The organism is Pseudomonas sp. RC10-4-2 (assembly GCF_050433085.1).
Classification (GTDB): Bacteria; Pseudomonadota; Gammaproteobacteria; order Pseudomonadales; family Pseudomonadaceae; genus Pseudomonas; species Pseudomonas aeruginosa.
The window spans coordinates 57672-166980 of the sequence record NZ_JBNPXX010000006.1; the positions used below are offsets into that span (position 1 = coordinate 57672).

A 109309-nucleotide genomic window follows, 5' to 3' on the forward strand; every position below is an offset into this window, starting at 1 on the left:
TGTCGACCAGTTCCACGCTGACTTGCCGGTTGTAGCGCCAGAAACCGTATTGTCCAGCTTGCAGCAGGCCGGCAAGGGCGCCGTCGACCTTGAGCACGCCGACCTGGAACGCCGGCACCTGGACCAGCAACACTGCGTCCAGGCCCGCCAGGGCGCGGTCGCGCAGGTTCGGCTGGTGCAACTGGGCGACCAGCGCGGCGGACAATCGATAGTCCTGGGTCAGGTCGATGCGCTCCAGGCGCTGCTCGGTCTGGCCTTTCCAGTACAGTCGGCGGCTGCCCGGTGCGAGCAACTCCACCAGCACGCCGTCCTCGTAGCGCAGGCCGGCCTCGTTGTCGCCCAGGTCCATCCGGGTGAAGTAGCGCTCCACCAGTTGCGGTTCGCTCTGCCGCAGGTAGCCGGCCAGGCGGTGTTCAAACTGCGGGGTGTTCAGGCTGAAGCTTTCCAGGCTCAGGCGGTCGTACGGATCGAAGCGGCGGTAGGTGCCCGGTTCGAGCACGGCGAGGAAGTCGCCTTCGGAATGCAGCAGGCCGCGTTCGTTCTTCTTCACGATAAAGCGCTTCAGCATTTTCATCTCTTCATTCCTTTCATTCTTCCGTGGTGCCGGTGTTGCCGGCCCGTCGAGCGTCGTGGGTGGAGCGCGGAGGAGGTTGGCCTGGCGGACGTCCTGTCCATACGATCGATTCCCTCGATCCCCGGCCTGCCTTGCCCCGTGCCCGAACCGCGGGCCGGACGGGCCGGCGGCGGCTTCGGCTCCCTTGCGTTCTCCGGCCTTCCTGGCCGCTTGCGCAGTTCGCCTCGGCCACACCGGCGGGTGTTGCCATTGAGTGATTGCCGTTAAGGCAACGTTCGAGCGGGAGTCGAACCCGCGACAGACCATTTCGTGGATGGTTGCTCTACCAGGCTGAGCTATCGAACCGCGAAGCGGCATTGCCGTCATTCGCGAATGACCGTCGTTGTTGCGGGCGGCATGCACGACGCCGACACCAGGGGTGGGCTCGGGCACCGGCGGGACTGGAGTCCCGACCCGTCGGCCTGCATGGGCGATGCGGTCGAAATGGATATAGCGAGCGGCGTGCCAGGTTTTTATCGATGAGATTGTTTCTTGATTAACTGTTTGATTTTAAAGGTGAATAAATTTTTTATTGCGCTTCGTCGGCGAATTCGATGGAGAGATGCCTGGCTATTTCTATATATTTTCATATCGATCTTTATCTTGAAGGATAAGCAGTGATGAAACGCACGGTCGCCATCGGCTTCATCGGCGCCACCCTCGACCGTCTCGGCAAGGGCGCGGCGCGCTGGCAAAAGTGGCGGCCGAGCATCGGCCTGTGCCAGCAGCCGGACCTGCTGATCGACCGCCTCGAACTGATCCACGGCAACGACGCCCGCGACCTCGGCCTGGCCGAGCGGATTCGCGCCGACATCGCCGCGGTGTCGCCGCATACCGAGGTCCGCCTGCAGCAGATGGAACTGCGCAACCCCTGGGACTTCGAGGAGGTCTATGGCGCCCTGCACGATTTCGTCAGCGCCTACCCCTTCGACACCGAGCGCGAAGACTACCTGGTGCATATCACCACCGGGACCCATGTCGCGCAGATCTGCTGGTTCCTCCTTACCGAGGCGCGCTACCTGCCGGCCCGGCTGGTGCAGACCTCGCCGTCGCGGCGCAAGGACGAGGCGCGCCATCCCGAGGGCTCGGCGACGCTGATCGACCTCGACCTGTCCCGCTACGACCGCATCGCCTCGCGGTTCCGCCGCGAACAGGAGGAAAGCCTGGCTTTGCTCAAGTCGGGAATCGCCACGCGCAATGCCGCTTTCAACCGCTCCATCGAGCAGATCGAGCGGGTCGCCGTGCGTTCGCGGGCACCCATGCTGCTGGTGGGGCCGACCGGTGCCGGCAAATCGTTCCTCGCCCGGCGCATCTATGAACTCAAGCGCAGCCGGCACCAGCTCGACGGGCGTTTCGTCGAGGTCAACTGCGCCACCTTGCGCGGCGACGGCGCGATGTCGGCACTGTTCGGTCACGTCAAGGGCGCCTTCACCGGCGCGCAGAATGCGCGCGAAGGCCTGCTGCGCGCAGCCGACGGTGGCATGCTGTTCCTCGACGAGATCGGCGAGCTGGGCGCCGACGAACAGGCGATGCTGCTCAAGGCTATCGAAGAGAAGCGCTTCTTCCCGCTGGGTTCGGACCGTGAGGTGGAGAGCGACTTCCAGCTTATCGCCGGGACCCACCGCGACTTGCGCGGACGAGTGGCCGAAGGCCTGTTCCGCGAGGACCTGTTCGCCCGCATCAACCTGTGGACCTTCGAGCTGCCGGGCCTGGCTGGACGCCGCGAGGACATCGAGCCGAACATCGACTTCGAACTGGAGCGGCACGCCCGCGAGCAAGGGCGGCAGGTGCGTTTCAACCTGGAGGCCAAGCGTCGCTACCTGGCCTTCGCCGGTTCCAGCGAAGCGCGCTGGGCCGGCAACTTCCGCGAGCTGTCGGCTTCCATCACACGGATGGCGACCCTGGCCGACAGCGGGCGGATCGACGAGGCGCTGGTCGAGGAGGAGATCCTCCGCCTGCGCCAGGCCTGGGGGCTCGATGCGGGCCGGGAGCCACTGGCCGATCTGCTGGGGCAGCGGGTGGAGGCCCTGGATCTGTTCGACCGCCTGCAACTGCAGGCGGTGCTGGAGGTGTGCCGCGGGGCTAAGACCCTTTCCGAGGCGGGACGCCGGCTGTTCGCCGTTTCGCGCCAGGACAAGCGCAACCCCAACGACGCCGACCGGCTGCGCAAGTACCTGGCGCGTTTCGGCCTGGACTGGGCGCAGATACGCGCCTGAACACCACTTCGGGATATCCTTGGCGTCTTTTCACGGGCTCCAGGGACGAATGCCGATGAGCGAGATAATGGACGTCGAGCGGCTGCGCCAGCGCTGCGCGGCCGGCGAAAGCTTCAAATACCTGTATTTCTGGGGACATCGCCCGGCGACGGATGACAAGGTCGGCAAGAGCTGTTTCAGCCAGTGGTACGAGGCTTCGTTCAAGCTCGACGGGGTGCGCTACCCCAGCGCCGAGCATTACATGATGGCGGCCAAGGCACGCTTGTTCGACGACCCTAGGTTGCTCGAGCGCATCCTGGCGGCGCGCAGCCCAGGCGAGGCGAAGGCCCTCGGCCGCGAAGTCGCCGGCTTCGACGAGGCACGCTGGAACGCCGAGCGGGTGGAAATCGTGATCGAAGGCAACCTCGGCAAGTTCGGCCAGAACGCTTCGCTGAAGAAATACCTTCTGGGCACCGCCGACCGGGTGCTGGTCGAGGCCAGCCCGGTGGACGCGATCTGGGGCATCGGCCTGGCCGCGAGCGATCCCCTGGCAGCCGAGCCGGCGACCTGGCAAGGCCTCAACCTGCTCGGCTTCGCCCTGATGGAGGTGCGCCGGAGGCTGGCTCAGTAGTAGTACCAGCGCAGCTCCAGCTTCACCTCGTTGATCGGCTTGCCGACATGGCTGAACTCGCGTTCGGCGCTCAGGCGCAGGCCGAGGTCGCGGCCCAGCTCCACCTGCTGGACGAAGCCCAGGCTGCGGCGCACTTCACCGTTGTGGAAGTAGTCGCCCTTGGCCTCCAGGGTCAGGTTGCCCAGCGGGTTGCGCCACAGCAGGCCGCTGTCGAAGCCCACCGCCGGGGCGATGGCGGCGGCGAAGTCCCTGTTGTTCTCGATCCGCGCGGTGCCCATGGCGTAGAGCAGCAGGTCGTCGCCGAACATCCAGCTGCCGCCGGCGCCGCCGTTCAGATGGCTGACCAGGTTTTCGTCGCCGTCCTCGCCCGGCACCCGCTCCAGGCCGCCGGCGACCTGCCAGGACAGCGGCTTGAGCAACTGGTTGCGCGGGGTCAGCGAGCGGATGGTGACCAGGTCGAGATTCTGCAACTGCCAGCGGTTGCCTTCGTACTGGCGCAGCTTGAGCTGGCCGATCTCGATCTGCGCGCCGAGGGGGAAGCCATAGGCGTTATCGGCGAGGTCATGGTAGGCCATGCGCAGGCCGTATTCGGCGAAGGCGCGGTCATCGCGGCTGCCGACGCCGAACTGCCAGGTCCGTGACTCGTGGCCGTCCTCCGGCTGGCCGGGGCGCTCGACCTGGAGGTCCGGCGGCGGGTTGCGGTTGATCGCTCGCAACAGGTTGTAGCTGCGCGAGGCGATGCCGCTGTCACGCGCCTGACCGGTGGCGCGGTAGCGCACCAGGCGGAAGGCGGCGTCCTGGATCAGCGCCTGGCGCGGCATCGGCAGGGCCTTGAAGTCGGGAGCGTCGAGCAGGCTGTCGTCGTCCGCCAGGCGCTTGGCCCAGTCGCGCTCGGCATGGTCGAGCGGTTCGGCGCGGGCGAGCAGTTCCTTCTCGCGCGACGGCCGGTAGTCGATGCGCTCGATCAGCCCGGCGTTCTTCACCGCGCGGACGGTGTCGGTGGGGATCGCGGTAAGCGGGAACTGCTCGGTCAGCTCGATGCCCGGGCGGGCGATCTCCATCAGTTCGAGCAGGCGGAACGAACAGTTCTCGTCGAAGAAGTAGTAGTCGAAGCGGACCTGCTTGAGTTCCCAGACGTGTTCGACCATGCGCCCGGTCTCCTCGGGCGTCAGGTTCAGCTTGTATTCCCAGAGGTCGCGGTTCTCCAGGCGGCTGTATTCGGCCAGCTTCTCCCGGTACGGGACCAGCGCGAACAGGCCGGGATAGCCGCCCATCAGGCCTTTCCAGGCATAGAGGATGCTGTTGTCCATGCCTTCGATGTAGGCGCCGAAGTTCAGCGCGTAGCTGAGCAGGGCAGTGTTGTTGCTGGTGACGTCGGCCTGGTCGATGCGCAGCAGGGTGTGGCCGAACATCGACGACGGGCTGTTCAGGTAGGCCGCGGGGAACACCAGCACCGCGCTGTGCGGGTTGATGTCGCGGTACCAGTTGTCGTATTCGCCGCACTGCGGCTGCGGCAGGTCGTCGAGTTGCAGTTGCTGGCGCAGCCAGCGGGTGCGCGCCGGGTAGACGCACTGAGCGTGCTTGTCGCCAAGGCTGGGCGAGGCATAGAGCGCCTTTAGCGTGGCCGCCAGTTCGGCGTCCGGGTGGCTCTCGCCGTTGTCGGCGAGGAAGAACCGCTCGTCGTCGACGTAGCTGCGCCAACCGCCGAGCTTGCCGCGTTCGTAGTGGCCGAGGGCGATCCAGTAGGGATCGGCGGCCAGTTGCTGGAGGCGGGCCTCGGGAACCGTGGGCGCAGCCAGAAGGGGGGAGCAGGCGCACAGCGCCATCCAGGGCAACAGGCGTTTCGGCATCGGCAAGGCTTAATGCTTGGGGAAAGGGGCCTGCCCGCGAACGGGCAGGCGGCGAGGCTCAGGCCTGCTCGGCGTACTTGGCCAGGCGGGCGTCCTGTTTCAGGATCGCCTGGGTGTTGGCATAGACGTCGGCGGCGGTGGCGTCGGACTTGTTGAAGATTTCGGAGAAATGCTCATGGGTGACGGCGGCGAAGTGCTCGCGGTCCTGCGGTTGCACGCCCAGCACCACGGCATAGGTGGTCAGCGCTTCGCCATTGCCCTTGGCCATGTCTTCGGACAGCTCGTCCATCATGCTGCCGAGCACCAGCAGGGGCTTGCCGCCATAGGACAGCGCGCCGTTGGTATGGCAGCCGTTGGTGCCGGTGGTCATGCCGAAGGTGTTGTTGCCGGAAGTGCCGTTGGTGGTCGCCGCGACCACGTGGGTGGCCACGCCGCGCTGGCCTTTGAAGAGCATGTTGCCCCAGCCGCAGCCGGCGCCGCCGGGAGCGTCGGCGAAAGCGTTGAAGGAGGCGGCGGCGAACAGGGTACCGAGCAGAATCCGTTTCATCGTTTGTTCTCTCTTGAGGTGGATCGGAGCCATCTGGAGCGGGCCAGCGACGCCGTGAGCTTTTCGGAATGCCACCGGGGTGTCAAGGCACCGAATGGGTGGCAGCGCGCAATGCCGGGCGAAAATTGACCGGCGTCAGCGGCAATCCGCTTGGAACCGTCCAGACTTGGGAAAGTTCTGGTCGGTCTGAGCGAAACCGGCCTTGGTCAGCCGTTCCTCATGCAGGAGGTGGATATGAGCGCTTTCGACCCCGCTACCGCCCTGGAAACCCTGGCGACCGAGTACGCGGCACGCGCCGCGGCGATCCGTCGGGACCTGGCGCGCAGCCATTCGCCGGACTTCGCCGAGCAGGCGGTGCAGCGCCAGAACGACGAAGTGCTCGAAGGCCTGCTCGCCGAGGCGGAGGCGGGGATGCGTCAGGTCGGCCTGGCCCGCCTGCGCCTGGCGGAAGGTCGCTACGGCTACTGCGAGCGCTGCGGCGAGGCCATCGAACCGGCGCGCCTGGCCGCCCTGCCTGCGGCGGAATACTGCCTGCGCTGCGCCGACCTGGTACATCGGTGAGATAGCGCCATCCGCGCCTTGTCAGTGGCGCGAGGCTGGGGGGAGAATGCGGGCGACGACACCCCGCGGCGATCTGCCGCCCGATGCAAGGATTCCCGATGCCCGATTCCGTCGCTGCCGGCCTGCGCCTGGCGCCAGAAGAACTGACCCGCCCGTTCGCTCCCGAGCAATTCGCCTTCGACACCACCGATGACCTGGAGCCCTTCCGCGGCGTGCTGGGCCAGGAGCGTGCGGTCGAGGCGCTGCAGTTCGGTGTGGCGATGCCGCGTCCGGGTTACAACGTATTCGTCATGGGCGAGCCGGGGACCGGACGCTTCTCCTTCGTCAAACGCTATCTGCAAGCCGAGGGCAAGCGCGTCGCCACGCCCTCCGACTGGGTCTACCTGAACAATTTCGACGAGCCGCGCGAACCTCGGGTGATCGAGCTGCCGCCGGGCAGCGCGACCGAATTCAGCGCCGACATCGACCGTCTGATCGACAACCTGATGTCGACCTTCCCGGCGGTCTTCGAGCATCCGGCCTACCAGCAGAAGAAGAACGCCGTCGACCGCGCTTTCAACCAGCGCTACGACCGCGCCCTGGACTCGGTGGAGCGGCGCGCCCTGGAGAAGGACGTGGCGCTGTACCGCGACAGCGCCAACGTCGCCTTCACCCCGATGAAGGACGGCAAGGCCCTCGACGAGGCCGAATTCGCCCAGTTGCCCGAAGCCGAGCGCGAGCGTTTCCACAAGGATATCGCCGCCCTCGAGGAGTACCTCAACGAGGAACTGGCGAGCCTGCCGCAGTGGAAGCGCGAGTCGAGCAACCAGTTGCGCGAGCTCAACGAGGAAACCATCACCCTGGCCCTGCAGCCCCTGCTGGCGCCTCTGGTGGAGAAGTACAACAACAACCCGGGCGTCTGCGCCTACCTGCAGGCGATGCAACTGAACCTGCTGAAGACCGTGGTCGACCAACTGGTCGACGACAGCCGCACCGACGCCCAGCGCAAGCAAGGGCTGATCGAGCAGTACGCGCCGAACCAGGCCATCGTCCACCACGCGACCAGCGGCGCGCCGGTGGTGTTCGAGTCGCACCCGACCTACGACAACCTGTTCGGCCGCATCGAGTACAGCTCGGACCAGGGGGCGCTCTACACCAGCTACCGGCAGTTGCGTCCGGGGGCGCTGCACCGGGCCAACGGCGGCTTCCTGATCCTGGAAGCGGAAAAGATGCTTGGCGAGCCGTTCGTCTGGGACGCGCTCAAGCGTGCCCTGCAGTCGCGCCAGTTGAAGATGGAGTCGCCGCTGGCCGAACTCGGCCGCCTGGCTGCGGTTTCCCTGACCCCCCAGGTGATCCCGCTGCAACTGAAGGTGATCATCATCGGCTCGCGGCAGATCTACTACACCCTGCAGGACCTCGATCCGGACTTCCAGGAGATGTTCCGGGTGCTGGTGGACTTCGACGAGGACATCCCGCTGGGCGAGGACAGCCTCGAACAGTTCGCACAGTTGCTCAAGACGCGCACCTCGGAAGAGGGCATGGCGCCCCTCAGCGGCGCGGCGGTGGCGCGACTGGCGACCTACAGCGCGCGCCTGGCCGAGCACCAGGGGCGGCTTTCGGCACGGATCGGCGATCTGTTCCAGTTGGTCAGCGAAGCCGATTTCATCCGTCAGCTGGCGAACGAGGAGGTGATCCAGCTCGGCCACATCGAGCGTGCCCTCAAGGCCAAGCAGACCCGCACCGGACGGGTGTCGGCGCGGATCCTCGACGACATGCTGGCGGGGATCATCCTGATCGACACCGCTGGCGCCGCGGTCGGCAAGTGCAACGGACTGACCGTGCTGGAGGTGGGTGACTCGGTGTTCGGCGTGCCGGCGCGGATTTCCGCGACCGTCTATCCGGGCAGCAGCGGCATCGTCGATATCGAGCGCGAAGTCAACCTCGGCCAGCCGATCCACTCCAAGGGCGTGATGATCCTTACCGGCTACCTGGGTAGCCGCTACGCCCAGGAGTTCCCCCTGGAAATCTCCGCCAGCATCGCCCTGGAACAATCCTACGGCTACGTGGACGGCGACAGCGCCTCGCTGGGCGAGGTCTGCACGCTGATCTCGGCGCTGTCGCGGACGCCCTTGAAGCAGTGCTTCGCCATTACCGGCTCGATCAACCAGTTCGGCGAGGTGCAGGCGGTCGGCGGCGTCAACGAGAAGATCGAGGGCTTCTTCCGCCTCTGCGAAGCGCGCGGCCTGACCGGCGAACAGGGTGTGATCATCCCGCGCGCCAACGTCACTACCCTGATGCTCGACGAGCGCGTGTTGCAGGCGGTGCGCGCCGGGCAGTTCCACGTCTACGCGGTGCGCGAGGTGGACGAGGCGCTGGCGCTGCTGGTGGGCAAGCCGGTCGGTGGCCAGGACGAGAAGGGACGCTTCCCGAAAGGCAGCGTGAACGATCTGGTCGTGGCGCGCTTGCAGGAGATATCCGAACTCGGCATGGAAGAGGACGACAAGGAAAAGGACAAGCCGGCGGAGAAAGAGACCGTCGCGGCGAAGGACAAGGCCGCGGCGAAGAAGGACTGAGTCCGGCGCGTTGCCGGAACCTGCCGAGGGCGGGGCTAGAAAGCCCCGCCCTCGTGCGTTTCAGCCCTGTGGACAAGTTCCCGCCGGCGCTATGCGGAACCTGGCGGCAGGTGTAGGCTCAAAATTGGGAACCCCCGTGAGGATGCCGCCATGCCGCGTAACCTCTGCCTCATCCGCCCTTGTCTGGGGCTGACCACGCGAATTGAATGCGTGGTCAGGCCGCTGGCCGGAGAGAACGGACTCTGGACCCTGCTTTGCGCCGCCGGCATGTCCGGCTCCCAGCCTTCGGCGATCAAGGCCCAGGGCCCCTTCCACGGACCGCTGGTGGCCGAAGGGGTGTTGCAGGCGATTGCCGACTGCCTGGCCCAGCAAGGCTATATCGAAGCCGTCGACCCGCCGATCTGGCGCCTGCACCTGCAGGGCGAACTGCGCCGACTCAATGGCGAACGACGGCCGCATGTCGGCGACTACCTGTTTCGCCCGGAATCCTGAGCGGCGCCTGGGCAAAGCCTGAACAATCCGGCCGAGGCCCCGTGCCATCATCGCTGGCGGGATCCATCCCGGCTCGGTGCACATATTTATCCACAGATTTTCTGGATAAAAACCGCCGGCCGCTGCGTTATACTCGCCGCCCCATTTTCCCCTGCACATACACACAAGAGACCATGGAACGCTTTTTCGAAAACGCCATGTACGCCTCGCGCTGGCTGCTGGCTCCCATCTACATGGGCCTGTCGCTGGCGCTGCTGGCGTTGACCATCAAGTTCTTCCAGGAAATATTCCACGTCATCCCGAACATCTTCGCGATGGCCGAGGCCGACCTGATCCTGGTCCTGCTCTCACTGATCGACATGGCTCTGGTTGGCGGCCTGTTGGTCATGGTGATGATCTCCGGCTACGAGAACTTCGTTTCGCAACTGGACATCGACGAAGGCAAGGAAAAGCTCAGCTGGCTGGGCAAGATGGATTCCGGCTCGCTGAAGAACAAGGTGGCCGCCTCCATCGTGGCGATCTCTTCGATCCACCTGTTGCGCATCTTCATGGACGCGAAGAATGTGCCGGACAACAAGCTGATGTGGTACGTGATCATCCACATGACCTTCGTGCTCTCGGCGTTCGCCATGGGCTACCTGGATAAGCAGACCCGTCACTGACGACCCTCTCCAGTGTTTCGCTCGCGCCGCCCGGCCGTTGTAAAACGGACGGGCGGCGGCGTTTCCGGCTTGCGTTGCCTGCCGCCTGGGCAAGACTTTCCTGTGATATCGGGCGGACGCCGGGAGCGGGCGTCCTTCGCATCGTCGGGGCCTGCCGGCCGGACGATGCCGGGAATCGGGCCGGCGCTGTCGGGACCGAGGCGGTTGGCGGAAACCTGGAGGCTTCCGCTGCCTGCGCAACCTCGAGAGGTTCGCGATGAACATGCAGGATCTCGCCGGCCGGGTCCAGGCCGGACATATCGACGCCTTGCACCTGGTGTCGCTGGAGGGCGGCATCTATGTCCTGGAGGCGCAGATGGGCGACCGCGCCTATCCGGTGGAGGACGATCTCGGCCAGCCGGTCAGCCTGCGCTCCGTGGAGCATGCGCGCCAGGTACTGCGCGGGCTGGACAGGGTTCCGGTGGAGTTGGTGTGCGCCGATGTCGATGACGAGATGTGTGGACTCCTGGCCGAGTCGGGTTCGTTTATCGGCGGGCTGCCGCTGTCGATCCGCCAGGGTTGAGCACAAGCGGCTGCGCTGGTAGGGGGGAAGGGCCTTCTGTGCTAGGCTGGCCGCCCTTTTTCGACCCCACAGCGGAGCAGCGCCATGAGCGAACTCAACCTGACCACTGACGAAGCCCGTGTCAGCTACGGCATCGGCCGTCAACTGGGCGACCAACTGCGCGAGAACCCGGTTCCGGGCATGACCCTGGACGCAGTCCTGGCCGGCCTGTCCGATGCGTTCGCAGGTATCGACAGCCGGGTTTCCGGCGAGGCGCTGTCGGCCAGCTTCCAGGTGATCCGCGAGCGCATGCAGGCCGAAGCCCAGGCCAAGGCCGAAGCCGCCGCTGGCGAAGGCCGCGCCTACCTGGCCGAGAACGCCAAGCGCGAAGGCGTGACCGTGCTGCCCTCGGGCCTGCAGTTCGAAGTGCTGAGCACTGGCGAGGGCGCCAAGCCTTCCCGCGAGGATACCGTGCGCACCCACTACCACGGCACCCTGATCGACGGCACCGTATTCGACAGCTCCTACCAGCGCGGCCAGCCGGCCGAGTTCCCGGTGGGCGGCGTGATCGCCGGCTGGGTCGAAGCGCTGCAACTGATGAACGCCGGCTCCAAGTGGCGCCTGCACGTACCGAGCGAACTGGCCTATGGCGGCCAGGCGGTCGGCAGCATTCCCCCGCACAGCGTGCTGGTGTTCGACGTCGAACTGCTGGAAATCCTCTGAGGCGCATCGGCCCCAGGAAGGAGCGAAACGCCCCGTCGACGCATCGACGGGGCGTTTTTCATTGCGGCATCAGTAGCGGGCATCCAGCGGACGCTTGTCCTTCGGCCAGTCCTTGATCTTGTCCGGGAAGTCCGGGCGCGGCTGGTGCGAAAAGTACTCCGCGACGTCCACTGCGTCCTGGTCGCTGAGGCCGCCCTGGCCGAGCGGGAAGCGTTCCTGGAAGCCGATCGGCATGTTGTGCTTGACGAAGGCGGCAGCGGTGAAGGTCCGCGCCATGCCGGCGCCAATATTGAACGACTCGTCGCCCCACAGCGGTGGGAAGAGCATCTCGCCGGCGCTGTTCCTCAGCCCCTCGCCATTCTCGCCATGACACACCGCGCATTGTCGGGCGTAGACCTTGCGGCCGTTCTCCGGGTCGGGCTTCAGCGCCGGGTCGACCTTGCCGACGCCGCGGCCGGCGACCTTGTCCTGCGGCCGGGTGTTGTTCTTCATCCAGTCGAAGTAGGCCACCATCGCCTGCATGTCGGCAGAGTCCGGCGGCAGAGGCTTACCGTTCATCGAGCGCCGGAAGCAGCCGTTGATGCGTTCCTCCAGGCCGATGACCTTGCCCGCCCGTGGCGCGTAGCTGGGGAAGAACGCCGAGACGCCGACGAAGGGCGAGCCGTCGGCTACGGTTCCGGCGTTCAGGTGGCAACTGGTGCAGTTCAACTGGTTGCCGACGTTCGCCGGCAGCAGCTCGCGGGTCTCCAGGTGCAGGCGCATGCCGCGTACCACCTGTTCGGCGTTCGGCGCCGCGAGCATGTCCGCCAGGCGTGGAGAGACGAAGGTCGTGGCCGGGCCGTTGCCGGCCTCGATCTGCTGGCGCAGTTTCTTCACCTGGCCGGCATCGATCGACGAACCCTGGTTGCCCCAACTGCTGCGGACGAAGCTGAGGATTTCGGCGATTTCGCGGTCTTCCAGCTGGGCGAAGCCGGGCATGGTGTAGACCCGCGAGTGGGTTGCGGTCTGCGCGGTTTTCCAGCCGGTAAGGGTGATATGCAGTAGCGTGCTCGGGTTGGCCGAAGCGACCGTGGGGTTGCCGGCCAACGGCGGGAACATGCCCGGGACGCCGCTGCCGTCCTTGCGGTGGCAGTCGGAGCAGAACTGCGCGTAGCCGAGGCCGCCCCGCGAGCTGTACAGGTCGACCGGTGCTGCCAGCGGGCGTTCGCTGTCGGGCATGGGCAGGTCGTCCTTGCCGGCCGGCAGGGACTTCAGGTAGCTGGCGATGGCCAGCAGATCGTCGTCGCTGAAGTGCTGGGTGCTGTGGTGGATGACATCGGTCATGCTGCCGGACACCGTGGCGAAGCGGTTCTGCCCGGTCTTCAGCAACTGCACGGTGTCCTCCACCGTCCACAGGTTGCGCAGGCTCAGGGCTTGCCATTGTTCGACGGTTTCTCCGGCGAGGTAGAACTGCCCGGAACGACCGGCTTCGCTCATGGCTTTTTCCTGGAAGGCGATGCCGCGCGGAGTATGGCAGGCGCCGCAGTGACCGAGCCCCTGTACCAGGTAGGCGCCGCGGTTGATCGCCGGGTCCGCGTCGCTGGAGGGGATGAACGGCGCGTCGTCGAGGAACGCCCAGTTCCACAGCGACAGGCCCCAGCGCTGGTTGAACGGCCAGCTCATCGCGCTCGGCGTATTCGCCTGGGTGACGGGTTGCACGCCGTGCATCAGGTAGGCGTACAGCGCACGCATGTCTTCTTCGCTGATCTTGGCGTAGGACGGGTAGGGCATCGCCGGATAGAGATTCACTCCCTCGGCGGTCACCCCCTTGCGCATGGCGCGGTCGAACTCTTCGAAGCTGTAGCGGCCGATGCCGGTCTCCCGGTCGGGAGTGATGTTGGTCGAGTAGATGGTACCCATTGGCGTCTTCAGCTCCAGGCCGCCGGCCATCGGCGCGCCCTGCGGGCCGGTATGGCAGGCGATGCAGTCGCCGAGCTGGGCCACGTAGCGGCCTTTTTCGATGAGCGCAGCGTCCGTGGTCGGTTCGCTGGCATGGAGCAGGGGAACGATGGAGCACAGCGCGCCGAGCAAGCCGAGGCGCGGGAAAGAAGCAGGCATTTCCTCATCCTTAGGCGTAGGCCTGGGGCGGTCCCCTCGGCCACGGTCCATTCTTTTTTTCGTTATGCGGCCGTCGACAGGACGACGGCCACGCCGCTGTTGTAACGGCTTTCAGGCGAGGTCGGCTTGATGTGGATCAGGCAGGAATCCCTATCGCGGCGAGGGGCTGCCGGCGTGCTCGGGCGAGGCGTTACGGAAAGACCGGGACATGAGGAAAGTGACTCCGGGAAGGTCGTCCGTGACCTTCCCGGAACCGGCCGGAGGCGCCTTTGCCTCCGTTCGTGCGATCCGCCTCCCGGGCAGCGGCGCACGGATGACGCGTCCTGGCGTCATCGCAAAGGCTCAGCGCAGGGCGCGGGCGTAGCAGAAGAGGAACAGGTTGCGTACCAGCTCCTTGAGGATCAGCGGTTCGCTCGAGTTCAACTCGTGCAGGTCCAGGCCGCCCTGGTCACGCAGTTCGTCCAGCGCGTCTTCTTCCAGGACTGCGCAGATTTCCCCGGTTTCCCGGTGCAGGATCCGCAGGTAGGGGTGTGGCCGATCAAGCCAGGCATCGATCAAATAAGTCATGGCGCTCATCTCCGTGACAAGACTGTGAGATGAGAATAATTCTTATTATCGTAATAGCAAGTCTTGATCGTGCCTTTCGTCGCAAAACGAAAACGCCGCCGTGAAAACGGCGGCGTTCGTCACAAGTCGAGCCCGGTTCAGTGGGTCCGGACGACAGCGAATTCGCTGAGTTCGACCAGGGCGGAGCGGTATTCGTTGTCCGGCAGCGTATCCAGGCAGGCGATGGCGCGGGCGGCGTAGTCGCGGGCGAGGTTGGCGGTATAGTCCAGGGCGCCGGCAGCCTCGACGGCGGCACAGACGCTCTCCAGGTCCTGGCTGCCGCCTTGCTGGATGGCCTTGCGTACCAGCGCGGCCTGCTCCTCGGTGCCGTCGCGCATGGTGACGATCAGCGGTAGGGTGGGCTTGCCTTCGGCGAGGTCGTCGCCGACGTTCTTGCCGAGGGTCGCGGCGTCGCCGCGGTAGTCGAGCAGGTCGTCCACCAGCTGGAAGGCGATTCCCAGGTAGTCGCCGAAGCGGCGCAGTGCCTCGGACTGTTCCTCGCCGGCCTGGCACAGCGCGGCGGCGCTGTGGGTCGAGGCCTCGAAAAGCATCGCGGTCTTGCCGCGGATCACTTCCATGTAGGTCTCTTCGGTAGTGCTGGCGTCGCGTACCTTGGACAATTGCAGCACTTCGCCCTCGGCGATCACCCGGGTGGCCTGGGATATGATGCGCATGACCGGCATGGAACCCAGCTCGACCATCATTTCGAAGGAGCGGGCATAAAGGAAGTCGCCTACCAGCACGCTCGGCGCGTTGCCCCACAGGGCATTGGCGGTGGAGCGGCCGCGGCGCAGGCCGGAGGCGTCGACCACGTCGTCGTGCAGCAGAGTGGAGGTGTGCAGGAATTCGATGGTGGCGGCCAGCAGGCAGAGGTCGTCGCCCTTGTAGCCCAGGGTCTTGCCGGCGAGCAGGACCAGCAGCGGGCGCAGGCGCTTGCCGCCGGCGGAGATGATGTAGTCGCCGATCTTTTCCACCAGGGGAACGCGGGAGGTGAGTTGGCGACGGATGATCCCGTCGACGGCGGTGAAATCTTCCGCCACCACGCGGTAGAAGGCCTGGGGTTGCATCAGTGACAATAGCTCCACAAAGATTGCGCGGCATGCTAGGTGGCAGGGGGGGGACTGTCAAGGAAAGGCCCGTGGCACTTGCCTCGGCCTGGACCTTTCCGTACAATCGCGGGCCCTGAACTTCCTTGGCATACCCTGCCTTACGCAATTGCACGGGCGTCCGATCCGACCCCATGCAGCCATGCCGGCCGATTCCTACTTCTATAAAGCGTCGGGTGAGCAGGTTTAACGGAGATACACATGTACGCAGTGATTGTTACCGGTGGCAAGCAGCACAAAGTCACCGAAGGCGAATTCCTCAAGGTCGAGAAACTCGACGTCGCTACCGGCGAAGCGATCGATTTCGACCGCGTCCTGCTGGTTGCCAATGGCGAAGACGTGAAAATCGGCCTGCCGGTCGTCGAAGGTGCGAAGGTTACCGCTGAAGTGGTTTCCCACGGCCGTCACGACAAGGTCCGCATCATCAAGTTCCGCCGTCGTAAGCACCACATGAAGCGTCAGGGCCACCGCCAGTGGTTCACTGAAATCAAGATCACCGGCATTCAGGCCTAATTCCTTTCTGGAGGATATGACTCATGGCACACAAAAAAGCTGGCGGTTCTACCCGCAACGGCCGCGACTCAGAAAGTAAACGCCTTGGCGTGAAACTGTTCGGCGGCCAGGCTGTAAAGGCTGGCAACATCCTGGTTCGTCAGCGCGGCACCAAATTCCACGCCGGTTACGGCGTTGGCCTGGGCAAGGACCACACCCTGTTCGCGAAAGTGGACGGCGTGGTCAAGTTTGAGACCAAAGGCGCCTTTGGTCGCAAATACGTGAGCATCGTTGCTGCCTAAGCAATAGCTCGCTGAAAAAGCCCTGTCTCGCGACGGGGCTTTTTTGTTTCTGCGCCGGCTTCCGGCCATGCCCTGCTTTCGGGGCATCCTGTATCCTATGTTTTTTTCTGTTAACCCGCCCTCGTGGTGGGAGGCATATCCATGAAATTCGTCGATGAAGTATCAATCCACGTGAAAGCCGGTGACGGCGGCAATGGCCTCATGAGCTTTCGTCGCGAGAAGTTCATCGAAAAGGGCGGTCCCAACGGCGGCGACGGTGGCGACGGCGGTTCCATCTACCTGGAAGCCGACGTCAACCTGAACACCCTGGTCGACTATCGCTACACCCGCCGTTTCGATGCCCAGCGCGGCGAGAACGGCGGCAGCAAGGACTGCACCGGGGCCAAGGGCGACGACCTGATCCTGCCGGTGCCGGTCGGTACCACCGTGATCGACGCCAATACCCAGGAAATCATCGGCGACCTGACCGAGCCCGGTCAGCGGCTGATGGTCGCTCAGGGGGGCTGGCACGGCCTCGGTAACACCCGTTTCAAATCCAGTACCAATCGGGCGCCGCGCCAGACCACCCCGGGCAAGCCGGGTGAGGCGCGCGACCTCAAGCTGGAACTGAAGGTGCTGGCCGACGTCGGCCTGCTGGGACTGCCGAATGCCGGCAAGAGCACTTTCATCCGTGCAGTGTCCGCGGCCAAGCCGAAGGTGGCCGACTATCCGTTCACCACCCTGGTGCCGAACCTCGGCGTGGTCAGTGTCGGTCGCTACAAGAGCTTCGTGGTCGCCGACATTCCCGGCCTGATCGAAGGTGCCGCCGAAGGCGCCGGGCTGGGCATCCGCTTCCTCAAGCATCTGGCGCGGACCCGCATCCTCCTGCATCTGGTGGACATGGCGCCGCTGGACGAAAGCGATCCGGCCGATGCCGCCGAGGTCATCGTTCGCGAGCTGGGTCGCTTCAGTCCGGCGCTGACCGAGCGCGAGCGCTGGCTGGTGCTGAACAAGATGGACCAGATCCTCGATCCGGCCGAGCGCGAGGCGCGCAAGCAGGCGGTGATCGAGCGGTTGGGCTGGGAAGGCCCGGTCCATGTGATCTCCGCCCTGGAGCGCGATGGCACCGAGGCGCTCAGCCAGGACATCATGCGCTATCTCGACGAGCGTACCCTGCGCCTGGAAGAAGATCCGCAGTATGCCGAGGAACTGGCCGAACTCGACCGGCGTATCGAGGACGAGGCGCGGGCCCGTCTGCAGGCCCTGGACGATGCGCGCGCGCTGCGGCGTTCGGGTCTGAAGAACGCCGGTGCGGTGGATGACGATGATTTCGATGATGAGGAAGACGACGGCGACGGTCCGGAGATCTTCTACGTTCCCTGATGGCGTGATACCCCGCCGGGCGGGCCGGCGGGGCTGAAGAGTCGAAGCCTGGGCTTCTAAGGTTGAGGGTATGCGGGACAAGGTGACTGGCGCGCGGCGCTGGGTGGTGAAGATCGGTAGCGCCCTGCTGACGGCCGATGGCCGTGGGCTGGATCGCAATGCCATGGCCGTTTGGGTCGAGCAGATGGTGGCGCTGCATTGCGCCGGCATCGAGCTGGTGCTGGTGTCGTCCGGCGCCGTCGCCGCCGGTATGAGCCGCCTGGGCTGGGTGTCCCGACCTAGCGCGATGCACGAACTCCAGGCCGCCGCCTCGGTGGGGCAAATGGGGTTGGTGCAGGCCTGGGAGTCCAGCTTCGCCCTGCATGGCCTGCAGACCGCCCAGGTGTTGCTGACCCATGACGACCTCTCCGACCGCAAGCGCTACCTGAACGCCCGCAGCACCCTGCGGACCCTGGTCGAGCTGGGCGTGGTCCCGGTGATCAACGAGAACGACACGGTGGTCACCGACGAGATCCGCTTCGGCGACAACGACACCCTGGCGGCACTGGTGGCCAACCTGGTCGAGGCCGACCTGCTGGTGATCCTTACCGATCGCGACGGGATGTTCGACGCCGATCCGCGCAACAATCCCGATGCCCAACTGATCTACGAGGCGCGTGCCGATGATCCGCAGCTCGATGCGGTGGCCGGCGGCAGTGCCGGCGCCCTGGGGCGCGGCGGAATGCAGACCAAGCTGCGGGCGGCGCGCCTGGCGGCGCGTTCCGGCGGGCATACGGTGATCGTCGGTGGGCGTATCGAGCGTGTCCTCGACCGCCTGCGCGCCGGCGAACGCCTCGGCACCCTGTTGACCCCTGATCGCAGTCGCAAGGCGGCGCGCAAGCAATGGCTGGCCGGCCACTTGCAGATGCGCGGCACCCTGGTGCTGGACGATGGGGCGGTGAAGGCGGTGAGCCAGGATCACAAGAGCCTGTTGCCGGTTGGGGTCAAGGCGGTCCAGGGCAGCTTCCGTCGCGGCGAGATGGTGGTCTGTGTGGACCAGGGCGGGCGCGAAGTGGCGCGCGGCCTGGTCAACTACAGTGCGTTGGAGGCGCAGAAGATCCTCGGTCAGCCGACGGATGCCATCGAGGCCTTGCTTGGCTACGTGGATGGGCCGGAGCTGGTGCATCGCGACAATCTGGTTCTGGTCTGAGGAGAGGGCGAATGCGCAAGCTCGCGGGGTTGCTGGGTGGTCTGCTGCTGTTGCCGGCGCTTGCCGGGGCGGAGGAGATCGGCGAGGTTTCCACGGTGTTCAAGTGGGTCGGGCCGAACGACAAGATTGTCGTCGAGGCTTTCGACGATCCCAAGGTGCAGGGCGTGACCTGCTATCTGTCGCGCGCCAAGACCGGTGGGGTCAAGGGCGGCCTGGGGCTGGCGGAGGATCGCGCCGAGGCGTCGATCGCCTGTCGCCAGGTGGGGCCGATCCAGTTCAGTGGCGAACTCAAGGATGGCGAAGAGGTGTTCAAGCAGCGCACTTCGCTGGTGTTCAAAAGCATGCAGGTGGTGCGCTTCTTCGATCGCAAGCGCAATGCCTTGGTCTATCTGGTCTACAGCGACCGGGTGATCGAAGGTAGTCCGCAGAACGCGGTGACGGCGATTCCCCTCATGCCATGGCCGACCGCTCGCTGAAGCGAGCGAGTCGCGGGCAATAAAAAACCGGCCATTGGCCGGTTTTTTATTCGAGCAAGGCGTGCCTTAGGCGGCAGCGGTGCTGAGGGCCTTGATGTGGCCGCTCAGACGGCTCTTGTGACGAGCAGCCTTGTTCTTGTGGATGATGCCTTTGTCAGCCATGCGGTCGATCACCGGTACAGCGGCGGTGAAGGCGGCCTGGGCTTTTTCCAGGTCCTTGGCGTCGATGGCTTTCACGACGTTCTTGATGTAGGTGCGCACCATGGAGCGCAGGCTGGCGTTGTGGCTGCGACGCTTCTCAGCCTGTTTGGCGCGTTTTTTGGCGGAAGGTGTGTTGGCCACCGTCGAGCTCCTCGAAAAAAACTGGGTAAATAGCGAACAAATTAAGGCCGCGAATAATGCCGTCGCCTCCAGGGGTTGTCAAGGGGCTGCACATGCGGCCGGAAAGATCGGCGACGGATGTCGCCTGCTTTCTTGCGGGTGATTTATTCCGGCGCGCATTCTACACTCGGCGCGCCCTTGCGGACCGCCGTTCGGCGGCGAGGGCGTACTCGCGCGATGAACCGGCCCGGCCGGTCGCGGTCTTGGACAGGATCAATTTCGACATGCCGGCAGCCCGACATCCATGAATCTTCTCAAATCATTGGCGGCGGTGAGTTCCATCACCATGCTGTCGCGGGTCCTCGGTTTCGTCCGCGATACCATCCTGGCGCGGATCTTCGGTGCCGGCCTCGCCACCGACGCCTTTTTCGTCGCCTTCAAGCTGCCCAACCTGTTGCGGCGGATCTTCGCCGAAGGGGCGTTTTCCCAGGCTTTCGTGCCGATCCTGGCAGAGTACAAGAACCAGCAGGGCGAGGAGGCGACGCGGACCTTCATCGCCTACGTTTCCGGCTTGCTCACGCTGGTGCTGGCGCTGGTCACGGCGCTCGGCATCCTCGCCGCGCCCTGGGTTATCTGGGTCACCGCGCCGGGCTTCGCCGATACCCCGGAAAAGTTCGCCCTGACCACCGACCTGCTGCGGGTGACCTTTCCTTATATATTGCTGATCTCGCTGTCGTCCCTGGCCGGCGCGATCCTCAACACCTGGAACCGCTTCTCGGTGCCGGCCTTCGTGCCGACCCTGCTGAACGTCGCAATGATCGGCTTCGCGCTGTTCCTCACGCCTTATTTCGATCCGCCGGTCATGGTGCTGGGCTGGGCGGTGCTGGCCGGCGGCCTGTTGCAGCTCCTCTATCAACTGCCGCACCTGAGGAAGATCGGCATGCTCGTGCTGCCGCGCCTGAACCTCAGGGACAGCGGCGTCTGGCGGGTGATGAAGCTGATGCTGCCGGCGATCCTGGGGGTCTCGGTGAGCCAGATCTCGCTGATCATCAACACCATCTTCGCCTCGTTCCTGGCAGCCGGTTCGGTGTCCTGGATGTACTACGCCGACCGCCTCATGGAGCTGCCTTCCGGCGTATTGGGCGTGGCGCTGGGGACGATCCTCCTGCCGATGCTGGCGAAGACCTATTCGAACAAGGATCGCCATGAGTACTCGCGCCTGCTCGACTGGGGCCTGCGCCTGTGCTTCCTGCTGGTGCTGCCCTGTTCGCTGGCCCTGGCGATCCTCGCCGAACCTCTGACTGTCTCGCTGTTCCAGTACGGCAAGTTCACCACGGTGGACGCGGCGATGACCCAGCGCGCGCTGGTCGCCTACTCCGTCGGCCTGCTCGGCATCATCCTGGTCAAGGTTCTGGCGCCGGGCTTCTATGCCCAGCAGAACATCCGTACGCCAGTGAAGATCGCGCTCTTCACCCTGGTTTCCACCCAACTGATGAACCTGGCCTTCATCGGCCCGCTTCAGCATGCCGGCCTGGCCCTGTCCATCGGCCTGGCCGCCTGCCTGAATGCCGGCCTGCTCTACTGGCAACTGCGCAAGCAGCGTCTGTACCTGCCGCAACCGGGCTGGGCGAAGTTCCTGGTCAAGCTGGTGGTCGCGGTGCTGGCGATGTCGGCGGTGCTGCTGGCCACGATGCACTGGCTGCCGGCCTGGGAGCAGGGCGCCATGCTGGAGCGATTCCTGCGCCTCGGCCTGCTGGTGGTTGCCGGTCTCCTGGCCTATTTCGGTATGCTCGCGCTGCTGGGTTTCCGCCTGCGCGACTTTTCCCGCCGGGCGGTGCTGTGAAGCGCGTCCGGGCTGGCGGCGGGATCATGCCGTTTTGCCTGTTGTCCGGCGCCCGGTACGCGTATAATCGACCACTTTCTGAGCAATAAGCGTGCTATGCAGCTGCTTCGCGGACTACACAACCTGCAGCCCCTGGCCGGGGGCTGCGTCGCCACCATCGGTAACTTCGACGGCGTCCACCTCGGGCACCAGGCTATCCTGGCGCGTCTGCGCGAGCGCTCGCTGGAGCTGGGCGTACCCAGCTGCGTGGTGATTTTCGAGCCGCAGCCGCGCGAGTTCTTCTCCCCCGATTCGGCGCCGGTGCGTCTGACCCGCCTGCGCGAGAAACTCGAGTTGCTGCGTGGGCAGGGCGTCGACGTGGTGCTCTGCCTGGCCTTCAACCGCCGCTTGCGCGAGCTGTCGGCAGCCGAGTTCGTCCGCCAGGTCCTGGTCGATGGACTGGCGGTGCGGCATCTTGAAGTGGGCGACGATTTCCGTTTCGGCTGCGACCGCTCCGGTGACTTCGCCTTCCTGGTGAACGCCAGTCGCGAGCAGGGGTTCACCGTCGAGGCGGCCACCACCGTCGAACTGGACGGTGTGCGGGTGAGCAGCACGCGGGTCCGCCAGGCCCTGGCCGAGGGCGACCTGCATCTCGCCGAGCGCCTTCTGGGGCGTCCCTTCAGCCTGAGCGGACGGGTCCTGCATGGACAGAAACTCGGCCGGCAACTGGGCTCGCCCACGGCCAACATTCAACTGAAACGGCGCAAGGCGCCGTTGAACGGGGTCTACCTGGTCAGTACGCTGGTCGATGGCCAGCGTTGCCAGGGGGTGGCGAACATCGGCACCCGCCCTTCGGTGAACGGCGACGGCCGTCCCCATCTGGAAGTGCACCTGCTCGATTTCGCCGGCGATCTATACGGCCGGCATCTGCAGGTGACCTTCCACCAGAAGCTGCGCGACGAGCAGCGTTTTGCCTCCCTGGAGGCACTCAAGGCGGCGATTCTCGCGGATATCGCCGCCGCCCGGGCCTACTGGCTGGGCCAACCGCTTGATTGAAGAGATCCTGAACAGGCCCTGAGATGACCGACTACAAAGCGACGCTAAACCTTCCGGAAACCGCCTTCCCAATGAAAGCCGGCCTGCCCCAGCGCGAGCCGGAAACCCTGAAGTTCTGGAGCGACATCGGTCTGTACCAGAAGCTGCGGGCCATTGGCGGCGACCGTCCGAAGTTCGTCCTGCACGATGGCCCTCCGTACGCCAACGGCAGCATTCACATCGGTCACGCGGTCAACAAGATTCTCAAGGACATCATTGTCCGCTCCAAGACCCTGGCGGGCTACGACGCGCCCTATGTGCCGGGCTGGGATTGCCACGGCCTGCCCATCGAGCACAAGGTCGAGACCACCCACGGCAAGAATCTTCCGGCGGACAAGACCCGCGAACTGTGCCGCGAATACGCGGCCGAGCAGATCGAAGGGCAGAAGGCCGACTTCATTCGCCTGGGCGTGCTCGGCGAGTGGGACAACCCCTACAAGACCATGAATTTCGCCAACGAGGCGAACGAAATCCGCGCCCTCGCGGAAATGGTCAAGCAGGACTTCGTGTTCAAGGGCCTGAAGCCGGTCAACTGGTGCTTCGACTGTGGTTCGGCGCTGGCCGAGGCCGAGGTCGAGTACGCCGACAAGAAGTCGCCGACCATCGACGTTGGCTTCCCGGTGGCGGATGCCGACAAGCTGGCCGCGGCCTTCGGCCTGGCGGCCCTGGACAAGCCGGCGCAGATCGTCATCTGGACCACCACGCCCTGGACCATCCCGGCCAACCAGGCGCTGAACGTGCATCCGGAGATCGACTACGCGCTGGTCGATGCCGGCGATCGCTACCTGGTGCTGGCCGAGGCCCTGGTCGAGTCCTGCCTGGCGCGCTACCAGCGCGAGGGCAAGGTGGTCGCCACCGCCAAGGGCGAGGCGCTGGAGCTGATCAACTTCCGCCATCCGTTCTACGAGCGCCTGTCGCCGGTGTACCTGGCCGACTACGTGGCCCTCGATGCCGGCACCGGTATCGTCCACTCGTCGCCGGCCTACGGCGAAGACGACTTCTATACCTGCAAGCGCTACGGGATGAGCAACGACGACATCCTCAGCCCGGTGCAGAGCAACGGCGTCTACGTCGACTCGTTGCCGTTCTTCGGCGGCCAGTTCATCTGGAAGGCCAACCCCAACGTGGTGGCCAAGCTGGAAGAGGTCGGCAGCCTGCTGGCCCACGAAACCATCAATCACAGCTACATGCACTGCTGGCGGCACAAGACGCCGCTGATCTATCGCGCCACCGCGCAGTGGTTCGTCGGCATGGACAAGCAGCCCAGGCAGGGTGCTTCCCTGCGCGAGCGAGCGCTGGAAGCCATCACCCAGACCGAATTCGTCCCGGGCTGGGGCCAGGCGCGTCTGCACGGAATGATCGCCGGGCGTCCCGACTGGTGCATCTCGCGCCAGCGCAACTGGGGTGTACCGATCCCGTTCTTCCTGCACAAGGCCAGTGGCGAACTGCATCCACGCACCGTGGAGCTGATGGAAGAGGTCGCGCAGCGAGTCGAGAAGGAAGGCATCGAAGCCTGGTTCAAGCTCGACGCCGCCGAGCTGCTCGGCGAGGACGCCGCGCAGTACGAGAAAATCAACGACACCCTGGACGTCTGGTTCGACTCCGGCACCACCCATTGGCACGTGCTGCGTGGTTCCCACCGGATCGGCCATGCCAGCGGCCCGGTCGCCGATCTCTACCTGGAAGGTTCCGACCAGCACCGCGGCTGGTTCCACTCCTCGCTGCTGACCGGCTGCGCGATCGACAACCATGCGCCGTACCGCCAGTTGCTGACCCACGGTTTCACCGTCGACGAGTCCGGCCGCAAGATGTCCAAGTCGCTGGGCAACACCGTGGTGCCGCAGACCGTCATCGATACCCTGGGCGCCGACATCCTGCGCCTGTGGGTGGCTTCGACCGATTACTCGGGCGAGATCGCGGTATCCCAGCAGATTCTCCAGCGTAGCGCCGATGCCTACCGGCGGATCCGCAATACCACGCGCTTCCTGCTGTCCAACCTGAACGGTTTCGATCCGGCCACGGATCTGCTGCCGCCCCAGGAAATGCTGGCCCTGGATCGCTGGGCGGTCGATCGCGCCCTGCTCTTGCAGCGCGAGATCGAAGAGGCGTACCGCGAGTACCGCTTCTGGAACGTCTATTCCAAGGTGCACAACTTCTGCGTACAGGAGCTGGGCGGGTTCTATCTGGACATCATCAAGGACCGCCAGTACACCACCGGCGCCAACAGCGTCGCCCGGCGCTCCTGCCAGACCGCACTGTTCCACATCGCCGAGGCCCTCGTGCGCTGGATCGCCCCGATCCTGGCGTTCACCGCCGAGGAAGTCTGGAAGTTCCTGCCCGGCGAGCGCGCCGAGTCGGTAATGCTCGCCACCTGGTACGACGGCCTCAGCGAACTGCCGGCCGACGTGACGCTGAATCGCCAGTACTGGGAACAGGTCATGGCGGTGAAGGCCGCGGTCAACAAGGAGCTGGAGAACCAGCGCGCGGCCAAGGCCGTGGGCGGCAACCTGCAGGCCGAGGTCACCCTGTATACGGAAGACGCGCTGCAGGCCCAATTGGCCAAGCTGGGCAACGAGCTACGCTTCGTCCTGATCACCTCGACCGCGACCCTGGCGCCGCTGTCGGCGGCTCCGGCCGACGCGGTGGACAGCGAAGTCGCCGGCCTCAAGCTGAAAGTGGTCAAGTCGACCCACGCCAAGTGCGGTCGTTGCTGGCACCATCGCGAGGACGTCGGTCAGCACGCTGCGCATCCTGACCTGTGCGGTCGCTGCATCGAGAACATCGAAGGCAGCGGCGAGGTTCGCCACTATGCCTGACGTCGATCGTTTCGGGCGCTTGCCCTGGTTGTGGATCACCGTGCTGGTGTTCGTCCTCGACCAGGTCAGCAAGGCGTTCTTCCAGGCCGAACTGAGCATGTACCAGCAGATCGTGGTGATCCCCGATCTGTTCAGCTGGACCCTGGCCTACAACACCGGTGCCGCCTTCAGCTTCCTGGCCGACAGCTCGGGCTGGCAGCGCTGGCTGTTCGCCCTGATCGCCATCGTCGTCAGCGCGATCCTGGTGGTCTGGCTGAAACGCCTGAAGAAAGGCGAGACCTGGTTGGCCATCGCCCTGGCGCTGGTGCTCGGCGGCGCCCTGGGCAACCTTTACGACCGCATGGTCCTTGGCCACGTGGTGGACTTCATCCTGGTGCACTGGCAGAACCGCTGGTACTTCCCGGCGTTCAACCTGGCCGATAGCGCCATCACCGTCGGCGCCGTCATGCTGGCGCTCGACATGTTCAGATCGAAGAAATCCGGAGAAGCCGCCCATGGCTGAGTCGACCCGCATTGGCCAGGAGAGCCGCGTCACCCTGCATTTCGCCCTCAAGCTGGAGGACGGCAACGTCGTCGACAGCACCTTCGACAAGCAGCCTGCCTCGTTCAAGGTCGGCGACGGCAACCTGCTGCCGGGCTTCGAACAGGCGCTGTTCGGCTTGAAGGCTGGCGACAAGCGCACCCTGAGCATTCTTCCCGAACAGGGCTTCGGCCAGCCGAATCCGCAGAACGTGCAGATCATGCCGCGCGACCAGTTCCAGGACATGGAGCTGGCCGAGGGCCTGCTGGTGATCTTCAACGACGCGGCCAAGACCGAACTGCCGGGCGTGGTCAAGGCGTTCGATGAGCAGCAGGTGACCGTCGACTTCAATCATCCGCTGGCCGGCAAGACCCTGGCCTTCGAAGTCGAGATCATCGACGTCCAGCCGGCCTGAACCGTCGGTCGCTGCGCCCTTCCCAAGCGGGGAGGGCGGTAGCAAGGTTCATTCGTCCAATCACCGCGTCGCCCACGAGACCGCCATGCAAATCAAACTCGCCAATCCCCGCGGCTTCTGCGCCGGCGTGGATCGCGCCATCGAGATCGTCAACCGTGCCCTCGATGTCTTCGGCCCGCCGATCTACGTGCGTCACGAGGTGGTGCACAACAAGTTCGTCGTGGACAACCTGCGCCAGCGCGGCGCCATCTTCGTCGAGGAACTCGATCAGGTGCCGGACAACGTCATCGTCATCTTCAGCGCCCACGGCGTTTCCCAGGCGGTCCGCAAGGAAGCCGAGGGGCGCGGCCTGAAGGTTTTCGACGCGACCTGCCCGCTGGTGACCAAGGTGCACATGGAAGTGGTGCGCTACAGCCGCGACGGCCACGAATGCGTGCTGATCGGGCATGAAGGGCACCCCGAGGTGGAAGGCACCATGGGCCAGTACGATGCCAGCAACGGTGGTGCCATCTACCTGGTGGAGGACGAGGCCGACGTCGCCGCGCTGGAGGTGCGCAAGCCCGAAGCCCTGCACTACGTGACCCAGACGACCCTGTCGATGGACGACACCTCGAAGGTCATCGATGCCCTGCGCGCCAAGTTCCCGCAGATCCAGGGACCGCGCAAGAACGACATCTGCTATGCCACCCAGAACCGCCAGGATGCCGTGAAGGAACTGGCCGACCAGTGCGACATGGTCTTGGTGGTGGGCAGCCCCAACAGTTCCAACTCCAACCGCCTGCGCGAACTCGCCGAGCGGATGGGCACGCCGGCCTACCTGATCGACGGCGCCGAGGACATGCAACGCGGCTGGTTCGACGGTGTGCGTCGCATCGGAATCACCGCAGGCGCTTCCGCGCCGGAAGTGCTGGTGCGCGGCGTGATCGCCCAGCTACGCGAGTGGGGGGCGTCGGAGGAGCAGGAACTGGAGGGGCGGGAGGAGAACATTACCTTCTCGATGCCCAAGGAACTGCGGGTCAAGGCTTTGTGAACCGTGCGCAATGAAAGAGCCCCTCTCGTAGAGGGGCTCTTTCGTTTCAGCGCCAGCAGTCGTTGACGGTGCTGTTGTTGCCGGTCTTGCCGGCTGCGCCGCGTTCGCCGAGCTGATTGAGGGTCAGCTTGCCGCAGGTCTTGTCGCGGGTCTGCGAGTTGATCGGCGTGGCGGTCAGGGTATAGGTGGTGCTGGTGGGCGTCGCTATGGTGAGGTTGTACAGGTTGTTCGGCGAGTTGGCCGAACTCATGCCCAGCTTGGCCACGTCCTTGGTGTAGCCGACCCCGGGGTTCTGCGAGTAGTAGCGTTCCTGGCGCGCGGCCGCGTCCGAGAGCAGCGCCTGCCCCTCGGTGCGGTTGGAGCGGATCACGTAGTTCTGGTAACTGGGAATGGCGATGCCGAGGAGGATGCCGATCACCGCCACTACCACCACCATTTCCAGCAACGTGAAGCCCTTCTGTCTTGTCCTCATCGGGGCTGCTCCTCCCCGTCCTGGCGGGGCTGTTCTTTCTCGATCATCTCGGCCAGCTCCTGTTCGCTCATCTGTTTGTGAATGTAGATATCGGTGATGGTGGACCACGGCTGGCTGACGGTGCCAGAGTAGGACACCACGGAGCCCGGCTTGACCTGGAACAGGCTGGGCATGCCGTTCCTGACGGTGCTGTTGGGCAGGCGGTAGAGCCGGTGGTCGATGTCCACCAGGTTCTTCTCGACCTGGACTTCGAAGACCACGCCAGCGCCTTCGAAGGTCTGGGGATCTTCGGCCCAGCAGAGGCCGGGAACGGCCAGGGCCAGCAGCATAGGCAGCACTTTCATATCAGTTCTTTCCTTCGATGGGGCGCCAGTTCTGGCGGCCACGGGTGTTCGGACCGGGGTTCACGGTCAGGCATTCGCCCGAGGAGCAGACTTCCGGATTGCCCTGTTCGTTGGTGCTCAGCGTCAAGCCTCCCAGGCCTTTCTGCTCGGTACCGGATACCGCGACGTTCTGCTTGTTGTAGCTGTAGTCGGATTTCGAGTCCACGACGCCCTGGCGTGCCAGGTCGAACACGGTGAAGCTGGTGCGACCGCCGGTATAGGGATCGAGGCCATAGGTCCAGTTGCTGGCGCCGTCGGCACAGGGGTCATCGTTCGGGGTGATGGTTTGCAGCAGCACCACCTGGCCGATGGCGATCATGTCCTCGATCAGCATCTCGCCCTTCAGGGTGCCGTTGACCATGAAGTCCAGATACCAGCCGGACTGCTTGGTGCTGCCGTCATTGTTCAGCCAGTTGACCGGGTTCTGACTGGCGATGCGAATGGTGCGAGCGGTCGAGGCGAAGGTCGAGTCGGCCTGGAGGTCCAGGGTCTGCTGCTGCAGGTTGCCGCGCGTCAGTCGGGGTGTGCTGCCCGCGGCTTCGCCCTTGGTTTGCTGGTCCCAGATGCCGTAGAGCGTCTGGGCGCGGCTGGTATCGGCCCGGGCGTCGGCGTTCTCGAAATACTTGCCGGTACCGAAGATCACGATGTAGCCCTTGCGTGTCGGATGGCGAACCAGCGAGGGCGCGGCGGTGATCGCTTGCGCCGCGCCGGCGGAGTCGACTGCCGAATAGAGCGGCTGGCCACCGAAAGACACCCTGAAGCTCGAGGCCACCGCCGGGCCGTCGTTGGCTCGGCTGAACGGATCGTCCTGGTTGACCTTGCCGGCGATCAGGTCGAAGCGCCAGAGGTTGCCTTGCAGGTCGCCGGCGTAGGCGTAGTCGGCTACGCCGTCGCTGTTGTTGTCTGCCAGGCGAGGGCTGGATAGGCCGTTGGGCACGCCGGTCCTGCCGGTGACTTCCAGTTTGCGGGTGATGGCCCCGGTCTCCAGGTCGATGATCAGCAGCGCGGCCTTGTCGTTCAGGCTGGAATAACCGTTTCCGGTGACCACGGCCCACTTGCCGTTGTGCAGCCGGGCGACCGTGGGTTTGGGGAAGCTGTAGCCAAGGTCGGGCTCCTGGTCCACGCCGATTTCCCAGAGCAGCTTGATGTTGGCGGGATCGGTCACGTCGAGGGCGAACAGGCCCTTGCCGCCGGCGCGCAGGCTGCCGATCAGCACGGTATGCCAGGCGCCGCCGAAGAAGGCGTCGGCGACCACCGGCGAGCCGTCGACGTAGAACTGGTGGGCGCCGCCCTGGTAGCCGCGGGCGGTCAACTTGTGGAGCTTCTCGAAGACCGCGCTTGGGATGAAGGCGAAGGTCTCGTTACCGTCGGTATCGAAACCGTGCAGCATGCCGTCGTTGGCGCCGACGTATACCCGCGGGGCACGGGTTTTCTGTGCTTCTGCGAACGTGGAGTAGTTGCCGCTGGGCTCGATCGGCTGGGCCAGGTAGGTCAGGTACTGGGCCTTGCCGACCGTCGCCGGCGAGGAGTTGATGATATCGCCGAGGATCGAGTTGCGGGTGCGGAAGTTGTCGCTGTTCTCCTTGCTGCGATCGCCGCGCAGGAAGGCCACGCGGTCCTGGCCCTTGGTGTCGGCGACATCGTTGCGGTCCGGATCGCGGTTCAACTGCCGCTGCTGGTCGGCGCTGAGGCTGCCCCAGGTGAACTCCTTGAGGCCCGAGGTACCGGATCCGGCCATCATGATCTTGCGGCCAGCTCCACCGTTGGGCATCGCGTCGAGGATGCTCTGCGCGCTCCACAGCTTGGTCTGCACGGTGGCCTTGTCCTGGGTGGTCAGGCTGTAGCGGGTCAGGTCGCCAGCCCAGTTCTTGTCGCTGGCGAAGCTGGTCTGGTAGGCGAAGCGGGTCAGCTTGTCGCCAGTGTCGTCTTCCTGCAGGGACGAGCTGATGGCGGGGCGGGATGCCGGCAGGTCCTTGCCCGAAATTCGGTTGAGGATGTCCTGGAAGGCCGCGACCAGTTGGTCCGGCGAGTCGGCGCTGAAGAACTCGCCCCGGGAGTTCACTGCGGCGTGCCACAGGTCATAGACGTTGTTGCTATGGTTATTCGAAGCGTTCGGCCAGCTGAGGCGCCCGGCGGCGATTTCGTCATAGCCGCCGGAGTAGGTGGAACCCTCCCACTTCGGGCTGGTGAGGCTGGTGGTCAGGCCCAGGCCCAGGGTATAGGTCACCATGTGCTGCCAGGTCGCCGGATCGTTGCGCGGATTCCAGTACTCCGCCGAGGGATTGGCCTGGTCCGGGTAGGGAATGTACGGCTTGATGTTGTCGTCGATATCCGGCCGGGCATCGGTGGCCCAGTAATGGAAGGCCTGGTCGGCCAGGGTATTGGACGCAGCATCCCTGTAAGGCGTCTGGCTGCTGTAGCTCTTGCCATCGGGGAGGCTACGACTCGTGCTGTCGGCATTGCCTACGTTGGCCGAGTCGTTGTTCCAAAGACCATCGGTCATCAGAATGTGATAGCTGCCACGGCAGCTGTATTCCGGCGAGGCCTGGGTACCAGGTCGATAGGCATAGGGGCCGTTGACGCCGGTCTTCTTGAGAAACTCCCCCGCTCGAGTCATGGCCTGACGCAGCGGAGTACCACCTCCGACCGACAGGTTCTCCAGCCAGTTGAAGAAGTTCACCCGATGCTGCCCGGTGAAGTCTCTCAGGTAGTTGTTGTAACAGTTACTGGAGCCACTGCCGATCAGGCACGAGGAACTGTTCAGTAGTTGCCAACTGATCCGGGCGTTTTCAGGCAGGCTGTAGAACGCCAGGTTAGCGGCGGTCTGGGTGGCCAGGGCGCGGGTACGATAGAAGGAGTACCAGTTGGCGAAGTTCTGCTGCTGGGCCGCGCCGCTGATTTCCACACGGGTGTAGCAACTCGAAGTGGTGAGGCTGCAACCGCGGCCCCCGCTGTATTGGTAGTAGAAGGCAGGAGCCCCGTACCAGTCGATGCTGGACTCGGTGCCTGCTCCCGATCCGCCCTGGTACTGCACCGTTGGCCTGTAGTCACGGGAAAGGTTTACCCGGCCTTCCTGAGTGAAACCGTTGCGCCATGCCGCGGTGAAGCTGGGCTTGGAATAGTCCTGCACCTGGATCTGGCCATTGGAAAGGGTCACCTTTTTCGGCAGCTTGTACTGGGTATTCGGGTCGAAGTACATCGGGTTGTAGCTGTTCGACGCGAAATAGACGTTGTTGCGGCTGTTGACCAGGCTATCCGGTGCATAGGCATAAGCCATACTGCCCGAGTCGTCGAGAGTCACCAGCATGTTCGGGGCGACGCCCTGGATCAGCATCAGCGGCTGCTGGCTGACCGACAGGGCGGCGGCGTGGGTGGTCTGGGCGGAGAGCAGGACGGCGCCGCTGAGCGCGGCTGCCAGCGAGGTCTTGCCGATCTGGTGGAGTGCCGATTTCATGCGAGGCTCGATCAGTTGGTATAGAGACGGGCGAGAACGGTCTGCAGGACGGTTTCGCTGTTGGTCTGGTTGCGCGCGACGCTATTGGTCTCGTAGTAGAAGGTGCCGATGCCGCGCATCAGGTTGCCGTATTCGGGGCTTTCCGCTTCGTTGACCTGGCCGCCCGAGGGAATGGGCAGGTTGTTCCACTGCACGCTGTAGAGCGTGCCCGCGGTGGTCGCGCTGCTGATGTCGCTGCCGCGGTAACTCATCCAGGTATTGGCGATGCCCTTCAGCACGCCGACCGGATTCTGGTGGGTGTCCGCCAGCTTCAGGTTCAGCGCGGCGAGGTCCAGCAGGCAGGGGCGGGCCACGTTGTCGGCCGTACAACCGGTGCCGGGCTCCGGCGGACGCAGGGTGTTGACGAAGCGCCGCTCGCCTTCGCGGAGTCCGGACTCGGCGGCGTTCTGCAAGCGAGTCTGTTCGATGACGTTGCCGGTGATGCGGCTTTCCAGTACCACTTCGCGCATGCTCGAGACCGCCAGCAGGGTGACGATCACCAGGATCGCCAGGGCGATGACCAGCGTGGCGCCGCGCTGTTGTGCAGGGAAGTTGTTCATGGCACGAGATTCCTGAGTGTCTGGCTGCCCTTGGCGATCTGGTAGAGGCGGTCCTTGTCGTTGCCTTGCAGGCTGGTCTTGGACGAGGGGTAGAGCGTGATCCAATCGTCCAGGGTCTTGCTGTCGCCCTGGCGCAGGTTCTTGTCGCTGGCCATCAGCGCGGAGTAGCGCAGGGCACGCACCGGACGGTCGGCGATGTTGGCCTGTTCGACGAAGCTTTCCACCTCGCGTTTGCCGGCCATGGTCGGGCCGACGCCGTACTCGAGCTTGAAGTCGACCAGGCCGCTGACGATCTCCTGGCCTTTTTCCTTGATTGTCTGCGCGGAGCAGGCGAGGCTGCCGGGGACATCGGCGGTCGCGGGAACGAACAGAACGCGTGCGGTGATGGCCTGGGCGGTAGCGAAGGGATCGCTAGGGGTGGTGATCGAGTTGCCTTCGCAGTCGTAGGCTTCGCCTGGCGCCGGTTGATAGCGGTAGCAGAATCCGCTCTGGCCGGCCTTGACCACGGCGGGCACCAGGGTCGAGCCGGCTTTGAATGCCTCGCAATAGGCGGTTTTCTGCTGCGCCGGGAAGGCAAACTCGTTGGGGTCGTCCGCACGCCTACGGAAACCCACCTTGGCCAGTTGCTGGTCCAGGAACATCATGGCGAAGCGTCCGTTTTCCTGGTTGCCTGCCTGGCCTTGCTGGAACAGGTAGTTGCGCTTGTTGTCCAGGTAGATCTGGGTAATCCCGAGAATCAGGAAGCTGCTGATGGCGAGGGCCACCAGTAGTTCGATCATGGACAGGCCCGATTGCCGTCGGGAGCGGTTGTTCATGCTCATGGCTCGACCCTGAGGGTGTAGTAGCAGAGGGAGGTGTCGGCGCTGCTGTCGGCGGCGTTGACGCAGGCGCCTTGCTTGCCGCGCCAGGCAAGGCGGATTTCCAGCATGGAGCCCTTGCCGTCGCAGTCGCCCGGCTTCGAGCTGCGGCAGATGTAGTAGTCGCTCTTCAGCAGGTCGCCAGCGCCTGGCAGTTCGTTCTTCACCTGTTCCGCCCAGCATCCCAGGCGGTCCTTGATCGCGTCGGGCAATGGCGTGCAGGAGGACGGCGCGGTGGGGAACGCCGACCCCTTGGCCTTGAAGAAGTCGGATTGCGTGGCCATCTGGTCCTTGACGTCGTACAGCGCCTTCGGGCTCGCCCGCATGCTTTCCAGCAGGTTGCTGCCGAGCATGGCTGCCTTGTTGCGCTCGACCGAGTCGGCGGTGTACTGGATGGTCTTGCCCTGCATGGCGATCATGCCCAGCACGCCGATGCTGATCAGCAGCAGGGCGACCAGCACTTCGATCATGCTGAAGCCGGATTGGTGCAGCGACCTGTGTCGCGATTTCAATAGCATGACTGGGGCGCCTTGGAGGAAGGTTCGAGTTGGATCCGGCCGGCCTGGCTGATGCTCAGCACGCGGCCCCCGTCGGTCTTGCCGTTCTGGCAGATTGCGAAGGTTCGTTCCGTTGGCGGTACGAGGGTACCGTTGGCCGTGAAGGTCAGATGTTCCACGGCGCTCTTTTCCTTCGCTGTCAGCGTGGCGGCACGGAAGCCGTCGTGTTTGCGCAGAGGCGCGGCGATCGAGCCGGAGGCCAGGACACCTATGCTCAGGCCCTTGCCCCAGTCCTTGTCCTTCAGCGCCTGGATGCTGATCGCGCGCCTCTGGGACACGGCTTCGCTGCGAGCGTACTGCAGCATCGCATTGAGTTCCTCGGCGGCGCTCTGCAGTTCGTTGCGTTCTGTCAGCTGCTTGAAGTTCGGAATGGCGAAGCTCGCCATGATGGCCAGCAGGACGACGATGATCAGCAACTCGATCAGGGTGAAGCCGGTCGAGTTGGAACGATATGACATGCGGTTGCTCCAGGGGGTCTACGCCTGGAAAGCATGCCAAACGGGCCTGGGAGCGTCTTGCGGTCGTTGACGGTCGGCCCGTGGGGCAGGACAACTGGTCCATGATCATCCGGAAGTGCTGCATAGCTCACGTTTCTCCCGGTTCTCCCTGGCGCTCGCGGTACGGAGCCGGCCCTGCCGGTTGAGGATCAGTTGCCAGGCAACGGTATGCCTTCCGCAGAGCAGAAACCGCCCGTTGTGAATGTTGAGCTGGCCGCTGGGGAGGAACCTGAGGCGGTTCGAACGGTTCCAGCGGAGCCTTTCCTTCTTTGCAAGCGCGCGTCCCACGAGAAGCCGTTCCCCACCGTCTTCCGCAAGCAGCCAGCCCTCTCCCCAGTCGCTGCCGCAGTGACGGCCATCGGTCGACGGACAGAGCGTCACCGGGCGCTGGTAGGCGACGGCATGGGTTCTGCCCAGCTGGATGCTCGCGCTCAGCTCGTGCAACACACTTCGCTCGCGATTGCCGTCCAGCCAGGCTGCCATCCCAGGCAGCGCCAGGCTTCCCAGTATTCCCAGCAGAACCAGCGCAAACAGCAGCTCGGTGAGCGTCAACGCTCTCTGCGACCTTTCGACCATGGCAGGCGGTCCTTTTGCTCGTATCATTCCGCGACGGTCGTATCTCGCCGGATTTTCCCCGTTGCCTCAATCAGCTGCGGGATGAGGCGTATGACCGACTTTTCTGCAACCCCTGTGTGATCGTGGAGGCCCTGGTGTCGGAAAGAGTTGTGGTAGTGGGCGCTGGCGTCATCGGCCTGTTGACCGCCCGGGAGCTGGCGCTCGCCGGACTGCGGGTGACCCTGGTGGAGCGGGGCGAGAGTGGGCGTGAGGCATCCTGGGCGGGAGGCGGGATCGTCTCGCCGCTCTATCCGTGGCGCTACAGCCCGGCGGTGACCGCCCTGGCGCACTGGTCGCAGGACTTCTACCCGGCCCTGGGGCAGCGTTTGCTCGACGAGACCGGGCTCGATCCCGAGGTCCATACCGTTGGCCTGTACTGGCTGGACCTGGACGACCAGACCGAGGCACTGCAGTGGGCACGCAAGCACACCCGGCCGTTGAAGGAAGTGCCGATCGAGGAGGCCTACGCGGCGGTGCCCGGGCTGGGCGCCGGCTTCCAGCGGGCGGTCTACATGTCGGGCGTGGCCAATGTGCGCAATCCTCGCCTGGCGCGCTCATTGCGGGCATCCCTGCAACAATTCGCCAATCTCGAACTGCATGAGCAGACGGAGGTGCGCGGCTGGTTGCGCGACGGCGATCGAGTGCTCGGCGTGGCGACCTCGCGTGGCGAGATCCGTGGCGACAAGGTGCTGCTGGCGGCGGGCGCCTGGAGCGGCGAGTTGTTGAAGCCGCTTGGCCTGGAACTGCCCGTGGTACCGGTGAAAGGGCAGATGATCCTCTACAAGTGCGCGGCGGATTTCCTGCCGCGCATGGTGCTGGCCAAGGGGCGCTACGCGATTCCGCGGCGCGACGGCCACATCCTGATCGGCAGCACCTTGGAACATTCGGGCTTCGACAAGACGCCGACCGACGAGGCGCTGGAAAGCCTCAGGGCGTCTGCGGCAGAACTGTTGCCGGAACTGGCGGACATGCAGCCGGTGGCCCACTGGGCAGGGTTGCGCCCGGGCTCTCCCGAAGGCATCCCCTATATCGGTCCGGTGCCTGGCTTCGACGGGCTCTGGCTGAATACCGGGCACTACCGCAACGGGCTGGTCCTGGCACCGGCGTCGTGCCGTCTGCTGGCGGATCTCATGAGCGGGCGGGAACCGATCATCGACCCGGTCCCCTACGCCCCGGCTGGTCGCCTCTGAGGAGCGAAAACCAAAAGGCCTGTCTTCGGACAGGCCTTTTCACTTTCAGTCGATGCCCAGCTTTTTCAGGCGGTAGCGCATCGAGCGGAACGTCAGGCCCAGGCGCTGGGCCGCGGCGGTGCGGTTCCAGCGGGTCTCCTCGAGCGCCTGCATGATCAGCTTGCGCTCGATGTCTTCCAGGTAGTCCTCGAGGTTGTCTATTTCGCTCAGGCTCGCGGCGCCTTCCTGGCTGGCACCCGGCGCATCGGCCAGGCGCAGGTCGTGAGGCTGGATCTGGTCGTCTTCGCACAGGGTGTAGGCGCGCTCCAGCATGTTTTCCAGCTCGCGGACGTTGCCCGGGAAGCGGTAGTTCTTCAGCTTCTCCTGTGCGTCGCCGGTCAGCCTGGCGGCCGGCAGGCCGGTGTCGCCGGCCAGGCGCTTGAGGATGCGTTCGGCGAGCAGCGGGATGTCCTCGCGGCGTTCGCGCAGCGGCGGTACGCGCAGCTCGATGACGTTGAGGCGGTAGTAGAGGTCCTGGCGGAAGCGCCCGGCGCCGACTTCGGCGGCGAGGTCCTTGTGGGTGGCGCAGAGGATGCGCACGTCGACGGCGACCTCCTGCTGGCCGCCGACCGCGCGCACGGCCTTTTCCTGGATCGCCCGGAGCAGTTTGACCTGCATGGCCATCGGCAGGTCGGCGACTTCGTCGAGGAACAGGGTGCCGCCGCTGGCGGCCTGGAACAGGCCCTGCTTGTCTTCGATAGCGCCAGTGAAGCTGCCTTTCTTGTGGCCGAAGAACTCGCTTTCCATCAGTTCGGAGGGAATCGCGCCGCAGTTCACCGGCACGAACGGCCGCTCGATACGTGGCCCCTGCTCGTGGATCAGGCGCGCCACCAGCTCCTTGCCGCTACCGGACTCGCCACTGATGTAGACCGGCGCCTGGCTGCGCGCCAGCTTGCCGATCTGGTTGCGCAGGGCGCGCATCGGCGGCGACTCGCCGAGCAGGCGGTTGTCCACCGGCGCTTCCTCGGCTTCCGGGTTGCGCAAGCGCAGGGCGGTTGCCACCAGCTCCCGCAAGCGACCGAGGTCGACCGGTTTGGTGAGGAAGTCGAAGGCACCGGCCTTGAGCGCCTGGATCGCGGTGTCCAGGCTGCCGTACGCGGTGATCATGGCCACCGGGGTCTGTGGATGGCGCTGCTGGATGTACTGGACCAGATCGAGGCCGCTGCCGTCCGGCAGGCGCATGTCGGTGAGGCACAGGTCGAACGGCTCGCGGGCCAGCAACTCGCGGGCTTCCTTGACGTTGCGGGCGCTGCGGGTGTCCAGCTTCATGCGGCCGAGAGTGATTTCCAGCAGTTCGCGGATATCCGGTTCATCGTCGACGATCAGGGCTTTTTGTCGGCTCATGCGTGCGGCTTCCGTCAGCTGAGTTTGCGCGGGTGGGCGAAGGTGATGCGGAAGCAGCCGCCGCCTTCCTCGCGATTGCGGTAGTCGATCCGTGCCTGGTTGCTCTCGCAGAGCTCGCGGGAGAGATAGAGGCCCAGGCCGGTGCCTTTGCTTTCTGTAGTAAAGAAGGGTTCGAACAGGTTGTTCAGTTTGTCCGCCGGTACGCCGGGACCGTCGTCGATGACTTCCAGCACCGGCAGGTCGCTCTCCGGGTCGCGCGCGAGGCTCAGCCAGACCTGGCCGCGCCCGTGCGCCTGGGCGCTGTAGCGAAGACCGTTCTGCACCAGGTTGCTCAGCACCTGGTTCAACTGATGTGGGTCCATGCGGGTCTGGATGTCGCCGGCACCGAGCTGCAGGTGCAGTTGGCTGTCGTTTCGCAGCCTGCCGGGGTATTCGTCGACGAACCGCTGAAGCCACTCCTTCAGGTCGAGCTGCTGCGGTTCGGCCTGGCGGCGACGGGAGAGCTGCAGGACGTTCTCGATGACCAGGTTCATCCGCTTCGACTGGTCCTGGATGATCTGCGTCAGGCGTCGGTCCGGGGCATCCAGTTCCTCTGACTCCTGCAGCAGTTGGGCGGCGTGGCTGATCGCGCCCAGCGGGTTGCGGATCTCATGGGCGATGCCGGCGGTCAGGCGGCCGAGACCGGCCAGCTTCATCTGCTGCGCCTGCTGGGCGATCTGCGAAATGTCTTCGAGGAAGATCAGCACGTGCTGGTCGTCTTCGCGGTTGAGGCTGATAAAGCTGGGTTGCACCGTCGGGCCATCCGGCACCACCTTGAGCGTCGGCGGACGGAGGCTGGGATTCAGGCGCCATTGCTTCATGCAGTGCATCAGCATCGGGCTGTGGCGGCCCAGGCTGGCGCCCTGCACGTCGTCCTGCCTGAGCAGGCCGAGGGCGGCCTGGTTGGCGAGGAGGATGGCCTGACGGCTATCGACCACGAGGATGCCGGTGCGCATGCGCTGCAGGATCAATGCGTTGAGTTCCTCCAGGTTGGCGACCGTCTCGGCGCGTTCTTCGGCCAGCGTTTCGGTCTGCTCCTGGCGCCGCACCAGAGCCTGGATCACCAGCGCGGCGGCGAAGCACAGGGTGCCGAGGCCGCCGGCCTGGACGTAGTGGTTAGTGGCGTCCGGGCTGCTCAGGCTGAGGAAGAAGGTCAGGTAGAGCAGGCCGAGGCTGGCCGCCGCCGCGATGACCAGGCCGATGCGCCCGCGCAGCAGGATGTTGGCAATGGCCACCGCCACCACCAGCAGGCTGCCGATGCCGCTGGGTACGCCGCCACCTGCGTAGAACAGGCCGCAAAGCATCAGTACGTCGGTGAGCGCGAGGATGAAGATCGGCAGCAATTGCCGTGACGGCGGCAGGAACAGCGCGACCAGGATGTTGAAGACCAGGTAGCACCAACTGCCGACATGGAACAGTTCAGGGTGGACGAGCTTGAGGACCTGATCTTCCAGGTCGCTGGAGATCAGCAGGACCAGTACCAGGCCGATGGTCAGGCGGTACAGGTGGTACAGACGGAGGATGCGTTGCCCCTGCTCCTCGCTCAGCCGTAGCCGTTCAGCGCGCACGGTCGCCCTGGTCCTGGCGCAGGTGCGCCTGGCTGCAATACCAGCGTTGTTCGTGGGCGAGGGCGTTGGCCTGCGGCACGTGGACGCCGCAATGGGCGCAGCGGACCATCGGCGATGCGCTCGGCTCGTCCTGCGGACGTTGCTGCTGGCGCGGAGTGGGACGGGTAAAGCGACGCCAGAGCCAGAACGCGATGGCGATCAGGGCGATCCAGAACAGGAGGCGGAAAAGGCCCATGGTGATCTCGGAGGCTGGAGAAAGCTGCAGTTTAGCCAAGCCGCCGGCTCGATCCCAGCCGGGAAGGTCCAGGCTGTGCGGCGTTTGGCGCTGGGAGAGGCATGGCGGCGGGCAAAAAGAAGGGAGGCCTGCGCCTCCCTTCGGTGTTTCGTGCGATCAGTCGAAGAGACCGAAGGTCATGTAGCTCCACCAGGAGCGGCCGGAGTCTTCGTCGTCATCGCTCTCCGGCTTCTCGTCGTCGGCGCTGTGATCCTGGTTTTCCGGCTTCAGTTCGGCGGGGATCTCCCGCTCGGCATCCTCGTACTGCTTGATCACGTCCTTGGCGGCCTGGGTTTCCATGTGCGGCGGCGGCTCGCCGCCCTCGATCAGGCCCAGGGTGGCCTTGGCCAGCCAGGAGCGGGTGTCGGCCTCGCTTTCGCGGGCGACGAACTCGCCATCCTTGAGGCTGGCGTTATCCGGATAGTTGAGCTTGAGGGTTTCCAGGCTGGTGCTGGCCAGGTCGTCGAGACCCAGGCGACGGTAGGCTTCGACCATGATCGCCAGGCCATCGCCGACGGCCGGGGTTTCCTGGAAGTTCTCCACCACGTAGCGACCGCGGTTGGCGGCGGCGACATAGGCCTGGCGCTTCAGGTAGTAGTGGCCGACGTGCACTTCGTAGGCCGCCAGCAGGTTGCGCAGGTACACCATGCGCGCCTTGGCGTCCGGGGCGTAGCGGCTGTTGGGGAAGCGGCTGGTGAGCTGGGCGAACTCGTTGAAGGAGTCGCGGGCGGCGCCCGGGTCGCGCTTGGTCATGTCCAGCGGCAGGAAGCGCGCCAGCAGGCCGCGGTCCTGGTCGAAGGAGGACAGGCCCTTGAGGTAGTAGGCGTAGTCGACGTTGGGGTGCTGCGGATGCAGGCGGATGAAGCGTTCGGCGGCGGCGCGGGCGGCTTCGGGCTCCATGTTCTTGTAGTTGGCGTAGATCAGCTCGAGCTGGGCCTGCTCGGCGTAGCGGCCGAAGGGATAGCGCGACTCGAGGGCTTTCAGCTTGGTGACGGCGCTGTTGTAGCTCTTGTTGTTGAGGTCGTCCTGCGCCTGCTGGTACAGCTGGCTCTCGCTCAGGTTCTCGTCGACAGTCTCCTTGTTCGAGGAGCAGGCTGCGGTGAGGGCGAGGATGGCGATCAGCAGCAGGTGTTTCACTTGCATGGCGGCTTGCGTCCCTGGGACGGTCGGCTTGGCCTCAACCGTCTGTTATGATTGGCGCCCCAGGCACCCCCTGGGACAAAGACCCCGTATTTAACCACAGCGCGTAGCCGATTCCAAAAGCCGCGCTGAGCATCGTCTCCTACTCATGTCCGATATGATTCAACGCGCGGCCGAGGTGCCGTTCGAGCTGGGTGGCCAGCGTCTCGACCAGATCGCCGCCCAGCTTTTTCCCGAACACTCCCGCTCCCGTCTGGCCGGCTGGATCAAGGACGGTCGCCTGACCGTCGACGGCGCCGTGCTGCGCCCGCGCGACATCGTCCACAGCGGCGCGCAACTGGTCCTGGAGGCCGAGCAGGAAGCCCAGGGCGAGTGGCTCGCACAGGACATCGAGCTGGAAATCGTCTACGAGGACGAGCACATCCTGGTGATCGACAAGCCCGCCGGCCTGGTGGTCCATCCGGCTGCCGGCCATCAGGACGGCACCCTGCTGAATGCCTTGCTCTACCATGTCCCGGACATCGCCAATGTGCCGCGCGCCGGGATCGTCCACCGCCTGGACAAGGACACGACCGGCCTGATGGTAGTGGCCAAGACGCTGGAGGCCCACACCAAGCTGGTGGCGCAACTGCAGGCACGGTCGGTCAGCCGCATCTACGAGGCGATCGTGATCGGCGTGATCACCTCCGGCGGCACCATCGATGCGCCGATCGGACGGCATGGCGTGCAGCGGCAGAAGATGGCGGTGGTCGACGCCGGCAAGGTGGCGGTCAGCCATTACCGCGTGCTGGAACGCTTCCGTGCGCACACCCATACCCGGGTCAAGCTGGAGACCGGGCGTACCCACCAGATCCGCGTGCACATGAGCCATATCGGCTATCCCCTGGTCGGCGATCCGGTCTACGGTGGGCGCTTCAGGATTCCCCCGGTGGCCAGCCAGACCCTGGTCCAGACTCTTCGCGAGTTCCCCCGGCAGGCGCTGCACGCGCGCTTCCTCGAACTGGATCACCCGGCCACCGGCGTGCGCATGAAGTGGGAGTCGCCGCTGCCGGAAGACTTCCTCTGGCTGCTCAGCCTGTTGCGCCAGGATCGCGAGGCGTTCGTCGGATGAACGCCTGGCTGACCCCCGGCTGGCCGGCGCCGGCCCGTGTGCGGGCCTGCGTGACCACGCGCAGTGGCGGGGTCAGCCAGGCACCCTTCGACAGTCTGAACCTTGGCGCCCACGTCGACGACGATCCGCGCGCCGTGGAAGAAAACCGCCGACGCCTGACCGAGCGCCTGGAATGCCGGCCGAGCTGGTTGGACCAGGTGCACGGAGTGACGGTGGTGGAGGCCGACCCGAGCCGGGTGCTCAGGGCCGACGCCAGCTGGAGCGCGATGCCGGGCGTCGCCTGTACGATCATGACCGCCGACTGCCTGCCGGCGTTGTTCTGCGACCGCTCGGGCACCCGCGTGGCCGCGGCCCATGCCGGCTGGCGCGGGCTGGCGGCGGGCGTGCTGGAGGCGACGGTGGACAGCCTGGGCGTGCCCGGCGACGAACTGCTGGTGTGGCTGGGGCCGGCGATCGGCCCGCAGGCCTTCGAGGTCGGCGGCGAGGTCCGCGATGCATTCGTCGCTGCGCACGCCGAGGCGCGCTCGGCTTTCGTACCTAGCGCCAATCCGGGCCGCTTCATGGCCGACATCTACCGACTCGCGCGGATCCGCCTGGGCGCCCATGGCGTCACCGCCGTGCATGGCGGCGGCTTCTGCACCTTCAGCGATACCGCGCGCTTCTATTCCTACCGCCGCTCGTCGCGTACCGGCCGTTTTGCCAGCCTGGTCTGGCTCCAGGACTAGGCCCGCGCAGGTTATCCGGCGGCAACTGACCGATGTCACGGTCCGGTCGCTTGAACCGCGGAAAATCGCCCTTATCTACTGAGTCATCTCGGCGGGCTTTTCTTCATCAGGGACACCCATCGTTCCGGCCCGCTCTATAGAAGGAAGGACGACCCATGCGAATAGACCGTTTGACCAGCAAGCTGCAACTGGCGCTCTCCGACGCCCAGTCCCTGGCCGTTGGCCATGACCATCCGGCCATCGAGCCGGTGCACCTGCTTTCCGCCCTGCTCGAGCAGCAAGGCGGTTCGATCAAGCCCCTGCTGATGCAGGTCGGCTTCGATATCGCCGCCCTGCGCAGCGGCCTCAACAAAGAACTCGACGCGCTGCCGAAGATCCAGAGCCCGACCGGCGACGTGAACCTGTCCCAGGATCTCGCACGCCTGCTCAACCAGGCTGACCGCCTGGCCCAGCAGAAGGGCGACCAGTTCATCTCCAGCGAGCTGGTATTGCTGGCCGCGATGGACGAGAACACCAGGCTCGGCAAGCTGCTGCTCGGCCAGGGCGTGTCGCGCAAGGCGCTGGAGAATGCCGTGGCCAACCTGCGTGGCGGCGAAGCGGTGAACGACCCGAACGTCGAGGAGTCGCGCCAGGCGCTGGACAAGTACACCGTCGACATGACCAAGCGCGCCGAGGAAGGCAAGCTCGACCCGGTGATCGGTCGCGACGACGAAATCCGCCGGACCATCCAGGTCCTGCAGCGGCGGACCAAGAACAACCCGGTGCTGATCGGCGAACCCGGCGTCGGCAAGACCGCCATCGTCGAGGGCCTGGCCCAGCGCATCATCAACGGCGAAGTGCCGGACGGCCTCAAGGACAAGCGCCTGCTGGCCCTGGACATGGGGGCGCTGATCGCCGGTGCCAAGTTCCGCGGCGAGTTCGAGGAACGCCTGAAGGCAGTCCTCAACGAACTGGGCAAGCAGGAAGGCCGGGTCATCCTGTTCATCGACGAACTGCACACCATGGTCGGTGCCGGCAAGGCGGAAGGTGCCATGGACGCCGGCAACATGCTCAAGCCGGCTCTGGCGCGCGGCGAGCTGCACTGCGTCGGTGCTACTACCCTCGACGAGTATCGCCAGTACATCGAGAAGGATGCCGCGCTGGAGCGCCGCTTCCAGAAGGTGCTGGTGGACGAACCGAGCGAGGAAGACACGATCGCCATCCTCCGTGGTCTTAAGGAACGCTATGAAGTGCACCACGGGGTGAGCATCACCGACGGCGCGATCATCGCCGCGGCCAAGCTGTCGCACCGCTACATCACCGATCGGCAACTGCCGGACAAGGCCATCGACCTGATCGACGAGGCCGCCAGCCGCATCCGCATGGAGATCGACTCCAAGCCAGAGGAACTGGATCGTCTCGACCGTCGCCTGATCCAGCTGAAGATCGAGCGCGAGGCGCTGAAGAAGGAAGACGACGAAGCCACCAGGAAGCGCCTGGCCAAGCTGGAGGAGGATATCGTCAAGCTCGAGCGCGAATACGCCGACCTCGAGGAGATCTGGAAGTCCGAGAAGGCCGAGGTGCAGGGCTCGGCGCAGATCCAGCAGAAGATCGAGCAGGCCAAGCAGGAGATGGAGGCGGCGCGGCGCAAGGGCGACCTCGAGAGCATGGCGCGCATCCAGTACCAGACCATCCCGGACCTGGAACGCAGCCTGCAGATGGTCGACCAGCACGGCAAGACCGAGAACCAGTTGCTGCGCAACAAGGTGACCGACGAGGAAATCGCCGAAGTGGTTTCCAAGTGGACCGGTATCCCGGTGTCGAAGATGCTCGAGGGCGAGCGCGAGAAGCTGCTGCGCATGGAGCAGGAGCTGCATCGGCGAGTGATCGGCCAGGACGAGGCGGTAGTCGCCGTGTCCAACGCCGTGCGCCGTTCGCGCGCCGGCCTCGCCGATCCGAACCGGCCGAGCGGCTCGTTCCTCTTCCTCGGCCCGACCGGGGTGGGCAAGACCGAGTTGTGCAAGGCGCTGGCCGAGTTCCTCTTCGATACCGAGGAGGCGCTGGTGCGGATCGATATGTCCGAGTTCATGGAGAAACACTCGGTGGCCCGCCTGATCGGCGCGCCTCCGGGCTACGTCGGCTTTGAGGAAGGCGGCTACCTGACCGAGGCGATCCGCCGCAAGCCCTACTCGGTGGTGCTGCTGGACGAGGTGGAGAAGGCCCATCCGGATGTATTCAACATTCTCCTCCAGGTGCTCGAGGACGGACGCCTGACCGACAGTCACGGGCGTACGGTGGACTTCCGCAACACCGTGGTGGTGATGACCTCCAACCTCGGTTCGGCACAGATCCAGGAGCTGGCCGGCGACCGCGAGGCGCAACGTGCCGCAGTGATGGACGCGGTCAATGCACACTTCCGTCCGGAATTCATCAACCGGATCGACGAAGTGGTGGTATTCGAGCCGCTGGCTCGCGAGCAGATCGCCGGCATCGCCGAGATCCAGCTCGGTCGCCTGCGCAAGCGCCTGGCCGAGCGCGAGCTGAGCCTGGAACTGAGCCAGGAGGCGCTGGACAAGCTGATCGCCGTCGGCTTCGACCCGGTCTATGGCGCACGCCCGCTGAAGCGGGCCATCCAGCGCTGGATCGAGAACCCGCTGGCGCAACTGATCCTGGCCGGCAAATTCGCGCCGGGTGCCAGTATCTCGGCGAAGGTGGAAGGAGACGAGATCGTCTTCGCCTGACCTCTTCGTGGACGGACAGGGAAAGCCCCGCTTCGGCGGGGCTTTTTCATGGGCGTCCGGTAGGAGCGAGAGCGCTGCCGCATGCAGTGGAAGGGCCGTTTTGCCGCTCGTGGAAAAAGAAGAAAAACTTTTTGGATCAGAGGGTTGACATGCCCGCGCGCATCCGTAAAATGGCGCGCCTCTGAGACGCGAATCCAGCAACACCGGAAGCGTCCAGGGTTGGAAGAAAGACGTTCCGCGATAGCTCAGTCGGTAGAGCAAATGACTGTTAATCATTGGGTCCCTGGTTCGAGTCCAGGTCGCGGAGCCAACTTCCAATCGGGGTATAGCGCAGTCCGGTAGCGCGCCTGCTTTGGGAGCAGGATGTCGGGAGTTCGAATCTCTCTACCCCGACCACCTCATACTTGGGTCGTTAGCTCAGTCGGTAGAGCAGTTGGCTTTTAACCAATTGGTCGTAGGTTCGAATCCTACACGACCCACCATTTTCGAGGGGCGAGTTGCGTAGGTCTAGGAAGGGGGTGTTGCACCGTTCTAGCCTTGCAGCCGTCTGGGCCGAACATTAGGCCCGCATTGACGTGATGTCAATATGGAATAGCCCGCCTTTTTAGGTGGGCTTTTCTGTTTCTAAGGCCCTGAAACCATTCTGCAGGCGTAGCAAACGCCCCCGACGTAATCAGCGATTACAGAGGGACGCGCGGTTTGGACCGCGAAATTGCGGGGCTCTGCCAGCATGCCGGCGCTGGAATCCAGACGCTCCCGGTAATTCAAGATTTTTCCTGCAGGCCTAGAGATCTGCTGGGAGGCGCGACTACCTTTCGTCCGGTAGCCGGCCCCTCAGTACAGGTATCGCTAGGTGAGATTGCTTCGGGCGGCAGATCCCCATCCACCAGATCCACTTGTTGCGGCGGGAGCCGCGGGTGCCGTGGCGGCACGGTTCGATAAGTGTTGAGCCATCAGAGTGAACAGCACGCTTTGCTCGAAGGTGTCAGGTGGTTGTGGTAGCGCTTCTGCTTCCCACGCGGTTGGACCTCCGTGAATGCCTGTCCCCGGTGTGTGCTCCCTTGGTTCTGCAGGCTCTGTCCTGGCCTCCGGTGGCGGTACTCCACCCTCTCGAGCGAGAGGTTGCCCGCATGGCTTCGGTTTGGCAGAGGCTTGCGGGGAGCCGCTGTAATCCACCTTCCTGACATTCTCCAGCGCGCCTTGGGCCAGGCTTCTAGCATGCAGCACGGCACGCATGTGGTCGTAGTCGGCCTCGATGTAGCTCATCGTGGTCTGGATATTCGAGTGGTTGAGCAGGCACTTCGTGAGGTGGATGTTCCGCTCAGGTGCCTTCATCAAGTCGGTGGCCAGGGTGTGCCGGAAACGGTGCGGGGTCATCCGCACCCCAACCTTCTCGGTCAACTTCCGGTACATGGCTTCGACCTGGTCGGAGTTCATTACCTTGCTCTTGTAGTGCGGTGAGAACCGGTTGACGTTGAACAACTGATCGTCATCGGCGAATCCGGCTCTATCGGCCTCCTGCAGGAGCCTCGATAGGTGAGGCACAAGCCCCTCCGTTATTGGCACTACGAACTCTTTGTGAGTCTTCTCTGTCTCGCCACGGATGAGGATCAGTTGATTATCCCAGTCGATGTCACGCTTGCGGATGCACAGCAGCGCATTCAACCGGATGCCGGTGTAGTAGAAGACCTCGAACGTGCAAAGCCAGAACCAGGCGGGTGTGATCCGTGCGCGTTCGCCGGTGCAGCGCTCGGCGCCGTCCTGCATGTTGAGCCAATTGCGAGCGCGCAGGATGGCTTCGGCGGCGACGGTTTTGCTTGCTCGCCTGGGGGGAATGACGGTGGTCTTTCTGAACGGGTTGACTTGGGAGTGTGTCACCAGCTCGTGCTCGATGGCATAGCCCCAGATCGTTCGCAGATGATTCGAATACGTGTTCCAGCTTCGCTTCGACAGGCCTTGTTCCAGTACCTTGCGCCGCCATCCCAGGGCAGCCCTGTGGTCCACGTCCTGTACGGTTGCCGTAGGACCGAAGTGCTTCAGCAGCGCCTTGGTCGCGGCGCGGTAGATCTTCGCGCTGGCTTCCCGGAGATCGTGCGCGAAGATGTACTCTTCGGTGAGCTGCTGCGGCGTCATTCCACACCTCCTTCGGCATCGGTGATGACCGTGAGGCTTGGGTTGTCCAGAGGCTGCTCAGGGAACAGCAAGTTGGGATCCTGGAGCAGGTAGGCCTTGAGCTCCTTCGTCTTGCGAGGACCAGAAACCTTGATGGTCCAGATGTTCAGATTCTTACTGGTCTTCCGGTGAAGACCCTGTTTCTCGAACGCGCGCTGCACCAGCTTCCAGCTGGTAGTCTCCTTGGCTTGGGCCAGTTTCTCAAGCTCCGGATGCTCCTGGACATAGCGTTTGAAAATTCCTGGCGTGACCAGCATGGCGGTCCCATCGACGGTATGTACCAAGGCTTTGGTGTCGTTGATGAACAGGCGACGGGCCGCGATGCCAGATTTCATCCAGCCAACGAATCCCTGTCCCAGATCAGTGCTTCTACTAGGCATAAATACATCTTCAATTGCTTCAGGAGCGCAATCTATTGGCTCCGTGGTCCTTAGTGGCTGCTGTAGGTTTTCCTCCCCGCGCGTGTTCGTAGGAGAAGTAGCCGGCGAGTCGTGGCTAGTGTCTAGTTCTTCTGGTGGCGAATTGATATTACCAAGAAGTGCGTATAAATCGTCCGTTTCTTCCTGATCAACAATTGAGGGCTTCGCAATCGCCCGCATCTCGTTTGACGGTTTCGCAATGCTTGGCGAAGGCTGGCGGAGCGTCATCTTGGTTTCTGGTGCTTGCTGCTGTTCAGCCGGTTCGTTGGGAATCTCACAGGTCGTTTCCGACTTTTCCGTTGAGGCGGTTCCATCCTCAACGACGACTGATCCGCTGTAGGGTGAGGGGCGCTCGGCAGGGTCTGTCCAGATCAAGGCTGGAGCAATCTTGAGCAGCGTGAACTTGTTTCTCCATCCAGCACCGTTGTCTACCGTGGCCGTCCAGATGGCCTTGTCCTCGGCATTTGTCTGGATGACGGCTTGGTCCTGGAGCATGTTGAAGAACGGCGCGTTGGAGGAGGGCACCCCATCGATACCCTGGGCCAGCAGGTAGGCTCTTAGTTGATCGGCTGCTGGCTTGCTCACCAGCCAGAGTGCGTCCTGGGTCAGCCATCCATCGGACGGGCCGCCAGGTTGATTCAGCTTGAACTTGTCCTTCACCAGGAAGCGAAGGCCGTCTGCCAACTGCCGCTGCAGCGACTGCTTCGGTGCAGCCAGAGCTCGATCCGGATTACCTCCTAGCTCCTGTGCGACTGAGGCCTGGTCTGCCTTCACGATGATCTCGCCGAGGATCCCTGCGTGCTCGTACTGCCCAGCGAACAGGTAGATCAATTGAGCCCACAGCTCTGGAAAGCGACTGAGCCAATCGAGTGCAGAGCGCGGTAGCAGTTGGTGGATGAGGAGTGCTGAGGCAGCGCCGTGGAGCTGGTATTCGCGGGACTTCACGTACTTGAAGCGGTAAGGCTGGTTGATCGGTCCGTTCCAAGGGTGCCAGGTGCTGCCGTCCTGCAGCTCAACCTGCAGGTCTACGACGATCTTGCCTATGTCGTGAGCCAGGGCGCCATACGCCGCGGCGGCCGACCAGGCTTCAGCCTGGGCTGACTGTGACTCCGGCGCTGCGCCGATCGGGAGCAGGTAGGTCTGCCGTACCTTGAGTGCGTAGGCCACGATCTCCATGCCGTGATCGATCATCCCGCCTGGATGGGCATGGTGATGGTTTTCTGAAGCTGGGAGCTGCTGGACCAGCTCGGCATAGTTGGCCAGTGGCCGCCGGTAGATCTCCTCGAATTGCTGCTTGGATAGCGAGGCACGTTGCCAGATGTTCTCCAGTAGCTGCCGGCGCCGAGGCGTGCCGAGCAGTTCTATGCTGCTCAGAGGGGGGAGGAATCCCCCTGGGGCAGCTTTGGTTGGTGGGGTGGGGGACGGCTTCCTGGATATCCAGGAAAGGAGTTGAAACATGGGAAGCTCCATGACGATTCATGGAGCGGGCTTTTCCGCCAGATCAGGGGCTGGCAACAACGATAAAACTACGGCAGCGGGGAGTGGTATTTTGTTGGCAATGTGCCATCTTCAGACAGTGCTTCCTACCGGTTTCGGTATTGAACAGCACACAGCATGGTGATTTCGAGTGCTTGGGGTTCCCGAAGATCCAGTGAAGACTGGCAGCAAGCGGCCAAAAGCCGCCCCCCTCAGGACTAATACCGTGGTCTGTCCCCAATTGTTCCGCTGATTGTTCAGATGTTTTTAGCGGGCTGGAGGCCTTGCGATGTTCCGCACGCTATCAGGCGATAGCAGTCACCCAATGAAAAAGAGTACTACTTTGGTTGCAAGAATTACCGCAACGCCTAATACGGGCAACCACGAAACCTTGCCCAATATTTCGAAAGTATTATTTAACGATCTTACTTGCACCTCAAGTTGGGTTGCGGTTTCTGCAAGCAACTCCTGAATTCTTCTAGGATATGTATTAATCCTAGACTCAAAATCTTCAAACGCCATGGTAAAACTGTGCTGAAGCCTCTTTACCTGAAGCTTCTGATTCTTAATCGTTGACAGTAGAATGAACGAAACAACCACTAGTCCAACTGATAGCACCCACACTTCTAGGGGGTCATTGCTCTTGTATACCAATAAAATCCCGGCGACAGACACAGGCAGCGCAAGTAGCTTGCCTGCAATATCACCAAGAATCTCGCTTAAGCTCTTCGCATACTCCAGCTCAGCGCGAGCGACCTCCTGCCGAACCTTCTCGAATGAAAATCCATGAACATAAGACTGAAGATTAATTCGGTATTGAGAGAGAATCTTACTCCATTCTTGAACTACAATCATGAATGGGTTACCACAGTCCCCGGCCGTATCTAAAACATCAGCTATGGACAACCTGAACATCATCACGCGCTCAAGTAGGTTAGGCTTGCTGGAATTTTTAGGGTGGAGAATCTGCTCCAGTAGGTCCAAATGATTCAGCCGTACCTCTGCCATCTCAGGAGTAACCTTGGTAGCAATCAGGAACGTGCGCGGAGGCTTCACTCCATCTTGAGGTAGGGCGAAAAATAGATTGAAAAAGGCCCGATTCGTTTCCCGGTCAACCCCTATGGCCAACTCTGAGAGCAGATGCACCAGCCTACAGACCTTCTTGAGGTTTGCTATTGGCTCGGGTGCATTCTTTTCTGAAAACATCCAGTTCAGATCTACTATGTAGATGTTTTCAGGAAACACGCCCTTATTAATAGAAGTACTACCAGCCAAGAGCGTCTTGATATCTGGAAAGAACTTACCGTACTCATTAGATGGTAGCTTAAAAGTAAATGAGCACCCTTTTTCAGGTGAGGTCTCCACTTCCAAAAAACGGCCAAAGTGCTGAGGTAGCTCTTTCAGAGCTTCAAGCTTATCTGCAAGGCCTTTGTCGTATCCCCCCTCATAGGAAAAGGCGCCATCTACAACTGGCTTACGACCTGTTGATCTATATAAGTCAACGACATTGGCGAACATTATTTATCCCTGCTTGCTATCTCTTCTTCAATCAGAGAGATTAGAGAATCAGGCAAGTTAGTCAAGATTAGCCTCTTGGATTCCTCATCATAAAAAACATCTGCAACTTCCTCTTTGCCTAAGGCACCGCGCTCGAACTGAATAGACCAACTTGCAGCCTCAGATTTAATTCGGGTCTTCTCTTTAAGGCCTTTTGCGTTAACAGAGAACTCTACCGGAACCTTATATTTCTCATCATTAAGGAAGTCCTTAATGCCTTCAATATGCTCGGCAAGGTCCTCGGGCACATTCTTTACAGCCGCGAGGCAAACACCATCCAGTCGCGCTGGCTTTTTATCTTCCAGTTGTCTTTCGAGGTACTTAATTACCGCTTCTTTGGCTTTGTAGCTAAACCCCTTTAGCGCTGGTTTGGACTGAAAGAACGCGACGACAGCATCGATTGCTCCTTTCGTAGCTCTGCCAGATGCAACGCCTTTCGCACACCCAAGCGCGTAGATGAAATAGTCAGACGCTTGGCTGTCTCTCCCGCGGCTTACGAAGCAGAGGTAAGTCGTATCAATACGCTCTTCCAGAGCTTCTTTAGCCTCCGCATCATCCTCAATTTCAGCCTCTTCCTGAGCAAGCTGGTGCGTGATGTATACAAAGTCATTGACGTTGATACGGGCAGCCTGCTGGACCTTATTCAGATCAATTTCCTGAATCTCTTTGGGTACATAGTTCTCATCGAGCTGGATGCCTCCCCTCTGCTTCATGCTGGCGACCAGGAAGAACTGGGACCCTTGGGACTCATATAGAGCGCACAGGATATGGCCGCCGGTCGACAGCACGCGCTTTGCTGCCTGCTCGACCAGTTGATCCATCACGAGATGTGAGAGCGAAAGAAATGCTGTAGCGTCAGGCAGGTTGCCGGTGTACGCATCAAAGGCAGCAGGGAAAGGCCCTTGTCGCCCATCATTGGAAAACTGGCCGTAAACAACGCTATTGCCAGTGGTGCCAATCAGACCATTAATGCCTTGCGCCAACGCGATTAGCGCCCGGTTCTCGGTATCTAGAACGATGTCTTTTTTGACGACATTACCAATTACGTCGGTGTGAGCTTCTTTGGTGAAGCTATGGATGATGGCGTGCTTGAGGAAAAACATTTGGAGATCCTTCTCTGGTTGATCTTCAATAGTGTCATAACGGCACTACAGCAAGAACTGTATATCCATCCAGAAAAGAATATCAAATAACCATCTCAGATCTCCAGCGCCAAGAATAGAAAGAGCGCCAAAGGCGCCCTGTCTATGCCATTTACGTTCCATGCCAAGCCGAGCCCAAGCTAACCAGGCCGGGACTAGCTATTCCTCGGCGTGCCTAGCAATTGATGTTTGCGCACCGCAATTCCCTCTCAATGAAAGGGAATAACGCTGCCTTAATCGCCGGCCAATGCCCTTTTGGCCATACTCTGGAGCGACGAAAGCCACTCCACCGCATCGACGTTGCTCTTGCATAATCGGGGACAGACTACGATTAATTTCGCTCTACCTATATTGTTCAAGCCAAACCGTAGTCTGTTCCTGTGGGTAGTAATCGCTGGTTGGTCGGTTTGGGGGCACGCCGGAGACACTGGCGATGCTCGTCATGGCTGGTGCCGCTGCCCCACTTGGCCTTGCCTTGTTGCGGCAGTCCAGTTCTCTTCGTGCTTGGCCTGTTGGGCGATGGGGGTACTGGTTCTATCCAGGTCACCCAGCAGTCCTGTCCCTGTTGAGTCTCTGAAAGGGCGTTCGTCCGCTTCTGGCCGAGTGCGGCCCTTGGCTGCGACCAGCTTCTGATCCAAAATCGCCGAAACCACGGGTGGTAATCCCAAAGCTCTCACGGCCTGGAGGACCGAGTACAGCAGTGAAACGATGGAGTCCTGGCTCAACGCTTGAAGCGCGGATGCTTGATGACCGGCATTGCATCGCGACGTTAGTTTGTTAAATGGCGCTGAGCCGAGTAGTAGTACGCCAGTACGCTACCGATCAAGGGGCCGGCGAATGCTAGTACTTCGCTAAAGTAGCGGCTCTGTAGAACTCCGCAAATCAGTACGCCGCCAAGCAGCATAAAAACAACTATGAATCCGACGAGTGCTGGAATGCGCTTATTGATGCGTTCGGTCTTCGGTTCAGCCTGGCCGATCCCACCGCACACCATGCAGGGCAATCCTGCAAAGCTTTTTCCCTTCAGCTCGCTCTCCTTGATGCATCCCGCGCAGGACAGCTGCTGCTCTCCGTTGCGGCAGGTTCCGCTGCCTTCGCAATGGGCGCAGGGATGAAGATTGGACTTGATGTCATGCATTGTCATGTTCTGGTCGTCTCGCCTCTGGTCAAGGAATGCGGATGCCGAGCGCATTCAGCGTCGCTGTATCCATCCGGCCGTTGATGTCCAATCCACTGTCCATCTGAAAGGACATCAGCGCGCCGCGAGTTGTCTTGCCCAAGATTCCGTCGATCGCACCTTCGTAGTATTTGCGCACCATCAACGCGGTCTGCACACGCATCACCAGGTTGGACAGCTCGCCCGCCGCGGGACGCGCGGGTACGGTCTTGGTCGTCGTATCCACGGAGGGCGATGGGGGGCTGTTGAAGTTAGTACTTGATCGGCTGCTGTTGCTCGAAGTACTGGGCGTGCTGTAGTAGCTGTTCGGGGTGTAACTCGGCGTGGGAGCGGCCGGTGGGCTGTAGTAGCGAGGGGCGCTGTACCCACCCGATCCGCTGTAATGCGAGCTGTGTGAGCTATGCGACCGGTGGGAACTGTGCGAGCGGTGCGCGGCATAGATGTTTACGGCATCTGGGGCGTTCAGAGTGTTCATGAATACGGGCGATTGCGCGTCGCTGCGTGGCTCCCAGGTTGTATCGGCGAGAGGCAGCTGGCTGGCTTGAGCAAAAGCAGTGCCGGCGACCGGCAGGAGGGTGATGTGGCCGATCAGAGTCTTCCAACGATCAAGCAAACTCATGAAGCACTCCTTGCATAAGTGGCGACCTCTTCCGTGGAAAACGGACGAATACCGCGGCTTTGCCAGCGGTCGGTGTGGGATTTGAAGAAGCCTGCACAGTGACTTGCTGCAGCGCAGCTTTGGCAGGCGTTGATGAACAGGTTCTTCCAGTCGGAAATGCTTTGCCGAGCAAAGTGCGACAACTGCGCAGGCAATACGCACAAGGGCAGGTTGTAAATAGAAACCGGGATGCCACGGTTGTGCAGGAAAAAGGCGGACTGGCTGAGCTGCTCTTGATAATCCAATGGGTCTATCCAGAGCTCCTCATAATGCTTCTTCGCCAGGCCGGTACTTTCGATACCCATCAGAGCCACGTGGCGAACGAAAGGAAGGTTGCGAAATATGAAATGGGCCAGCTCAGGTAACCTGGGTGTGGTCAGACGATTGAGGACCACGCGGATTTCTACGATCTGGTTGGCTCGGGTGAGGTTGTATAGCCCCTGCATGGTTTCGCTGAAGGCTCCAGGCGCCTGGACGACGTGATCGTGGTCGTCGGCATTATCGCCATAGAGTGGGACTCCCCAGCTCAGGCTCGGGTGCTCCAACTGTTTCAATTCGGGTATCCAGCTGGAGTCCTTTAGTAGCCGGCCATTACTGAGCAAGTGGATCGATTTCTCCGGCAGCACGGCCCTGCACTTGGCGAGAATCTCCAACAAGCCTTCGCGATACAGTGTCGGTTCGCCGCCGCTGATGCCGAGGTGCTCCCCACCTGCATCCATCAGGTCGATCAAGCGAAGGTTTTCCTTGATGTGCCAGCGGTCATCGATGTCCTTCGGTGGCTGTGAGCACATCAGGCACAAGCTGTTGCAGCGATCGGTGATGAACAGCAGGTTGGAGTTGGCCCCACGCCGATACAGCACACGCACAAGGTTGCTGGCCGGCGAGAGCGCAATGACGTCCCCGGGACGCACGACATGTGGATCTTTCGGCGCCCGAAGCTGCAATACCGCATTGGGCAAATCCGGCGTGTCTTGGTCCGGGCACAGGAAGGCGCCTACCGGTAGCGCTCGTAGACCAGGGTGTCCTCGTAGTTCATGTGCCTCGACCCAGAGTGCCAGGTCGTTGAACGTTGCATGACCGGCACAGACGGCTGTGCCTTTCTCGATGAGCTCGCTGGTAGTGATGACTTTTAACAGGCGCGGGCCGGACAGGTTCTGGATGTCGAATTGAGTCTCTCTGCGCAGCATGAGCTACCCCCTGTAACCGACGTGAGGGATATCAGCGAAGGAACGGCGAGTCAGCCAGGACAGCAGGACACGCTGGGTACTCTCGTCTCCATCCCGCAGCAGACCAAACAGGTGCTGAAGCAGCCCCATGTTCTTTTCACAGAAACTACTGAAGGCGCGATGCCCAATCGGGTCACCCTGGCGGGCAAAGTGTTCAACGGGGTCGGCGCCGCAATATGGGACCAACGCGCAATCGCTGCAGCCAGGCAAGGCTTCCGCGATGCCTGCTTCGAGCAGCAGACTCATCACGGGCGCGTTCAGCAACTCGCGCAGCGGTTGTCGAACAGTGCCCAGTCGCAATCCGTCTTCGCCCATCTCCAGGAGCATCCGGGCTTCATCGGATGGATAGACATAGCCGTCGTAGTTGTAAACGAGAGCTCCAATTCCAGCGCCCATGGGGGAACGTAAGTCGACGTAGCTGGATGAGAAAGGCGTCAAGACGTTGTTCAGCAGTAGTGCGGTATAGCCCTCGGAGAGGTAGATGCCTTGCTGGTTCAACTCCAGCAGATAGGCAAGTGCTTCCTTGTAGAAACGAACGTACCGCTCCATCGGGTAGTCGAGACGCTGCGCACTTTTGGAGGCGAAACCATAGGGGCTGAGCGGGCGGAGAGAGATGCTGGAGAAGCCCTCCTTTACGTACTCGTCGATGATTGCTCGCGGCTGTTCCAGGCTTTTGGCGGTTAGTGTCGTGAGTGCAGATACTGCATCGTGACCTAGACGCTCGCGAACGCGATGAATGCCTTCAAGGGTTCGTGCGTAGGAGTCGCGCGTCGGGGTGGGCCGGTTGGCATTGTGAAGCGCGGCAGGCCCATCCAGTGACGTCGAAAACTGGATGCGATGCTCCTGAGCAAAATCCAGGATCTCATCAGTCAGGTGATGCAATGTGCTGGTGATGACGAACTGGATGTCGCGCTGTTCGGTCTCGTTTTGCCCGACCACACGCTCGATGATCTGACGTATGCGCTCGAAGGCCAGCAAAGGCTCACCACCCTGAAACTCGACAGTGAGAGTGGGGGTTGCGGATTCGAACAAGCGCTCCACTGCGTCCATAGCGTCTTGTTCGGACAGGTCGTGACCGCTACCGGCAAGCGGTGCTCGCGAGACCTGGCAGTACTGGCAGGTATGGTTGCAGCGCAAGGTGACGACGAAGAGGTGCAGAGCGGGACCCTGTAGAAGAAAGTCCTTACGACTGCGGTATTGTGCGGCCATCTCCGGCAGCGGGTCATGCCTGCCGGGCTCATAGATGAAATGCCTGGCTAGTAGGTCTTTGTACAGCGAAGTTCCTGGACGCAGACGCTTGCTCAGCAGTTCACGCAATTGCGGGTCCGAGATGAACAGGTGTTCGCCGGTATCCCCGGTGATCAGCACATTCTTTGTGCTATCGCCGTTCAAGCGCATGAAGCGGAAGGGCAGTAGTCGGTAGCTACCGTCCGTGGCGATGACGCTCCCCATTCAATAGCTACAGCCGACCAGTGCCGTGCGGATCAGAACCTCTCTGATGCCGGCGGTTTCCTGCTGGATTCGTTCGCGCAGGACGAAATCATTCAGCTGCTGGAGCAGCAGGGATTTGACCTGCTCGGGGCAGAACGTGGCTGCGTTGGCTGAGGTCGGATTGGGGGTGACCAGAAGGGTGGTTCGCTGGCCCTGCATCCGGACTTCTGTGACAAAGTCCCTGGCGATGCTGTAGGCCGCTCGTTGTACGACGCCGGGCGAGTAGGCTTGCTCGTCGAGTTGGAGTATGACTTGCCATGCCATCGTATTCTTCCCTGAAATCCCTATCTATTGTGGGGATCTTGCACTGTTCCAGGGCAAATGGCCACTATCCGATCTTGTAGTGGTCAACCCATCCCGGACAGTGGGTTGAGTTTTTCTTCGGCCACCGCAGGCGGTAGCCCGTTGTTGAATTGATGCGGCCTGATCCAGTTGTAGCGGTGCATCAGGTAATGACTGATGTCCCGTTGGGCCTCCTGCACCGTCAGGTAACCCGTTGACGGGACCCACTCCGACTTCAGACTGCGGAACAGGCGCTCCATCGGCGAGTTGACGCTCCTATGTCAACCAGAGTTCGTTCAATCGACCAGGTCAGCCCGTATTAGCGGATATAGTTCTCTGACGATGTAGCGTTTCAGGCAGCGATGGATCTCCCTGGTAGTTCGTCCTTCCCGTGTGCGTCGCTCCACATAGGCCTGGGTACGTATGTCACCACGCATCCGTACTAGGGCGATAGTCCATAGGGCGTTGTTGGCGGAACGGTCGCCGCCGCAGTTCAGCCGATGACGAATGGTTTTGCCGGATGAGGCTTGCAATGGGCTCACCCCGCACAGGGCTGCCAAGGCCGCCTCGTTGCGCAAACGCTCGGGATTGTCGCCGGCCACCGCGAGGAGGGTCGTGGCAGTTTGCGGGCAAATCCCGAATCGGCTTCGCAGACGTTTGGCATACAGTTGTGTCAGGCACTCGAGCATGGCATCAAGGACATTAACTTCTCTATCTAGTAGCAACCAGCGCTTGGCCAGCAGGCGCAGTGTTGCCGTCAAGGCTTGCAGGAGATGAGTCGCCTTTTCGCGGGGGCGCAAACATCCGGCGATGCATTCGGCTGGCTTGTTCCGCCAGAGGCGTTCACGTAACGGTTGCGGGGCACTGATGAGCAAGGCCTTAACCTGGTTGATGGCTTGGGTTCGCGCCTTGACCGCGCTACGTCTCGCCACCAGCACCGCGTGCATGGACTCTGCTACCCCCGACTGGGTTTTGGGAATCGCCGTGGCCTTGCCAGACAGCACCGCGCGTGCAGCGCTTTCGGCATCGGTAGGGTCGAACTTTCCCTGAAATCGACGTGCAGCCCGATCAGGGCGGTTGACCTCCAAAACCTCAATATCGTGTTCGCGCAGCAGGCGTGTTAGCCCTGCAACGTACGTACCGGTACCCTCGACGCCGGCACACCGGAGATCACCGTAGGGCATGGCCCACGCCAATAGCTGTCGGAATCCCTTGGTACTGACGGGAATTGTCAGTGTTCCAAGCAAATTTCCAGCTCCGCTCAACACCACCCCCACATGTGTATCGAGGTGGGTATCGACGCCAAGTACCACTTCATAGCTCTTCATCGTCAGCGCTTGCATGCGAGATCCTCCACTATGGAAGTTGCATCGCTACCCCACTCGCAGGACAGGACACTCAGGGTGCAGCACAAGGCTCCTATCAGGTCACTGACGGCAGGCCTAGCAATGCTAGGAAACGTCAGCAGCCAATCGACAGGTCAACGCGAAGGCAATCCAGCAGGCCAATCCCAGCACGAGTCAGATTGGGCTGACGTTCAGGAGGATAGTGAACTGAGTGAAGGACTCCTATGTGGGAGTGAAGCCGTAGCCTTTTCGTGTTCGCTGGTGCGAACGTAGCCATTTCTGCCTTCCGGCAGGCCCTTTCGAGTAGGGCTTTTACCCTTGTGACCCCTTCCATTCACCCTTTCATCCTTTGGGCTATTTGGCCATTTGTGGCTTGGGCTGCAGGAAAAAATACTTCATGGGGCAAGCGTGGTTTTTTCGCGGCACCGCACCCGGCAGCAGGTCATCCTCTTGATGCGGACCTGGTCAGCCTGACTGGGTCAGACCGGAGACGGAAACGATGAACCATGACGACATACTGGATAACCGCGCAGAACTGCTCCACAAGCAGGAGGCGGATCCGGATGACAACGACGATCTGCGCCACAGTGAGCTGGTTTTTGCGTTGCAGGATAAACACCACATCTTCTCGCTTAGCTTGAGTACCATCCTTCAGTGCTTGAAAATGGCCGAGCATGAAGGTGCAGTCCCCGAACTTCCCGAGGGTTGGTGGAGCCGGATGGCTAATCGATACAGGCTGAATTGATTATTTTTATGGAGGGTAGGGGGTGGATGTCTACAAGTTGAAGCCAGAGGAAATCGATGAACGTCTAATCGAGCGCGAACGTTTCGAAGAAGAAACTCGACGGCAAGAGCCTTGGTTCTCCACTTCGGACAATGGCACGGTGGGACACTTCGCCGTTTGTCCTGCCTGCGACAACCCAGTACAAATCATAGGTCTTTATCATTTGCCCGCCAATGTGTCTCGTCCCTATGGGCGTCATTACGCTCGTTCGGTTCAAGATCTTGCCCCGGCGGATGAAGAGGCGCGAGAGAACTGCCCTTATTTCAAACCAAGGGTACACCAAAAGACAGAGCGGAAAACCTCGGTAAACGGCACGCCTCTGAAGATACTTAAAATACTAATCGCACAATTCGACAGGGTTGTCTACCTGTTGCAGAAAGAACTAGGTGTGAAATTCTCTAAAAACCTTGCTCTCCGGATGCTGGAACAGTACAGAAGGGAAAGAGGATATCTTTATACCGGGGCAACGCTGACCAATATACCCTGGGTATTTGCCTATATGGCTGATTCTCAGAGTCTTTTTGGACAGCTTTTGCTCGATGGTGAACTCGTTAATACAGTCTCCGCTGAAGTGCCGGCAGCCTCGATTGATGAATATGGCCGAGTTTCCTCGAAGGTAGATGAATCAGGGAGAAAGGAGTATTTCGATCTCAACATGTGCTTTGTGAGGCACCGATTTCGTAAGGACAGCCTTGAGGGTGAGCTGGTCGAGGGGATGGAAATGCTGGTTTCCACAAGGCGGAAAGGAAAGGCTATCGATATATATAAGAAGTCGATTGTATTTAACCGTCAGTACTTCCAAAGTTTGATTGCTTTGCCCGAGGATCATCCGCACAGAGACAATAGCCTGGTCGAGGCGGCGCGGCGGGTGCTGGGAGACTTGCTGCACGAATGAAAGGTTTGGCTGCGAGGTCATCTGTTGCGAGGCAGGTGTTGATCCAGATCCATGGAGTCGTGAAGCACGCGAACCACCTCGAGCACCTGGTCTGTCGCCACCCGGTAGAAGACGAAGTGCCTGGGCCGAACAACCTTACCGACGTTGGGCATCGAGCGGTAGTAAACGAGGTGGATGCTGCGCAGGCCAGCTCCCAGTTCTTCACGGCTGATGCTGCCTACCTGTTGTGGGTCTGTCGCAACTGCTTCCAGCGCCGCCCCTATGAGTGCCTGGTAACGTTGGCGTGCGGCATCGCCGAAGCGGTTGTGGGTGAAGCGCAGGATATCGACGATGTCCGCTTGGGCATCATGGGAGATGCGGTACTTGGCCATGCTTCAGTGGCTCGCCTGGTTGCCGAGCTCGTCGAGGTATTGGGCCAGGTCGTCGCTGGTGATCTCGTCGTACTCGCCGCGTTCCAGTTGCATCAGTCCACTGGATGTTGCGTTGCGGAGGGCTTCGAGCTTGGCGCTGTTCTGGGCTTCCTGCTGCAGCAACAGGCGTAGGCCTGCCCGGATGACCTCGCTGCGGTTTTGATAGCGGCCGGTCTCCACCAGCTCGTTGATGTCCTGCTCCATCGGATCAGGAAGGACGACGTTTCGAGTTGCCATGGGGGGCTCCAGTCCACAGATAGCTAGTGGCATAATATGCCATAAGGCTTGCCAGATCATCTTTTTCGTCGTATAGGTGATAGCAGGATGCCTCCCTCTGGGAGCCAGGAGATTGATGATGAACGCGCACACCAACAAAGGTTTTGCCTCCCGGATCGGTTTTGGTCTGGGTACGCTTGTGCGTTTCTGCCTGCATGATCCTCGGCCTGTAGTGCGCTGGGTCAAACGAGCCTGCCTGGTCGTGGTGCTGTTCGTTATCTTTGCTCAGAACTTTACCTGGCTTGCCAGCGCCTTCATGACCTTATTGTCGTTTGGGTTGATTGGGTGGGTGTTGGTTAAAGGTGACTTTTCGATCTTCCAACAGTTGGAAAAAGATGAAGCCCAAGCAGCTCCATATGGCCGAGATGTTTTCGGTAATGAGTTGGATTGGATGGGGCGACGAGATGATGGAGTTCTTTCTCGTGAAGACTAGTAAAAAAGGGGCCTTTAGCCCCTTCTCTGTCAATCCCCTTTGGGGGAGAACGACGATATTGCCTGCTTAGCTACGCCACCACCCTGTGCTCCTGCCTGTTGGACCCCTTTGACCCCGTTACTGAGATCGCTGAGGAGAGCTCCAACTTGGACGCCTGCCCAGCCTATAGCAGTTATCCACAGCATGGGCAATATAACGAACATTGCCCCCATCACGAAGTTCAATATTGCATCTTGAGTCGCCGTATTGAGGCCCATGACTGGGTTGAATGAAAGATGTGGTGATCCCGAACCATAGAAGGCATCAAGTATCGTGCTGTCGATATATCTGGCTAACTGAAACCAGAAATCGACGAACATCATCGCAAAGAAGACGACCGTCATCGTCATGGCAACTTTCAGTTGATAGGTGCCGATGACCAGGACCATCGGAATGCAGATGACCATGGCCATCTTCAGGAACGACATCACCATCGGCAGCGCCTGGCGGACCATATCCATCGCCGGGAAGTAGGCCAGGCTGCCCATTGCCACTCCGAGGGTGCCTCCGGCACGAGCCAGTCCATTCCAGACGGTTCCGCCTACCTGCCCACCGTAATCGGTGTAGACGTTGCCCTTGACCTGGCTGGAGGGGGAGATCACCTGGCGAATGACTGCCTCGGTTACCTCGTCCTGGTTCAGCCATTTCGCCCACTTGAGGAAGCTGGTCATCAGGTCCGGATCCACCTGGCCCTTGATCCGATCACGCAAACCAATCCCTGAGTCAGCCCACCACTGCTTGCAGGTTGGGTAGCCGCCACCACTGCCCACCTGAGGCAGGCCGGCATCGCGGGTGGCGTTGTAGGGCCACGACTGACGGGGACTCTTCGAGTAGTCGGTGTCGTAGTACCCCGGGGTGTTCAACAGGAATCGGGAGCCGATCCAGTTCAGGTCTTGCAACGCCTTGTTGTCCTCGGCGACGGAGCCCAGGTCGGGTTGTCGCATGAACAGCCGCGCACGGGAAGGCCCGTAGCAGTCCCTGGAGAAATCAGCGATTTCTTGTGCCAGCAGCGGGTTGTTCACGCGCGTGTTGTCCACTTCCATTCGCATCTGCCGCAGATCCGTGCCGCACGGAATGGCCGCGATGGCGCCGCTGGTGAAGCCCTTGGACAGGGCATGCATCATCGCCCACCAGAGCGGCATCTGCGCACTCTTGCCAGCCAGGCTGCTGAAGGAGCTCGACCAGCCGGTGTCCGCCGGTGCCGGCAGATTGTATTGGCACTGCTGGGCGCGGGCCTGGTCGAACTCGATGGTGTCGAAGCTCACGTTGACGACCGGGATCCCCGCCAGGGCGACCACGATGTAGCCGACGTAGATATGCGTCTCGATGCGGGCCAGAGACAGCACGCCCTTGTTGCCCTCGTCGGCGCCTTCCCCGCGAACTTTCAGCCATTCGCGCATCACGATGGCCGCGAACGGCACCGCGAATAGGCCAGTATCCGAGATCATGTTCCAGATCCCGTTGTTGATGATCCAGCCGAGGAGGGTGAGGTAATACTCCAGGTAATCATTGGTCATGAAGGTCATGCTGCGCCTCCAGTACGGAAGTACGCTTTGCTGAATTCGATGAGCAGGACCAGCAACAGCACCAGGATCTCGATCCGCCGAATGCGCCGCCGCTCATGCGCGCTCAGTTCCTTCTGCTGCTTGTGCTGCTTGAGCCGGAACCAGGCGATGGCCAGGGCGCAGTACAGCAGCGCCCGCCAGGCGAACAAGCTCCAGTAGTTGCTTTGCCGCCAGGCCTCCAGGCCCTGGATGCCACCGAAGTGGTTCAGGGCGAAGAGGCTGAGCAGCGTACCGAGCACTGCCAGGCCGATGACGATCAGCACTCCGACCAGTAGCTGACCGAGAAGCTTTCGGGTGGTGAGCGTATCTGCCATCACGGTCTCCCTCCCGACTTGCCGCCGGCGGCAGAGGGGGCCTGCAGGCGATCGAGGCGATCAGCATCGGGCGCCGACTCGAACACGCCACTGGACCCTGAGGCGCGTTGTTGCCCGCGCTCGATGACCCGCATGGGGGAATTGCTGGCCAACTCGCGACGGAGTTCCAGTTCGGTCTTGAGATTGGAGATCTCCTGCTGCAGGAGGCTGGTCTGCTGATCGACGGCTTGGGTGGCCAGGCCGTTGGCGGCGACGTTGGGCTCCTTGGCGCCGGCGAACATCAGGCGCTGCAGTAGCAGTGCCTTGCTGAGCACGTCCATCAGGGAGACATCGGACGCCAGGCGGCGCGCCAGGACGTCCTGGTCACGCTCGTCGCGCAGCGCCTCGATGACGCCGCGGGTAATTGGCAGAGCATCGGTGCCGGCCGCAGCCAGGTTCTCTGCAGTCAGTGGTTTGCTCTTCGACAGCAGCTCCTGCAGCGACTGGAGTTTCTTGTCGTAGGTCTCCTGGATCAGCGGGGTGAGGCCGACGCCCGCCGCCGTCACCGTCTTCTGGCAGCCTTCGCAGGTCTGTTGCTGTTGCTCCCCCAGTACCCGGGTGGCGAATGCGGCGGCTTCCTGGGGGGAGGACCAGGTGTTGCAGACCAGGCCGTTGTTGCAAGTGGCGGAAGGCACGCTCGACGAGTCATTCACTGAGCGGCTGGTCAACAGGTTGTAGCCCGCCCGGGTCACGTCGTTGACGATGCGAATGGGCTTCTGGCCGGAGCCGCCGGCCTTGTCTCCACCGACCCAGGTTACGCCATCGTTGCCGCCCTTCTTCTCCACTGCTTCGAGGGCGGATACGGCGTCTTTCCCGCCAGAGGCCAGTGTGGCGCCCAGGGCCTGGCCTTCGGCGATTTTCCCCCAGCCAGTCTGCTCGCCAGCGATGTCAGCCATCTTCTCGGCGATCGCTCTGCAAGTCCCTTTCGAGCGGTCGTAGTCGATCCGCGCCTGCAGGATGCCATTGGTGATCAGGTTGTAGAGCTGAGGGTTCGCGCGCTGGATGATCAACGCCGGCAGAGACATGACCGCGCCGGTCGCGTTCTGGATGACTGAGCCCATGATGTTCTGGAAACCCTGTGTGGCACCGTTGAGCTGGTTCTCCAGGGTGGTGCTCAGGTTCATGTTTCCGCACATCATGTCGTTGTTCCAGCCGAAGCCGACGCCGATCGAGTCCATCTGGCCGGCGCTGCCCATGCTCACCGCACTGCCGCCGCCAATGCTGTAGAGGACCTCGTCGCTGAGCACCGTGCCGGTCTTGGACACGTTGATCGGGTCGTCGGCCTGGGCAAGTTGCGCTGCGAGCAGCCACGTCAGCGCGACCGAGGTGATGTTCATTCGCATGATTCGTCTCCGTGTCCTTATTGGAAGTCGGTACTGCCGAGGAAGATCTGCCCCTTGCGCTGGCAGCAGGAGTAGGGGCGCCAGAGTGCCCAGGCGTAATCGCCGTCGACGGCTTGCGTCTTCGGCCCTGAGTTGGGAAACACCGCGCAGTTGAGGCTCAGGGACGGGGTCAGCTCCTGCCATTTACCGGTCGAGGCATCGCCCTCTCTCAGCTCGCCCGCCGGCCAGTAGCCGTCCTTCGGGGCTGCGCGCATGGGGAGGTAGACGTGGAGCTGGCCGATTCGCGTGGTGATGTCGCCGGCGCGCTGGGCGATGACGGCCGCCGTCTTGTAGTCGTCGGTCTGGTGCAGGAATCCGCTGCGCGGATAGAGGTTCCCCCACATGTCGCCGGAGAAGATTCCACCCACCTCGCGCAGCCCTGGGATCAACGCTTCGGGGTACACCTGCTCGGGGATTCCATGCCGCCAGCCAATGGCGTCCAATGTGCTGAGGAAGTAGGGCACCAGCGGGAAGGTGGCGCCAGGACAAACGTACCCAGAGGCGCTGGCGAACCGGCTGAACGTGGCCCCGCCAGGATGGCCGATCACATCCGCTTCCTTGAAGCGGCCGATGCTGTTCTCGGCCTTGTAGTTGGTGGTCGCGTCATTGCCGGCCTGGGCGAGTGGATTCGGTGTGCCCAGCGCCGACACCTCGGTCCAGGGGTTGCTCCCGGTATTCGCGTAGCTGGAGACGACTGCGTCAGGCACGTAGTGGCGGACCTTGACCGACGTCTTCACTTTGCAGCCATGCGGGCCGCAGAGCAGCCAGTAACAGATCCCGACGACCTTGTATTCGAGGCACTGAGGGGAAAGGGTGGAGGAGACGATGGCAGCGCTGTTGATCGCGGCCGAGGCCGTGAACGAGAGGCTGAAGGTAGCGGCCGCCGCTGCCAGGCGGCGGAGGTTGAGGCTGGTCATCAGCGCGACCTCCTGGCTTTGGCGATCAGCTCAAGAGCGCGCGAAACATCCGGTTCGCCGTAGACCACGTACTGCCTATCGACTACTACGGCAGGGATCTTCTCGACACCGAGACTCCACGCATCGGCGACGTCTTGTTGTGCCTTGACCAGCTCTGCCTGCAGGCGGCGCCCATCGGGGCTTTGTAGCAATCGCTTAAACGCCGCTTGAGCATGCTGTGGATCCTGGGGCAAGGCCGCAGTCAGTTGCTCTTCGAGGTGTTCCTGGGCGTCCAGAAACAGAACGCGCGACGATCCGGTGGCAGAGACCGGATGAGCCTTGTCGGTGATGACCCAGGTTTCGGCCTGGCTCGCGCCGCTCAGCAGTACCAGTAGTAAGCCAACGGCCAGCGTTTGTGGCCGCCAGCCAGGGGGGGAGTGATGAAGAGGCATGGGTCTGTACCGGTTCGAGGAATGTACAGACAGGAGACAGGATCGCTTGTGATGAAGCAGCAGGAAATCATCAGTGCGACGACGGAGTATTTTTCTAACGGATTTTCGGTTGTTTTCTTAGAACTGTACGTCAAAGCTTAAGCTTCAAATTTAGGGCGGAAGTCAGCCCGAGTCTTCAGTTTTGCGAGCTACGCGGGGAGCGTGCCAGATAGAGAAATTGGTGGTTAGGGAGCGAAAGCTCGCCCCCTTATGAAGCGCTTTGCTTATGCAGCACTTTGTAAGTCGACTTGATTGCAGAAGAACGGCAGCAGGACCATCCTAGCCCTTCGATTTCGATTCCCTGATGATGTTGGTTTGCAAACTCAGCGTGTTGACTTCAGATACCAAGCAAGTCCTCAACTACCACCCAGCATCGCTTGTGCCTCTCGTAGTTCGGTCGCTATTTCATTTAAGTCATCCTGCTTTTCCTGCAGTTTCCTTCGGGCCTTGGCAATTTTATTGCGTGTGCCCGTAGTTTGAGCTTCGTGTAGTTTGATCTGGGCCTCTCGCACGTCCTCCTGTTTATCGTGCAGTTTGCTTTCGAGTTTCATCACTCTCTTCTCCACGCTCGTGATCTGTCTGACGTAGCTGTGGTCTACACAATAGGCGTTTGTTCTACTCAGCGCCCTTTTCATTCCTTCCACTCGGTGGGTATTGCCGTACTTCTCCGCTTGCAGGATCTCATGTTCAATGGCAGCACGTTTATGTGCGCAATCAGCAGAGGCTGGAATAGAGATTACTGCCCCCATGGTGAGTACTAATGGAAATACTGAAATTTTCAGGTTTTTCATGGTTAAGTCCTTAACTGAAACTCAAAAGTAGGGCAATTGTCCCACCTCCCGCTTATTTGGTGCGGTCAGGTATACCTACAGATTCGCTTCCATCTAAGCCGTCGCAGTCAGGAGCGGGGCTGCTTTGATGTAGATGCCGGAGCACTGCCTGCAGCTCAACGCGACACAGTGACGTGTTGGGTGACCGCTCCATGCATGCACTTAAGCAACTACCTAGCATGTTTCCTCGCCCCACAGATCCTGAGTATGCCACTTTTTAAAGGATTATTGGATTCTAAGATGCAGAGAAGACTAACGGAACTGTTTGTCATCAAAAGTTCTCGCCACTTATCCAATTCGAGAGATAACTCGCTGCTTTCCAAGAAATTTCTTGTTAACACTGATCAGCTTGCCTCATAGAATTTTCTGGCGCTGAAACATAGCGTCATTTTTTGATATAAACCTGCACGGAAGTTTTGTTTCCATGAAAGCAATCAAGTCCCTGATGTTCTTCTCCGCCGCCAGCGTACTGAGCAGTAATGCTATGGCTGCCGACGGCACTATCAACTTCACCGGCGAGATCACCGCCGCATCCTGCGTTGCCTCCGCGGGTGCCGGCTCCTCCGTTGGCGGTACCAAAGGCCAGCAGATCGTCGATGTGAATCTGGGCAAGGTCAGCATGGACACATTGGCTGGTTCGAGCGAAGCGGGCCTTGCCGCCGGCACCTCGATCAACCTGAATCTGGATTGCGGCAATACCGCTGCCGGCCTGACCACCGTCAAGTTCGGTTTCGACCCGATGTCCGGCTCGGGCGTCGATCCGAAGAACAATAGCCTGCTGAAAATTACCGGCACCGCCACTGGTGTGGGAATCGGCATGTATGACGAGAACAGCAAGCTGATCAACTTGTCGGCGAACGAAGCCTATCGTGCGCCACTGACCGTCGTCGGCGAAGGCACAGAAGCCAAATACTCCGCCGCTCTAAACATGCGTGCCTCCTACGTCGCCAACGGCGACGTACTTGCGCCGGGCACCGCCAACGGCACCCTGCCGTTCACTCTCACTTACGAGTAAACCGCTGTAGCGGGCGGGGGCGCATCACGCCCCCGCGTTTTTCTATTCGCACCTTTGACTTTTTCCGAGCCAACCATGAAGCCTGGATTCCTTTTCCGTCTCTACACGCTGCTGACGCTGTCCATGATCGCTGGGACCTGCCTGGCCGGCATCCAGGTCGGCGGTACTCGCATCATCTTTCCCGCCAGCGACCATGAGGCGTCCATACAGGTCAGCAACCTGGGTGCCGAGGACATTATGATCCAGTCTTGGATAGAAGCCGAACCGGGCCGTGCTGAAGCAGATGTACCCTTCGCCGTTACGCCTTCACTTGCGCGACTGGGCCACCGCAAACAACAGACGCTGCGCATTTTTTACCAAGGCAAGGGCCTCGCGCAGGATCGTGAATCGGTGGTCTGGTTGAACATTCAGGAAATCCCGCAGATATCCGAATCCAGCAACAACCTGCAGGTCGCGTTCCGGCAGCGTCTCAAGTTGTTCTACCGACCCAACGGCCTTCCCGGTAGCGCAGACGAGGCCGCGAACCAATTGAAGTGGAACCTGCTCAAGACCGACGGTACGCCGACGGTGTTGGCCATCAACGATTCAGCCTTCCACGTTTCGCTGGCTCAGGTCCGCGTCATTGCCGACCACAAAGAATACCCAGTTGAGTCCGCTATGGTCGGCCCGCGGGACACACGCAAAATGATTATCAAGGGACTTCCCGCCGGCTTCAGTGGCGCTGCGGAGATTCGCTGGGAGTCGATCAACGACTACGGCGCCCTGAACAGGCACAACGCTCCACTCCAGTTCTGACGTCCTCCCCGTTCTCATCTCCGTTCAAATCTCGCGCACGCTGAGCTCTCGGCTCGCGTTCTTATGCGCACAGGAAAGTGCTGTTCATGAACATGAATGAATACAAGAAGAGGCCTAGAAAGAAGCGAACCTGGAAGTGTTCGAGCACCGGAATTCCTCTCCTCACCGCGGCCAGCCTACTGGGCACTACTTCGGTCTCTGCCGCGCAGTTCAACCCCATGTTCCTGCAGAACAAGGGCGCCGAAATCGATCTGCGCTACTTCGAACAAAACAATGGTGTTGTTCCGGGCAAGTACAGCGTAGATCTGTACCTTAACCAGCGTTTGGAACGCCGTGAGGATATCAGCTTCCGCGCAGATGACGAGGGTGGCTCCAACGACGCTCAGCCGGTTCTGAGCCTGAGCCTGCTGCGCGAAATCGGCGTGGACGTCGAACGCCTTAAGCGTGAAGGCATTGTTTCGTTTGACAGTGCGGACAATGACCCGGTGATCCTGCTACGCATCGAGGGGGCGTCCATAGAAATGGACGCCTCCCGACTCGCGCTGTACGTAAGCGTGCCACAAGCGTACATAAAACGCCGTTCGCGCGGCTACGTCGATCCCTCCCTGTGGGACGATGGCGTGACTGCCGCTTTCACCAACTATCAGCTGAACTTCAACCGTAACCGCGGCGATGGCTTCAAGAGCGACTATGCCTACTTGGGCCTGCGCAACGGATTCAACATCGGCCAGTGGCGCTTTCGCAACGACTCGTCGATCAGCCAGAGCACCGGTCTGTCGCGTCACTTCTCCAGCAACCGGACCTACTTGGAGCATGACATCACCGTGCTGAAAGGACGCTTCGCCATCGGTCAGCTCTACACCAGCGGAGATATCTTCGACAGCAGTCGCTTCCGGGGGCTGCAGTTGGCTTCGGACATCGGCATGTTGCCGGATAACGAATCTGGCTATGCTCCGATGGTGCGCGGTATCGCGGAAACCAATGCCACGGTAGAAGTTCGCCAGAATGGCTACGTCATTTACTCGACGACCGTGTCGCCTGGCGCCTTCGAGATCAGCGATATCTATCCCAGTGGTTCCAACGGCGATCTGGAAATTACGATCATCGAATCGGATGGCCGCGAGCGCAAGTTCACCCAGGCCTACTCTTACCTGCCGGTGATGGTGCGCCGCGGGACCTTCCAGTACAACCTGTCCCTGGGTCGCTACGACAACGAAGGGGAGGAGAATCCAAATCTTTGGCAAGGCACGGTGGTCTATGGAGCCAGCGACAACCTCACCACCTACGGCGGCTTACTCGGGGCCGACGGATACAATGCCGTCAATCTAGGACTGGGCCTTAACACGCCGGTAGGCGGTATGTCGCTGGACGTGACCAACAGCGATTCACACCCGGACCATGGTAAGGCCAGTACTGGGCAGAGTGCGCGATTCCTCTACTCCAAAACGCTCAACAGCACTAACACGACATTCACCATGGTCGGTTACCGCTATTCTACTTCCGGCTATCGCACACTCAGCGAGCACATTCAGGAAATGGCCGAGGCCAATCGCCAGAGCTTTATCAGCGCCAGACCCAAGAACCGCCTCGACCTGAGCATCAACCAGACCGTGTATAACAACGACTCGGTGTTTCTTAGCGTCGGTGAAACCACCTACTGGAACCGCAGAGGCAATACTCGCCGCATTCAGTTGGGCTACAGCGGCAATGTTGGCGAGGTCAGCTACAACATTTCCGCGTCACGTACCCAGAGCGCCGGGCGCTCGAAAGGCTCGGATGACCAAGTGGCGCTTTCGGTGAGCATTCCGTTCGGCTCCCGCTCGCGCTCGCAGCGCGTGTACAGCAGCTACACGACTGCAGGCAAAGGTGACGATAACCTGCAGGCGGGGGTCTCCGGGTACCTAAACGATGCCAGCACCCTGTCATACTCGGCACAGGCCGGCCAGGCCGGCAGCGATCACTCGGGAAGCGTAGGTCTGGGCTGGGATGCGCCCTCGGCCAAGCTCGCCGGCAACTATGCGAAATCCGGTTCATCTCGCCACTTGGACCTGACAGCTACCGGCTCAGTGGTCGCCCACAGCGGAGGGATCACCTTCGGTCAGCCCGTGGGTGAAACCTTCGCCCTAGTCGAGGTACCAGGCGTCAAAGGTGCCAGTCTGGAAGGCGCAACGGCGCGCACCAATGGCGCCGGCTATGCCATCGAAGGCTACGTGCAGCCTTACCGCTACAACGACCTCAGCCTCAACACCCAGACCCTGGGAACGGAGGTGGATGTCAGCGAGACCTCGACGCGGGTCGTGCCCCGCCGGGGCGCCGTGGTCAAGGCGCACTTCGACGCCTCCTCCGGACGACGCGTGCAATTCGACCTACTGCAGGCCAATGGCACGCGGATTCCCTTTGGCGCGCAGTTGTTCGACGGACAGAAACTGCTGGCCGTGGTGGACAACCAGTCCCGAGCGCTGGTGTTCGGCGTTACCGAGAAAGGCAAGTTGCAGGTGCGCTGGGCGGGGGGTAGTTGCAGCCTTCCCTATACATTACCTGAGCGCGATGCGTCCTTGGTGTACGACCAGGTGAAGGCGGTATGCATCGCTCAGCCAGCAACGGAGTCCTGAGATGAAATTGAAGCTTTTAGCCCTGGCGGCGACCTGCGCCGTGCTGGGTTCAAACTTGGCACAGGCGGCCAATCCGGATGGGTGCAGCTGGAATCCGCAGCAGAGCGCTGGTGTTGGCGACCAGAAAAGATACTTCACGATGGCTGCTCCGAGCCAGTTGGTGCTGCAGAGCGTGGCTATCGGCGGTGTCATGGCTAGTTCACCTAAGAAGAACATCCATAACGAAATGTTGCAAATAAAATGCCCTTATCCGGCCGCACAGGCCTACCGGGGCGAATATTACGTTTCCGACGCTGAACTGGCGGACGGGTTCACCGATGTGTACAAGACCGGCATTCCTGGTGTCGGCGTGCGTTTCAAGAGTGACATCAGCGGCACCGTTGGCAGCCTGCCGCGGGTCGACACCTATATGAACGGCAACACCATGTACATCAACGTGATCAAGGAGCTGCAGCTCGAATTCATCCGTACCGCGCGGGACGTCGCCCAGGGCATGGCGTTGATGAACTTCACCATCGAACAGGACATTAACGGCTGGGGTGCGGCGCAGATTAAGGTCGGAGGCAGCACCAATCTGGAAACCCGCAGCTACTTCTCCGGCTGCGCAGGCGTCGAGAAGCTCACTATTCCCCTCGGGAAGGTTTCCATCGGGGAAATCGGCAAACAGCAGAAGCAGTTCAATCTCGACGTGCTATGTTCCGGGCTGCCAGCGGGCACAAAGATTCCTGTACGAGTCTATTTCGAAGGTAGCTCCAATGGACCGGGGCGCCTGAACCTTGATGCAGGGGGAGCGAAAGGTGTGGAGATCGCACTTAAAGATGGGAGAGGTGCTCTACTGCCTTTCTCCAAGGGCAGCGCTCTTGCCATGGACTGGATCAACAGCCAGCCCGGCGGCGAGCTTTATCGGCTGTCCGTCAGTGCTGGCTATGCCCATAAGGACGTACAGACCGTTGAAGCCGGTATGGCGAACGGGACGCTGAACTACATTATCGATTACGACTGATCCAAGTGGGAGGCGGCGGGGCCGGGGTTGAAAATCCCGGCCTTTTTGTTTCAGAAGGGTGGGGCGATCACGGGGTCTACCCCGTTTCCACGGACGGTTTGAAAAGGGCTGAAAACTTCAGATCTTGCCGGACGGCTCTACGACGCATTCGTGGGTTATGAAACCGCTCGATGTAATCGAATAGATCCCCCGTGCTTCATCACGGGTCCGATACGATTGATGGGCAACCCGCTCTCGCTTAAGCAGACCGAAGAAGCCTTCACAGGCCGCGTTATCACCACAATGACCGACTGCACTCATGCTGCAAATCAGCGTGTTGCGATTCAGAAAGCGTTGGTAATCCGCACTGGTGAACTGACGGCCTCTATCGGAATGCAGAATTACCGACCAGTCGCCGTGGCGCTGCCAGATCGCCATCTCCACCGCTCGGATCACCATCTGCCGATCCTGGCGATGATGCATCGACCAACCGATCACCAACTTGCTGTACAGGTCGAGCACCACGCATAGGGACAGCTTGCCTTCCAAGGTGGCACTCCGCGATGTCCGTGACCCATTTGCGCTCCGGCTCAAGGGCGGTGAAGTTTCGTTCTAGCAAGTTGCTCACGCCGGCTGGACGGCTGGAGGCTGATCGACCAAAGTCACGCTTCTTCCGGCGCGGCCAGCCTTGAATGCGCTCTGCTGCCATCAGGCGGGCAACGTGGTTCAGACTGATGGTTTCGCCTTCGTCGAGCAGATCCTCGTGCATACGTGGCGCTCTGATCACGCCACGGCTGTCCTCGTGGATCTCACGAATACGCTTCACCAGACGCGCATTCGCTTGGGCACGCGGGCTTGGCGAAGCGTAATCACTGGCGGACCCTTTCAGACATCGGCACATCAATCGCACAGGGTACTCATTGCAGCAGCGCTGGATCACCGTGTACCGCTCGATGACTCCTTGGCAAAGTACGCTGCCGCGTCTCTTAAAAAATCACGCTCCTTGGTCACTCGGGCCAATTCGCGCTTGAGACGAGCAAGTTCCTCATCTCGCGGGCTTCCCGTGCCGAGAAAGGCCTTTTCTCCACCTGATTGTGCCTCTCGAACTCAGCGTGTGAGCAGGTTCGGAGCAACGCCAACCTCCAGGGCTACCTGCCGGCAGCTCGCCTCTGAACGGCGAACCAGCTCGATGGTTTCCCGCTTGAACTCTGGGCTGTCTCTCTTGCGCTTGGACATGAACACTCCTTCAGCTCAGCGTGAGCTTACTCGAAAATGTCCGTGGTAACGGGTACAACCCAGGCACGATGGCTCATTGTCGGCTCAGACCAGCTCATACCGGCGCGCGATATCGGCCAGCTCGATCACTGAGACTACCCCCAACTTGTTCTGAATGTTCACCTTGTGCCCGCTGACAGTCTTGCTGCTCAAGCTCAGCCGGGCAGCGATCTCGCCGTTGGAAAAACCCTCAGCCAACAGCTTAAGTATTTGCAGTTCCCGATCCGTGAGGTCTTCCAGGTCCCCCGTTGACTCTGGCTTTCCGAGCAGCGGCATACAACCCTTCGGGAAAAACACATAACCATCGGCAATCATTTCGATTGCTTTGATAAGCTTGCCGATAGATTCACTTTTGCTTATGAAACCACTCGCGCCGGCATGAAGGCAGCGTACTGCGTAGCTTTCCTTGGCCTGGGAGGTGAAAACTAGAACACGGGTATCGAGCTTCTCGCGGGTGATGCGCTTGAGTACGCTGAGGCCGTCAAGTTTCTCCAAGCCGATATCGAGAATGACTATGTCTGGCGACAACGTCTGAATCATGTGCAGCGCAGTCACTCCATCGCCTGTCTCACCAACAGCCTCGATCCCGATAGATACAAGGGCCTGGCTGATTGCCTGGCAGACTACAGGGTGATCATCGACGATTAGGGCTTTCATACTCATGCAACCACCGGAGTTATAAAGGCTTGAACACTTTGAAAAGCGGTAAAAGAAATCTCGGCGCGTCTCAACGTTACGCTTACCAGTATGGTCTATCGGATTTTTTTGACTAGGAGGTTTTTCCTGTTACATGGCTGGTTAATTCTGCCGCCCAAACTCCCTGGTCAGCGTCAAGATAGGTCCGTACATGCCTCCAGAAACTTCTTGATTTTTGAGTCAGGCGCAAGAAATTGGGTATCTCCAAGACCTCCACTCCCCGCTTGCACATCTTGCTGACGAGATAGAAGTGATTGTGCTAGGCCTAACTCAACCAGGCACATCATCGAACGGCAGTTAGTTTTAGGTGCTGGGCGCAGGCCGCTGGTGGGCTAGGGCTGGCGGACAGACCATCACTTTGTGCAATTTGCCGGTTTCGGAAGGGCACCTAGCTTGGTTTCTGTAGTACTTCTAGATACTTCCAATATACCTCACGATGGTCGGACTCCCCTTAATAAATCAAGGTTCTCAAGTATTAAACTCGGAATTTTGGAAAAACGCATGACATGTATCAAAATCGAGTGGTGCGAAAGGTGCCGGCGGTCGCTCTCTTGATAGGAAGCTTGTAGGAGCCACGCGGCGAAGACCCTTCGTCATCGAAATCAAACCGCCAATACCCCCACATCATGCCAAGCATCGAGCTTGAACCTGACCTGCGGAAACGTACCGATATGCTGAAAGCGTAGGCTGGGGACGTCTATCGTATCGGGGGTAGTCCAGCCGTTACCGGCGGACTGAGCGAAGATCGCGTCGATAGCGCTCCAAAATGCTTGGATTCTTGCGCACACTACCAGGCGAGCCTGGTAGTGTGCAGTCTCGCCACGCATCTGCAGCGGAGGATGGTACCATATCAGCTTAACGTCCGGATGGCTGTCTACCCAGCGCTTCAGCCGCGGGGTGTAGACCGTGCAGAAGGGGCACTCCAGGTCGGCGTATTCATTGATCGTCCAGCGCGCTTTCGCATCGCCGTAGAGGCTGTGGTTGGCTGGCAGGCCCTTCACCAGAAGCTCTACCCCTACGGCGGATGCAGCCAGCAAGACCAGCAGCAGCCCCGCCCAGGGCAGGGCGGGACCTTGAAATCGCTTCGCTGCCCAGCCGCCCTTGAACAGTCTCACGCTTGCCTCCGCTGTAGGATTTCCGCGCGGTCCACGGCCTCGATGAGCGCCTGTTGGGCCGTATCAGGCTGTGGATGTTGTTGTAGCCATTCATCCAGGAGCTGCTTTATCTGCGGGACGATATCCCGGCGATCGACTGCCCTCAGTTGAATCTGCTGCAGCTCCTCTATCAGTACAGGAGCGCATATCCTGAGCGTCTGCAGGGCATCCTCTTCGGGGTTCTGCAGGATCTGGGTCAGGTTGTCGATCAGGTTCTGGGTCAGCGAATTCAGAGCTCTCATTCGTCCTGGCACTCCACTGCCGGTTGGTCTGGGAAAACAATGGGGAAGGGTGGCAGGCCGCGCGCCTTGTCGAGATCCGCTGCGACCTGCAAGGCCGCCTCGAGCTCGTCGCAGCCGGTGGCTTGCATGATGTTGTAGCGCTGGTTCTTTTCTTCGTTTTCGGTCATGGCCAGGGCCAGGTAGAGACTCGGGGGAACCACACGGACGAGGTATTCTTTGCCCTTGGCCAGGAGCACGCCCTCGGTGAACTTGCCGCTTTCCTTGCGGGCCGAGAGCATCATCGACTTCTGCGCCGGCGACAGCTCGCGGAACCTGGAGATCTTCTCTACTTCGTCGGGGGGCATGTTCAGGCACAACCACCACTCGATCATGTTCAGCATCGGCGCCCCGGAGGCTGGGATGTCGTCGATGTTCTGGGTGGCGAGCCAGAACCAGGCGCCCAGTTTCCGCCACATCTTGGTGATCTTCATGGCGTAGGGCAGCAGCAGCGGGTGCTTGGTGATGATGTGCCCCTCATCGGTGATCTTGACGATTGGCCGGCCCTTGAACTGGTCGCGTTCGGCGATGTTGTTCACGGTGTTCAGCAGCGAGATGTAGGCGATCCCGAGCTGGGCGGCGTAGCCTTCGCGCGCGTAGGTCGCGAAATCCACCACGGTAAGGTCGGCCTCAGGCCAGGGCGTGCCTTCGCGATTGAACATCTCGCCGTCGGCGCCCATGCAGAACATCTGCATGGCTTCCGCCATTTCGGCGATCCGCGCGCGGCGTTCTGGCGCGGTGCTATCGCTCCTGGAGGCCTCGTAGAGCGCATCGCGCACGTCTTGGGTCAGTACCGTGCGGTTCGCGGCGGCGCAGGTCCTGGCCGCCGCCAGGATCGCCTGGCGGACGGCGCTGCGATCGGCACGGGTCAGGCGCGCATCTTCCTTCTCTTCGCCACCGGTAATCATGAGGCGGGCGACGATCTCCATCTCGCCCAGGATGTCTCGCTGGTCGTCGTCGAGGTCGGCCTTGCTGCCCTGGACCGAGTCCGAGGCCTCGATGTCTTCGGCGTCCAGGACCTTCACTTGGTCGGGGCTCTCGACCAGCTTGATGGCGTCCGCGAACGGCGCCAGGCTGACGCCGGAGCCCGGGGCGAGGCGCACCCGGTGGACCGAGAGGCCAAACCGCTTGGCGAAGTCGGCCAGCAGGCCGAAGCTGTTGCCCGCTTCCGCGACGAACATCCGCGGCAGGTACATGGCGAGCATCTGGCAGATGAGGTTGGTCAGGGACGCCGACTTGCCGGAGCCAGTTGGCCCGAAGATGAAGCCGTGGGCATTCATCTGCCGGTCCAGCTTGTTGAACGGGTCGAAGGTCAACGGCGCGCCGCCACGGTTGAACAGCGTGAAGCCAGGGTGTCCGGTACCGGTGGTGCGCCCCCAGATGGGCGACAGGTTGGCGATGTGCTGAGCGAACATCATCTGGGTGTACCACTCCAGGGCCCGCTTTTCGTTCGGATCGAAGTTCGAGGGCAACCAGCGCAGGTAGCTGTTCAGCGGTCCGACTTCGTTCTGCGGTTCGACCGGCACCAGGCCGGAGCCGAGCAGTACGTTGCTCAGGGTGATGCAGCGTTCCTCCAACTGGGTGTGGTCGCGGCCGCGCACGAACAGAGCGATCGCTCCGCGATAGAGCTTGTGCTCCCGGCCGATCAGGCGTCGAACGGTGGCCACGTCCTCGCGGGTGTGGATCGAGGCCTGGGTGTCACCAACGGCCTTTTTCGAGAGCTGCTGCAGATGCCCTTCCAGCATGTCCTGCGGCGTCACGACCATGGTGATGCACAGCAGCGTGTCCTCGGGCATTCGATCGAACAGGGCGTTGAGGCCATCGCCTTTGAGCGTCTCGCCGGTGAAGTGGCCTGTCAGCGGCGCTTTGTTCAACTGGTCGACCACAATCACTCGGTGCGGCATGGCATCGAAGAGCCATACGCCCTGGGTGGCATCGGAAACAGGCTGCCGATAGAACAGGTTCTGGGAGAAGTCAGTGCCGTCGGCCAGTGGCAATTCATCCTGCAGGATCGGTTCGTCCGGACGGCATACCAGTTCGTAGAAGCGACGTAGGTCCGCCTCGGCCTGGCCGAGGTGATCCGGGTGCGGGTTGAACCAGCGGATCAACCAGTTCCTGATCTCCTGTCCGCCCATGCGCGAAGCGACGATGCCGGCGTTCGCCAGGCCGCCTTGGATACGCTCGCAGATGGATTTCAGGTACGCCGCCGGGTCCTGTCCGCGAATCTGCGCATCCTCCTTGCGGATCCGGCGGTAGACGACCATCCGCACGCGGCGCTGTTGTCCTCGCCAGGGCAGCTTGCTGACGGCGGTGTCGACGAACAGTCCGCCCGGCTTCGAAATGCCCTCCAGGTGATGCTTCATGAGCGCCAGGTACATCTCGCTGAAGGCCGATCCTCGCGCTCGAGGATGGACGTACTGCCTCAACTGCTCCTGGAAATTGTCCCAGCTGATCTCGTCCTGGGCGTAGAACTGGACAATCCAGGGTGAGGTTTCGTGCTCGTCGAAGGAGTTCTGCAGGGCTTCTTTCAATGCGTCCCGGGCGTTCTGCATCCAATTGGGATCGCGGCCCTCGGTGCCCAAGGGCACCAGTTCGAAGAATGCGGCGCGCGAACGCCCATCCTCCAGGAGCATCACTTGCTCGTCGGGCAGGTACTCAGCCCAGGGCAGCAGGTCTACGAACGATGGGTCGTGATCGTAGAGGCGTGACGCTTCAGCCTGCGTGGCGCCATTCTTGCTCCCGGTGTTGGGCAGAGGAATACCCATGGCGGCCAGTCGCGCCAGATAGCGCTCAGTCGCTTCTTCCGCGGCCGCTACGTCCAGCGCTCCTGAATCTTCGGGAGCGTCTGCCGGTACCGACTGAGGCTGTGTGCGACCGCGCAGAAGGGTTTGAAAAAAGCCCATCAATAGTCCTCCGTGCGTTCGCCCGGCATGGCGTACTGGACTCGCTGGTAGAAGGGGAACACGGTGGTGTAGCCCGGTACCGGGGCGGGATCGCTGCCGGCCAGGTGCGGGAACACATACATGACCAGGTCGGGATTGGGCAATCGTTTGAACTGGCTGTGGATTTCGTTGCTGGCCGTGCGGGTGTAGTCGGCCTGGTCATTCGCGGAGGCAGCCTGCTGCGGATCGATTGGGCGCCGCAGCGTTTGCCTGGCATCGAGGAGTAGCCGGCCACGGCTGTTGCCTATCGAGCTGGTCGCACCTCGCTCCCAGACGTCGAGCATGTTGGCCTCGCCGTGGGGAAGCATCTCCTCCTTGCTGGTGGAGCACGCTGCCAGAACCAGCGTGCAGGCCAGGCCGGCGCAGAGACGAAGAAGGGGGTTAGTCCAGGTCTGCTGTTGCATGAGCGGCTCCAGAGCTGTAATCGACCTTGCGGCCCTTGAGTTCATAGTCGATCGCCAGTTGCTGATCGAGATGCACTGCGACCCGCGCACCTGGCTGCACGTAGACGGCGGCGAAGGCCTCCCCGTACAACTTGTTCATCCACTGCCGGATGTCGCTGACGCCGCCGGAGAGGATGCTGTTGAGGGCCGAGTTGCTGTTGGTTCCGGTCGTCCCGAAGCTGGTGCCGTTGCCGCTGAAGACGGTACTGGTGTTGTTCTCGTCGGCGTCCAGGAGCTTGGCGATGCCGGCCCCGGCAGCCGTGAGTAGGCTCTGATTGCCCAGGTACTCCTTGGCATTGGATCGGCGATCACCTGCGATGCATGGGATGCCGTAGGGGTCGCTGATCCAGCCGAGGCCGCCCTGGATGGTTTTCTGGTCGGCGCTGGCGGTCTGGTTGTTGTTGCTCTGGTTGTCATTCACCTCCTCGGCCGGCGCCGGGAAGGTGCGCACGGTCCCGTCGTTGAACACGAAAGTGAGGCTGCGGATCTGCCCACGCACGCAGGAGAGTGTCCAGTCGCCCGAGGCGGTCCCGCTGGCTACCGCGCCGGCGACGTCCGGCAGCTCGATGCCGTTGGCGGTGAGGTTGTCCGGGCCGATGAGGATTTTGAACGGGTAAGGATCATTGACCGTCCCGTCGACCGGCACACGACCGATCAGCGCAGACATGGCCACCGAGCCCATGAGCGTCGAGTTCTGCGGCAGCGTGTAGGTCTTACGGACGAGCTTGCGGTTTTCCAGGTCAGATCGCTGTTGGCCGACGGGGTGCAGCCCGTCATCGATCCGCTCCAGCGCGTTCTGTCCGCGATCGACCGCATTGCCCAAGGAGGTCGGGAAGCTGAATCCGCTCGGTTGGGTGGTGGAGCCGGCGGCCAGCGGTTGGCCATTGGCATCGACCGCGCGGGCGTCCTGGGGCTCGATCCAGACGATATCCGATGACGACGAGCCCGCTCCCTGAAAGTGCTGGCCATCCTCTGGTCGCACGCCGAATCCTACGGGCAGGTCGGTGTCGCCGGCCTCGGGAATGTGGGTTAAGTTCTCGAGCCGTTTCTGTACCTGGTCCAGGATCGTCTGGCTACGGTTCTCCTGCTGTTGCTGCAGCTCCTGGGCGGTGTTGTTGAGCTTCTGCTCTATGTTCTGATCGATGTTGCGCAGGCGGCCCTGCAGGTTCTCATTGGCGGCTTTGAGCGAGTCATTCTCCTGGATCACCTTGCTGATCTGGTCCTTGAGCTGCCGGCTTTCTGCCACGATGGTGCGTAGTGTGTCGGCGGGCGTGTCGCCGTCGATGCCCAGGGTTGCCGCTTCTTCCGACGTTACCGTCGGGGTTGCGGCGCCTTGTGACTGCGCGCTTTCCTTCTTGCCCATCATGCTCACGCCGATCAGGATGGCGCCGATCACGACGGGGATGACCAGCAATTTCAGGAGGGGATTACCGGTCAGCGCCACGACGGCCTCCTTTGGGATCGATCTGGCTGATGGAGGAGGGCAGGAGCGCGTCGGCAAGGCCGCGGCCGCGCGTCACCAGATACACGGTAGTAGTGTCGGAAGCGTCGCCCCGGGCCCCCAAGTACGGGTGCTGGAAGGTCGCGGCGACGAAATTGCCCATCAGGTCCCTGGGATCCAGGGCCAGGTGCTGGGCGCTGGCGTTCTGCAGCTTCACCGCCGTGACGTAGTAGTCGTCCAGCCGCCAGGCGCCCAAGGCGGTAGCCGTGATGGGTAGGCTGGGGAGCAGGGTGGTCAGGTCGAGCTGTCGCTTGACGCGCACCTGACCGACGCCATCCACCGGTTCCACCGTGCGAAGCGGGGCATAGAGCATCTGCGCCGCATAGCGCGTCAGAACCACGGGGACGGGCGTTTCGCGCGCGGCCTTCGGTACTTCTGCCTGCTCGGTCTGTTTCGCTGCTGCCGATGGCTGGGCTTCCCGGGGCTGGCCATAGTGCGGAGCCACGGGCTCGCCGGCGACGATCCTGACCGGCTCGCGCGGCTGTTGGTCGGCCGCTGCCTCGGTGGCGGCGATATCGATGAGCATCTGCTCGCCATTGGTCGCGTCCTGCAGGCGCAGGCGCGCTGGAGGAATCGGCTCGTTGGCAAGCAGGTAGAGTGCACCGCCGGTACTCTGGACGCGCAACTTGCCCTGCAGGTCCCGAGGAACGCCAACTCGCACGTTCTTGTCGACAAAGACAATACGTTCTTGGCCGACCGTCAACGGAATGGCCAGCGGAATGCGCTCCCAGCGCAGAATCTCCACCGCGTGGGCCAGTGTGGGTAGGGCAAGCATTAGCAAGAGCGAGCCTGTCGACTTCCGGATCATAGACCTCCCTCCCGCTTGGTGGGGGCGGCCGGCTCCTCAAGCTCGATACGTTGAGGCGTGTCGGAGTAGCAGTCCCACTGCAGGCCGAAGGGATTGGTCTCCGGGTCGACGTCGGCGCGGATAACGTGCAACGGGTAGCGGGCCAGCGCCCGCTTGATCTTCTCGCCGGCGTAATACTCCGTGCTGTCCATGTCCAGGTTGACGGTCCAGTCATTGATCGAGTGCTGGATCACGCGGCCATTGCTCTCGCCAATGCCTCGACCGGGGATTTCCGAAGTGGTGCGCTCGCGTCCCCTGAGCTCGCCGGCGTTACGACGAAACTCGAAGTCTTTCTCCAGGAAGACTTTGCAGGAGGGAGTGAGGTAGGCGGCGTAGCGGAACAGGTTTCCCTTGTAGTCCACCTCGCCGTCCTTGGGCCAACGTTGCACCTGCTGGAAGATGTAGAGACCGAATGCATAGACACTCTCTGGCGGAATGTCCCACCACAACCGGGTGCTTCCTGAGCGCAAGTCGGGCGGAATGTGGATCCAGAGGTCCTTGCGGGCTTCCCAGACGCAGTAGGCCAGCACAACGATGACCATGCACAGGAAGCCGGTGATGAACCGGAAGGTGTTGATGTGTGCCTGCTGTTGTGCAGTGTGTTTTCTGAAACTCATGGGGACTCCGTGCGTCGACTGGTCCAGGCGCCGGAGCGCGTCACCAGGTGACGATTGCCGAAGACGGGAAAGCGCAGCGAGAGGGCCAGCTCCACCTGGCGGTAGAACCAGGTGTCAGGCCGCCCCCGCTTCATCCGCCGCAGGACGCGGCTGCCGATACCCAGGCCGAGGGCGCCGACCAGCAGCGCGCCCAGTGGAATGCAGGCAGCGTTACCTGCGACCAAGGCAGCCGGGATGCCAAGAACGAACCCGGCTGCTCCGCTGGTGAAGACCGTGATCCACATTTCGTCTGCGGTCAGGCCGCCGATGACCACCGGTTGCCGGTTCAAACGGGTCGGCAGGAAGCTGAGGGTTCCATCCTGAAACAGGTGTTCTTCGGGCATGGGAAGGCCCTTACATGATGGCGGTGGCTTTGGTGACGAGATAAATGATCAAGATCAGCAGGCCGACACCTACGGCTACGCCCGCTCCGAGATCCGACCACTTCTTCTTCCCGTCATGGATGGCGTGATAGGTGCCGTAGGTATGCCAAGCGACCCCCAGAAAGACAGCCGCGCAGATGAGCAGCGCGAGGAGCATCGCTCCGTCATAGCCGAAGTTCTGGATGGTTTGCATGATGCCCGATCCCTCCCCACGGCTAGGTGCCTCGGGTTTGGGGAGTGCAGCCAAGGCGATACCGGGGAGCGCCAAAGTGATGGCAGCCAGGCTCCGGTAGAGGGCGGACAGTTTCTGGATGGTGAGTTTCAGCATGAGTGTCTCCGTATGGGTCAGCTGAGGAGGAAGAAAGAGGTGATGCCGAGGATGACCAAGATCCGGATCGCGGAAGCGCCGGCGGTGGCGCTGTCGAGGTTGTTGGTGGCCCAGCCGCGCCAGGTGCTGTACATCGCCCAGGCGGACCACAGCAGAAGGAAGGTCATCGCTGCTCCAATGAACAGCCCCTCGCCAGCCGATGGGGGAAAGCCAGCGGCGGCCTGGAACGCTGATGTCTGGGCTCCGCTCATGCTCACGGCATCGGCCCTCCGCGCAGGGTGTAATTCCCAGATAGGTCGGAAGGGTCACGCGGTTGGGCGCGGCTGGGCGTCATGTAGTCCTGCAGGCCTTGGCGGATGCGCTGCAGGTCAGCGGCCAGGCGTGAGTAGTCGAAGTAGAAGCGCTGTCCGGGCTCATCGGCGCCCTGGGCACTGCGGCGGGCGGTGTCCTCGAGGGCGTTGAGCTGCCGGATCATCACCTCCAGGTTCGCCTGCTCGGAGGCGCTCGCTGCGAAAGCTCCCCGTGCGACCAGCGCACTGCAGGCCAAGACGGCCAGGCAGCTTCGGCGAAGGGATGGATGTGGAGTGTTCACGGCGAATCTCTTGCAGATCAGGGTGCGATCAGCTTGCCGATCGCCCTGATTCCATTCCGCAAGAAATACTCGGCGCGGGTCCGGGGTATTTTTTTATGAGGTTGCGCGTTTGAAAAACAGCAGGTAGCTGACGGGCAGAGCGACGCCCCAGGCCCAGCCTTGGGCGTTCTGATGTTCCTGCTCGGGCAAGACCCTGGCTAACGGTGGAGTAATGGCGAACGGCGCCTGAGCGCTGTTGCCGGCATCCACCCAGCGCTGAACCAAGACTTCGTGGTTACCATTGCGCACGATGATATTGGCTTCCTTGTGAGTGCCGTCGAAAACGACGCGCGTAGAGTTCAGGGAGATGCTGGTGGTTTCCTGGGCAGCTACGAGTATGTCCAGCAACCCGAAAATGGGAGACAGAGAACGACACAACATAGTGGTACCTTGCGGGATGAAGAAGTGGTGAGGCTGTTCAGCCTCGCGTAGAGAGCAGCGGTGAAGTGTTTACTCGTACTGCAAGATGAACGGTAGGGTGGTGTCACCACGACCGGCGGTGGCAGTGTCAGCTGCGCCGGATGTTACGTAGGTGGCGGAGAAGTTCAAGATGGTATCGCCGTCCGCAGCTCCGGTTCCGTACTCCTCGCTCTGGATCTTGGCGGTGGCGGCCGAACTCAGATCGATCAGTTGGCCGTAGGAGACGAGCAGGGCGATGCCGACGTTGGCAGCAGGGCCGGTACCCTTGGTTAGAGCCAGGACTTTCTTGCCGGTGACCAGTCCCGAGCCGCCGCTATTGGGCATCGAAGACTATCGCCACCTTGGTACCGACATTGCAGTTGACGTTGAGGTTGAAGTGCTTGCCGACGGGTTCTCGGCGGTGCCCATATCCTTAATTGAGACGGAGCCCATATCCACGGCAATGTCCACATGAAAGTGAGTAAGTGCTGCAACTAAACGCACTCTCTCAAAGTCGGGTGAGTTCTCTGGCCGATCAGGCGAATCTTAAGCGCCGGTCGATAATGCTCGCGAGTTAATTGAATATATGGCTTGCTAAGCAATAGGCCAATAATTCCTGATCGCTGTTCACTTCAAGTTTGCGCATGGCGGAAACTTTCTGCGTACTAATAGTCTTGGCGCTTCGATGTTGGCTGCGGGCAATTTCACTGACACTTTGGCCAGCCACAAACAGACGTAGTATCTCGAACTCCTTGGGTGACAGGCTTTTCATCCGTTGGTCTATGTTGGTGTTACAGGTGACCACCGAGTGTCTTGCCGGTTGTGGCGCCGGATAGATGTTGTTGCGGGCGATGGCATTGAGGGCCTTTTCGATTTCGCCGTGCAACTGGCTCTTCTGGATGACGCCGTACACGCCCAGTTCTTGCAGCCGTGTCAGGATCAGCGGGTTGGATATCATGGTCAACACAAGGATGCGGACGGTGGGATAGTGGCGCTTGAGATAGCCTATCAGTCTCAGGCCGTCACCGTAGGGTGAGTCTGCCGGCATGTTGTAGTCTGAGATGACCATGTCCGTGGGTTGGTGTTTGAGTAGCTCGATCAGCCCTTGCGAACAGACGGCTTCACCGACCACGCAAAAGCGCGGGTCGCGCTCTATCAGTTCCCGGACGCCGAGCAGTACGATGGGATGATCGTCGGCGATGATGACCTTGAATTTTTCCATAAAAGACGATCCGTTAGCCGGTGCAGAAAGGAAGGCATACTCTCATGCGTTGTCAGCGCTGAAGTTGATTCTATGCAAGGGTATCGAGTATTGCCGACAGCCTGTCCAGAACCTCCTGCAGTTTATCGGTCAGGGCCGCATCGAGTGGCGAGTCGACCAGCGCGTTCTCCAGTGCACAGCACTGTTCGGCTAGGGCCCGGGCCTGCACCACGCCCAAGGCGCCAGCGATGCTGTGAAGGCGCTCGCCAAGGCGTCGGTGGTCGCGTTGTTCAAGGGCCAGGCGCAGCTGCTGCATGTCCTCTCGCAAGGTGCTGATGAACAGGGCGCGCATGGTGGCGGATACTTGAACGGTATCGGTATCGGTATCGGTGACGGCAGGGGCGGGCGAGGCGCTGAGGCTGTCCGCTTGCGCACGGTTAGGCCCGTCGGCCAATACTGGTCGGCACAGGCGGACCAGATGGCTGCGCAAGGCCTGCAGGCTCAACGGTTTGACCATCCAGGCATTCATGCCTACCTCAAGGCAGCGCTGGCCTTCTTCTCGTAGTGCGTTCGCGGTGACGCCGATGATCGGTAGTCGGGCGTCATGCTGGCGTAGGGTTCTGGCCAGTTCGTAGCCATTCATAAGCGGCATGTTCACGTCGGTCAGAACCAGGTCGAATAGGCGTGGTTGCCAGCGCTGCATGGCCTGTTCTCCGTTTGCCGCGACCACCGTAGTGCAACCCAGCGCCTCAAGTTGCTCTTGGAGGATCGCTTGGTTGATCGGATTGTCCTCGACCACCAGGATATGTAGGTGCAGGGCGGTACTTTGCTGCTGCGCGGGGGGCTTCCCATCGGATGCCCCGCCTTGGCGCACCAGGGTTATGACCTGGGCAATGGCGCGTACGTCATGCAGGTCTACCCGCCAGCAGCCGTCAATGAACGCGCCGGGAGCAGGGCCGTCGCTGCTGGCGCAGATCCGTTGGCCATGCCAGGTGGCAGCGTCCGGGCAGTCTAGCAGGTCCACCAGCAGGGCCTGGGGGTTGTCCTTTTCCAGGGGGGGAATCGTCAGGGTCGCGGCGATGCCCAGGCGCTGCAGCCAGTCGACGCCATGCTGGGCAAGCTCCGGTATCGGCGCACGTATATATACCGGGGCGTCGTCGGGCGCCGGGGGCGGATAATCGCTTAGTTCCCCTTGGCCCAGCGGTAGGCTGACGTTAAGGGAGAAGCTGCTGCCCAGTCCCGGCTCGCTGACCACCTTGATCTGGCCACCCATCATCTCGGCCAACCAGCCGCAGATTGGTAGGCCCAGGCCTGCGCCGCCCTCGCTGGAAGCGTCTGCGGCTTGATAGAACACCTCGAAGAGCCTGGCCTGCTGCGCCTGAGAGATACCAATGCCGGTATCGGCAACCTGCCATTGGAGGCTGACTTGGTTGGCATTGAGCGCCAGTACACGGGTGCGCAGCACCACCCGACCGGTGTCGGTGAACTTGATGGCGTTACTCAGCAGGTTGTTGAGGATCTGGCGGATGCGTATCGGGTCGCCAACCACCTGGGCCGGAAGGCGGGCATCGTGGCAGCCATAGAGCAAAAGACCCTTGCTCTCGGCGAAGGCGCGGTAGGTGCGCACGGTATCCTCGAGGATGTCCAGCGGACAGAACGTCACGGGTTCGAGTGCCATCTGCCCGGATTCGATCTTGGTCACGTCAAGCACGTCACTGATCAGTTGGAACAGGGTTGCCGAAGAGCGCTGGATGGTATGCAGGTAGCCCTGCTGGCGGCCATCCAACTGCGTCAGGCCGAGCAGTTCGAGGGTGCCCAGCACGCCGTACAGTGGGGTGCGGATCTCGTGGCTCATGGTCGCCAGGAACAAGGTCTTGGCAGTATTGGCGGCGTCAGCGGCGCGCCGGGCCTCGTCGAGCGCCTGGGCGTCCTCGACGTGACGGGTGACATCGTTGAAAGCGTAAAGGCGCACGTCTTCGCCGTGGTAGCGGGTAGATATGAAACCGACCTGCAGGTGACGGCCTGCGATCTCTAGGTAGTGTTCGCCACTACCGGTGCTGACCACTGCCGAAGCGAGGGTGCTGACCAGTTCGCGGGTGCCCTGCCATTGCTGCGCCCGCTGGTTCTCCAGCAGTACTTCGTGGTCGGCGCTGCGCACCACGCAGAGGCCGGTCGGAGCGGTATCGATGACTACCCGGCTGAAGGCCTCGCTCTCGGCGATGCTCTCGTGGGCGGCGCGGGCTGGCAGAATAACTTGGCGCTGATACCAGCGGATGGCCACCCGGCCCAGCCCGACGAGAACCAGAAAGGTAACGGCGATGCTAGCCAGCGACCAGAATGCGTAACGGAAAAAGTGCCGGTAGGTTACGGTGTAGACTGCGCTCCAGCCACCGTTGGCTTGTTCGTGGAGACGGAACACCAGGCCTTCGGGCTTGAGGTTGAGGCCCTCATGCACCCCCTTCAGCGAAGTGGGCTTGCCTATCAGCACGTCGCCGGAAGGGGCAATGAGGTTGAAGTGGTCATACACGCTCCAGTCCATGATGCGTTCAAAATCATCTATCTGGGCCATGTCCACCAGCGACGCCACTTGGGTGCGTCGGCCGTCGACGTTGGCCGGGTCCAGGATGATGTTGGCATAGGCCAGCACGCGCGGCGGTGAGGTTTGGTCCGGCTGCTCTACATAGCTGCGCCAGATGATCCCAGGGCCTTTGTTCTGCGGCTGGCGTGCGATGACCTGCCTGATCACGTCGCTGAATGGTTCCTTCTCAGGCTTGTCCCGCCAGCGTCCTGCGGCGGGAACTGTGATGTCGTAACGGGCATCCGGCGAGAACAGGAACACCTGCGGCGAGCGATAGGGAGAGGCTGACCAGAACATGCTGTAGAAGCTGGCCAGATTCGCCCCTTGGGTGAAGATGTCCGGCACTTCGCTGTCAGCGAGATTACGCCGGTCGAGATTGAGGCTGAACGGCATGGAAAACGGGAAGACTTGGCCCTTGTAGATATTCGGCCCTTCTTCGGGTAGCGGTTCTAGGATCGGTTCGAGCGCGCGTGGATAGTTGAACAGCTCCCCCTTGGCGCTGCGTTGCACTAGGGCCTTGAGGAAGGTTTCCTGCTCCTGGATATTCTCCATCAGCCGGGCGAAATGGATGCTGATCGTGTCGCTGTTTTCGTCGAGCAGGCGCTCGATCGACCAGAAGCTGAAACCGGCCAGCAGCAGCGCCAGGCCCAGCAGTACTGTCATGCCTTTGTTCAGGCGCAGAGAACTGCGGGCCAGGTTTTCCAGCAGAGCGTTGTACTGTTTCATGCAAGGATCCGGAAAGGCCGTAGTGGCATCAATACTCAGTGAATAATACCTTGGATGCCCGGCCAGCGCCGTGATATACAGCGGGTCAGTAGGCCAACGGCGGGCCGTCGCTGTGTAGCAGGCGCTTGAATTGTTCCGCCGACACGGCATGGGAGATCAAAAAGCCCTGCACCTGGTTGCAGTCGACCTTACGCAGTATCTCGAGCTCCTGGGGCGTCTCGACCCCTTCGGCCACTACAGTGAGCCCGAGCTTGCGACCCAGGGCGACGATGCTGACTAGAGCCGAGGTCAGACTCTCGCTTTCATTGCAACGTTGCACTAGCGCTCGGTCGATCTTCAGTTCGGTGAAGGGCGTCGATACCAGGCTCATGTAGGAGCTGTAGCCTTTACCGAAGTCGTCCTGGGAAAGGCCAAAACCTTTCATGCGCAATCGGCAGGCACCTGCATAGAAGTTGCTCAGCTCCTCGGGAATGGAGCACTCCATCAGCTCGAAGCAGAGCTTGCTGGGTATGCCTTGGTGGTGCAGTACGAATTCCAGCAGCCGGTCGGCCAAGTCATGGCTGTTTAGCAGATGGGTTGGCAGGTTGATCGAGACCGGTATGTCATAGCCCTGTTCACGCCACCGCGCCTGAGCATCCACGGCCTGCTGGAGCATCACCCACAGCAGCCTTTCCTCCAGACCGAAGGCATTGATCGTCGGCAGGAAGGTGCCTGGCAGCAACACTCCTTGCTCCGGGTGCAACCAGCGCACCAGGGCCTCGGCCGCGACGATGCGACCATTATGCAAGGACTTCTTGGGTTGGAACCAGGCCTGGAAGGCATGGTTGTTCAAGGCATCGATTAGGGTCTGGCGGTCGAATTCCGTCGTAACAGGTGCCGCTTGGGTCGGTGCCTGATAGTGCAGCTGCAGTTGATCGATTAGGCTGCGCAGCGCAACAGGCTCGACCGGCTTGGATATCAGTCCGAGCACGTCCACACCGAGGTTCTTGGCTACCAGGCTCGCCGCCATTAGCATGCGCCGCGAGGCCGCGCTCATGATCGCCAGGCCTGGCTTGTGGCGCAGACCGGCGAGGTGCTGAATGAACTGTACGCCGTCCATGCCGGGCATCAACAGGTCGGTCAGAACCAGGTCGAACTCACACTGGTGCAGGCGCTCCAGCGCTTCCTGACCATCCCGAGCCGCTTCCAGGTTGAAGCTGCCAAGTTCGCTGAACAGGTGTTGCAGGTACATGTGCTGGAACGGGTGGTCTTCGACAATCAGGATGTTAAAGGTCTTCAAAACGGCTACCTCGATACGGAGCTAGGCAGTTGAGCAGGACTTGCAGGTTGAAGGGCTTAACCAGGCAGCGATCCATACCGGCGGCCAGGCACAGTTCTTCCTCGCCGCGCAGGGCATTGGCGGTGGCGCCGATGATGGGGCGGGTGCAGCCTTGCCGGCGCAGGGTCCTGGCTAGTTCGTAGCCGTTAATGCCGGGCATGTTGACGTCGGTCAGCAGCAGGTCGAAATGCTTGCGCTGCCAGGCTTGCAGTGCCTGCTCACCGTTACTGGCCAAGGTCACGTTGCAACCGAGCTCTGTGAGCTGGTCGCGCAGTATCAATTGGTTGATGACATTGTCCTCGGCAACCAGCACGTGCAGCCCGAGCGGCTCAGCCGAAGTAGCTGGCACGGCCTGGTCCCTGGGACAATGCAGACCCTGGGCCTGGCCGACAGCATGGTGCAGGGCGTCCAGGTCGTTGAGGTTGACCTGCCAGTGCTCGGCCTCATGCCGCGCTTCCCAGCAGTCCTGGGCGCTGGCCAGGATGCGTGGGCCGGACCATTCGGGGACCAGCCAGTGCTCGACGTTGCCGGGATGCAGCTCGACCAGCAGTTCGCCGGCCACGGCGCTGCCCGGCACCGGCGCGCCGACCTGAGCGCGTGCACCCCACCGGCACAGCCAGCCGCTGATGGCTTCGGCCAATTCGTGTACTGGCGACACCACGTGAACGCGTTCAGCCAGCAGGTTGAATGGGGCGCTGGCTTGGTCTGACGCGACTTCCAGGGGCAGTGTCAGGCTGAAGCTGCTGCCCAGGCCCAACTCGCTGACCAAGCGTAGTTGGCCGTTCATCAATTGTGTCAGGCGCTGGCATATCGACAGCCCGAGCCCGGTGCCAGGGATGACCTGGGTATGGCCTTCGGTTTGGTAGAACGGGTCGAAGATGAACGGTTGGTCCTGTTCGGCGATGCCCTTGCCCGTGTCCGAGACCTGCCACAACAGGCAAGATCGCTCGCCGTCGCGGTTTAGCAGTCTGGCCCGCAGTACCACACGGCCGCAATCGGTGAACTTGACCGCGTTGCTCAACAGGTTGTTGAGGATCTGGCGGATCCGGTTGGCGTCGCCGATCAGGTGTTCAGGCAGGCGCGGGTCCAGGCAGCTGTAGAGCTGAAGCCCCTTGCTCCGGGCGGCTGCACTGTAGCTCTGGATCACTTCGCGGACTAGGTCTGGGGCTCTGAATTCGCTGAGTTCGAGGGTCAACTGGCCAGCCTCGATCTTGGACACGTCTAGCACGTCGCAGATCAATTGCAGCAAGGTCGACGAGGAACCTTCGATGGCTCGTAGGTAATCGCGTTGCTGGGCGTCGAGTATGGTGCGCGACAGCAGCTCCAGCGTGCCCAGCACGCCATATAGAGGTGTGCGGATTTCGTGGCTCATGGTCGCCAGGAACTGGGTTTTCGCTTCATTGGCCGTGTCGGCTGCGCGCCGGGCTTCCTCCAGAGCGGCCTCAATCTGCTTGCGTGCGCTGATGTCGCTGAATGCGCAAAGCAGCACCTGTTCGCCTTTGTAGCGGGTTGGCGAGCAGCTCAGGTACAGGTGGCGCCCTTCGGCACTCTCGAAATAGTCGCTGCACTGGCCTTCGTGCTGCTCGAAGGCTTGCTTGATCCATTGCGTGCTGCGCGCGTCGCGTGCCTGGTCCTTGCCCAGCCACTGCTGGGCCAGGTGGTTCTCCAGCACCACCTGGCCATCGCTGCGGCGCAGCACGCACAGAGCGACGGGGGCGGTTTCGATGACATCACGGCTGAACATTTCGCTTTCCACCAGCGCGCGGATGCGTTCGACGGTGGGGGTGAAGAAGCGCTGGTCAAAACGCTGAATCAACACATGTATCAAGGTGATGCTGAGCAGGCAGAACAGCAGGGCACCAAGAAGTTGCTGCCATAGACCAGCAAGGATGGCTGACAGGTCGATCGCATAGACCAGTTGCCAGTCCGAGGACATCAACGGCTTACTGATGACTAGGTGCTCAGGCAGTAGCCCCTGACCGGCGAAGCCGAAGAAGTTGTTATCCATGGGGTGGCGCAGCGAGCCGACCAGTGTCGGTCCCGGGCTGTTGGTGAACACCAGCATGCCGTCGGCGTTGAACATCATGAATTCGCCTGCGCTGGTATCCTTCAGCGACGATGACACTGCGTGGCTGTCGATTTCCAGCCCCAGCCAGCCAGAGTCCGCGTCGCGCTCGTCTAGGCGCAGGAAGATGAACAAACGCGAACGGTGCGCGTCTAGATCGGCCAGCCACACCTCCCGGGGGGATTTGGCCAGTAGCCCAGCAGCGCGTAGCTGGGCCAGCATCGCAGGCGAAGGCGGCGAGGCCTGGGCGTTAACGTTGTACAGCCAGCGCATGTGGGGTTGAGCACCGGCGTCGACGTACAGCAGGTTGACCTGCCGAGCCTTGAGGTAGGTACGCATGCGCTGGGTCAGCCACAGGCTCCAGCGCTTGTCCGGCTGGCTACCCAGTTGCAGGTGCACTTCTTCGTCCGGTGCCAGAGGCAGCCAGTTGGCGCCCGGATCAGTTTGGCGCACGGCTGCGAGGCTCAAGCTCTCTAGCAGCCCCTCTCTGTTGGTGAAGAAGGTGTGGGCCTCGGCGATCGTACTGCTCATGGCTCCGTGGCGCCGGGCGATGTCGGTGTTGAAGGTGAAGGACAGAAAGTTGTAGGCCGCGCCAAGAATGCCGGCCGACAGCACAATCGCCAACAGCCGAAGCAGGCGGCGCGCTGCCTCGGGGTCGGAGAGTAGGGGGTTGATCTGTTGCAGGTAAGCTTTGAGTCGCATCCCGCGAATTTAGGCCGGCATCTGGTAACTGGACATCAGACGATCCTTAAAAGGCCGCCTGACCGAGGGTTTACTTGGTAGTACAAGTCCACCCGAGCCATTGCTTCGAACGGGCCGATGATGGGCGTCGAGCGCCAGATTAGGTCGGAGCGGAACTCGTTACTGGCCATGCCCGGAACGGCCAGATCGGCCAACTTGCATCAGTTGTCGAAGAGCCCCGGTTGGTTGCTGTTGACCTACCCCCAGTTTTAGTACCGTTGCCTATTTTGTAGGCCCTGGGCTGATATCAATTTTTCCTGCTTCAATTGCTGCTGGTGAGTTCGCCAACTTGCAGCAAATTCTGTCGGGGTGAGATTGCCAATGGCGCTGTGTGGTCGGTGCTCGTTGTAATCCTGCCGCCAGGCCGCGATTCGGATTCTCGCTTCGGAGTGCCATCGGGCTGCCGTTCTCGCTGCTGCCGCCATGTTGTCGTACCTGCCGTGCTGTTGCATTTGCACCGCACGGCACGCAGCCGTCCAACGTGCAGGCGCCTTACCTTGAAAGCGCCCGGACTGCGGCCATCGCCGCCTGGGCCGCCGGTGCCTGGAGCGACAGTGGAAGGCATGGAAGGCACTTGGGTTGCGGACTTCGATCCGGCCAGGCTGATGCGTGCTCCATCCTGGCCCTTGACTGCCTCACTGGCTGAGCCTGGCAGGTCGGTAGAACAGTTTCAGACGCTGGCGGATGGCGAACTGCCGGGTGTCGGTCTGTCTGGGGTTACGCGGGATATCGAGGATGTTAGCCAGAACAGTGACTCCCTGTCCTTGGGCAGGCTTTGGCCGGCATGCAGCACCCGCAGCACCTGCTGGCCGTTGGGCGGGATCAACGTCAATGGCTTTATGGTGGTGAAGGGAGCATCGTCTCGTTCGTCAGGGATACTGACCCAGCTCTGCATGACCGTCTCGAGGCCACTGCGATTGACCACGTTGATGCTCGCTTCCTTGTCTGAGCTTTGATAGATGAGGCGGGGGCCTCCGATTGGATGGTCGGTGACTGTTCGTAAGTCCACTGCACGGCGGGTCTCCTACAGGTACTTTTTGAAGGTGGATGCTGTGATGCATACCGCTATGCCGAGCAACGCGGCGCAGGGCAGCAGGATGAGCAGGGGATTGATGCTGATGGGGATCGCCAGGTAGAGGGTCCAAGGGACGATCGCTAGCGGAATGATGCTGCCGCGCGCCTTGTGGTAGAGGTAACTGGACTCCCGGCCGGCGCCGAACTTGCGCAGGTCCCGGCGCACCAGGCCGTCCACCAGGCCGGTGAACGCAGCCATCAGGAACAACGGGATCGTCATGACTAGGATCACCAGGCGCACGACGAATGTCAGTACTGTGTACAGCGCCGCCAGACCGTAGTTCTGCAGCGTGGAGACACCCTGGGCGGTGAGATAGCGAACGTCCAGAGGGCTCCGTGGCCCGGCCTGCGCGATGGTAGTCATGTTGGTCATCCAGTCGACTATCCCGGTCTTCACGAACAACCAGTCGTAGGCCAACTGGGCCAGCCAGGTGGCGGTTTGACCCGGTTCCTGCACGACGACGCTGTGTAGCAGTCCCTGCGACAGCCAATTGAGTTCGTACTCGAACATGGCCTGGGCATGCTTCCAGCCCGCGTCAGGCCAGAAGAAATACAGGCAAACCCACTCCACGATGATTGCGCCGATCAGCGACCCGAACATCACGCCGAGAAATTGGAAGGGCGTACTGATGATGGTGCCGAGAAGGGTCTTCTGGCTCTCTTGTTGCTGCTCTGCTCGTTGAGTGACTTCAGCCATCAGGCGGCATCCTCACCGGCGCCGAGGTGACGGAAATCGTCGACCAGGTCCTGGGGCAGACCATCCTGCAGGGCGGAGTATCCCGGCGCCTCCCACCACTCGCTGTTGGCGGCCTGGCCCTTGCGCATACCGGCAGCCAGCTCCTGCAGGCTTTTCGGCATCACCTCGTCGGGGTCGACCGCCGGCAGCGGCATTCGGATCTTCCAGAGATTGCCGCCCTCGAGTAGCGCGAACGCTTGTCCTTTGGGCAGACCAACGATGTGGGCCGGCTCGAGCATCGGCACGCTGGTCATCTGCACCTGGTCGTGCGAGCTGGAGGTGAAGGCTACCTTCTTGTTGTTGTTGATCGCGTCGTTGGCGCCGCTCGCCGGCGTGCTGGTGTAGATCTGGACCTTGGGGAGCTGATTGGTAAGGAGTTCGGCCGTGGCGGTCTCGCGCACCCGCAGCATGAACAGGTTGTTGAAGTTGCCGATGATCTGACCGGCCTTCGCGCGGGAGCCGATCTTGGCCTCGATGTCGCTCATGGTCTGGGTGTAGGCCGTCACCTGCACGCCGGCGCCGCCCGCTTTGTTGACCATGGGGATGAACTCGTCGCCAATCAGCTCGTTGAACTCGTCGGCATGCAGGTTGATGCGGACCTTGCCGCCGGCGAGCGAGCCGGGCAGGCCGTCATCGACACCATGCTTGTAGATGTGACCCGCTACCGAGACCAGGTCGCTGAACATGGAGTTGCCCACCGCGGCGGCGACCTCGGTATCCGATAGTGCGTCGAGGCCGACGTAGACCACGGCGCGTTTGCGGATGACCTGCATCCAGTCGAAGATCGGCCGCGGATCGTTGAGGTCCGCGTAGTTGGGCGAAAGAAGCTCCGAGATCCGCCCGGTAGTGAGTTTCTCCAGTAGCGGCAGCAGCGAGGCCACGATCTTGTCGAAGTAGGTCTTGTCGTAGCGCACGGCGCTCTTCAAGCCTTCCATGACCGGGTCGGCGATGCGTTTCTGTGTCAGGTACTGGTCGATGGCTACGACCCGCAGGGGCCGTCCTTTCATGTTGAACGGGATGTTCTTGTCGTTGAGCTTGCCCTCGATCTGGATGATGGTGTCCCAGGCCCTGGGATCGTGCTCGCTGATGTATTTCTGCGCATATTCGACGAACAACGCATCGATGTTCACGACGTGCCGGAGGATCTGCTGGTAGTCAGGCCGGATACCCAGCGCGTGCAGCGCGCGGGCGATGATGTTGACGAACCGCCAGGCGAACTCGCGGAACGCCGCGCTGTTGCCCTCGCCGGAGAGCTGGCCGGCGACGCGGGTGGCGACCTCGGAGATCCGACCGAACCGGCCGACGGCGTTGTAGCGTGCCGACAGGTCAGGATGACCGAGGTGGAACACGTAGAACTCGTCCAGGCGGCCGGCACGTTCGCATTCCACGTACATACGCTTCAGCAGGTCAGCGTCGCCTTTCGGGTCGAAGACGATCACCACCTCGTAGTCCGGCTGCTCCTCTGCGCGCCGGCGCCGATAGCCGTGGTGAACCGTCTGGGTCCGCCGGCCCATCTTCACTCGCTGGCGTCGGCCCCGGCAGTGGGTGCGGCGAATATCCTGGGTGATGAACAGCTCCGCGAGTCGCGTCTTACCCACCCGCGTGGTGCCAAGCACCAGGGTGTGGCCGACGCGCTCGCCCAGTTGCAAGCCCACGTCCTCCTCTCGCGGTTCGATGCCGTGGAGCCGAGGCAGACCGCCCACGGGTGGCAACGGCCGAGCGGGGTTCCAGGCCACGTCCCATGCAGTGGATTTGGCGACCAGCTTCAGGGGGAAGGGGGCGAACTCGAGCTGCTTCTCCAACCGGCGCGCGCGCTCGTAGAGCGGCGAGGGCTCGACGTAGGAGGCGAACTGGGGCAGGTAGGTATCTGCCAGGCGCTGCGTATGCTTCTGCGTCCAGCGAAATCCTTTACCGATGAACAGGTGTTCGTTGCTGACCGGCATCTCGGCGCTGGTCATCGTGTACTTCGGCAGTCGGCGAATGTTCCGCCGGTAGCGGAGCACCACGCCGGCCTGCTTCAGCCGCACGATACCCAGCCAGGCGAAGCACAGCGCGGCCACGATGCCGAACAGCGGAGTGAGGGCGAACGTCCACGGCGCGACGATGCAGAGCGCGGCTGCGGTGAAGCACACGGTGGTGGTGTAGAGCTCCACGGCAGGCCGCAAGAGCGCTTCCAGCGGGTACTGGCCAGCCATGGGTTACACCTTCAGGCTTGCCGGCGCCTGCAGGAGGCCCGGTCGGCGGCCCTTGGCATGAAGTTCGAGCACCTGTTTCCTGGCTTGCTCTACCTCATCATCAGGCAGCATCTGCTCCAGCAGCTCGCAGAGGGTCGACTCGTCCTCCAAGGCCTTGGACGCCACCTCACCGCCGTAGCGTGAGATCAGGTCGAGCAACCCCTGGTACATGAGTTGGCGTGCCTGAGCGTCGCTCGGCTGCTTGATGACTAGGGTGATCAGGTGAGTAGTCATGAGGACTCCTACTGCTGGATGGCGGTGGATGTGATGAGGGCGGGGTAGTGCCGCAGCCCTAGCCGGTCGACCAGGTCGTCCGCCGGCGCTGGCAATATCTGAAGTCCTTTCCCCCAGGCCCGGATTTCCGTCAGGCGCGCTTCGCTGGCCACGTTCACTGCCAGGCCCACGGCTTGGAGGCCTCGGAGCTCGTCGCCTCGCTCTTTCAGCCAGATTCGAGACAGCGTGTCGTCGCCGACCAGGAACAGCGGTTGCAGGCCTGGAGCGTTGATGGCGCGCCCCTGGACCTGTCCTGGCGAAAGGCGGGCGGAGTGAACTGGAAACGCACCTGAGCCGCGGACGCCCAGGTCGCCAGGTCCTGGTGCAGCAGCGGATGGCTGCGGATCCAGGCCCTGGTAGTAGGGGAGCGCCGAGGCGCCGCCGAGGTCTTCGACAACGATCAGCCCGGCGGCCCAGGCTTGAGTCGCGAACGCCGTGCAAAATGCCAGCGTGGCAATGAACTTCTTCATGGATTGGTCACCAGTAGGTTGACGCCGAGAACTTGGCTAAGGTGGCGGGAAACCGTCCTACGGTATTTGGCGGCAGGCGCGCCGCCGGCGGGGCGGTGGTAGCGGCCGGCAACTTGGATCCAGTCCACCGGTCTTCCCGGGGCGGATGCATACAGGGCGTCCCGCTGCTCGATCAGGATGTCGGAGGTGGCGTCCAGGTTCTTGTACGGATCCAGGGACTCGCAGGGGCTGGAGAAACGATGTCCGTTCCAGCCGATGTTGACCTGGCCGAGGCCGGAATCGACGCTCTTGGCCCCGTAGAGGTTGATTGCCGCGAGTAGCGCTGTGCAGGCGGCGGTGCGGGTCGCGTAGTAGTAGGATTTCCCTGCGACGTTCAATGTCCAGGGCCAGGGAACGTATTCGCCGCGCAGCAGGACCTTGCTCTCGGTCAGCGCGACCGAGTAGAGCACCTCGGCCGGAACCCCTTTGGGCAGAGCGATCTGCTTGTACGCCGGCGGTGGATCCACGGCGGCCTGAGCGATGTTGACCAGGGCCAGCAGGGTGGCCAGTTGGAGGGCTCGAACTACAGACGTTGCCATCGGCCGTTCACCTCCTGTACCAGGGCGGGAAGGGCCCCGCCCAGTCCCAGGGCCATCCAGCGGCCCTCGTCATGATTGAGCGTGATCTGCTTGCTGCGAACCTTCTTCGGGTCGATGCCGGCGAGGATTGCCCAGTGCCGCACTCGCTCTGCGTCGTTCTGGCTACCGACGAAGTAGAGGTCGAACTCCTTTTCTGCATGTTGCAGGTCGCGGACCCGCTGGATGCAGGCGGTGCAGTTGTCCTGGACGAACAGGGCCAGGCGCCCGCTGCTCTGCAACGCTGGGCTCATGTTCGGCGTGCCCGACGGGTTGGCTGTGCTGCTTTCGGTGAGGCGGATCACCCCCTCGCCTGGATAGGCGCGGGCGAAGGCTTCGTCGTATGCGCGCTGGTAGGCGAGTTCCTTCTCGACCCGGCGCCGTTCGGCCTGGACCTGTAGATCGGCATACCGCCGCCGTTCCTCTGCCGATCGCGCCTCGATGCCCAGCGCGGTCAGCGGGTCAATGCCAGGCGAGTACACGCCCCGGGGGCCCTGCATGAGCGTCTGGTAGCGGGTCCATTCCTGTTGGTTCAGTCCCCACTCCTGGGCCAGGTCGCTCTGAGATGTCTTTTGTTTCAGCGTGCCGAGTTGGCTACCGGATAGCTGGCTGCTGGTCTCTCGGCTTGCCGCAGCCTCTTGGCCGACTGCGGGATAGCTCAGCAGCAGCACCAGGCCGGACAGGAGCGATACGGTTCTGATCATGGGCGGGGTCCTATGGTTGGATGCGAACGCTGCGCGAGGCGCCGGCGACGTCGAAGTGCGCGGTACCATCGTCAAGGTCGGTCAGTCGCCAGTTCGTGCCGGCGACGGCATCTCCCTGGCGAATGAGGTAGATCTGGCTGAGCTGGGTGGATCCCGGAGGTGCAACCGACAGAAACCGTTCTCCCCCGCGATACTCCACGCCAAGGATCGAGAAGGGCGGGGGCTCCATCGGTTTGGGTTTCGGCTTGGGCTTGGCGGGTAGGGGGCGCTTTGGCGCTGGCACGATCAGCGGCGGCGCCTTGGCATGCTTTTCTTGAAGCGTGCGGACAGAACCGTCCAGTGTCTCCACGGTTGCCTTGAGCACCAGGAGATCGCCGGCCGAGGCGGTGGTCTGAGCCAGGTTCTCGACGGCATCGGAGGCCTGCTTGGCGAACGCCTGCGCGGCGTCAATGCGGTTGGACAGCGCCTGCTGGCCTGAGCGGAAGTCCTCGTTGCTGACCAGGTGCTGTCCATCCACGGTGTCGAGGCGCTCGTCGACTCGATTCAAGCGAGCCAGGATCGCCTCTAGCGAGGTCTTTTCCGCGGCACTGTCCACGCCTGATCGGAGCTGAATGAGTTGGTACTGCTGGTAGCCCAGCAGGCCGGCCATTGCTGTCAAGCAGAGGCCAAGAATCATTGATGCAGGGGATGGGCGTTTCATGGGTGTCCTCGCGCGAAGCCAGAGACACCCTCTCAGACAGCCCCCATTGAGGCAGTAGGAAATACTCGGTAAGTGGGGGTGGGATTTTTTTGGATAGGATTCTGGTGAGTCGTCGGATGTGGTGCCCTGAGCGAAAATGACGCAACCCAGGGTGCCATCGGAGCTATCGTCGCTTTGGTAGCACTTCAGCAACGGGGTGGATTCAACTGGCCATCGCCGACCTGGCCGATCAGCCCTTGATCATCAGCTCGCAAAGCCGTTCGCCTTCCATGCATGCCTTGATGTTGCGGGGCTTCGAAGAGGCGGGGATCCAGCCCCGCGTCGTGCAGCAGGCCGCCCAACTGACGACCGCTCTCGGACTGGTGGAAAGTGGTCTGGGGGTCGCGACGATTCCTCTCAGGCGGCCAAATATGTCGGCCCGGATATTCGCGTGGTGCCGCTGAGCGGTCTCTCGGAAAACCTGCGGTCGGGCATAGCCCTTGCCACCTTGCCTGAGCAGATCACGATGGCAGCACGCAACTTCTGTGATCACGCCATGCAGGTGGCTCCTGGCGCAAGCCACGCCGCCGGCTCAGACCGGGGGGGGGAGCGATTGAGCGACTCCAGGAGCTCGTCGCCGAACTCGTCGATGAAGTCGGTCAGGTTGATGTTCAGGGGGGAGGCGGCCAGGGCGGCCGGTTGGGTCAGAGCGTTCATGTGCATCTCCTGCAGGTGACGAACGGAGCAGGGCGTGCACGGTCCCCTTCGGGTATCGGCATACCCTGCAGGGTGGAGTGGAAGGAATCGCCGCGGGGGCGAGGCCAGTAATCGCTAGGGAGCAAAAGCGTGGTTGAGCTGCGGTCTGCCTCAGTGATGATCCAGAGGCTGGATTCGTCGCCGGCGTCGATGTCGTAGGACGACAGCAGCCGATCGCCGAACTTCAGGGCTCTCTGGTTGGTGTTCCAGTCTTCCTGGTCCAGCGTCCCCCAATCTCCCGTCAGATGGCGTTTCAGCAAAGGCGCTGGGTTGAGTTGACCGGTTTCCACCAGGTGGCTCACGGCTGCGGTCATTACGACCCGGCCAGGGCTGATCAGCAGCGGTGCGGGTGCGGGGGCCGGCTCAGGTTGGGGCTCTTCAGCTTCTTCCGTGGTCGCGGCCGAGGAGCTGATGGTCAGCACGCGGCCCTGATTGACCGAGGAGGGTGTCATTTCCCATGCCCGGATGATCGGGATGAAACGGTCGGTGAGGATCCTCACCTCGGTGATGTTGCCGTCGTCGTCCTCGGTGAATTCGGTCTTGCAGACCTTGTCCTTGTAGGTGTCACCCTTCACGACCAGGATCCGGCCCGACTTCGATCGCACGACGCCAGATATCGCGCCGGCGGCCAGGGCCAGGGCCAGGTGCCAGCGAGACAGCTCGCGGACTGGTGGGCGCGGCTGCAGCCCCGCTTGCGCGAAGTGCAGGTTGAAGTCAGGCCAGAGACCTCGCAGCCGCTGGATTTCACCGGCGAACTGCTCCGGCTCCAGGGTTACTCGGTAGAAGTGCTCCAGCTCGCTGGTGGCCGGCAGAACCACGTAGGGTTCCCACGGCCAAGCCGCTGGAATTTCCTCGGCCTTTTCCTGGCCCGCGCCGATCGCCTGCAGGCGAGACCTCACCTGATTGGCGTCCGCCCGGGCCAGGTCCTGCCGACGGACCCGGATGCCGAAGATCACCACCTGCTTGAAGGTAGGATCCGCGGCTGCGTAGATGCGCAGGCCGCTGAAGTGGTTGCTCAACCAGCCAGTCAGCTCATCGTCCAAGACGTAGTGAGGAACAATCAGAACCATGACGCCGCCGTACTGCAGCAACGGCAGGCAGCGCTGGTAGAACGCTTTCTCCAGACGCCGGCGGCCGCTGCCCTGGTACTGCGACGCACCGGAGTGGTCCGCCACCAGGTCGCCATAAGGCGGGTTGAGCCAGAGCAGTCCGAACGACTGCCTGCTGATCATGGTGTCGAAAAGGTCACTGTGCAGCACTCGGTCAAGCAATCCTCGGGCATGGTCGGCGCGCTCGCGGTCGTACTCGACAGCGAGGGCTTGGACCTGATCGCGGCCGAGGGTGTGTGCTGCCTCAGCCAGGGCAACACCCTCACCGGCGCAGGGGTCACAGATCCTCATCCTGCCCGACGGGGCAGGAGTGAGGGCCTGCAGAGCGCGTTCGAGGGTGACCTCATCGGTAGGGAAGTAGCCGTTGCGTGCAAAGTTGCGCGCCAAGCGCGGGAACATGAGGGCCATGGGGCCTCCTTGAGTCTGAGAGGGATGGCTCAGGCTTGCGCCTGAGCATCGGTGGTAAGAATGCTTTCGCGGATCAGCTCACCGAGGGTGGGCTCGAGCACGTCGACCCGCAGGGCGAGTCGCCAGGCGCAGACGTTGCCGATCGTCCCGGGTAGGGCCGTCAACATCTGGTGCTGGGTGAGGACCTCCATCACCGGCTCGCGCCAGTGCTGCAGGAGGGGGAGCGGACAGGTTTCCATCACCAGCGGCCAGAGCCTCTGGTGTGGATCCTCATCGCGCTGCAGGAGTGCGAAGGCGAGGTGATTGCCTCGGTCGGGCGCCGAGGCGCGCCGATCGAACAGCCAAAGATTGAGCAGGCTGCCGAACAACGTGCCGCGGAACTGGCGGGTGGTGCGTTTCTCCAGGAGATCCTGGTTTGGGAAGACAGGTAAGCGGCGGCCGTCCACGATGATGTGGAAATGGTCGATGCCATTTTCTTCCCGGCCCAGCGTCAGCCTGGCCAGGAACTCTTGTGTCACGGTGTCGCGGCCCCAGGCCGAAAGAAAGACCAGGTTGCGCTGCTCGTCGCACACGCAGGCGTCGACGTACAGGTCTGGGCACTCTTCGATCTGGTAGAGCGGGGTGGGACTGGGCATAGGAACCTCCTGGAAGGAGGAGCCACGCCGCCCTCAAGGGGCGGTGAAGCCCCTCGGGGTGTAGCCCAACTGGTGCAGGGGAGCGTGGTGGCTACCGAACGCTCTTGGTGTGAGGGTCGAAGCTGAGCCCATCGGCTTGGTGCAGCGGCCCTTGGCCGATCAGGAAGACCTGGCAGAGGTACTGATTGCGTAGCGCGACAGCCGCTTCCGCCTGCTCCAAGGTCAGCGACAGCTCCTCGATGAACAGGTCGATGAGCTCGTGGTCGCCGGCGACGTCGTTGTTGGACAGTTGGTCCTCGAGGTAGGCGAGGGTTTCCTGGGTGAGGTTGGTGAACAATGGGTTCATGGTGTGCTCCTGGTGGTAGACGAGGAGCGCCCTTGAGGGAGCCCCTCAAGGGAAGTGGTTGGTGCGGTCAGGCTTGGTGTTCGTGCGTCAGGCGTTCACGCCATTCCTGGTTGATCTCATCGTGAGCCAGGTCCAGGAACTCCAGTGGACAGCCGTAGTAGAACGGGCCGGCGCTTTCCGGAATGGTCTTGTAGCCCCATTGCCCGGCCAAGCAGTCCAGCAAGTGCAGCTCGATCATGGTGATCGAGTGACCGGCCGGCTTGCCGAAATAGAATCCGGCAAGGTGAAAGGTTCGTTTTACGACAGTCCAAAGTTCATTGCCGGAGACTGCGTGTGCCAGCACCTCGGTGCTGCCTGCGAAGGTACTGGTTGGGGCCAGCAGCTCACGCAGCAGGTCTTCCTTCGTCTGATGTGAGAAAAGCCATCCCATAGGTGTGCTCCTGTGGTTGGCCAGGTCTCCCTGACGGGAGAGCCCGGCAGGGGTTGGTAGGGTGTTGCTTCAGCGTGTTGCGCGCTCAAGGCGCTGGAGGAGCCGGTAAGCTGTTTGCCTGGCCTGCCAGTCGCAGTACAACCAGGGCTCGTTGTCGGCCGCATGCTCCGGCGAAGGGGGCTTCACCCGCTCACGCAGTGCGATGATGGCCTGGTCGACGACAGATCGGTCGAACACTGCCGCGCGGAACTGGTCAGCCAGATTGTCCAGTCCGACCTCGCGCAGCGAGGCGCAAACCAGCAACAACTCCTCGCTGAAGCCTGGGGTGTTGTAGATCGATTTCATGTTCATGCGGCCTCCTTGCGGGTCCACACCTGTTGTTTGAAGTCGAGCTCATAGCCCAGCGCGCCGAGTCGCACGCACTGTTGACGTAGTCGCTTGCGGTCGACCGTGGTGTCCAGCTTGACGATTTCGCCTAGCGGCCAGACCGTCCCGAACAGTTCTGCATCCGCATCTGTGTCCAGAGGGGCGGCCTGCTTTGCAGAAGCCGGAGGGTCCATACCGAAAGGCGCGTCGTCCCCAGTTGCAACGGGGCGCAGAGGCTTCGGTTTCGGGGGCGACTTCGGCGGTGCCGCCGGTGCGGCAGTGGGTTGCTGTATCGCGGGCACTTCGTCGAGCGGATCCACCTCATTGCCAGAGAGACGCTCTGCCTCCTCGTCGCTGAGGTTGTCCACGTCGTCCAGCGTCATGCTGTCGAGCTTGGCGCGGATCTCGACGACCAGCCGGCCGCCGGTGGTGTAGTAGGAGGGACGGATCTCGGTGATGGCGAAATCACCGCGGTACTTGCCTTCGATGTGCTGGTCCAGGAGAGCGTCCTTGATGACGAATTCCCCGATCGAGGTCGAGAGCTTTCCCACGTTGAACTCGCCATTGCGACCATTGATGGTTCGAATGGCCAACTGGCCGGGTATGTTGATCATGGCGTGACCTGCGAAAAGGACGATCCCGCCGAAGCGGGATCGTGGTGAGGGGAGAGCTACTCGGTATCCGGGTTGCCCTGGAGGCTTTCTTCCTGCAGCTCGATGCGCAGGTAGGAAGGCTCATCGGACGGCTCGACTATCGAGAGGACCAGCAGCGCGAGCGCGCGGTCCTGCCCCTCTTCCTCCTTGTGGTACAGGTGGAATTGGATGTGCTTCGCGGTCGGCTGGAGCGGAAGCTCCTGCCAGGCGGTTTGAACGACACTGGCCAGCCGGGTGCCCATCTCGTCGACCCTGGCAGGGTTGGCGAGATAGACCAGGCGCAGCCAGGCCGCGTTGGTGAGAACGATCGGGAGTTTGAGGTACGCAGCAGTGTGACCTGCGCTGGAGTGGTTGTTGAGAGAGGTCATGAGAGGTCTCCGAATACGCAGGCCTCTCCCGCGGGGATGAGGTCCCCGCGTGGGTGGGTAGGATGCACTCCATCACTTGCGTGATGCGACCGCGCTGCCGAGTGCTGTGGCGGTCTTGGGTGGGTTAGCGCTTGCGCGCCGGAGCCTTAAACCCTGGCTCCTTGGGAGGCGCTGTCAACGAAAGCGAGCCAATTCGAATTCGGGGGCTGGCGGGATTTCCCGCCGGCCGGATTGCTCAATCGTCATAAAGCGGCAGGCCCTTGAGCGTGGGCGCGAATGGATCAAGTACCAGGAGCCGAATGTCTGCTTGTCCCGCGAGGTGAAGCAGATCGACCAGGTGTTCGTCGAGGCCGAAGGCAAGCTGTTCTTGTCGAAGAGCGGCTGCGGTCATCTCCAGGATCTCCAGACACTCATCCGTCCAAGGGGTGTTGTGCAAGCGAAAGCCCACGGCACCGTGCTCGTTACACCAGAAGAGCGATACCAACACCGAGGGCAAGCGGATTGGCATCTTGGTCGAGAACCTTTCGTAGAGGCTATTCCACGCCCTGATGGGTAGATGTGTTTTTCTGATCTCCCAGCAGCGGTTATAACCGCCGCCGAACGAAAGGTATCGAACGACACTCTCGGCTTCGGTCAGTGAGTATTGATCTCCGATAAGCTTTTTTCTGCCGTCCTGCTCACCGTAGATGCTGTAAAGTACGTTTCTCACTATTCCTTGGTGAGGGCATTTTTCAACTCTTTCATCGTCTAAGTCTTGGACTACCACGGCGAAATCGCCATTGAAGTAGCACAGCTCGCACTGAAAATATTCGTCTGGGAGGTGCTGCTGGGTTTCATGCAGTGCGCGGTAGCACGGTAGATTGTCGCCTTCGTCAGTGATCTGCAGGTTTCGTTCGATGCGGAAACTCTCATAGCCGCGAATAAACGGATTGAGTTGAGTCATGGGGTATCTCCGGTTGCCGGGAAGCCCATGCCCTTGGAGGCTATGGACCTCCAGGTGAGTAAGGGGCGCCGAAGCGCCCAGGTGATGTCGAGTTGTTGTAGTTAACGCGATAGGTGTTCTTCTTTACGCCGAGCCTTCTGGTATCGCTCTACCAGGCCATAGTATTGAAGTACCGGTGATGTGCTCGAGTCGCAACCATGCTCACAGTCGGCCTGCGCCAAAGCTTCGATTGCATCTTGAATTACATAGAGCTCGATACTGAGTCCTGCATCGCCAAACTCATCAACCAAGCCTTTGCACAGAATGTACTCGAACTTGCTTTGTGCAGCATGTACTCCGATGTTGAGTAGAGCTGGGAGCCTTTCTGGGTATGTGTTCATGGTGAGTTCCAATTCGTAATCAAATCGGAGAGGTCACCTCCCAACAGGGGTGATGACCCCGTCTGGGTTGAATTAGAAGATGCACATGGGCAAAAGGGTAAAGCTTAATATTCCCGTTGCGTCCAAGTGCCGTTGTCTAATGCCTGTTGGGCAAGTTCGCGTGAGGGGTAATATTCAACCGACTCGCGCGAGGCTGGTCCTTCTTCATCAAGGGTGCCGATATAAAAGCCGGCGTTAGACATAAGAACCTGCAGCGGCAGTTCGAGACGAAGATGGGCAAGTGCCCGCTTTCCGTATTGCATGGTGATTCTCCTTTCGGTAGGAAACACCAGTCCCACAGGGGACTGTGGTCCCCTAAATGGGAAATGTCTGGCGGTTAGGCCAAGGCAGATACCTGGGCATTGTTGCTGGCCAGGAACAGCCAGGCGAAGTTGCAGAACTGACTGCTGAGCAGCAGCTCGTCCTCGACGTCGCTGAGGCTAACCTCCTCAACTTCCGGCAGGGCGGGCAGTTCTACGATTTGGATGTTGCTCATGATGATCTCCAGATAATGGAGAACACCACGCCCTGGGGGGAGATGGTGCCCCCCGGATGGGTATGCGATGAAGAGTGGCGCATAGCGTAGGTAGTGAAAGGCCCTCGGGATGAGGGCCGGTATTCAATCAAGCCGTGTTCAAGCAGCGGCTTGTTCAGCGTGCTCAGCGGGGGCTGCGGGCTCACCTTGAGGTTCGCCTTGGCCTTGCTGGGCTTTTTCAGCTTCTTCCTTCGCATCGTAGACGGTGGTGCCATCCACTTTGATCCAGGAGATGAAGAGCAGCCGGCCTTTGAGGCTTGCGTCGGGCTTGCCTTGTTTCTCGCCTTTCTGGTGGATGAAGGGGTCCGCCCAGATATCGCCGATACGGAAGGAAATCAGAACCTTCTTCTTGGCCTCGACTGCTTCCTTGCAACGGCGGACAAGCTTTTCAGCCTGGGCGCCGACCACTTTGCAGTCGATGTAGGAGTATTCCACGCTGTCTGCCGCGCCATGGAGGGCTGCGACGGTTACGGCGAGGAATGGTTCACCTCGGCGGATCGGTACCTCGCGGATGCGATTGAGGTAGCCGATACCGGTGGTGTGCAGGTCGAAATACTTGGCTTCTTGGGCTTGGGTGTTGTTGCTCATGATGATTCTCCAGTTTCGTAAGCGAAAGCGGAGAAACACCTTGCCCGTCAGGGAAAAGTATTCCCCGCATGGGTCTGTATTGGGAGGTAAAGCAGAGGGAGAGGGCTTCCATCAACCTGTGGGCTGATTGATCGCGCTACCGGAAGCTGGTGCGATCTTGGGTTCGATCTACACGGAAATCCGTGTCGTAGTCTTTCAGATCATGACTACTGGGGGAGGATTGCCGACAACGTCAGCAGCTCACGGTGAAAAGAATGAAAAGGCCTGTTGCAGTTGTCAAGCCCCCGCGAATGAAAAAGCCCCTCACACGGAGGGGCTTGAGGTCAGTGCGGGCGGTGCCGATGGTTAAACTTCGTAAGCTTGCGCTTGAGGTTGGGCCAATCGGCCCAGGCCGCCATCGACAAGCACACTACAAGCAAGGCGGTCAGCATGATCACGCCGAAAGTCGTTTGGCTCATCTCAAGATTCCTCCTGAGTCAGGTAGATACCTGTAGACCAGATTACCACACCTACCGACAGCGCAAGGGCAGTCAGGATGCGATGCTCGCCGAGAAAAATGCCGATCAAACCAGCGGCTACCGCCGTGGTTCCAATCTTGCGTAGATCTTCTGCGATTGCGGAAAGTTTTGCGGACCCCATGGTTTTCCTCGATGAATACCGGAAAACCACCCTGCGGGATGGTTTCCCGGCAGGGTTGGTGGGAGGTGTGGATCAGCAGGTCAGCGGATCAACCGGGGCGATCAGTTGATCGAGGGAACCCAGCTTGAGCTCCTTCCTGACTGGCGTTTCAGCTTTGGCGGTCGCCTTGGCCGGCTTGGGTTTGCGTGCGCGCTTGGGCTTTTGCACCTCGCGCGTATTGGCTAGATACCAGTCATTCAGGTTGACATTCTTCAGCCGGACGATGGCTGGGATGTCGCTGATGTGTTCTAGCTCGCCAGCGGTCGGGCCGGCCAGGAAGGCAGGATCGATGCGCTGGACGCTCAACGCAACCGGCGCTTGTGCTTGCACTACGACCGGAGGGCGCCTGAGCGCTCTGCGGAACTCACGCACAACACTGCCGAGGGCAAAGCCGATTTCGAAGCTGGTGGATTGCTTGGACATGGTGTTTCTCCTGCAGGTTGAGGGTGCGGAGAAAACACTGGCCCTGGCGGGGAAGTGGATTCCCCGCTGGGTTGCGGAAGGGAGCTTCTATCGACCGAGGCCGACCGACCGCGCTACCAGAAGCTATGCGGTCTTGGGTTGGATCAACACGGTGGGCTGTGCTGCAGCATTTCGGATCCGAGCTGCATGGGGGGCATGTCGCTGACAACGTCAGCAGATCACGCGTTCATCATCGAAGCGGGGGGCGAAAGTGTCAAGGTCAAGCAGGAGGGGGAGCGGATGCAGCGGGCGGAGAGCGAGGGCGGAAGAGCGCGGCTGGTAGAAACCCTGTCAAAGGTTTCCCCAGCCGTGTCTGGAAGGGGAGTCAAGTGAGCCACCTGTGGTTGAATCGTCGATCCCTGGGCATTGATCGTCTCGATCCCATCACCCGGCCATTATCGTGGCTTGGCCAGCAAACAGTAGGCACGCATCCGCGTACAAAGGGAGCCCTGCGTATCACCGGCGGGCCACCGGCAGGGAGAAGGATCCCGATGGGTAGCCTGATAGTCCTGGAGCAGGAGCATCAGGCTACCCATGGAGAGGGGAAAAGGAGGGGCCGTAACACCAGTACGACCCTTAAATCGAGGAAACACCGAACCTCTTGAGAACCCTATGTGCCTTTAAACTCGCTCGACACGAGTTGACGGCTGCATGGCAAGCAAAAGAACAGGGAGACACAGGGAGAATTCTCAACCAGATCCGCACGCCCCACCCGGTGTTGTAGCGTGCTTACGGTTTGGTAATGAGGCGAACCTGCATCACCAGGGCGCTACTGATGACCGTCAGTAGCCAGCGGGGTGAAATCAAAGTTGATGGCATTATGTGTTCAGAAGGCCGGTTTATCAAGCTGCGCCGGGGTTTACTGGCCTGTGGAGGTTATTTGACCGCGACCACCGCGCCCTCGGGGATGGGCGCAGGGAGCACAATGGCAGTGGCTCCGAGGCGGCGCGTGACTAATTGGCCGCTGCGCCTGACGCCAACCAGGTCGGATTCCGTACCAGCATCCACGGCCGCTGCCAGCCCCGCCGGCGGCGAGGCGATGAAGGCGTAGCTGGTGCCGGCGGCGATGTAGCCCTGAAGCCGCGCTGGCTTGCGGAACCAGGCCGGTAAACCAAGAGCGGAGTCCGCCGGCGAACCGGTGAAACCGGGGTTGGCGTGTGCGTACTCCGCCAGACTGGACCGGTAGAGCAGCAAGCTCCTGGCCAGGGTGTCGACCTCGGCCAGTTCGGCGCTCGAGGTCGCGTGGTCGCTTTGTACACTCAGCCAGGTCCCGGTGATGAGCGCGAGCACCAGGACGATCCACATCAGCGGCATACGGTAGTCCTTGAGTCGTGGCGACCTGCTAGTTCACGCAGGTAACGGTCACGTTGGTCGAGTCGGGGGTCTTGTAGGGTTCCGGGTAGTTGAAGCCTGGGCCTATCTCAGTGATTAGCCCGAACGAGTAGTTGGTGCCAAATGTCTGGTTGAAGCCCACTGCGCAGAATCGGCCGCCGCAGGTGATCGCGTAGCGGACGTAGTCGTAGTTCACCATGGCGCTATCCTGACCATGCAACGTACACCAGTCCTTGATCACGCCGGCCGTGGTGTTCAGGCGCATGGAGGCAGCGGTTCGTCCCCATTTCCCGTTCTGGCAGGACAGCCAGAGTCCGGTGCTGGTGATGCCTGCCAGCCCGTTCGGCGAGCAGTTGGCTCCTTCGGTGGCAACGCCTTTGAGCTGTAGGTACTCGCCGACTTCCGTCCGGCCCTCGGCGGTGAGTTTGCCCGCTTTCATCTCGCCACCGGTGTAGACGTTCTTGTTCATCCAGGAGCGCACCCAGGTGCTGTCGCTCATGTACCAGCCGCCGCCCCATTTCTCGTTGTACCAGCCCGTGTCACCACGGGTCCTGAACCAACCTCCGGTGTACGTCTCGCCGGCGACGTCAGCAGTGCCGGCTTTCACCGTGCCAGTGGCTGTCACGTTGCGCGCGCTGATGTCCGCGCTGGTGGTGATGTTGCCGCTGGCCGTGATCGCCCCGGCCGCGGCGATATTGTTGCCTCCCAGGTCCAGCGTGGTATTCATCCGGTTGAGTTCGGGATGACCCGGGACGGCATTGCGGTAGAGGTACTCGTTGGCGATGGCGCCGTCCTGGAAGAACAGCGCCGTCGCCAGGTGTCCAGCGCCGGGAGCGCTACCGAAATTGCTTAAGGCCACCTGCCAGGCGGCGCCCTGGGCGATACTGGTGTTGGTTTTCGAGATGTATCCCCCGGTGGCTCCCATGAGCTGCGCGATCCGGCGGATCGAGAGTTCGGAAGCTACCTGACCACCCGTGGTCACGATCAGCGTTTCGAGCTGGTTTGCCGCCGGCTTGCGGGCCAGGACCTGG

General features: G+C 61.8%; 108 protein-coding genes, 4 tRNA genes and 7 pseudogenes (2 of these 119 only partly in view). 35 read left to right on the forward strand and 84 right to left on the reverse strand.

What is annotated here, in order from left to right; genetic code table 11:
* On the reverse strand, positions 1-574 hold the 5' portion of the coding sequence (locus tag FHW81_RS23950) for a slipin family protein (RefSeq protein WP_023090851.1). The gene continues 572 nt to the left of window position 1, outside the view; only the first 574 of its 1146 coding nucleotides appear in the window; the start codon lies at positions 572-574; its stop codon lies beyond the left edge, outside the window.
* Between the two features lie 271 nt (positions 575-845).
* Positions 846-919 (reverse strand) — tRNA-Arg (locus tag FHW81_RS23955).
* Positions 920-1233: 314 nt separating this feature from the next.
* On the opposite strand from FHW81_RS23955, the gene rtcR reads away from it, so the two are divergent.
* Together rtcR and FHW81_RS23965 are read left to right on the forward strand one after the other, a co-directional pair.
* A complete protein-coding gene (gene rtcR, locus FHW81_RS23960; RefSeq protein ID WP_003112813.1) occupies positions 1234-2829 on the forward strand; it encodes an RNA repair transcriptional activator RtcR in 1596 nt (531 codons plus the stop codon).
* A gap of 55 nt (positions 2830-2884) precedes the next feature.
* Positions 2885-3439 (forward strand): NADAR family protein, encoded by a 555-nt coding sequence (locus tag FHW81_RS23965; protein ID WP_004347866.1) that lies wholly within the window; start codon positions 2885-2887, stop codon positions 3437-3439.
* Here the strand turns inward: FHW81_RS23965 and FHW81_RS23970 are convergent.
* Entirely contained in the window at positions 3433-5289 is a 1857-nt protein-coding gene (locus tag FHW81_RS23970; RefSeq protein ID WP_003094784.1) for a DUF4105 domain-containing protein, read from the reverse strand. The two genes, FHW81_RS23965 and FHW81_RS23970, sit on opposite strands and share 7 nt — an antisense overlap.
* 58 nt (positions 5290-5347) lie before the next feature.
* A complete protein-coding gene (locus FHW81_RS23975) occupies positions 5348-5836 on the reverse strand; it encodes a DUF3015 domain-containing protein (RefSeq protein ID WP_003094783.1) in 489 nt (162 codons plus the stop codon).
* Between the two features lie 234 nt (positions 5837-6070).
* Between FHW81_RS23975 and FHW81_RS23980 the strand changes: the two genes are divergently transcribed.
* The 6 genes from FHW81_RS23980 to FHW81_RS24005 all read left to right on the forward strand — a co-directional run bounded on the left by FHW81_RS23980 (position 6071) and on the right by FHW81_RS24005 (position 11367).
* Positions 6071-6397, forward strand: a complete 327-nt coding sequence (locus FHW81_RS23980; RefSeq protein ID WP_003116271.1) for a TraR/DksA family transcriptional regulator — start codon at positions 6071-6073, stop codon at positions 6395-6397.
* 98 nt (positions 6398-6495) lie between these two features.
* Positions 6496-8949, forward strand: a complete 2454-nt coding sequence (locus tag FHW81_RS23985; RefSeq protein WP_003123401.1) for a Lon protease family protein — start codon at positions 6496-6498, stop codon at positions 8947-8949.
* A gap of 150 nt (positions 8950-9099) precedes the next feature.
* The gene (locus FHW81_RS23990; RefSeq protein WP_003094775.1) at positions 9100-9441 is read left to right on the forward strand and encodes a hypothetical protein; all 342 of its coding nucleotides are present in this window, start codon (positions 9100-9102) and stop codon (positions 9439-9441) included.
* Positions 9442-9614: 173 nt separating this feature from the next.
* Positions 9615-10103, forward strand: coding sequence for a TIGR00645 family protein (locus FHW81_RS23995; protein WP_003094773.1), 489 nt, complete (start codon positions 9615-9617; stop codon positions 10101-10103).
* A gap of 256 nt (positions 10104-10359) precedes the next feature.
* Complete coding sequence (locus FHW81_RS24000) at positions 10360-10665, forward strand: DUF6482 family protein (RefSeq protein ID WP_003105116.1); 306 nt, start codon at positions 10360-10362, stop codon at positions 10663-10665.
* 84 nt (positions 10666-10749) lie between these two features.
* Positions 10750-11367: an FKBP-type peptidyl-prolyl cis-trans isomerase gene (locus FHW81_RS24005; protein ID WP_003094769.1), complete on the forward strand. Its 618-nt coding sequence runs from the start codon at positions 10750-10752 to the stop codon at positions 11365-11367.
* 69 nt (positions 11368-11436) lie between these two features.
* Here FHW81_RS24005 and FHW81_RS24010 read toward each other — a convergent pair whose 3' ends face one another.
* From FHW81_RS24010 to FHW81_RS24020, 3 genes are all read right to left on the reverse strand, one after another.
* Positions 11437-13464: a c-type cytochrome gene (locus tag FHW81_RS24010; RefSeq protein ID WP_023120066.1), complete on the reverse strand. Its 2028-nt coding sequence runs from the start codon at positions 13462-13464 to the stop codon at positions 11437-11439.
* Between the two features lie 342 nt (positions 13465-13806).
* Positions 13807-14031, reverse strand: coding sequence for a PA4570 family protein (locus tag FHW81_RS24015; protein ID WP_003094765.1), 225 nt, complete (start codon positions 14029-14031; stop codon positions 13807-13809).
* Positions 14032-14168: 137 nt separating this feature from the next.
* Positions 14169-15137, reverse strand: coding sequence for a polyprenyl synthetase family protein (locus tag FHW81_RS24020; RefSeq protein WP_034054412.1), 969 nt, complete (start codon positions 15135-15137; stop codon positions 14169-14171).
* 240 nt (positions 15138-15377) lie between these two features.
* Between FHW81_RS24020 and rplU the strand changes: the two genes are divergently transcribed.
* The 5 genes from rplU to FHW81_RS24045 all read left to right on the forward strand — a co-directional run bounded on the left by rplU (position 15378) and on the right by FHW81_RS24045 (position 18997).
* Positions 15378-15689, forward strand: a complete 312-nt coding sequence (rplU, locus tag FHW81_RS24025; protein WP_003094761.1) for a 50S ribosomal protein L21 — start codon at positions 15378-15380, stop codon at positions 15687-15689.
* Positions 15690-15712: 23 nt separating this feature from the next.
* Positions 15713-15970, forward strand: a complete 258-nt coding sequence (rpmA, locus tag FHW81_RS24030; protein ID WP_003094760.1) for a 50S ribosomal protein L27 — start codon at positions 15713-15715, stop codon at positions 15968-15970.
* A gap of 141 nt (positions 15971-16111) precedes the next feature.
* On the forward strand, positions 16112-17332 hold the full coding sequence (cgtA, locus tag FHW81_RS24035; RefSeq protein ID WP_034054413.1) for an Obg family GTPase CgtA: 1221 nt from the start codon (positions 16112-16114) through the stop codon (positions 17330-17332).
* A 70-nt stretch (positions 17333-17402) separates the two neighbouring features.
* Positions 17403-18521: a glutamate 5-kinase gene (gene proB, locus FHW81_RS24040; RefSeq protein WP_003094756.1), complete on the forward strand. Its 1119-nt coding sequence runs from the start codon at positions 17403-17405 to the stop codon at positions 18519-18521.
* Between the two features lie 11 nt (positions 18522-18532).
* Positions 18533-18997, forward strand: coding sequence for a CreA family protein (locus tag FHW81_RS24045; RefSeq protein WP_003094746.1), 465 nt, complete (start codon positions 18533-18535; stop codon positions 18995-18997).
* A gap of 66 nt (positions 18998-19063) precedes the next feature.
* Here the strand turns inward: FHW81_RS24045 and rpsT are convergent, their stop codons facing one another.
* On the reverse strand, positions 19064-19339 hold the full coding sequence (gene rpsT, locus FHW81_RS24050) for a 30S ribosomal protein S20 (RefSeq protein ID WP_003094744.1): 276 nt from the start codon (positions 19337-19339) through the stop codon (positions 19064-19066).
* Positions 19340-19622: 283 nt separating this feature from the next.
* Between rpsT and murJ the strand changes: the two genes are divergently transcribed.
* The 6 genes from murJ to ispH all read left to right on the forward strand — a co-directional run bounded on the left by murJ (position 19623) and on the right by ispH (position 27016).
* Positions 19623-21161, forward strand: a complete 1539-nt coding sequence (murJ, locus tag FHW81_RS24055; protein WP_003102622.1) for a murein biosynthesis integral membrane protein MurJ — start codon at positions 19623-19625, stop codon at positions 21159-21161.
* Positions 21162-21257: 96 nt separating this feature from the next.
* Positions 21258-22196 (forward strand): bifunctional riboflavin kinase/FAD synthetase, encoded by a 939-nt coding sequence (gene ribF, locus FHW81_RS24060; protein ID WP_003102619.1) that lies wholly within the window; start codon positions 21258-21260, stop codon positions 22194-22196.
* A 23-nt stretch (positions 22197-22219) separates the two neighbouring features.
* Positions 22220-25051 (forward strand): isoleucine--tRNA ligase, encoded by a 2832-nt coding sequence (gene ileS, locus FHW81_RS24065; RefSeq protein WP_171893920.1) that lies wholly within the window; start codon positions 22220-22222, stop codon positions 25049-25051.
* Positions 25044-25553, forward strand: a complete 510-nt coding sequence (lspA, locus tag FHW81_RS24070; RefSeq protein ID WP_003102615.1) for a signal peptidase II — start codon at positions 25044-25046, stop codon at positions 25551-25553. Before ileS ends, lspA begins: the two co-directional genes overlap by 8 nt.
* Entirely contained in the window at positions 25546-25986 is a 441-nt protein-coding gene (gene fkpB / locus FHW81_RS24075) for an FKBP-type peptidyl-prolyl cis-trans isomerase (RefSeq protein WP_003102613.1), read from the forward strand. Before lspA ends, fkpB begins: the two co-directional genes overlap by 8 nt.
* Positions 25987-26071: 85 nt before the next feature.
* The gene (ispH, locus tag FHW81_RS24080) at positions 26072-27016 is read left to right on the forward strand and encodes a 4-hydroxy-3-methylbut-2-enyl diphosphate reductase (RefSeq protein ID WP_003094724.1); all 945 of its coding nucleotides are present in this window, start codon (positions 26072-26074) and stop codon (positions 27014-27016) included.
* Positions 27017-27062: 46 nt separating this feature from the next.
* Here ispH and pilE read toward each other — a convergent pair whose 3' ends face one another.
* The 8 genes from pilE to FHW81_RS24120 form a co-directional block, all read right to left on the reverse strand.
* Positions 27063-27488, reverse strand: a complete 426-nt coding sequence (gene pilE, locus FHW81_RS24085; protein ID WP_003094721.1) for a type 4a pilus minor pilin PilE — start codon at positions 27486-27488, stop codon at positions 27063-27065.
* Positions 27485-27832 carry a type 4a fimbrial biogenesis protein PilY2 gene (gene pilY2, locus FHW81_RS24090; protein WP_003102609.1) on the reverse strand — a complete coding sequence of 116 codons (348 nt, stop codon included), beginning with the start codon at positions 27830-27832 and terminating at the stop codon, positions 27485-27487. Before pilY2 ends, pilE begins: the two co-directional genes overlap by 4 nt.
* A gap of 1 nt (position 27833) precedes the next feature.
* On the reverse strand, positions 27834-31325 hold the full coding sequence (gene pilY1, locus FHW81_RS24095; RefSeq protein ID WP_023089636.1) for a type 4a pilus biogenesis protein PilY1: 3492 nt from the start codon (positions 31323-31325) through the stop codon (positions 27834-27836).
* A gap of 11 nt (positions 31326-31336) precedes the next feature.
* Positions 31337-31924 carry a type 4a pilus minor pilin PilX gene (pilX, locus tag FHW81_RS24100; RefSeq protein WP_003112826.1) on the reverse strand — a complete coding sequence of 196 codons (588 nt, stop codon included), beginning with the start codon at positions 31922-31924 and terminating at the stop codon, positions 31337-31339.
* Complete coding sequence (gene pilW / locus FHW81_RS24105; RefSeq protein WP_003119422.1) at positions 31921-32745, reverse strand: type 4a pilus minor pilin PilW; 825 nt, start codon at positions 32743-32745, stop codon at positions 31921-31923. Before pilW ends, pilX begins: the two co-directional genes overlap by 4 nt.
* Positions 32742-33299 (reverse strand): type 4a pilus minor pilin PilV, encoded by a 558-nt coding sequence (pilV, locus tag FHW81_RS24110; protein ID WP_003119423.1) that lies wholly within the window; start codon positions 33297-33299, stop codon positions 32742-32744. The genes pilW and pilV (FHW81_RS24110) overlap by 4 nt, the downstream gene beginning before the upstream one ends.
* Positions 33290-33796: a GspH/FimT family pseudopilin gene (locus FHW81_RS24115; RefSeq protein ID WP_003102598.1), complete on the reverse strand. Its 507-nt coding sequence runs from the start codon at positions 33794-33796 to the stop codon at positions 33290-33292. Before FHW81_RS24115 ends, pilV (FHW81_RS24110) begins: the two co-directional genes overlap by 10 nt.
* 105 nt (positions 33797-33901) lie before the next feature.
* Complete coding sequence (locus tag FHW81_RS24120; protein WP_003102595.1) at positions 33902-34411, reverse strand: GspH/FimT family pseudopilin; 510 nt, start codon at positions 34409-34411, stop codon at positions 33902-33904.
* A 134-nt stretch (positions 34412-34545) separates the two neighbouring features.
* On the opposite strand from FHW81_RS24120, the gene thiO reads away from it, so the two are divergent.
* The gene (thiO, locus tag FHW81_RS24125) at positions 34546-35640 is read left to right on the forward strand and encodes a glycine oxidase ThiO (RefSeq protein WP_003119424.1); all 1095 of its coding nucleotides are present in this window, start codon (positions 34546-34548) and stop codon (positions 35638-35640) included.
* A 45-nt stretch (positions 35641-35685) separates the two neighbouring features.
* Here the strand turns inward: thiO and pilR are convergent, their stop codons facing one another.
* The 4 genes from pilR to FHW81_RS24145 form a co-directional block, all read right to left on the reverse strand.
* Positions 35686-37023: a two-component system response regulator PilR gene (pilR, locus tag FHW81_RS24130; protein ID WP_003094694.1), complete on the reverse strand. Its 1338-nt coding sequence runs from the start codon at positions 37021-37023 to the stop codon at positions 35686-35688.
* A 14-nt stretch (positions 37024-37037) separates the two neighbouring features.
* Positions 37038-38630 (reverse strand): two-component system sensor histidine kinase PilS, encoded by a 1593-nt coding sequence (gene pilS, locus FHW81_RS24135; RefSeq protein ID WP_023090845.1) that lies wholly within the window; start codon positions 38628-38630, stop codon positions 37038-37040.
* Positions 38620-38865, reverse strand: a complete 246-nt coding sequence (locus tag FHW81_RS24140; RefSeq protein WP_003102591.1) for a PP0621 family protein — start codon at positions 38863-38865, stop codon at positions 38620-38622. Before FHW81_RS24140 ends, pilS begins: the two co-directional genes overlap by 11 nt.
* A 156-nt stretch (positions 38866-39021) precedes the next feature.
* Positions 39022-40047 (reverse strand): outer membrane protein assembly factor BamD, encoded by a 1026-nt coding sequence (locus FHW81_RS24145; RefSeq protein ID WP_003102590.1) that lies wholly within the window; start codon positions 40045-40047, stop codon positions 39022-39024.
* A gap of 145 nt (positions 40048-40192) precedes the next feature.
* On the opposite strand from FHW81_RS24145, the gene rluD reads away from it, so the two are divergent.
* The 6 genes from rluD to FHW81_RS24175 all read left to right on the forward strand — a co-directional run bounded on the left by rluD (position 40193) and on the right by FHW81_RS24175 (position 45082).
* Positions 40193-41155, forward strand: coding sequence for a 23S rRNA pseudouridine(1911/1915/1917) synthase RluD (gene rluD, locus FHW81_RS24150; RefSeq protein WP_003094686.1), 963 nt, complete (start codon positions 40193-40195; stop codon positions 41153-41155).
* The gene (gene pgeF / locus FHW81_RS24155; protein WP_003119426.1) at positions 41152-41880 is read left to right on the forward strand and encodes a peptidoglycan editing factor PgeF; all 729 of its coding nucleotides are present in this window, start codon (positions 41152-41154) and stop codon (positions 41878-41880) included. The genes rluD and pgeF overlap by 4 nt, the downstream gene beginning before the upstream one ends.
* Before the next feature lie 155 nt (positions 41881-42035).
* Complete coding sequence (gene clpB / locus FHW81_RS24160) at positions 42036-44600, forward strand: ATP-dependent chaperone ClpB (protein ID WP_003094682.1); 2565 nt, start codon at positions 42036-42038, stop codon at positions 44598-44600.
* Between the two features lie 234 nt (positions 44601-44834).
* Positions 44835-44910 (forward strand) — tRNA-Asn (locus FHW81_RS24165).
* Between the two features lie 9 nt (positions 44911-44919).
* Positions 44920-44996: transfer RNA gene (locus FHW81_RS24170), tRNA-Pro, on the forward strand.
* Between the two features lie 10 nt (positions 44997-45006).
* Positions 45007-45082, forward strand: a tRNA-Lys gene (locus FHW81_RS24175).
* Positions 45083-45449: 367 nt separating this feature from the next.
* On the opposite strand, the gene FHW81_RS24180 is transcribed toward FHW81_RS24175, so the two are convergent.
* The 4 genes from FHW81_RS24180 to FHW81_RS24195 form a co-directional block, all read right to left on the reverse strand.
* Positions 45450-46733: a site-specific integrase gene (locus FHW81_RS24180; RefSeq protein WP_089030155.1), complete on the reverse strand. Its 1284-nt coding sequence runs from the start codon at positions 46731-46733 to the stop codon at positions 45450-45452.
* The gene (mobH, locus tag FHW81_RS24185) at positions 46730-48649 is read right to left on the reverse strand and encodes a MobH family relaxase (protein WP_089030160.1); all 1920 of its coding nucleotides are present in this window, start codon (positions 48647-48649) and stop codon (positions 46730-46732) included. The genes FHW81_RS24180 and mobH overlap by 4 nt, the downstream gene beginning before the upstream one ends.
* A 336-nt stretch (positions 48650-48985) precedes the next feature.
* Positions 48986-50185: a hypothetical protein gene (locus FHW81_RS24190; RefSeq protein ID WP_141137368.1), complete on the reverse strand. Its 1200-nt coding sequence runs from the start codon at positions 50183-50185 to the stop codon at positions 48986-48988.
* Positions 50185-51327: a nucleoid-associated protein gene (locus FHW81_RS24195; protein ID WP_089030153.1), complete on the reverse strand. Its 1143-nt coding sequence runs from the start codon at positions 51325-51327 to the stop codon at positions 50185-50187. Before FHW81_RS24195 ends, FHW81_RS24190 begins: the two co-directional genes overlap by 1 nt.
* Before the next feature lie 678 nt (positions 51328-52005).
* On the opposite strand from FHW81_RS24195, the gene FHW81_RS24200 reads away from it, so the two are divergent.
* Positions 52006-52098, forward strand: a complete 93-nt coding sequence (locus FHW81_RS24200; RefSeq protein WP_425213073.1) for a hypothetical protein — start codon at positions 52006-52008, stop codon at positions 52096-52098.
* A gap of 37 nt (positions 52099-52135) precedes the next feature.
* Here the strand turns inward: FHW81_RS24200 and FHW81_RS24205 are convergent, their stop codons facing one another.
* From FHW81_RS24205 to FHW81_RS24235, 7 genes and pseudogenes are all read right to left on the reverse strand, one after another.
* Complete coding sequence (locus FHW81_RS24205) at positions 52136-52504, reverse strand: molecular chaperone DnaJ (RefSeq protein ID WP_254921536.1); 369 nt, start codon at positions 52502-52504, stop codon at positions 52136-52138.
* A 28-nt stretch (positions 52505-52532) separates the two neighbouring features.
* Positions 52533-53162 (reverse strand): His-Xaa-Ser repeat protein HxsA, encoded by a 630-nt coding sequence (gene hxsA / locus FHW81_RS24210; protein ID WP_089030151.1) that lies wholly within the window; start codon positions 53160-53162, stop codon positions 52533-52535.
* On the reverse strand, positions 53159-54388 hold the full coding sequence (gene hxsC / locus FHW81_RS24215) for a His-Xaa-Ser system radical SAM maturase HxsC (protein WP_089030150.1): 1230 nt from the start codon (positions 54386-54388) through the stop codon (positions 53159-53161). The genes hxsA and hxsC overlap by 4 nt, the downstream gene beginning before the upstream one ends.
* Positions 54389-54391: 3 nt before the next feature.
* Positions 54392-55879, reverse strand: coding sequence for a His-Xaa-Ser system radical SAM maturase HxsB (gene hxsB / locus FHW81_RS24220; RefSeq protein ID WP_089030149.1), 1488 nt, complete (start codon positions 55877-55879; stop codon positions 54392-54394).
* A complete protein-coding gene (gene hxsD / locus FHW81_RS24225; protein ID WP_089030148.1) occupies positions 55880-56182 on the reverse strand; it encodes a His-Xaa-Ser system protein HxsD in 303 nt (100 codons plus the stop codon).
* 83 nt (positions 56183-56265) lie between these two features.
* Positions 56266-56469, reverse strand: a pseudogene (locus FHW81_RS24230) (integrase core domain-containing protein); the annotation flags it as partial.
* A gap of 27 nt (positions 56470-56496) precedes the next feature.
* Complete coding sequence (locus FHW81_RS24235) at positions 56497-57543, reverse strand: IS110 family transposase (RefSeq protein ID WP_089030147.1); 1047 nt, start codon at positions 57541-57543, stop codon at positions 56497-56499.
* A gap of 502 nt (positions 57544-58045) precedes the next feature.
* Here FHW81_RS24235 and FHW81_RS24240 point away from each other — a divergent pair.
* Both FHW81_RS24240 and FHW81_RS24245 read left to right on the forward strand, forming a co-directional pair.
* Positions 58046-58291 carry a hypothetical protein gene (locus FHW81_RS24240; RefSeq protein WP_089030146.1) on the forward strand — a complete coding sequence of 82 codons (246 nt, stop codon included), beginning with the start codon at positions 58046-58048 and terminating at the stop codon, positions 58289-58291.
* A gap of 22 nt (positions 58292-58313) precedes the next feature.
* A complete protein-coding gene (locus FHW81_RS24245) occupies positions 58314-59225 on the forward strand; it encodes a hypothetical protein (RefSeq protein ID WP_089030145.1) in 912 nt (303 codons plus the stop codon).
* Positions 59226-59242: 17 nt separating this feature from the next.
* Here the strand turns inward: FHW81_RS24245 and FHW81_RS24250 are convergent, their stop codons facing one another.
* Together FHW81_RS24250 and FHW81_RS24255 are read right to left on the reverse strand one after the other, a co-directional pair.
* A complete protein-coding gene (locus FHW81_RS24250) occupies positions 59243-59596 on the reverse strand; it encodes a type II toxin-antitoxin system RelE/ParE family toxin (protein WP_089030144.1) in 354 nt (117 codons plus the stop codon).
* 3 nt (positions 59597-59599) lie between these two features.
* Positions 59600-59872: a type II toxin-antitoxin system ParD family antitoxin gene (locus tag FHW81_RS24255; protein WP_003123374.1), complete on the reverse strand. Its 273-nt coding sequence runs from the start codon at positions 59870-59872 to the stop codon at positions 59600-59602.
* A 118-nt stretch (positions 59873-59990) separates the two neighbouring features.
* Here FHW81_RS24255 and FHW81_RS24260 point away from each other — a divergent pair, with 118 nt between their 5' ends.
* A complete protein-coding gene (locus FHW81_RS24260; RefSeq protein WP_031654212.1) occupies positions 59991-60344 on the forward strand; it encodes a hypothetical protein in 354 nt (117 codons plus the stop codon).
* A gap of 29 nt (positions 60345-60373) precedes the next feature.
* Here the strand turns inward: FHW81_RS24260 and FHW81_RS24265 are convergent, their stop codons facing one another.
* The 6 genes from FHW81_RS24265 to FHW81_RS24290 form a co-directional block, all read right to left on the reverse strand.
* A complete protein-coding gene (locus FHW81_RS24265; RefSeq protein WP_023119749.1) occupies positions 60374-61909 on the reverse strand; it encodes a conjugal transfer protein TraG N-terminal domain-containing protein in 1536 nt (511 codons plus the stop codon).
* Positions 61906-62262 (reverse strand): hypothetical protein, encoded by a 357-nt coding sequence (locus tag FHW81_RS24270; protein ID WP_023119748.1) that lies wholly within the window; start codon positions 62260-62262, stop codon positions 61906-61908. The genes FHW81_RS24265 and FHW81_RS24270 overlap by 4 nt, the downstream gene beginning before the upstream one ends.
* The gene (locus FHW81_RS24275; protein ID WP_003159687.1) at positions 62262-63644 is read right to left on the reverse strand and encodes an integrating conjugative element protein; all 1383 of its coding nucleotides are present in this window, start codon (positions 63642-63644) and stop codon (positions 62262-62264) included. Before FHW81_RS24275 ends, FHW81_RS24270 begins: the two co-directional genes overlap by 1 nt.
* 17 nt (positions 63645-63661) lie before the next feature.
* Positions 63662-64600 carry a TIGR03756 family integrating conjugative element protein gene (locus tag FHW81_RS24280; RefSeq protein WP_023103442.1) on the reverse strand — a complete coding sequence of 313 codons (939 nt, stop codon included), beginning with the start codon at positions 64598-64600 and terminating at the stop codon, positions 63662-63664.
* Complete coding sequence (locus tag FHW81_RS24285; protein ID WP_079279831.1) at positions 64600-65031, reverse strand: TIGR03757 family integrating conjugative element protein; 432 nt, start codon at positions 65029-65031, stop codon at positions 64600-64602. Before FHW81_RS24285 ends, FHW81_RS24280 begins: the two co-directional genes overlap by 1 nt.
* A 395-nt stretch (positions 65032-65426) precedes the next feature.
* Positions 65427-65861, reverse strand: a complete 435-nt coding sequence (locus FHW81_RS24290; protein ID WP_023103441.1) for a DUF1090 domain-containing protein — start codon at positions 65859-65861, stop codon at positions 65427-65429.
* Between the two features lie 463 nt (positions 65862-66324).
* On the opposite strand from FHW81_RS24290, the gene FHW81_RS24295 reads away from it, so the two are divergent.
* The 4 genes from FHW81_RS24295 (at position 66325) to FHW81_RS24310 (ending at position 71325) form a co-directional block, all read left to right on the forward strand.
* Positions 66325-66915 (forward strand): fimbrial protein, encoded by a 591-nt coding sequence (locus FHW81_RS24295; protein ID WP_023103440.1) that lies wholly within the window; start codon positions 66325-66327, stop codon positions 66913-66915.
* A gap of 75 nt (positions 66916-66990) precedes the next feature.
* The gene (locus FHW81_RS24300; protein WP_023103439.1) at positions 66991-67710 is read left to right on the forward strand and encodes a fimbrial biogenesis chaperone; all 720 of its coding nucleotides are present in this window, start codon (positions 66991-66993) and stop codon (positions 67708-67710) included.
* A gap of 92 nt (positions 67711-67802) precedes the next feature.
* Positions 67803-70322, forward strand: coding sequence for a fimbria/pilus outer membrane usher protein (locus tag FHW81_RS24305; RefSeq protein WP_079279845.1), 2520 nt, complete (start codon positions 67803-67805; stop codon positions 70320-70322).
* Position 70323: 1 nt separating this feature from the next.
* Complete coding sequence (locus FHW81_RS24310) at positions 70324-71325, forward strand: fimbrial protein (RefSeq protein WP_023103437.1); 1002 nt, start codon at positions 70324-70326, stop codon at positions 71323-71325.
* A 76-nt stretch (positions 71326-71401) separates the two neighbouring features.
* Here the strand turns inward: FHW81_RS24310 and FHW81_RS24315 are convergent.
* From FHW81_RS24315 to FHW81_RS24450, 28 genes and pseudogenes are all read right to left on the reverse strand, one after another.
* Positions 71402-72540: pseudogene (locus FHW81_RS24315) on the reverse strand (IS3 family transposase).
* A gap of 84 nt (positions 72541-72624) precedes the next feature.
* A complete protein-coding gene (locus FHW81_RS24320; RefSeq protein ID WP_089030143.1) occupies positions 72625-73242 on the reverse strand; it encodes a response regulator transcription factor in 618 nt (205 codons plus the stop codon).
* Between the two features lie 716 nt (positions 73243-73958).
* Positions 73959-74390, reverse strand: a pseudogene (locus FHW81_RS24325) (DsbA family protein); the annotation flags it as partial.
* On the reverse strand, positions 74387-74671 hold the full coding sequence (locus FHW81_RS24330) for a hypothetical protein (RefSeq protein ID WP_003086159.1): 285 nt from the start codon (positions 74669-74671) through the stop codon (positions 74387-74389). The gene FHW81_RS24330 and the pseudogene FHW81_RS24325, both read right to left, overlap by 4 nt.
* Positions 74668-77610, reverse strand: coding sequence for a conjugative transfer ATPase (locus FHW81_RS24335; protein WP_089030142.1), 2943 nt, complete (start codon positions 77608-77610; stop codon positions 74668-74670). The genes FHW81_RS24330 and FHW81_RS24335 overlap by 4 nt, the downstream gene beginning before the upstream one ends.
* Positions 77610-78053 carry a TIGR03751 family conjugal transfer lipoprotein gene (locus FHW81_RS24340; protein ID WP_004347921.1) on the reverse strand — a complete coding sequence of 148 codons (444 nt, stop codon included), beginning with the start codon at positions 78051-78053 and terminating at the stop codon, positions 77610-77612. Before FHW81_RS24340 ends, FHW81_RS24335 begins: the two co-directional genes overlap by 1 nt.
* A complete protein-coding gene (locus tag FHW81_RS24345) occupies positions 78031-79536 on the reverse strand; it encodes a TIGR03752 family integrating conjugative element protein (RefSeq protein WP_089030141.1) in 1506 nt (501 codons plus the stop codon). Before FHW81_RS24345 ends, FHW81_RS24340 begins: the two co-directional genes overlap by 23 nt.
* On the reverse strand, positions 79520-80401 hold the full coding sequence (locus FHW81_RS24350) for a TIGR03749 family integrating conjugative element protein (protein WP_034063994.1): 882 nt from the start codon (positions 80399-80401) through the stop codon (positions 79520-79522). The genes FHW81_RS24345 and FHW81_RS24350 overlap by 17 nt, the downstream gene beginning before the upstream one ends.
* Positions 80398-81057 carry a PFL_4703 family integrating conjugative element protein gene (locus FHW81_RS24355; RefSeq protein ID WP_003086164.1) on the reverse strand — a complete coding sequence of 220 codons (660 nt, stop codon included), beginning with the start codon at positions 81055-81057 and terminating at the stop codon, positions 80398-80400. Before FHW81_RS24355 ends, FHW81_RS24350 begins: the two co-directional genes overlap by 4 nt.
* The gene (locus tag FHW81_RS24360; protein ID WP_003134190.1) at positions 81054-81440 is read right to left on the reverse strand and encodes a TIGR03750 family conjugal transfer protein; all 387 of its coding nucleotides are present in this window, start codon (positions 81438-81440) and stop codon (positions 81054-81056) included. Before FHW81_RS24360 ends, FHW81_RS24355 begins: the two co-directional genes overlap by 4 nt.
* A gap of 10 nt (positions 81441-81450) precedes the next feature.
* Positions 81451-81807: a TIGR03745 family integrating conjugative element membrane protein gene (locus FHW81_RS24365; RefSeq protein ID WP_023103429.1), complete on the reverse strand. Its 357-nt coding sequence runs from the start codon at positions 81805-81807 to the stop codon at positions 81451-81453.
* Between the two features lie 17 nt (positions 81808-81824).
* The gene (locus FHW81_RS24370) at positions 81825-82064 is read right to left on the reverse strand and encodes a TIGR03758 family integrating conjugative element protein (protein ID WP_031634739.1); all 240 of its coding nucleotides are present in this window, start codon (positions 82062-82064) and stop codon (positions 81825-81827) included.
* Positions 82061-82399 carry an RAQPRD family integrative conjugative element protein gene (locus FHW81_RS24375; protein WP_031634736.1) on the reverse strand — a complete coding sequence of 113 codons (339 nt, stop codon included), beginning with the start codon at positions 82397-82399 and terminating at the stop codon, positions 82061-82063. The genes FHW81_RS24370 and FHW81_RS24375 overlap by 4 nt, the downstream gene beginning before the upstream one ends.
* Before the next feature lie 93 nt (positions 82400-82492).
* Positions 82493-82819 carry a fimbria/pilus periplasmic chaperone gene (locus FHW81_RS24380; protein ID WP_429480641.1) on the reverse strand — a complete coding sequence of 109 codons (327 nt, stop codon included), beginning with the start codon at positions 82817-82819 and terminating at the stop codon, positions 82493-82495.
* 69 nt (positions 82820-82888) lie between these two features.
* A pseudogene (locus FHW81_RS24385) lies at positions 82889-83302 on the reverse strand (fimbrial protein); the annotation flags it as partial.
* A 109-nt stretch (positions 83303-83411) separates the two neighbouring features.
* Positions 83412-84059 carry a response regulator gene (locus FHW81_RS24390; protein ID WP_034063979.1) on the reverse strand — a complete coding sequence of 216 codons (648 nt, stop codon included), beginning with the start codon at positions 84057-84059 and terminating at the stop codon, positions 83412-83414.
* A 70-nt stretch (positions 84060-84129) separates the two neighbouring features.
* A complete protein-coding gene (locus FHW81_RS24395; protein ID WP_217941766.1) occupies positions 84130-87342 on the reverse strand; it encodes a response regulator in 3213 nt (1070 codons plus the stop codon).
* An 85-nt stretch (positions 87343-87427) separates the two neighbouring features.
* A complete protein-coding gene (locus tag FHW81_RS24400; protein WP_023103424.1) occupies positions 87428-88621 on the reverse strand; it encodes an EAL domain-containing response regulator in 1194 nt (397 codons plus the stop codon).
* Positions 88608-91427 (reverse strand): ATP-binding protein, encoded by a 2820-nt coding sequence (locus tag FHW81_RS24405; RefSeq protein ID WP_089030139.1) that lies wholly within the window; start codon positions 91425-91427, stop codon positions 88608-88610. The genes FHW81_RS24400 and FHW81_RS24405 overlap by 14 nt, the downstream gene beginning before the upstream one ends.
* Before the next feature lie 248 nt (positions 91428-91675).
* Positions 91676-91855 (reverse strand): annotated as a pseudogene (locus FHW81_RS24410) (integrase core domain-containing protein); the annotation flags it as partial.
* A 246-nt stretch (positions 91856-92101) separates the two neighbouring features.
* Positions 92102-92475 (reverse strand): annotated as a pseudogene (locus FHW81_RS24415) (fimbria/pilus periplasmic chaperone).
* A gap of 15 nt (positions 92476-92490) precedes the next feature.
* Positions 92491-93237: a TIGR03747 family integrating conjugative element membrane protein gene (locus FHW81_RS24420; RefSeq protein WP_089030138.1), complete on the reverse strand. Its 747-nt coding sequence runs from the start codon at positions 93235-93237 to the stop codon at positions 92491-92493.
* The gene (gene traD / locus FHW81_RS24425; RefSeq protein WP_089030137.1) at positions 93237-95471 is read right to left on the reverse strand and encodes a type IV conjugative transfer system coupling protein TraD; all 2235 of its coding nucleotides are present in this window, start codon (positions 95469-95471) and stop codon (positions 93237-93239) included. The genes FHW81_RS24420 and traD overlap by 1 nt, the downstream gene beginning before the upstream one ends.
* A 3-nt stretch (positions 95472-95474) precedes the next feature.
* Positions 95475-95744: a hypothetical protein gene (locus tag FHW81_RS24430; protein ID WP_034063974.1), complete on the reverse strand. Its 270-nt coding sequence runs from the start codon at positions 95742-95744 to the stop codon at positions 95475-95477.
* Positions 95745-95752: 8 nt separating this feature from the next.
* Positions 95753-96253 carry an integrating conjugative element protein gene (locus FHW81_RS24435; RefSeq protein WP_034063973.1) on the reverse strand — a complete coding sequence of 167 codons (501 nt, stop codon included), beginning with the start codon at positions 96251-96253 and terminating at the stop codon, positions 95753-95755.
* On the reverse strand, positions 96250-96831 hold the full coding sequence (locus FHW81_RS24440) for a hypothetical protein (RefSeq protein WP_015648301.1): 582 nt from the start codon (positions 96829-96831) through the stop codon (positions 96250-96252). The genes FHW81_RS24435 and FHW81_RS24440 overlap by 4 nt, the downstream gene beginning before the upstream one ends.
* Positions 96816-97571: a TIGR03759 family integrating conjugative element protein gene (locus FHW81_RS24445; RefSeq protein ID WP_004347934.1), complete on the reverse strand. Its 756-nt coding sequence runs from the start codon at positions 97569-97571 to the stop codon at positions 96816-96818. The genes FHW81_RS24440 and FHW81_RS24445 overlap by 16 nt, the downstream gene beginning before the upstream one ends.
* 10 nt (positions 97572-97581) lie before the next feature.
* Complete coding sequence (locus FHW81_RS24450; RefSeq protein ID WP_052168178.1) at positions 97582-98271, reverse strand: hypothetical protein; 690 nt, start codon at positions 98269-98271, stop codon at positions 97582-97584.
* Positions 98272-98483: 212 nt separating this feature from the next.
* On the opposite strand from FHW81_RS24450, the gene FHW81_RS24455 reads away from it, so the two are divergent.
* Positions 98484-98714, forward strand: coding sequence for a LysR substrate-binding domain-containing protein (locus tag FHW81_RS24455; protein ID WP_254921537.1), 231 nt, complete (start codon positions 98484-98486; stop codon positions 98712-98714).
* 85 nt (positions 98715-98799) lie between these two features.
* On the opposite strand, the gene FHW81_RS24460 is transcribed toward FHW81_RS24455, so the two are convergent.
* The 17 genes and pseudogenes from FHW81_RS24460 to pilV (FHW81_RS24540) form a co-directional block, all read right to left on the reverse strand.
* A complete protein-coding gene (locus FHW81_RS24460) occupies positions 98800-98967 on the reverse strand; it encodes a hypothetical protein (protein WP_153576206.1) in 168 nt (55 codons plus the stop codon).
* A gap of 107 nt (positions 98968-99074) precedes the next feature.
* Positions 99075-100523, reverse strand: a pseudogene (locus tag FHW81_RS24465) (DUF6094 domain-containing protein); the annotation flags it as partial.
* A 29-nt stretch (positions 100524-100552) separates the two neighbouring features.
* Positions 100553-101158, reverse strand: coding sequence for a hypothetical protein (locus tag FHW81_RS24470; protein ID WP_003125296.1), 606 nt, complete (start codon positions 101156-101158; stop codon positions 100553-100555).
* A gap of 91 nt (positions 101159-101249) precedes the next feature.
* Positions 101250-101504 (reverse strand): hypothetical protein, encoded by a 255-nt coding sequence (locus FHW81_RS24475; protein WP_089030136.1) that lies wholly within the window; start codon positions 101502-101504, stop codon positions 101250-101252.
* A gap of 67 nt (positions 101505-101571) precedes the next feature.
* The gene (locus FHW81_RS24480) at positions 101572-101934 is read right to left on the reverse strand and encodes a hypothetical protein (RefSeq protein ID WP_016264230.1); all 363 of its coding nucleotides are present in this window, start codon (positions 101932-101934) and stop codon (positions 101572-101574) included.
* A 69-nt stretch (positions 101935-102003) separates the two neighbouring features.
* Positions 102004-102285, reverse strand: a complete 282-nt coding sequence (locus FHW81_RS24485) for a hypothetical protein (RefSeq protein ID WP_193377121.1) — start codon at positions 102283-102285, stop codon at positions 102004-102006.
* Positions 102282-102914, reverse strand: coding sequence for a DUF3275 family protein (locus FHW81_RS24490; protein ID WP_016264232.1), 633 nt, complete (start codon positions 102912-102914; stop codon positions 102282-102284). The genes FHW81_RS24485 and FHW81_RS24490 overlap by 4 nt, the downstream gene beginning before the upstream one ends.
* 56 nt (positions 102915-102970) lie before the next feature.
* Positions 102971-103321 carry a hypothetical protein gene (locus tag FHW81_RS24495; RefSeq protein WP_034063969.1) on the reverse strand — a complete coding sequence of 117 codons (351 nt, stop codon included), beginning with the start codon at positions 103319-103321 and terminating at the stop codon, positions 102971-102973.
* Between the two features lie 235 nt (positions 103322-103556).
* Complete coding sequence (locus tag FHW81_RS24500) at positions 103557-104264, reverse strand: hypothetical protein (protein ID WP_034063968.1); 708 nt, start codon at positions 104262-104264, stop codon at positions 103557-103559.
* A 484-nt stretch (positions 104265-104748) separates the two neighbouring features.
* The gene (locus FHW81_RS24505) at positions 104749-104946 is read right to left on the reverse strand and encodes a hypothetical protein (protein ID WP_009315817.1); all 198 of its coding nucleotides are present in this window, start codon (positions 104944-104946) and stop codon (positions 104749-104751) included.
* A 74-nt stretch (positions 104947-105020) separates the two neighbouring features.
* Positions 105021-105179: a hypothetical protein gene (locus FHW81_RS24510; RefSeq protein ID WP_016264236.1), complete on the reverse strand. Its 159-nt coding sequence runs from the start codon at positions 105177-105179 to the stop codon at positions 105021-105023.
* 138 nt (positions 105180-105317) lie between these two features.
* Positions 105318-105806, reverse strand: coding sequence for an STY4534 family ICE replication protein (locus FHW81_RS24515; protein ID WP_016264237.1), 489 nt, complete (start codon positions 105804-105806; stop codon positions 105318-105320).
* Between the two features lie 323 nt (positions 105807-106129).
* Positions 106130-106264 (reverse strand): hypothetical protein, encoded by a 135-nt coding sequence (locus FHW81_RS24520; RefSeq protein ID WP_003121000.1) that lies wholly within the window; start codon positions 106262-106264, stop codon positions 106130-106132.
* 1 nt (position 106265) lies between these two features.
* On the reverse strand, positions 106266-106445 hold the full coding sequence (locus FHW81_RS24525) for a hypothetical protein (RefSeq protein WP_004347955.1): 180 nt from the start codon (positions 106443-106445) through the stop codon (positions 106266-106268).
* Positions 106446-106517: 72 nt separating this feature from the next.
* Positions 106518-106907, reverse strand: a complete 390-nt coding sequence (locus tag FHW81_RS24530; RefSeq protein WP_023103402.1) for a hypothetical protein — start codon at positions 106905-106907, stop codon at positions 106518-106520.
* Between the two features lie 915 nt (positions 106908-107822).
* Positions 107823-108260 carry a type IV pilus biogenesis protein PilM gene (gene pilM, locus FHW81_RS24535; RefSeq protein WP_034063967.1) on the reverse strand — a complete coding sequence of 146 codons (438 nt, stop codon included), beginning with the start codon at positions 108258-108260 and terminating at the stop codon, positions 107823-107825.
* A 28-nt stretch (positions 108261-108288) separates the two neighbouring features.
* On the reverse strand, positions 108289-109309 hold the 3' portion of the coding sequence (gene pilV / locus FHW81_RS24540; protein ID WP_031801641.1) for a shufflon system plasmid conjugative transfer pilus tip adhesin PilV. It continues 308 nt past the right edge of the window; only the last 1021 of its 1329 coding nucleotides appear in the window; its start codon lies beyond the right edge, outside the window; it ends in the stop codon at positions 108289-108291.

What these genes read in the sequence shown, in the direction of transcription:
- rtcR (WP_003112813.1), top strand. Translation starts at nt 1,234, where the DNA reads ATGAAACGCACGGTCGCCATCGGCTTCATCGGCGCCACCCTCGACCGT.
- FHW81_RS23965 (WP_004347866.1), top strand. Translation starts at nt 2,885, where the DNA reads ATGAGCGAGATAATGGACGTCGAGCGGCTGCGCCAGCGCTGCGCGGCC.
- FHW81_RS23970 (WP_003094784.1), bottom strand. Translation starts at nt 5,289, where the DNA reads ATGCCGAAACGCCTGTTGCCCTGGATGGCGCTGTGCGCCTGCTCCCCC.
- FHW81_RS23975 (WP_003094783.1), bottom strand. Translation starts at nt 5,836, where the DNA reads ATGAAACGGATTCTGCTCGGTACCCTGTTCGCCGCCGCCTCCTTCAAC.
- FHW81_RS23980 (WP_003116271.1), top strand. Translation starts at nt 6,071, where the DNA reads ATGAGCGCTTTCGACCCCGCTACCGCCCTGGAAACCCTGGCGACCGAG.
- FHW81_RS23985 (WP_003123401.1), top strand. Translation starts at nt 6,496, where the DNA reads ATGCCCGATTCCGTCGCTGCCGGCCTGCGCCTGGCGCCAGAAGAACTG.
- FHW81_RS23990 (WP_003094775.1), top strand. Translation starts at nt 9,100, where the DNA reads ATGCCGCGTAACCTCTGCCTCATCCGCCCTTGTCTGGGGCTGACCACG.
- FHW81_RS23995 (WP_003094773.1), top strand. Translation starts at nt 9,615, where the DNA reads ATGGAACGCTTTTTCGAAAACGCCATGTACGCCTCGCGCTGGCTGCTG.
- FHW81_RS24000 (WP_003105116.1), top strand. Translation starts at nt 10,360, where the DNA reads ATGAACATGCAGGATCTCGCCGGCCGGGTCCAGGCCGGACATATCGAC.
- FHW81_RS24005 (WP_003094769.1), top strand. Translation starts at nt 10,750, where the DNA reads ATGAGCGAACTCAACCTGACCACTGACGAAGCCCGTGTCAGCTACGGC.
- FHW81_RS24010 (WP_023120066.1), bottom strand. Translation starts at nt 13,464, where the DNA reads ATGCCTGCTTCTTTCCCGCGCCTCGGCTTGCTCGGCGCGCTGTGCTCC.
- FHW81_RS24015 (WP_003094765.1), bottom strand. Translation starts at nt 14,031, where the DNA reads ATGACTTATTTGATCGATGCCTGGCTTGATCGGCCACACCCCTACCTG.
- FHW81_RS24020 (WP_034054412.1), bottom strand. Translation starts at nt 15,137, where the DNA reads ATGCAACCCCAGGCCTTCTACCGCGTGGTGGCGGAAGATTTCACCGCC.
- rplU (WP_003094761.1), top strand. Translation starts at nt 15,378, where the DNA reads ATGTACGCAGTGATTGTTACCGGTGGCAAGCAGCACAAAGTCACCGAA.
- rpmA (WP_003094760.1), top strand. Translation starts at nt 15,713, where the DNA reads ATGGCACACAAAAAAGCTGGCGGTTCTACCCGCAACGGCCGCGACTCA.
- cgtA (WP_034054413.1), top strand. Translation starts at nt 16,112, where the DNA reads ATGAAATTCGTCGATGAAGTATCAATCCACGTGAAAGCCGGTGACGGC.
- proB (WP_003094756.1), top strand. Translation starts at nt 17,403, where the DNA reads ATGCGGGACAAGGTGACTGGCGCGCGGCGCTGGGTGGTGAAGATCGGT.
- FHW81_RS24045 (WP_003094746.1), top strand. Translation starts at nt 18,533, where the DNA reads ATGCGCAAGCTCGCGGGGTTGCTGGGTGGTCTGCTGCTGTTGCCGGCG.
- murJ (WP_003102622.1), top strand. Translation starts at nt 19,623, where the DNA reads ATGAATCTTCTCAAATCATTGGCGGCGGTGAGTTCCATCACCATGCTG.
- ribF (WP_003102619.1), top strand. Translation starts at nt 21,258, where the DNA reads ATGCAGCTGCTTCGCGGACTACACAACCTGCAGCCCCTGGCCGGGGGC.
- ileS (WP_171893920.1), top strand. Translation starts at nt 22,220, where the DNA reads ATGACCGACTACAAAGCGACGCTAAACCTTCCGGAAACCGCCTTCCCA.
- lspA (WP_003102615.1), top strand. Translation starts at nt 25,044, where the DNA reads ATGCCTGACGTCGATCGTTTCGGGCGCTTGCCCTGGTTGTGGATCACC.
- fkpB (WP_003102613.1), top strand. Translation starts at nt 25,546, where the DNA reads ATGGCTGAGTCGACCCGCATTGGCCAGGAGAGCCGCGTCACCCTGCAT.
- ispH (WP_003094724.1), top strand. Translation starts at nt 26,072, where the DNA reads ATGCAAATCAAACTCGCCAATCCCCGCGGCTTCTGCGCCGGCGTGGAT.
- pilE (WP_003094721.1), bottom strand. Translation starts at nt 27,488, where the DNA reads ATGAGGACAAGACAGAAGGGCTTCACGTTGCTGGAAATGGTGGTGGTA.
- pilY2 (WP_003102609.1), bottom strand. Translation starts at nt 27,832, where the DNA reads ATGAAAGTGCTGCCTATGCTGCTGGCCCTGGCCGTTCCCGGCCTCTGC.
- pilY1 (WP_023089636.1), bottom strand. Translation starts at nt 31,325, where the DNA reads ATGAAATCGGCACTCCACCAGATCGGCAAGACCTCGCTGGCAGCCGCG.
- pilX (WP_003112826.1), bottom strand. Translation starts at nt 31,924, where the DNA reads ATGAACAACTTCCCTGCACAACAGCGCGGCGCCACGCTGGTCATCGCC.
- pilW (WP_003119422.1), bottom strand. Translation starts at nt 32,745, where the DNA reads ATGAGCATGAACAACCGCTCCCGACGGCAATCGGGCCTGTCCATGATC.
- pilV (WP_003119423.1), bottom strand. Translation starts at nt 33,299, where the DNA reads ATGCTATTGAAATCGCGACACAGGTCGCTGCACCAATCCGGCTTCAGC.
- FHW81_RS24115 (WP_003102598.1), bottom strand. Translation starts at nt 33,796, where the DNA reads ATGTCATATCGTTCCAACTCGACCGGCTTCACCCTGATCGAGTTGCTG.
- FHW81_RS24120 (WP_003102595.1), bottom strand. Translation starts at nt 34,411, where the DNA reads ATGGTCGAAAGGTCGCAGAGAGCGTTGACGCTCACCGAGCTGCTGTTT.
- pilR (WP_003094694.1), bottom strand. Translation starts at nt 37,023, where the DNA reads ATGAGCCGACAAAAAGCCCTGATCGTCGACGATGAACCGGATATCCGC.
- FHW81_RS24140 (WP_003102591.1), bottom strand. Translation starts at nt 38,865, where the DNA reads ATGGGCCTTTTCCGCCTCCTGTTCTGGATCGCCCTGATCGCCATCGCG.
- FHW81_RS24145 (WP_003102590.1), bottom strand. Translation starts at nt 40,047, where the DNA reads ATGCAAGTGAAACACCTGCTGCTGATCGCCATCCTCGCCCTCACCGCA.
- rluD (WP_003094686.1), top strand. Translation starts at nt 40,193, where the DNA reads ATGTCCGATATGATTCAACGCGCGGCCGAGGTGCCGTTCGAGCTGGGT.
- pgeF (WP_003119426.1), top strand. Translation starts at nt 41,152, where the DNA reads ATGAACGCCTGGCTGACCCCCGGCTGGCCGGCGCCGGCCCGTGTGCGG.
- clpB (WP_003094682.1), top strand. Translation starts at nt 42,036, where the DNA reads ATGCGAATAGACCGTTTGACCAGCAAGCTGCAACTGGCGCTCTCCGAC.
- FHW81_RS24180 (WP_089030155.1), bottom strand. Translation starts at nt 46,733, where the DNA reads ATGACGCCGCAGCAGCTCACCGAAGAGTACATCTTCGCGCACGATCTC.
- mobH (WP_089030160.1), bottom strand. Translation starts at nt 48,649, where the DNA reads ATGTTTCAACTCCTTTCCTGGATATCCAGGAAGCCGTCCCCCACCCCA.
- FHW81_RS24190 (WP_141137368.1), bottom strand. Translation starts at nt 50,185, where the DNA reads ATGTTCGCCAATGTCGTTGACTTATATAGATCAACAGGTCGTAAGCCA.
- FHW81_RS24195 (WP_089030153.1), bottom strand. Translation starts at nt 51,327, where the DNA reads ATGTTTTTCCTCAAGCACGCCATCATCCATAGCTTCACCAAAGAAGCT.
- FHW81_RS24205 (WP_254921536.1), bottom strand. Translation starts at nt 52,504, where the DNA reads ATGCATGACATCAAGTCCAATCTTCATCCCTGCGCCCATTGCGAAGGC.
- hxsA (WP_089030151.1), bottom strand. Translation starts at nt 53,162, where the DNA reads ATGAGTTTGCTTGATCGTTGGAAGACTCTGATCGGCCACATCACCCTC.
- hxsC (WP_089030150.1), bottom strand. Translation starts at nt 54,388, where the DNA reads ATGCTGCGCAGAGAGACTCAATTCGACATCCAGAACCTGTCCGGCCCG.
- hxsB (WP_089030149.1), bottom strand. Translation starts at nt 55,879, where the DNA reads ATGGGGAGCGTCATCGCCACGGACGGTAGCTACCGACTACTGCCCTTC.
- hxsD (WP_089030148.1), bottom strand. Translation starts at nt 56,182, where the DNA reads ATGGCATGGCAAGTCATACTCCAACTCGACGAGCAAGCCTACTCGCCC.
- FHW81_RS24235 (WP_089030147.1), bottom strand. Translation starts at nt 57,543, where the DNA reads ATGCAAGCGCTGACGATGAAGAGCTATGAAGTGGTACTTGGCGTCGAT.
- FHW81_RS24240 (WP_089030146.1), top strand. Translation starts at nt 58,046, where the DNA reads ATGAACCATGACGACATACTGGATAACCGCGCAGAACTGCTCCACAAG.
- FHW81_RS24250 (WP_089030144.1), bottom strand. Translation starts at nt 59,596, where the DNA reads ATGGCCAAGTACCGCATCTCCCATGATGCCCAAGCGGACATCGTCGAT.
- FHW81_RS24255 (WP_003123374.1), bottom strand. Translation starts at nt 59,872, where the DNA reads ATGGCAACTCGAAACGTCGTCCTTCCTGATCCGATGGAGCAGGACATC.
- FHW81_RS24260 (WP_031654212.1), top strand. Translation starts at nt 59,991, where the DNA reads ATGAACGCGCACACCAACAAAGGTTTTGCCTCCCGGATCGGTTTTGGT.
- FHW81_RS24265 (WP_023119749.1), bottom strand. Translation starts at nt 61,909, where the DNA reads ATGACCTTCATGACCAATGATTACCTGGAGTATTACCTCACCCTCCTC.
- FHW81_RS24270 (WP_023119748.1), bottom strand. Translation starts at nt 62,262, where the DNA reads ATGGCAGATACGCTCACCACCCGAAAGCTTCTCGGTCAGCTACTGGTC.
- FHW81_RS24275 (WP_003159687.1), bottom strand. Translation starts at nt 63,644, where the DNA reads ATGCGAATGAACATCACCTCGGTCGCGCTGACGTGGCTGCTCGCAGCG.
- FHW81_RS24280 (WP_023103442.1), bottom strand. Translation starts at nt 64,600, where the DNA reads ATGACCAGCCTCAACCTCCGCCGCCTGGCAGCGGCGGCCGCTACCTTC.
- FHW81_RS24285 (WP_079279831.1), bottom strand. Translation starts at nt 65,031, where the DNA reads ATGCCTCTTCATCACTCCCCCCCTGGCTGGCGGCCACAAACGCTGGCC.
- FHW81_RS24290 (WP_023103441.1), bottom strand. Translation starts at nt 65,861, where the DNA reads ATGAAAAACCTGAAAATTTCAGTATTTCCATTAGTACTCACCATGGGG.
- FHW81_RS24295 (WP_023103440.1), top strand. Translation starts at nt 66,325, where the DNA reads ATGAAAGCAATCAAGTCCCTGATGTTCTTCTCCGCCGCCAGCGTACTG.
- FHW81_RS24300 (WP_023103439.1), top strand. Translation starts at nt 66,991, where the DNA reads ATGAAGCCTGGATTCCTTTTCCGTCTCTACACGCTGCTGACGCTGTCC.
- FHW81_RS24305 (WP_079279845.1), top strand. Translation starts at nt 67,803, where the DNA reads ATGAATGAATACAAGAAGAGGCCTAGAAAGAAGCGAACCTGGAAGTGT.
- FHW81_RS24310 (WP_023103437.1), top strand. Translation starts at nt 70,324, where the DNA reads ATGAAATTGAAGCTTTTAGCCCTGGCGGCGACCTGCGCCGTGCTGGGT.
- FHW81_RS24320 (WP_089030143.1), bottom strand. Translation starts at nt 73,242, where the DNA reads ATGAGTATGAAAGCCCTAATCGTCGATGATCACCCTGTAGTCTGCCAG.
- FHW81_RS24330 (WP_003086159.1), bottom strand. Translation starts at nt 74,671, where the DNA reads ATGAGAGCTCTGAATTCGCTGACCCAGAACCTGATCGACAACCTGACC.
- FHW81_RS24335 (WP_089030142.1), bottom strand. Translation starts at nt 77,610, where the DNA reads ATGGGCTTTTTTCAAACCCTTCTGCGCGGTCGCACACAGCCTCAGTCG.
- FHW81_RS24340 (WP_004347921.1), bottom strand. Translation starts at nt 78,053, where the DNA reads ATGCAACAGCAGACCTGGACTAACCCCCTTCTTCGTCTCTGCGCCGGC.
- FHW81_RS24350 (WP_034063994.1), bottom strand. Translation starts at nt 80,401, where the DNA reads ATGATCCGGAAGTCGACAGGCTCGCTCTTGCTAATGCTTGCCCTACCC.
- FHW81_RS24355 (WP_003086164.1), bottom strand. Translation starts at nt 81,057, where the DNA reads ATGAGTTTCAGAAAACACACTGCACAACAGCAGGCACACATCAACACC.
- FHW81_RS24360 (WP_003134190.1), bottom strand. Translation starts at nt 81,440, where the DNA reads ATGCCCGAAGAACACCTGTTTCAGGATGGAACCCTCAGCTTCCTGCCG.
- FHW81_RS24365 (WP_023103429.1), bottom strand. Translation starts at nt 81,807, where the DNA reads ATGCTGAAACTCACCATCCAGAAACTGTCCGCCCTCTACCGGAGCCTG.
- FHW81_RS24380 (WP_429480641.1), bottom strand. Translation starts at nt 82,819, where the DNA reads ATGTTGTGTCGTTCTCTGTCTCCCATTTTCGGGTTGCTGGACATACTC.
- FHW81_RS24390 (WP_034063979.1), bottom strand. Translation starts at nt 84,059, where the DNA reads ATGGAAAAATTCAAGGTCATCATCGCCGACGATCATCCCATCGTACTG.
- FHW81_RS24395 (WP_217941766.1), bottom strand. Translation starts at nt 87,342, where the DNA reads ATGAAACAGTACAACGCTCTGCTGGAAAACCTGGCCCGCAGTTCTCTG.
- FHW81_RS24405 (WP_089030139.1), bottom strand. Translation starts at nt 91,427, where the DNA reads ATGCGACTCAAAGCTTACCTGCAACAGATCAACCCCCTACTCTCCGAC.
- FHW81_RS24420 (WP_089030138.1), bottom strand. Translation starts at nt 93,237, where the DNA reads ATGGCTGAAGTCACTCAACGAGCAGAGCAGCAACAAGAGAGCCAGAAG.
- traD (WP_089030137.1), bottom strand. Translation starts at nt 95,471, where the DNA reads ATGGCTGGCCAGTACCCGCTGGAAGCGCTCTTGCGGCCTGCCGTGGAG.
- FHW81_RS24430 (WP_034063974.1), bottom strand. Translation starts at nt 95,744, where the DNA reads ATGACTACTCACCTGATCACCCTAGTCATCAAGCAGCCGAGCGACGCT.
- FHW81_RS24435 (WP_034063973.1), bottom strand. Translation starts at nt 96,253, where the DNA reads ATGAAGAAGTTCATTGCCACGCTGGCATTTTGCACGGCGTTCGCGACT.
- FHW81_RS24440 (WP_015648301.1), bottom strand. Translation starts at nt 96,831, where the DNA reads ATGGCAACGTCTGTAGTTCGAGCCCTCCAACTGGCCACCCTGCTGGCC.
- FHW81_RS24445 (WP_004347934.1), bottom strand. Translation starts at nt 97,571, where the DNA reads ATGATCAGAACCGTATCGCTCCTGTCCGGCCTGGTGCTGCTGCTGAGC.
- FHW81_RS24450 (WP_052168178.1), bottom strand. Translation starts at nt 98,271, where the DNA reads ATGAAACGCCCATCCCCTGCATCAATGATTCTTGGCCTCTGCTTGACA.
- FHW81_RS24460 (WP_153576206.1), bottom strand. Translation starts at nt 98,967, where the DNA reads ATGAACGCTCTGACCCAACCGGCCGCCCTGGCCGCCTCCCCCCTGAAC.
- FHW81_RS24470 (WP_003125296.1), bottom strand. Translation starts at nt 101,158, where the DNA reads ATGCCCAGTCCCACCCCGCTCTACCAGATCGAAGAGTGCCCAGACCTG.
- FHW81_RS24475 (WP_089030136.1), bottom strand. Translation starts at nt 101,504, where the DNA reads ATGAACCCATTGTTCACCAACCTCACCCAGGAAACCCTCGCCTACCTC.
- FHW81_RS24480 (WP_016264230.1), bottom strand. Translation starts at nt 101,934, where the DNA reads ATGGGATGGCTTTTCTCACATCAGACGAAGGAAGACCTGCTGCGTGAG.
- FHW81_RS24485 (WP_193377121.1), bottom strand. Translation starts at nt 102,285, where the DNA reads ATGAACATGAAATCGATCTACAACACCCCAGGCTTCAGCGAGGAGTTG.
- FHW81_RS24490 (WP_016264232.1), bottom strand. Translation starts at nt 102,914, where the DNA reads ATGATCAACATACCCGGCCAGTTGGCCATTCGAACCATCAATGGTCGC.
- FHW81_RS24495 (WP_034063969.1), bottom strand. Translation starts at nt 103,321, where the DNA reads ATGACCTCTCTCAACAACCACTCCAGCGCAGGTCACACTGCTGCGTAC.
- FHW81_RS24500 (WP_034063968.1), bottom strand. Translation starts at nt 104,264, where the DNA reads ATGACTCAACTCAATCCGTTTATTCGCGGCTATGAGAGTTTCCGCATC.
- FHW81_RS24505 (WP_009315817.1), bottom strand. Translation starts at nt 104,946, where the DNA reads ATGCAATACGGAAAGCGGGCACTTGCCCATCTTCGTCTCGAACTGCCG.
- FHW81_RS24510 (WP_016264236.1), bottom strand. Translation starts at nt 105,179, where the DNA reads ATGAGCAACATCCAAATCGTAGAACTGCCCGCCCTGCCGGAAGTTGAG.
- FHW81_RS24515 (WP_016264237.1), bottom strand. Translation starts at nt 105,806, where the DNA reads ATGAGCAACAACACCCAAGCCCAAGAAGCCAAGTATTTCGACCTGCAC.
- FHW81_RS24520 (WP_003121000.1), bottom strand. Translation starts at nt 106,264, where the DNA reads ATGAGCCAAACGACTTTCGGCGTGATCATGCTGACCGCCTTGCTTGTA.
- FHW81_RS24525 (WP_004347955.1), bottom strand. Translation starts at nt 106,445, where the DNA reads ATGGGGTCCGCAAAACTTTCCGCAATCGCAGAAGATCTACGCAAGATT.
- FHW81_RS24530 (WP_023103402.1), bottom strand. Translation starts at nt 106,907, where the DNA reads ATGTCCAAGCAATCCACCAGCTTCGAAATCGGCTTTGCCCTCGGCAGT.
- pilM (WP_034063967.1), bottom strand. Translation starts at nt 108,260, where the DNA reads ATGCCGCTGATGTGGATCGTCCTGGTGCTCGCGCTCATCACCGGGACC.